Annotated in this window: 112 protein-coding genes, 2 tRNA genes and 2 pseudogenes (2 of these 116 only partly in view); 51 read left to right on the forward strand and 65 right to left on the reverse strand. The window is 66.7% G+C overall.

The window, feature by feature from the left end; translation table 11 throughout:
* Positions 1-149 carry the end of a metallopeptidase TldD-related protein gene (locus QUE68_RS10020; protein ID WP_284233776.1) on the forward strand. It extends 1,222 nt beyond the left edge of the window, so the window shows 149 of its 1,371 coding nt (coding positions 1,223-1,371); the start codon falls outside the window, past its left edge; the stop codon is at positions 147-149.
* Positions 150-182: 33 nt separating this feature from the next.
* On the forward strand, positions 183-1,007 hold the full coding sequence (locus QUE68_RS10025) for a carboxymuconolactone decarboxylase family protein (protein ID WP_284233778.1): 825 nt from the start codon (positions 183-185) through the stop codon (positions 1,005-1,007).
* Between the two features lie 3 nt (positions 1,008-1,010).
* Here QUE68_RS10025 and QUE68_RS10030 read toward each other — a convergent pair whose 3' ends face one another.
* The gene (locus QUE68_RS10030; protein ID WP_284233780.1) at positions 1,011-1,739 is read right to left on the reverse strand and encodes an SHOCT domain-containing protein; all 729 of its coding nucleotides are present in this window, start codon (positions 1,737-1,739) and stop codon (positions 1,011-1,013) included.
* An 8-nt stretch (positions 1,740-1,747) separates the two neighbouring features.
* The gene (locus tag QUE68_RS10035; protein WP_284233783.1) at positions 1,748-2,122 is read right to left on the reverse strand and encodes a phage holin family protein; all 375 of its coding nucleotides are present in this window, start codon (positions 2,120-2,122) and stop codon (positions 1,748-1,750) included.
* Between the two features lie 105 nt (positions 2,123-2,227).
* On the opposite strand from QUE68_RS10035, the gene QUE68_RS10040 reads away from it, so the two are divergent.
* A tRNA-Ile gene (locus tag QUE68_RS10040) sits at positions 2,228-2,301 on the forward strand.
* A gap of 199 nt (positions 2,302-2,500) precedes the next feature.
* Positions 2,501-3,889: a GGDEF domain-containing protein gene (locus QUE68_RS10045; protein ID WP_284233785.1), complete on the forward strand. Its 1,389-nt coding sequence runs from the start codon at positions 2,501-2,503 to the stop codon at positions 3,887-3,889.
* 68 nt (positions 3,890-3,957) lie between these two features.
* Here QUE68_RS10045 and QUE68_RS10050 read toward each other — a convergent pair whose 3' ends face one another.
* The 6 genes from QUE68_RS10050 to QUE68_RS10075 all read right to left on the reverse strand — a co-directional run bounded on the left by QUE68_RS10050 (position 3,958) and on the right by QUE68_RS10075 (position 9,963).
* Positions 3,958-4,941, reverse strand: a complete 984-nt coding sequence (locus QUE68_RS10050; RefSeq protein ID WP_284233787.1) for an ornithine cyclodeaminase family protein — start codon at positions 4,939-4,941, stop codon at positions 3,958-3,960.
* 99 nt (positions 4,942-5,040) lie between these two features.
* Positions 5,041-5,919: a PhzF family phenazine biosynthesis protein gene (locus tag QUE68_RS10055; protein ID WP_286275549.1), complete on the reverse strand. Its 879-nt coding sequence runs from the start codon at positions 5,917-5,919 to the stop codon at positions 5,041-5,043.
* Complete coding sequence (locus QUE68_RS10060; RefSeq protein ID WP_286275550.1) at positions 5,916-6,338, reverse strand: ArsR/SmtB family transcription factor; 423 nt, start codon at positions 6,336-6,338, stop codon at positions 5,916-5,918. The genes QUE68_RS10055 and QUE68_RS10060 overlap by 4 nt, the downstream gene beginning before the upstream one ends.
* A 222-nt stretch (positions 6,339-6,560) precedes the next feature.
* Positions 6,561-6,689, reverse strand: coding sequence for a hypothetical protein (locus tag QUE68_RS10065; protein ID WP_284233793.1), 129 nt, complete (start codon positions 6,687-6,689; stop codon positions 6,561-6,563).
* A 5-nt stretch (positions 6,690-6,694) separates the two neighbouring features.
* Complete coding sequence (locus QUE68_RS10070; RefSeq protein ID WP_284233795.1) at positions 6,695-7,945, reverse strand: metal-dependent hydrolase family protein; 1,251 nt, start codon at positions 7,943-7,945, stop codon at positions 6,695-6,697.
* Between the two features lie 83 nt (positions 7,946-8,028).
* Positions 8,029-9,963: a pyruvate kinase gene (locus QUE68_RS10075; protein ID WP_284233796.1), complete on the reverse strand. Its 1,935-nt coding sequence runs from the start codon at positions 9,961-9,963 to the stop codon at positions 8,029-8,031.
* Positions 9,964-10,558: 595 nt separating this feature from the next.
* Between QUE68_RS10075 and QUE68_RS10080 the strand changes: the two genes are divergently transcribed.
* Together QUE68_RS10080 and mgtA are read left to right on the forward strand one after the other, a co-directional pair.
* The gene (locus QUE68_RS10080) at positions 10,559-11,197 is read left to right on the forward strand and encodes a DUF5994 family protein (protein WP_284233798.1); all 639 of its coding nucleotides are present in this window, start codon (positions 10,559-10,561) and stop codon (positions 11,195-11,197) included.
* A 55-nt stretch (positions 11,198-11,252) separates the two neighbouring features.
* Positions 11,253-13,868, forward strand: a complete 2,616-nt coding sequence (gene mgtA, locus QUE68_RS10085) for a magnesium-translocating P-type ATPase (protein ID WP_286275789.1) — start codon at positions 11,253-11,255, stop codon at positions 13,866-13,868.
* A gap of 40 nt (positions 13,869-13,908) precedes the next feature.
* Here mgtA and QUE68_RS10090 read toward each other — a convergent pair.
* The 3 genes and pseudogenes from QUE68_RS10090 to QUE68_RS10100 all read right to left on the reverse strand — a co-directional run.
* Positions 13,909-14,061: pseudogene (locus QUE68_RS10090) on the reverse strand (DUF6319 family protein); the annotation flags it as partial.
* A 70-nt stretch (positions 14,062-14,131) separates the two neighbouring features.
* Complete coding sequence (locus QUE68_RS10095; RefSeq protein ID WP_284225908.1) at positions 14,132-14,971, reverse strand: mycofactocin-coupled SDR family oxidoreductase; 840 nt, start codon at positions 14,969-14,971, stop codon at positions 14,132-14,134.
* Between the two features lie 186 nt (positions 14,972-15,157).
* A complete protein-coding gene (locus tag QUE68_RS10100) occupies positions 15,158-15,763 on the reverse strand; it encodes a TetR/AcrR family transcriptional regulator (RefSeq protein WP_284225909.1) in 606 nt (201 codons plus the stop codon).
* 352 nt (positions 15,764-16,115) lie between these two features.
* Here QUE68_RS10100 and QUE68_RS10105 point away from each other — a divergent pair, with 352 nt between their 5' ends.
* Together QUE68_RS10105 and QUE68_RS10110 are read left to right on the forward strand one after the other, a co-directional pair.
* Complete coding sequence (locus QUE68_RS10105; RefSeq protein WP_284233800.1) at positions 16,116-17,396, forward strand: cytochrome P450; 1,281 nt, start codon at positions 16,116-16,118, stop codon at positions 17,394-17,396.
* A gap of 227 nt (positions 17,397-17,623) precedes the next feature.
* The gene (locus tag QUE68_RS10110; protein WP_284225911.1) at positions 17,624-18,076 is read left to right on the forward strand and encodes a hypothetical protein; all 453 of its coding nucleotides are present in this window, start codon (positions 17,624-17,626) and stop codon (positions 18,074-18,076) included.
* Between the two features lie 32 nt (positions 18,077-18,108).
* On the opposite strand, the gene QUE68_RS10115 is transcribed toward QUE68_RS10110, so the two are convergent.
* The 4 genes and pseudogenes from QUE68_RS10115 to QUE68_RS10130 form a co-directional block, all read right to left on the reverse strand.
* Positions 18,109-19,572, reverse strand: coding sequence for an aldehyde dehydrogenase family protein (locus tag QUE68_RS10115; RefSeq protein ID WP_454786244.1), 1,464 nt, complete (start codon positions 19,570-19,572; stop codon positions 18,109-18,111).
* Positions 19,569-20,373, reverse strand: a pseudogene (locus tag QUE68_RS10120) (carboxymuconolactone decarboxylase family protein). Before QUE68_RS10120 ends, QUE68_RS10115 begins: the two are co-directional and overlap by 4 nt.
* 28 nt (positions 20,374-20,401) lie before the next feature.
* Entirely contained in the window at positions 20,402-21,205 is an 804-nt protein-coding gene (locus tag QUE68_RS10125; RefSeq protein WP_284225913.1) for a mycofactocin-coupled SDR family oxidoreductase, read from the reverse strand.
* Complete coding sequence (locus QUE68_RS10130; RefSeq protein WP_284225914.1) at positions 21,202-22,032, reverse strand: mycofactocin-coupled SDR family oxidoreductase; 831 nt, start codon at positions 22,030-22,032, stop codon at positions 21,202-21,204. Before QUE68_RS10130 ends, QUE68_RS10125 begins: the two co-directional genes overlap by 4 nt.
* Before the next feature lie 115 nt (positions 22,033-22,147).
* On the opposite strand from QUE68_RS10130, the gene QUE68_RS10135 reads away from it, so the two are divergent.
* Positions 22,148-22,804: a TetR family transcriptional regulator gene (locus QUE68_RS10135; RefSeq protein ID WP_284225915.1), complete on the forward strand. Its 657-nt coding sequence runs from the start codon at positions 22,148-22,150 to the stop codon at positions 22,802-22,804.
* Between the two features lie 21 nt (positions 22,805-22,825).
* Here QUE68_RS10135 and QUE68_RS10140 read toward each other — a convergent pair whose 3' ends face one another.
* The 6 genes from QUE68_RS10140 to QUE68_RS10160 all read right to left on the reverse strand — a co-directional run bounded on the left by QUE68_RS10140 (position 22,826) and on the right by QUE68_RS10160 (position 27,646).
* Positions 22,826-23,734, reverse strand: a complete 909-nt coding sequence (locus QUE68_RS10140; protein ID WP_284225916.1) for a sugar phosphate isomerase/epimerase family protein — start codon at positions 23,732-23,734, stop codon at positions 22,826-22,828.
* The gene (locus QUE68_RS10145) at positions 23,735-23,887 is read right to left on the reverse strand and encodes a hypothetical protein (RefSeq protein WP_284225917.1); all 153 of its coding nucleotides are present in this window, start codon (positions 23,885-23,887) and stop codon (positions 23,735-23,737) included. It abuts the gene before it with no gap.
* The gene (locus tag QUE68_RS29475; protein ID WP_349816661.1) at positions 23,884-24,222 is read right to left on the reverse strand and encodes a GntR family transcriptional regulator; all 339 of its coding nucleotides are present in this window, start codon (positions 24,220-24,222) and stop codon (positions 23,884-23,886) included. The genes QUE68_RS10145 and QUE68_RS29475 overlap by 4 nt, the downstream gene beginning before the upstream one ends.
* A gap of 40 nt (positions 24,223-24,262) precedes the next feature.
* Positions 24,263-25,147 carry a sugar phosphate isomerase/epimerase family protein gene (locus tag QUE68_RS10150; RefSeq protein WP_284225919.1) on the reverse strand — a complete coding sequence of 295 codons (885 nt, stop codon included), beginning with the start codon at positions 25,145-25,147 and terminating at the stop codon, positions 24,263-24,265.
* A 3-nt stretch (positions 25,148-25,150) separates the two neighbouring features.
* Positions 25,151-26,182 carry a Gfo/Idh/MocA family protein gene (locus QUE68_RS10155; RefSeq protein WP_284225920.1) on the reverse strand — a complete coding sequence of 344 codons (1,032 nt, stop codon included), beginning with the start codon at positions 26,180-26,182 and terminating at the stop codon, positions 25,151-25,153.
* Positions 26,183-26,245: 63 nt separating this feature from the next.
* Positions 26,246-27,646 carry a sugar porter family MFS transporter gene (locus QUE68_RS10160; protein ID WP_284225921.1) on the reverse strand — a complete coding sequence of 467 codons (1,401 nt, stop codon included), beginning with the start codon at positions 27,644-27,646 and terminating at the stop codon, positions 26,246-26,248.
* Positions 27,647-27,758: 112 nt separating this feature from the next.
* On the opposite strand from QUE68_RS10160, the gene QUE68_RS10165 reads away from it, so the two are divergent.
* Entirely contained in the window at positions 27,759-28,790 is a 1,032-nt protein-coding gene (locus QUE68_RS10165) for a LacI family DNA-binding transcriptional regulator (RefSeq protein ID WP_284233802.1), read from the forward strand.
* Positions 28,791-28,838: 48 nt separating this feature from the next.
* On the opposite strand, the gene QUE68_RS10170 is transcribed toward QUE68_RS10165, so the two are convergent.
* Positions 28,839-29,228, reverse strand: coding sequence for a DUF6319 family protein (locus QUE68_RS10170; protein WP_284233804.1), 390 nt, complete (start codon positions 29,226-29,228; stop codon positions 28,839-28,841).
* A gap of 517 nt (positions 29,229-29,745) precedes the next feature.
* On the opposite strand from QUE68_RS10170, the gene QUE68_RS10175 reads away from it, so the two are divergent.
* Entirely contained in the window at positions 29,746-33,069 is a 3,324-nt protein-coding gene (locus QUE68_RS10175) for a bifunctional diguanylate cyclase/phosphodiesterase (RefSeq protein WP_284233806.1), read from the forward strand.
* Between the two features lie 37 nt (positions 33,070-33,106).
* On the opposite strand, the gene QUE68_RS10180 is transcribed toward QUE68_RS10175, so the two are convergent.
* From QUE68_RS10180 to QUE68_RS10195, 4 genes are all read right to left on the reverse strand, one after another.
* Positions 33,107-33,451 (reverse strand): ANTAR domain-containing protein, encoded by a 345-nt coding sequence (locus QUE68_RS10180; protein ID WP_284225927.1) that lies wholly within the window; start codon positions 33,449-33,451, stop codon positions 33,107-33,109.
* Between the two features lie 181 nt (positions 33,452-33,632).
* Positions 33,633-34,058, reverse strand: coding sequence for a PPOX class F420-dependent oxidoreductase (locus QUE68_RS10185; RefSeq protein ID WP_284225929.1), 426 nt, complete (start codon positions 34,056-34,058; stop codon positions 33,633-33,635).
* 84 nt (positions 34,059-34,142) lie between these two features.
* Positions 34,143-34,832: a helix-turn-helix domain-containing protein gene (locus tag QUE68_RS10190; protein WP_284225930.1), complete on the reverse strand. Its 690-nt coding sequence runs from the start codon at positions 34,830-34,832 to the stop codon at positions 34,143-34,145.
* Entirely contained in the window at positions 34,829-35,950 is a 1,122-nt protein-coding gene (locus QUE68_RS10195; protein WP_284225931.1) for a substrate-binding domain-containing protein, read from the reverse strand. Before QUE68_RS10195 ends, QUE68_RS10190 begins: the two co-directional genes overlap by 4 nt.
* Positions 35,951-36,197: 247 nt before the next feature.
* Here QUE68_RS10195 and QUE68_RS10200 point away from each other — a divergent pair, with 247 nt between their 5' ends.
* Genes QUE68_RS10200 through QUE68_RS10220 form a run of 5 tightly spaced genes read left to right on the forward strand, consistent with a single transcriptional unit; the run spans position 36,198 to position 41,640 of the window.
* A complete protein-coding gene (locus QUE68_RS10200; protein WP_284225932.1) occupies positions 36,198-37,253 on the forward strand; it encodes an autoinducer 2 ABC transporter substrate-binding protein in 1,056 nt (351 codons plus the stop codon).
* Between the two features lie 4 nt (positions 37,254-37,257).
* A complete protein-coding gene (locus tag QUE68_RS10205) occupies positions 37,258-38,769 on the forward strand; it encodes a sugar ABC transporter ATP-binding protein (RefSeq protein WP_284225933.1) in 1,512 nt (503 codons plus the stop codon).
* Positions 38,766-39,776, forward strand: coding sequence for an ABC transporter permease (locus QUE68_RS10210; RefSeq protein WP_284225934.1), 1,011 nt, complete (start codon positions 38,766-38,768; stop codon positions 39,774-39,776). The genes QUE68_RS10205 and QUE68_RS10210 overlap by 4 nt, the downstream gene beginning before the upstream one ends.
* Entirely contained in the window at positions 39,773-40,855 is a 1,083-nt protein-coding gene (locus tag QUE68_RS10215; protein WP_284233808.1) for an ABC transporter permease, read from the forward strand. The genes QUE68_RS10210 and QUE68_RS10215 overlap by 4 nt, the downstream gene beginning before the upstream one ends.
* Positions 40,856-40,872: 17 nt before the next feature.
* Positions 40,873-41,640 (forward strand): SDR family NAD(P)-dependent oxidoreductase, encoded by a 768-nt coding sequence (locus tag QUE68_RS10220; RefSeq protein ID WP_284233810.1) that lies wholly within the window; start codon positions 40,873-40,875, stop codon positions 41,638-41,640.
* A gap of 6 nt (positions 41,641-41,646) precedes the next feature.
* Here QUE68_RS10220 and QUE68_RS10225 read toward each other — a convergent pair whose 3' ends face one another.
* Positions 41,647-43,026: a PE-PPE domain-containing protein gene (locus QUE68_RS10225; protein ID WP_284225938.1), complete on the reverse strand. Its 1,380-nt coding sequence runs from the start codon at positions 43,024-43,026 to the stop codon at positions 41,647-41,649.
* A 224-nt stretch (positions 43,027-43,250) separates the two neighbouring features.
* Positions 43,251-44,081 carry a lytic transglycosylase domain-containing protein gene (locus tag QUE68_RS10230; RefSeq protein ID WP_286275553.1) on the reverse strand — a complete coding sequence of 277 codons (831 nt, stop codon included), beginning with the start codon at positions 44,079-44,081 and terminating at the stop codon, positions 43,251-43,253.
* 204 nt (positions 44,082-44,285) lie between these two features.
* Here QUE68_RS10230 and QUE68_RS10235 point away from each other — a divergent pair, with 204 nt between their 5' ends.
* Positions 44,286-45,092 (forward strand): MBL fold metallo-hydrolase, encoded by an 807-nt coding sequence (locus QUE68_RS10235; protein WP_284230821.1) that lies wholly within the window; start codon positions 44,286-44,288, stop codon positions 45,090-45,092.
* 4 nt (positions 45,093-45,096) lie between these two features.
* On the opposite strand, the gene QUE68_RS10240 is transcribed toward QUE68_RS10235, so the two are convergent.
* Positions 45,097-45,555: a Rieske (2Fe-2S) protein gene (locus tag QUE68_RS10240; protein ID WP_286275554.1), complete on the reverse strand. Its 459-nt coding sequence runs from the start codon at positions 45,553-45,555 to the stop codon at positions 45,097-45,099.
* 85 nt (positions 45,556-45,640) lie between these two features.
* Here QUE68_RS10240 and QUE68_RS10245 point away from each other — a divergent pair, with 85 nt between their 5' ends.
* A complete protein-coding gene (locus tag QUE68_RS10245) occupies positions 45,641-45,898 on the forward strand; it encodes a hypothetical protein (RefSeq protein WP_284225941.1) in 258 nt (85 codons plus the stop codon).
* 23 nt (positions 45,899-45,921) lie between these two features.
* On the opposite strand, the gene QUE68_RS10250 is transcribed toward QUE68_RS10245, so the two are convergent.
* Complete coding sequence (locus QUE68_RS10250; protein WP_286275555.1) at positions 45,922-46,230, reverse strand: hypothetical protein; 309 nt, start codon at positions 46,228-46,230, stop codon at positions 45,922-45,924.
* A gap of 326 nt (positions 46,231-46,556) precedes the next feature.
* Between QUE68_RS10250 and QUE68_RS10255 the strand changes: the two genes are divergently transcribed.
* Positions 46,557-47,690 (forward strand): glycoside hydrolase 5 family protein, encoded by a 1,134-nt coding sequence (locus tag QUE68_RS10255; RefSeq protein ID WP_286275556.1) that lies wholly within the window; start codon positions 46,557-46,559, stop codon positions 47,688-47,690.
* 3 nt (positions 47,691-47,693) lie between these two features.
* On the opposite strand, the gene QUE68_RS10260 is transcribed toward QUE68_RS10255, so the two are convergent.
* Genes QUE68_RS10260 through QUE68_RS10275 form a run of 4 tightly spaced genes read right to left on the reverse strand, consistent with a single transcriptional unit; the run spans position 47,694 to position 51,181 of the window.
* Positions 47,694-48,392, reverse strand: a complete 699-nt coding sequence (locus QUE68_RS10260; protein ID WP_284225944.1) for a TVP38/TMEM64 family protein — start codon at positions 48,390-48,392, stop codon at positions 47,694-47,696.
* Positions 48,393-48,400: 8 nt separating this feature from the next.
* Complete coding sequence (locus QUE68_RS10265) at positions 48,401-49,855, reverse strand: SDR family NAD(P)-dependent oxidoreductase (RefSeq protein WP_284225945.1); 1,455 nt, start codon at positions 49,853-49,855, stop codon at positions 48,401-48,403.
* A 35-nt stretch (positions 49,856-49,890) separates the two neighbouring features.
* Positions 49,891-50,259 (reverse strand): DUF1801 domain-containing protein, encoded by a 369-nt coding sequence (locus QUE68_RS10270; RefSeq protein WP_284225946.1) that lies wholly within the window; start codon positions 50,257-50,259, stop codon positions 49,891-49,893.
* A gap of 28 nt (positions 50,260-50,287) precedes the next feature.
* A complete protein-coding gene (locus QUE68_RS10275) occupies positions 50,288-51,181 on the reverse strand; it encodes a fructose bisphosphate aldolase (protein ID WP_284225947.1) in 894 nt (297 codons plus the stop codon).
* A gap of 40 nt (positions 51,182-51,221) precedes the next feature.
* Here QUE68_RS10275 and QUE68_RS10280 point away from each other — a divergent pair, with 40 nt between their 5' ends.
* On the forward strand, positions 51,222-51,842 hold the full coding sequence (locus tag QUE68_RS10280) for an FMN-binding negative transcriptional regulator (protein WP_284225948.1): 621 nt from the start codon (positions 51,222-51,224) through the stop codon (positions 51,840-51,842).
* Positions 51,843-51,864: 22 nt separating this feature from the next.
* On the opposite strand, the gene QUE68_RS10285 is transcribed toward QUE68_RS10280, so the two are convergent.
* The gene (locus tag QUE68_RS10285) at positions 51,865-52,125 is read right to left on the reverse strand and encodes a GlsB/YeaQ/YmgE family stress response membrane protein (RefSeq protein ID WP_284225949.1); all 261 of its coding nucleotides are present in this window, start codon (positions 52,123-52,125) and stop codon (positions 51,865-51,867) included.
* A 170-nt stretch (positions 52,126-52,295) separates the two neighbouring features.
* Here QUE68_RS10285 and QUE68_RS10290 point away from each other — a divergent pair, with 170 nt between their 5' ends.
* The 10 genes from QUE68_RS10290 to QUE68_RS10335 all read left to right on the forward strand — a co-directional run bounded on the left by QUE68_RS10290 (position 52,296) and on the right by QUE68_RS10335 (position 63,162).
* Positions 52,296-53,474, forward strand: a complete 1,179-nt coding sequence (locus tag QUE68_RS10290) for an SIS domain-containing protein (RefSeq protein WP_284225950.1) — start codon at positions 52,296-52,298, stop codon at positions 53,472-53,474.
* Complete coding sequence (locus QUE68_RS10295) at positions 53,467-54,357, forward strand: carbohydrate kinase family protein (protein WP_284225951.1); 891 nt, start codon at positions 53,467-53,469, stop codon at positions 54,355-54,357. Before QUE68_RS10290 ends, QUE68_RS10295 begins: the two co-directional genes overlap by 8 nt.
* Positions 54,354-55,049, forward strand: coding sequence for an aspartate/glutamate racemase family protein (locus QUE68_RS10300; RefSeq protein ID WP_284225952.1), 696 nt, complete (start codon positions 54,354-54,356; stop codon positions 55,047-55,049). Before QUE68_RS10295 ends, QUE68_RS10300 begins: the two co-directional genes overlap by 4 nt.
* A complete protein-coding gene (locus tag QUE68_RS10305) occupies positions 55,046-56,554 on the forward strand; it encodes an amidohydrolase family protein (RefSeq protein ID WP_284225953.1) in 1,509 nt (502 codons plus the stop codon). Before QUE68_RS10300 ends, QUE68_RS10305 begins: the two co-directional genes overlap by 4 nt.
* Positions 56,551-57,432: a polysaccharide deacetylase family protein gene (locus QUE68_RS10310; protein ID WP_284225954.1), complete on the forward strand. Its 882-nt coding sequence runs from the start codon at positions 56,551-56,553 to the stop codon at positions 57,430-57,432. The genes QUE68_RS10305 and QUE68_RS10310 overlap by 4 nt, the downstream gene beginning before the upstream one ends.
* Positions 57,425-59,020, forward strand: coding sequence for an ATP-binding cassette domain-containing protein (locus tag QUE68_RS10315; RefSeq protein WP_284225955.1), 1,596 nt, complete (start codon positions 57,425-57,427; stop codon positions 59,018-59,020). The genes QUE68_RS10310 and QUE68_RS10315 overlap by 8 nt, the downstream gene beginning before the upstream one ends.
* The gene (locus tag QUE68_RS10320) at positions 59,017-59,886 is read left to right on the forward strand and encodes an ABC transporter permease (protein ID WP_284225956.1); all 870 of its coding nucleotides are present in this window, start codon (positions 59,017-59,019) and stop codon (positions 59,884-59,886) included. Before QUE68_RS10315 ends, QUE68_RS10320 begins: the two co-directional genes overlap by 4 nt.
* Positions 59,887-59,891: 5 nt before the next feature.
* Positions 59,892-60,884 (forward strand): ABC transporter permease, encoded by a 993-nt coding sequence (locus QUE68_RS10325; protein ID WP_284225957.1) that lies wholly within the window; start codon positions 59,892-59,894, stop codon positions 60,882-60,884.
* 71 nt (positions 60,885-60,955) lie between these two features.
* A complete protein-coding gene (locus tag QUE68_RS10330; RefSeq protein WP_284225958.1) occupies positions 60,956-62,506 on the forward strand; it encodes an ABC transporter substrate-binding protein in 1,551 nt (516 codons plus the stop codon).
* Positions 62,506-63,162: a GntR family transcriptional regulator gene (locus QUE68_RS10335; RefSeq protein WP_284225959.1), complete on the forward strand. Its 657-nt coding sequence runs from the start codon at positions 62,506-62,508 to the stop codon at positions 63,160-63,162. The genes QUE68_RS10330 and QUE68_RS10335 overlap by 1 nt, the downstream gene beginning before the upstream one ends.
* Before the next feature lie 27 nt (positions 63,163-63,189).
* Here the strand turns inward: QUE68_RS10335 and QUE68_RS10340 are convergent, their stop codons facing one another.
* Genes QUE68_RS10340 through QUE68_RS10350 form a run of 3 tightly spaced genes read right to left on the reverse strand, consistent with a single transcriptional unit; the run spans position 63,190 to position 65,888 of the window.
* Positions 63,190-64,719 (reverse strand): radical SAM protein, encoded by a 1,530-nt coding sequence (locus tag QUE68_RS10340; RefSeq protein WP_284230823.1) that lies wholly within the window; start codon positions 64,717-64,719, stop codon positions 63,190-63,192.
* A gap of 9 nt (positions 64,720-64,728) precedes the next feature.
* A complete protein-coding gene (locus tag QUE68_RS10345) occupies positions 64,729-65,106 on the reverse strand; it encodes a hypothetical protein (RefSeq protein ID WP_284225960.1) in 378 nt (125 codons plus the stop codon).
* A complete protein-coding gene (locus QUE68_RS10350) occupies positions 65,103-65,888 on the reverse strand; it encodes a prolipoprotein diacylglyceryl transferase (protein ID WP_284225962.1) in 786 nt (261 codons plus the stop codon). Before QUE68_RS10350 ends, QUE68_RS10345 begins: the two co-directional genes overlap by 4 nt.
* A gap of 69 nt (positions 65,889-65,957) precedes the next feature.
* Here QUE68_RS10350 and QUE68_RS10355 point away from each other — a divergent pair, with 69 nt between their 5' ends.
* Entirely contained in the window at positions 65,958-66,104 is a 147-nt protein-coding gene (locus tag QUE68_RS10355; protein ID WP_284225963.1) for a hypothetical protein, read from the forward strand.
* Between the two features lie 77 nt (positions 66,105-66,181).
* Here QUE68_RS10355 and QUE68_RS10360 read toward each other — a convergent pair whose 3' ends face one another.
* Both QUE68_RS10360 and QUE68_RS10365 read right to left on the reverse strand, forming a co-directional pair.
* On the reverse strand, positions 66,182-66,391 hold the full coding sequence (locus QUE68_RS10360) for a hypothetical protein (protein ID WP_284225964.1): 210 nt from the start codon (positions 66,389-66,391) through the stop codon (positions 66,182-66,184).
* 12 nt (positions 66,392-66,403) lie between these two features.
* Positions 66,404-66,826 carry a hypothetical protein gene (locus QUE68_RS10365; RefSeq protein ID WP_284225965.1) on the reverse strand — a complete coding sequence of 141 codons (423 nt, stop codon included), beginning with the start codon at positions 66,824-66,826 and terminating at the stop codon, positions 66,404-66,406.
* Between QUE68_RS10365 and QUE68_RS10370 the strand changes: the two genes are divergently transcribed.
* Positions 66,810-67,733 (forward strand): hypothetical protein, encoded by a 924-nt coding sequence (locus QUE68_RS10370; RefSeq protein WP_284225966.1) that lies wholly within the window; start codon positions 66,810-66,812, stop codon positions 67,731-67,733. The two genes, QUE68_RS10365 and QUE68_RS10370, sit on opposite strands and share 17 nt — an antisense overlap.
* Here QUE68_RS10370 and QUE68_RS10375 read toward each other — a convergent pair.
* Genes QUE68_RS10375 through QUE68_RS10390 form a run of 4 tightly spaced genes read right to left on the reverse strand, consistent with a single transcriptional unit; the run spans position 67,702 to position 71,914 of the window.
* Positions 67,702-68,034, reverse strand: coding sequence for a helix-turn-helix domain-containing protein (locus tag QUE68_RS10375; RefSeq protein WP_284225967.1), 333 nt, complete (start codon positions 68,032-68,034; stop codon positions 67,702-67,704). The genes QUE68_RS10370 and QUE68_RS10375 overlap by 32 nt on opposite strands.
* 54 nt (positions 68,035-68,088) lie before the next feature.
* A complete protein-coding gene (locus QUE68_RS10380; RefSeq protein WP_284230825.1) occupies positions 68,089-68,559 on the reverse strand; it encodes a DUF5078 domain-containing protein in 471 nt (156 codons plus the stop codon).
* Positions 68,559-71,489, reverse strand: a complete 2,931-nt coding sequence (locus tag QUE68_RS10385; RefSeq protein ID WP_284225968.1) for an MMPL/RND family transporter — start codon at positions 71,487-71,489, stop codon at positions 68,559-68,561. The genes QUE68_RS10380 and QUE68_RS10385 overlap by 1 nt, the downstream gene beginning before the upstream one ends.
* Positions 71,486-71,914, reverse strand: a complete 429-nt coding sequence (locus tag QUE68_RS10390; protein ID WP_284225969.1) for an MmpS family transport accessory protein — start codon at positions 71,912-71,914, stop codon at positions 71,486-71,488. Before QUE68_RS10390 ends, QUE68_RS10385 begins: the two co-directional genes overlap by 4 nt.
* A gap of 193 nt (positions 71,915-72,107) precedes the next feature.
* Here QUE68_RS10390 and QUE68_RS10395 point away from each other — a divergent pair, with 193 nt between their 5' ends.
* Positions 72,108-72,503 (forward strand): DUF732 domain-containing protein, encoded by a 396-nt coding sequence (locus tag QUE68_RS10395; RefSeq protein ID WP_284225970.1) that lies wholly within the window; start codon positions 72,108-72,110, stop codon positions 72,501-72,503.
* A gap of 10 nt (positions 72,504-72,513) precedes the next feature.
* Here the strand turns inward: QUE68_RS10395 and QUE68_RS10400 are convergent, their stop codons facing one another.
* A complete protein-coding gene (locus tag QUE68_RS10400) occupies positions 72,514-72,789 on the reverse strand; it encodes a hypothetical protein (RefSeq protein WP_284230827.1) in 276 nt (91 codons plus the stop codon).
* Positions 72,790-72,876: 87 nt separating this feature from the next.
* On the opposite strand from QUE68_RS10400, the gene QUE68_RS10405 reads away from it, so the two are divergent.
* Positions 72,877-73,104, forward strand: coding sequence for a hypothetical protein (locus tag QUE68_RS10405; RefSeq protein WP_284225971.1), 228 nt, complete (start codon positions 72,877-72,879; stop codon positions 73,102-73,104).
* Positions 73,105-73,107: 3 nt separating this feature from the next.
* Here QUE68_RS10405 and QUE68_RS10410 read toward each other — a convergent pair whose 3' ends face one another.
* Positions 73,108-75,597 (reverse strand): glycogen/starch/alpha-glucan phosphorylase, encoded by a 2,490-nt coding sequence (locus QUE68_RS10410; RefSeq protein ID WP_284225972.1) that lies wholly within the window; start codon positions 75,595-75,597, stop codon positions 73,108-73,110.
* Between the two features lie 94 nt (positions 75,598-75,691).
* The gene (locus QUE68_RS10415) at positions 75,692-76,432 is read right to left on the reverse strand and encodes an SDR family NAD(P)-dependent oxidoreductase (protein WP_284225973.1); all 741 of its coding nucleotides are present in this window, start codon (positions 76,430-76,432) and stop codon (positions 75,692-75,694) included.
* A gap of 89 nt (positions 76,433-76,521) precedes the next feature.
* Here QUE68_RS10415 and QUE68_RS10420 point away from each other — a divergent pair, with 89 nt between their 5' ends.
* The 4 genes from QUE68_RS10420 to QUE68_RS10435 are packed head-to-tail and all read left to right on the forward strand — an operon-like array spanning position 76,522 to position 81,384.
* Positions 76,522-77,049 carry a hypothetical protein gene (locus QUE68_RS10420; protein WP_284225974.1) on the forward strand — a complete coding sequence of 176 codons (528 nt, stop codon included), beginning with the start codon at positions 76,522-76,524 and terminating at the stop codon, positions 77,047-77,049.
* 1 nt (position 77,050) lies between these two features.
* On the forward strand, positions 77,051-78,124 hold the full coding sequence (locus tag QUE68_RS10425) for an NAD(P)H-dependent amine dehydrogenase family protein (protein ID WP_284225975.1): 1,074 nt from the start codon (positions 77,051-77,053) through the stop codon (positions 78,122-78,124).
* 1 nt (position 78,125) lies between these two features.
* Complete coding sequence (locus QUE68_RS10430; protein WP_286275558.1) at positions 78,126-79,619, forward strand: Hsp70 family protein; 1,494 nt, start codon at positions 78,126-78,128, stop codon at positions 79,617-79,619.
* A 10-nt stretch (positions 79,620-79,629) separates the two neighbouring features.
* Positions 79,630-81,384, forward strand: coding sequence for an acyl-CoA dehydrogenase family protein (locus QUE68_RS10435; RefSeq protein WP_286275559.1), 1,755 nt, complete (start codon positions 79,630-79,632; stop codon positions 81,382-81,384).
* Positions 81,385-81,387: 3 nt separating this feature from the next.
* Here the strand turns inward: QUE68_RS10435 and QUE68_RS10440 are convergent, their stop codons facing one another.
* Entirely contained in the window at positions 81,388-82,476 is a 1,089-nt protein-coding gene (locus QUE68_RS10440) for a class I SAM-dependent methyltransferase (RefSeq protein WP_286275560.1), read from the reverse strand.
* Positions 82,477-82,524: 48 nt separating this feature from the next.
* Between QUE68_RS10440 and QUE68_RS10445 the strand changes: the two genes are divergently transcribed.
* Positions 82,525-83,229, forward strand: a complete 705-nt coding sequence (locus tag QUE68_RS10445; protein ID WP_284225979.1) for an SHOCT domain-containing protein — start codon at positions 82,525-82,527, stop codon at positions 83,227-83,229.
* On the opposite strand, the gene QUE68_RS10450 is transcribed toward QUE68_RS10445, so the two are convergent.
* Together QUE68_RS10450 and QUE68_RS10455 are read right to left on the reverse strand one after the other, a co-directional pair.
* On the reverse strand, positions 83,226-83,855 hold the full coding sequence (locus QUE68_RS10450) for an MBL fold metallo-hydrolase (protein ID WP_286275561.1): 630 nt from the start codon (positions 83,853-83,855) through the stop codon (positions 83,226-83,228). The two genes, QUE68_RS10445 and QUE68_RS10450, sit on opposite strands and share 4 nt — an antisense overlap.
* Positions 83,855-84,940, reverse strand: a complete 1,086-nt coding sequence (locus QUE68_RS10455) for an S-(hydroxymethyl)mycothiol dehydrogenase (protein ID WP_286275562.1) — start codon at positions 84,938-84,940, stop codon at positions 83,855-83,857. Before QUE68_RS10455 ends, QUE68_RS10450 begins: the two co-directional genes overlap by 1 nt.
* Positions 84,941-84,981: 41 nt before the next feature.
* On the opposite strand from QUE68_RS10455, the gene QUE68_RS10460 reads away from it, so the two are divergent.
* The 4 genes from QUE68_RS10460 (at position 84,982) to QUE68_RS10475 (ending at position 87,757) form a co-directional block, all read left to right on the forward strand.
* On the forward strand, positions 84,982-85,374 hold the full coding sequence (locus tag QUE68_RS10460; protein WP_286275791.1) for a dioxygenase family protein: 393 nt from the start codon (positions 84,982-84,984) through the stop codon (positions 85,372-85,374).
* Positions 85,371-86,297 (forward strand): homocysteine S-methyltransferase family protein, encoded by a 927-nt coding sequence (locus QUE68_RS10465; protein WP_286275563.1) that lies wholly within the window; start codon positions 85,371-85,373, stop codon positions 86,295-86,297. The genes QUE68_RS10460 and QUE68_RS10465 overlap by 4 nt, the downstream gene beginning before the upstream one ends.
* Positions 86,298-86,308: 11 nt before the next feature.
* Complete coding sequence (locus QUE68_RS10470) at positions 86,309-87,133, forward strand: serine hydrolase domain-containing protein (RefSeq protein WP_286275564.1); 825 nt, start codon at positions 86,309-86,311, stop codon at positions 87,131-87,133.
* Positions 87,134-87,244: 111 nt separating this feature from the next.
* On the forward strand, positions 87,245-87,757 hold the full coding sequence (locus QUE68_RS10475) for a DUF3145 domain-containing protein (protein ID WP_284225984.1): 513 nt from the start codon (positions 87,245-87,247) through the stop codon (positions 87,755-87,757).
* 4 nt (positions 87,758-87,761) lie between these two features.
* Here the strand turns inward: QUE68_RS10475 and QUE68_RS10480 are convergent, their stop codons facing one another.
* Together QUE68_RS10480 and QUE68_RS10485 are read right to left on the reverse strand one after the other, a co-directional pair.
* On the reverse strand, positions 87,762-88,667 hold the full coding sequence (locus tag QUE68_RS10480) for a diacylglycerol kinase (RefSeq protein WP_286275565.1): 906 nt from the start codon (positions 88,665-88,667) through the stop codon (positions 87,762-87,764).
* Positions 88,664-90,244, reverse strand: coding sequence for an FAD-binding oxidoreductase (locus tag QUE68_RS10485; RefSeq protein WP_286275792.1), 1,581 nt, complete (start codon positions 90,242-90,244; stop codon positions 88,664-88,666). Before QUE68_RS10485 ends, QUE68_RS10480 begins: the two co-directional genes overlap by 4 nt.
* A 20-nt stretch (positions 90,245-90,264) precedes the next feature.
* Here QUE68_RS10485 and QUE68_RS10490 point away from each other — a divergent pair, with 20 nt between their 5' ends.
* A complete protein-coding gene (locus QUE68_RS10490) occupies positions 90,265-90,849 on the forward strand; it encodes a TetR/AcrR family transcriptional regulator (RefSeq protein WP_286275793.1) in 585 nt (194 codons plus the stop codon).
* Positions 90,846-92,396, forward strand: coding sequence for a glycerol-3-phosphate dehydrogenase/oxidase (locus QUE68_RS10495; protein ID WP_286275566.1), 1,551 nt, complete (start codon positions 90,846-90,848; stop codon positions 92,394-92,396). Before QUE68_RS10490 ends, QUE68_RS10495 begins: the two co-directional genes overlap by 4 nt.
* A 64-nt stretch (positions 92,397-92,460) precedes the next feature.
* Here QUE68_RS10495 and QUE68_RS10500 read toward each other — a convergent pair whose 3' ends face one another.
* From QUE68_RS10500 to aceE, 7 genes are all read right to left on the reverse strand, one after another.
* Complete coding sequence (locus QUE68_RS10500) at positions 92,461-93,894, reverse strand: acyl-CoA carboxylase subunit beta (protein ID WP_286275567.1); 1,434 nt, start codon at positions 93,892-93,894, stop codon at positions 92,461-92,463.
* A 16-nt stretch (positions 93,895-93,910) separates the two neighbouring features.
* Entirely contained in the window at positions 93,911-95,107 is a 1,197-nt protein-coding gene (kasB, locus tag QUE68_RS10505; protein ID WP_286275568.1) for a 3-oxoacyl-ACP synthase KasB, read from the reverse strand.
* A gap of 106 nt (positions 95,108-95,213) precedes the next feature.
* Entirely contained in the window at positions 95,214-96,464 is a 1,251-nt protein-coding gene (gene kasA / locus QUE68_RS10510) for a 3-oxoacyl-ACP synthase KasA (RefSeq protein WP_284225989.1), read from the reverse strand.
* Complete coding sequence (gene acpM, locus QUE68_RS10515) at positions 96,461-96,754, reverse strand: meromycolate extension acyl carrier protein AcpM (RefSeq protein ID WP_284225990.1); 294 nt, start codon at positions 96,752-96,754, stop codon at positions 96,461-96,463. The genes kasA and acpM overlap by 4 nt, the downstream gene beginning before the upstream one ends.
* A gap of 98 nt (positions 96,755-96,852) precedes the next feature.
* On the reverse strand, positions 96,853-97,764 hold the full coding sequence (locus QUE68_RS10520) for an ACP S-malonyltransferase (RefSeq protein ID WP_284230835.1): 912 nt from the start codon (positions 97,762-97,764) through the stop codon (positions 96,853-96,855).
* A 153-nt stretch (positions 97,765-97,917) separates the two neighbouring features.
* On the reverse strand, positions 97,918-99,180 hold the full coding sequence (locus QUE68_RS10525) for a PucR family transcriptional regulator (protein WP_286275569.1): 1,263 nt from the start codon (positions 99,178-99,180) through the stop codon (positions 97,918-97,920).
* Between the two features lie 48 nt (positions 99,181-99,228).
* Positions 99,229-102,021 carry a pyruvate dehydrogenase (acetyl-transferring), homodimeric type gene (gene aceE, locus QUE68_RS10530; protein WP_284225992.1) on the reverse strand — a complete coding sequence of 931 codons (2,793 nt, stop codon included), beginning with the start codon at positions 102,019-102,021 and terminating at the stop codon, positions 99,229-99,231.
* 221 nt (positions 102,022-102,242) lie between these two features.
* Between aceE and QUE68_RS10535 the strand changes: the two genes are divergently transcribed.
* The 6 genes from QUE68_RS10535 to QUE68_RS10560 all read left to right on the forward strand — a co-directional run bounded on the left by QUE68_RS10535 (position 102,243) and on the right by QUE68_RS10560 (position 105,100).
* Positions 102,243-102,749: a hypothetical protein gene (locus tag QUE68_RS10535; protein ID WP_286275570.1), complete on the forward strand. Its 507-nt coding sequence runs from the start codon at positions 102,243-102,245 to the stop codon at positions 102,747-102,749.
* An 84-nt stretch (positions 102,750-102,833) separates the two neighbouring features.
* Positions 102,834-103,256: a DUF3052 domain-containing protein gene (locus tag QUE68_RS10540; protein ID WP_286275571.1), complete on the forward strand. Its 423-nt coding sequence runs from the start codon at positions 102,834-102,836 to the stop codon at positions 103,254-103,256.
* Positions 103,257-103,259: 3 nt separating this feature from the next.
* On the forward strand, positions 103,260-103,724 hold the full coding sequence (locus QUE68_RS10545; RefSeq protein ID WP_286275572.1) for a peroxiredoxin: 465 nt from the start codon (positions 103,260-103,262) through the stop codon (positions 103,722-103,724).
* Positions 103,725-103,770: 46 nt separating this feature from the next.
* Positions 103,771-103,845, forward strand: a tRNA-Val gene (locus tag QUE68_RS10550).
* Between the two features lie 180 nt (positions 103,846-104,025).
* Positions 104,026-104,883 carry a hypothetical protein gene (locus tag QUE68_RS10555; protein WP_286275573.1) on the forward strand — a complete coding sequence of 286 codons (858 nt, stop codon included), beginning with the start codon at positions 104,026-104,028 and terminating at the stop codon, positions 104,881-104,883.
* 64 nt (positions 104,884-104,947) lie between these two features.
* Positions 104,948-105,100 (forward strand): hypothetical protein, encoded by a 153-nt coding sequence (locus QUE68_RS10560; RefSeq protein ID WP_161600483.1) that lies wholly within the window; start codon positions 104,948-104,950, stop codon positions 105,098-105,100.
* Positions 105,101-105,200: 100 nt separating this feature from the next.
* Here the strand turns inward: QUE68_RS10560 and QUE68_RS10565 are convergent, their stop codons facing one another.
* From QUE68_RS10565 to mobF, 6 genes are all read right to left on the reverse strand, one after another.
* Positions 105,201-106,604 (reverse strand): site-specific integrase, encoded by a 1,404-nt coding sequence (locus QUE68_RS10565; protein WP_286275574.1) that lies wholly within the window; start codon positions 106,602-106,604, stop codon positions 105,201-105,203.
* A 207-nt stretch (positions 106,605-106,811) separates the two neighbouring features.
* On the reverse strand, positions 106,812-107,003 hold the full coding sequence (locus QUE68_RS10570; protein WP_235892895.1) for a helix-turn-helix domain-containing protein: 192 nt from the start codon (positions 107,001-107,003) through the stop codon (positions 106,812-106,814).
* Positions 107,004-107,402: 399 nt separating this feature from the next.
* Complete coding sequence (locus QUE68_RS10575; RefSeq protein ID WP_286275575.1) at positions 107,403-107,717, reverse strand: hypothetical protein; 315 nt, start codon at positions 107,715-107,717, stop codon at positions 107,403-107,405.
* A 252-nt stretch (positions 107,718-107,969) separates the two neighbouring features.
* Positions 107,970-108,749: an IS21-like element helper ATPase IstB gene (gene istB, locus QUE68_RS10580; RefSeq protein WP_284230424.1), complete on the reverse strand. Its 780-nt coding sequence runs from the start codon at positions 108,747-108,749 to the stop codon at positions 107,970-107,972.
* A gap of 62 nt (positions 108,750-108,811) precedes the next feature.
* Positions 108,812-110,353 (reverse strand): IS21 family transposase, encoded by a 1,542-nt coding sequence (gene istA / locus QUE68_RS10585; protein ID WP_284231462.1) that lies wholly within the window; start codon positions 110,351-110,353, stop codon positions 108,812-108,814.
* Positions 110,354-110,633: 280 nt separating this feature from the next.
* Positions 110,634-112,914 carry the final stretch of a MobF family relaxase gene (gene mobF, locus QUE68_RS10590; protein WP_286275576.1) on the reverse strand. 3,551 nt of this gene lie beyond the right edge of the window, so only the last 2,281 of its 5,832 coding nucleotides appear in the window; its start codon lies off the right edge, out of view — the gene reads right to left on this strand; the stop codon is at positions 110,634-110,636.

Raw genomic sequence — 112,914 nt, forward strand, 5'->3', positions numbered from 1 at the left:
GCCCACTGGATCTCCTGCGCCGGGCCACCGAGGCGGGGGTCAGCGAGACCACGCTGCCCAGGGAGTGGGGCGACTGGGCGACCCGCGCGAAGATGCCGTCCTTGCGCATCCCCGACTTCCACATGTCCTCGGTGAGTCAGGCGCAGTAGACGCTGCGTCGGGGGCACACCATAATCTCGGTCATGGACGACGATCGGTTGTACGGCCTGTTGACCCGGTTGATGGCGCTCTCGCCCGAAGGTGATGCCGGCCGCAATGCGCTGGTGCGCGAGGTGTGTGCCCGTGCCGTCTCGTTGCCACCCCTGCAGGCCCAGGGGGAGGCGGACGACGACCCGTTGCTGGCCGAGTTCGCCGAGCAGTTCGCCGTCGACGTGTCGGTGATCAGCCCCGAGCAGCGGGCGGTGTTCATGGCAGCGTTGGGCCGCAAGGCCTTTCAGATGACGGTGTTGATCTTCATCGCCGACTTCGTCCCTCGAGTGAGGGCCGGTCTGACGGCGCTGGGCTTCGCGCCGGTGGTCGACCCGGTCGTCTGGGACCGCGACACGGATCCCGTGGATCTGCTGCTCAACCATTTCGCAGCGACCGTCGGTGCACTGCGAGAGCTGGACCCCGTCACGACCGAGGTGGTCCGACTGCGCGGCGCCGTGCAGCACAACTGCCGGCTGTGCAAGTCGCTGCGCGAGGGTGCGGCACTCGACGCGGGCGGGACCGAGTCGTTGTACGACGACATCGAGCACTACGAGTCGTCGACGCTGCTCGACGAACGGCACAAGGCCGCACTGCGCTACGTCGACGCGTTGATCTGGTCACCGTCGACGATCGACGCCGACGTCGTGGCCGGGATGCGGGAACACTTCTCCGATGACGAGGCCATGGAGATCACCCTCGACGTGATGCGCAACGCCGCCAACAAGATTGCCGTGGCACTCGGCGGTGACGCGCCGCGCGTCGAGGAGGGCACCGAGCGGTACCTGCTGGGCGTCGATGGGCAGCCTGTCTACAGCTGAGGGCTAGTTCCGCAAGACCCGTTGCTTGGCGGCGGCGAACTCGCCGTCGGTGAGCGCGCCCCGTTGGTGCATGTCGTCGAGTTGCCGAAGCTGCTCGGCGATCGTGGGATCTGGCCGGGTCGGCTCTGGTGCCGCGGGTGCGTCGACCGTCTCGAAGTGCATCGGGTCGCGCGGATCGACGCGCAGCTCGAATACTGCGCCCGGCACGGGGATCTCGCCGAGCATGAAGGTGCCAGAGTAGTCCGCCTCGTAGGGCGGGGCGCCGTCGGAGCGCTCGATGTGCAGCGTCATCGTCCGACGGATGTAGACGTCGTTGATGACGGTGTTCATCAGGGGTGTCTTGACCTCGAGCACGGTTCCAGCCGCTGGAATTCCATTGTGCAGCAGCGCCTCACTGCGTTCGATTCGCGAGTAGAACCACATGGCATAGGCGCCGACGACGATCAGGACCGCCGCGGGTGACCACGGCGCGACGGGGACGCTCCAGTCCGCGACGAAGGGCATCGTCGAGGCGAGGAACCAGCCGCCGATCCCGTTGCGCGAGGCCTTGCGGGTGGCCACGATGAACACGCCCAGCTGGAGCACGTAGCCGACGATCCAGATGGCGATGGCGGGCCCGATGATCGAGGTGTCCGGGTCCGCGTCGCGGAACGCGAAGTAGACGACCCACGCCGGCGCGACGAGCAAGACGCACCATGCCGTCAACAACCCGGCGATCAACGGCTTGTTCACAGCGGCGGCTATGAGACCTTCTTCTTCAGGATCAGCATCGGCAACAACAGCGTCGCGATCGCGGTGACCAGCCAGACGACCACCGTCGCGGCCACCCACGAGCCGATGCCGCGGATGGTCAGGCCATCGGTGAGCACGGACGCCAGGATCAGCGCCGCCAGGGTGGAGACCAGGCCGATGCCGCCGAGGAACGCCGACGCGTAGCGGCTGGCCATCTTCAGGAAGAAGGGGGCCAGGATCGCCTGCGCCACCGTGAAGATGACGACCGCGATGATGAAGCCGAGCGGGCGGATGGACACGCCGGGCACCAGCCACGACGCCACCAGCAGGCCGATCGCCGACGAGCCGAGGAAGACCACCATGCGCAGCAGGAAGCGGATCACGGTCGGAGCCTAGTGCGCCAAGATCGATCGTGATCGGCGTTCGGATATCGCCGGTGAGCGGTCCTGAGGGCCTGTGCGACCATGGTGTCCGCGCACGCGCGCCAGGGGGCGGTAGCTCAGTTGGTTAGAGCCGCGGACTCATAATCCGTTGGTCCTGGGTTCAAGTCCCAGTCGCCCTACGTCAGAGGTGTACTGGTGTGGGTGATGCTTTGTCGCCGACGCCTGAGAGATAACCCCGTGTCGACCGAATATCGACCCCCTGCGACTGATCCTCGGCTAACGAGCCTCGCGAAGACGTCCCCGATCAGCGGCCGTGATTGCCGAACCTCGTTACAATCGACCGCTGGTCATGGGGAAGTGTGGGGAGGACTCCGGACGATGTCCGAGGTGGGGACGACCGCCGAGCACGGCGAACTGGAACGTCTCATGGCGCTAGCTTCCTTCGCAATCCTCGATACCCCACCCGAGGCATCTTTCGACGATTTGACGTCACTGGCCGCGGACGTGTGCGGGACACAGTTCGCCTTGGTGAGCCTGGTTGACGCCGAACGGCAGTGGTTCAAGTCGCGCTACGGTCTGACGCTGACGGAGACGCCGCGGGAGCATTCATTTTGCGCGCATGCCCTCGGCGGCACGGACATCTTGGTAGTTGCCGACACCCACCGTGATCAGCGATTCGCCACCAATCCGCTGGTGACTGGCGAACCACACCTGCGCTTCTACGCGGGAGCACCCCTATCCACGGCGGACGGCCACGTCCTGGGGACATTGTGCGTGCTCGACACCGAACCCAGGGCGCTGTCGGACCTTCAGCTCACGCACCTGCGCATCCTGTCTGCCCAGGTCGTCAGTCAATTGGAGATTCGCAGGCAGTCCCGACAGCTGGCCCAGGAAGTGACGGCGCGGCTCGCCGCGCACGCCGCGCTACGTGAGCAGGAACGGATGCTCGACGGCGTCCTGCAACACGCCGACGTGCTCATCTTCGCCAAGGACCTCGACGGACGGTTCGTCATGACCAACCCCGCCTTCGACCGCGCCATTCAGGTCGCGGGCGGGCCCATCGGACGCACCGATCACGATCTCTTCGGTACCGAGCTCGCCGAGGTGTACCGCAGCAACGACAAGCTGATGCTCGCCAGTGGCGAAAGGCAGGTGTTCAGCGAGGACATCGACCACCCCGACGGAACCAGCCACACGTACAGGTGCACCCGGTTCCCGCTCGTCGACGACGACGGCACCGTCATGGGAATCGGTGGGGTATCGACTGACATCACCGAACTCGCGGCAGCACGGGCTGCGCTCGAGCGCTCCGCCTCCACTGATCCACTCACCGGATTACTCAACCGTCGCGCGTGGGACGTCCGACTGGGTGAGTTGGTCGACGATGCCCGTCGTACCGGCGCTCCACTGGTGATCGCGGTCATCGACCTGGACAACTTCAAGGCCTACAACGACGCCCGCGGCCACAACGTCGGCGACGCACTGCTGGAACGCTTTGCGACAACGGCACTTTCCATCGTGCGAAGCAACGACGTCTTCGCAAGATGGGGTGGTGAGGACTTCATTCTCGCGCTCCCCAACACCACATCAAAGAGCGCCGAGGCGATCCTGCAACGGGTCATGTGCAGCCTGCCCGACCTCCAGACGTGCTCCATCGGCTATGCCACCTGGGACGGGGCCGCGTCGCTCAAGGACACCATTACCCGTGCAGACGCTGCGCTGTACCAAGCGAAGGGGCTCGGCCGCAATCAGATCGTTCGCGCTTGACCCTTGCCGGGCATGAACGCCGGTCTGCTTGTGACGATGTCGGACACCACGTCCCGGGACTTGACCGATTACTCGGTGGAGATGGTCGTGAAACGGTCGGAACTAGCTGGAACGGGTAGCCTCGCCAACGCCACCTCTGCGGCAACGAGATCTTGCGCGCCGATTCCGACGAGTTTGGTGATGGTGATGTCGGTGTCTGACGTGCGTCCAACGCTCTGGCCGCTGATCACTTCGCCCAACTCGCCGGAGATCTCCTCGAGCGAGTATTGGCCGGCGCGAATTGCTCGGTGAACGTCACCGTTGGCCGCGGTGGTCTCTCGCGCGTCAACGAAGACTCGAGCACGGCGAAGCGCTGTCGAGTCGAGTTCGCACTTGGTGGGGTCGTCGGCGCCGACGGCGGTGATGTGCAGGCCTTCGCGCAGCCACGCGCCTTGGACCAGCGGTTGACGCGCCGTCGTCGCCGTGATCAGGACGTCTGCGTCGCGGACGGTGCGCTCGACATCAGGCGAACAGCGGAGGTCGACGCCGGGTAATTCGTCGGTCAGGCGGGACTTGAGCAGCTCGGCCTTGTGCCGGCTGCGGGCCCAGATCAATAGGGTCGTGAACGGGCGTTCGCGATGGAGCGCCAAGGTTTGCCAATAGGCTTGCGTGCCCGCGCCAAGCACGGCAGCTGTCGTGACGTTGGACGGCGCGAGCAACCGGGCGGCAACGGCTCCGGCGGCGGCGGTCCGGATGTCGGAGAGGTAGTGCTCGTCGTCCAGCAGAGCCAGCGTTCGCCCTGTGTGGCTGTCGAAGACCCCGACGAATCCGCCTTGGGGTTGCCCGCGTTCGGCATTGGATCGGAACCAGGGCGATACCTTGACGATGAAGATGTCGTGCCCCCGCAGCGTGCCGGTCTTGACATAGACGTCGCCGAGTTCGACGCGCTCGGCGGGAAACATCACGACCAGCCCGTTGTCGGCGAGGCTCGCGCTGGACTCCTGAAAAGCCCGCGCTACCGGCTCGATGAGATCGTCGAAGCACACGCTTGCGCGGATGTCGTCGGCACTCACGATTTGGACGTTCATTTCAACCCCGCTTCGCCGAAGTACCGGTCGTCTGAGCGCGTGCGCACATCGTCCGACCGGCCGGTCGCCGCCGCGAACGTTTGGTCATGGACGGGCCTCGATGACGCCGTGTCCGACGAAGGAGACATCGCCGCCCACCTTGATCCTCTCGACCCGGTGCCGGCTGCCCTCTGGTAGCACGCGTAATTTGCTTGGGCGGCCGGTGAATTGGCCCTGGTTCAGGATGAAGGTGACCCCGCCGCGGACAAGTCCGTGGCGCAGGCGATAGGCGCCGATCGTGCCTGCGGCGCTGCCCGTCGCCACGTCCTCAATGATTCCGTCGTTGTTCCAGTGCCGAATTTCGACGGCCGATTCGTCGAACAGGACCGCAAACTGGGCGCCAGCGCCCTGCAGCAATCCGGTGATGTCGCGTGAAATTCGGGCCCGCGACAGGGCGCCCGGCCGAACGGGCACGATCAGGTACCGAAGGCCGGTGCTGACCACTTCAATCGGCAGATCCGGGTCGAGGTCGTCCTCCGTGAGATTCAACGCACGGGCGAGCTGGGCGCAGTCATACAGTGCGCCATAGAATTCTGGGGTGCCCTGATCCAGCAGGCCGGAGTAGTCGCCGGCGTTGACCTCGGTCGTGACCTCGGCCGTCCTGCCGGGAAGCTCGAACTGCCAGCGTTGTGCGCGACCTCCCCCCGACCGGTCGTGTAGAACGGCCGCCGCCCCGATGAGCGGGTGTCCAGCAAAGGCCAACTCGCCCAACAGATCGAAGATCCTGGCACCGACGGTGCCGGGCTGGCCCCCTGGTTTGAGGAAGATGGCTTCGAAATGCCGCAACTCCTGGGTGATGCGCAACATCTGTTTGGCACTGAGGTCCCCAGCGTCGGGAAACACCGGCAGGCTGTTGCCGCCGAAGGGGGACGGGCTGAAGACATCGACGTGGCAGTAGGCGAGATTCACCAGGGTCTCCGTCACAGCTCAGATCTGAGGAGTTCGGTGAACCGCTGTATCGCGGGCTCGTCGCGGCGATAGAACGTCCAGCCCTTCTTGCGCGTCCCGATCAACAATTCAGCGTCGGTCAACAGCGTGAGGTGTCGGCTCGCTGTCGCGGCCGCGATCCCCAACTTATCCCGGATGAAGTCAGCGCAGACGCCATCGCGTAGGAGATCACCGTCCCTCTGCGGGGGGAAGTTGGCCACCGGGTCCTTCAACAAGGACAGGATCTCCAGCCGCACTGGACTCGAAACGGCCTTGATCGCCTTCAGCGGCGCCGCCCCTCGGACCGTTTTGCTATTTCGCACAAATGCAAAATAGCGGCCTTCAGCCCGAACTGTCAAGCATCGGCGGAAGGCGCTCGACAACTGACGCAACCAAGCCGCACGGGCAGTGGCCATACGGCATAAGGCGGCCAATTCGTGGCGGGCGCAACATTCGTGCGCGCGGGAAATGTCGGTTCCGATCGTAGGAAGGGAAGTTGGATCTGGATGTCGCGCAAAGTCATTCCACAGCGTATGGCGAAATGATCATGTCCAGCCAGGGTCTCGCACCGCGCGGGTGAGTTCGTGGGCTGCCGCCTCGGAGTCTCCAGTGGCAGTGCGGTAAAGGCCACGAATCGATCAGGGTTTACAGCCGTCGAGCAGTTCACTCCGTCGGGTCCGCCACATCTCGGCTCCGAAGTACTCCTCGGAATCTCCGATTGTCTCTGCGGTCGCGAAGTGTTCCTCGAGCGCGATCTTGCCCTTCATCGGAGTCAGTTGTGAGAAGGCGCTAGACGATCCGAGTGGATGACGCCGTCCTTCATGACGAGCAGGAGGTTCTCGTCCGGGTGACACAAGACCTGGACGTCCCGTAGCGGATCCCCGTCGACCACGAGGAGGTCGGCGAAGGCGTGTGGCCGAATGGTTCCGAGTTGTCCTGCCATCATGAGGAGTTCGGCGTTGACGGTGGTGGCCGAGTGAACGATGCTGGCCGCATCGTCGAGTTCCGCGCGCAGTGCCAGCTCCCGGAGTTGACTCCGCCGGGCGTCCGGACCCCAGAGGTCGGTACCGAGCGCAATGGGCACACCGTGCTTTCGCGCCCAGCCGTAGACGGTCCGGCCATCCTCGATCGCATGAGTCACGTTGTGCACGATGGATTCCGAGAGGCCCGTCGCTCCGGCGCTCTCGACGCGCTGCACCAGTGAGATGAATGTCGGGTCGAAGAATGCCCGGTGTTCACCCATCAGCGCGACCGTCTCCTCGGTGACGAAGTTGGCGTGCTCGATCGAACGGACGCCGGCCTGAAGGCAGCGACGAACGGCGTCGTCGGAGTACGCGTGCGCCATGACATATGTATCGCGGGCAGCCGACTCCTCAACGGCGGCCTCCATCTCGGCGATAGAGAATTCGTAACGCGTGGCGTGCGACTTCGCCGGAAACACGACGCCGCCGGACGCAAACAGCTTGAGCTGTGTCGCGCCGAGGCGGAACTCCTCCCGGGCCGCCCTGCGTACCTCGTCCACGCCATCGACGATGACGGACATGACCGAGTGCGGGGTGACGTGCCCGCACGGGTCCAGCGACTCGTCCATGGTGCGGAAGTCCGCGCCGCCACCGGTCTGGGTCAACGCCCGCCCGGAGTAGAACAACCGGGGGCCGATGATGTCGCCTTGCTCGAGGCGGCGGGCGATGCGATGGTCGGCCCCGCCCGCCTCTCGAACTGTGGTGAAGCCGTCCATCAACGTGGCGCGTAGGTAGTCGACTGCAGCCGAGGCAATCTCGTCCGGGGTGGCCTGCACGTTGCGGGGACTCAGCGAGAGCCCGGTGATGTGAGCGTGGGCGTCGATCAAGCCCGGCATGAGTGTGCGACCACCCACGTCGATTACACGGTCGGCCTCAATCGCCTGACGGTCAGCGCCGACGTAGCTGATCCGGTTGCCATCTACTGCCACCTGCGACGGCTCGGTGAGGTGGTCCGCATCGTCGAGTACGAGCCGGGCATTGGTGAACAGCGTCGTACTCATGTGGTGGCTCGCCTCGTCGCAGGATCATCGTGATCCTGCCAGGGGCGTGGCGCTGCAACCAGGTTCTGGTGAACTAGGCCGTTTTAGTACGGCGCATTACCCAATCGACGTGCGTCGTCGAGCACGGGGTCGGGGTCGGGGTGCCATGAATGCAGGCGCCCCAACAACGCGTTCTTCTTGTCGTGAAGTTCGGTCATCCGGCGCAGGATGTCGTCGAGCGCGACGACGGCGTCGTCGATATAGGGGCCCTTGTTGAGCATCACGCATTCGGCACGCTCGCCCATGGCCGCGTCACTGATCTCGGCCCGCGACGGTAGCCCGTTCTTCGCGAGCTGTTCGAGGACCTGCGTCGCCCAGATGACCGGCAGGTGGGCTGCTTCACACAGCCACAGAATCTCTTCCTGCAGTTCGGCCATCCGCTCGGCGCCACATTCGACCGCCAGGTCTCCACGCGCGATCATCACACCGACACGTGGCCAACGCATCGCGGCAAGGAGAAGTTGGGGTAGTTGTTCGAACGCCTGCCGAGTCTCGATCTTCAAGACGATTCCCAGGTCGTCTCGGCCAAGTCGGCCGACTGCGTCCAGCAGTGCCTCGACATCGGAAGGGGCACGGACGAAGGACATCTCGACCATATCGGCGATCTCGGCAACTGCTGACAGGTCGAGGAGATCCTTCGCCGTCAACGCCGCTACCGAAAGCTGGGTGTCCGGGACGTTGATCCCCTTGGCGGCGAGCAGTTTCGAGCCCGCCGGTGCGGCGTGCTCGATCCGTACCTCGAGTTCGTCATGGCCCACCGCGACGATCTCGCCGCTGATGCGGCCGTCGTCGAAATGGATCTCGTGGCCCACTCGAGCATCGTCGAAGACCTCGGGCAGGGTGCATCCGATGGACTGCGTTCCCGCCGTGACGAGGACGGTCGGTGTGCAGTCCCGAGTCAGCACCAGGGTGTCGCCCCGATGAAGACGCAGGCTTTGTTCGGTTGCGGGCAGCACTCCGACTTCGGTGGAATCGTCGGTGTGCCCAACCGAGAGCAGCGTCCCCGTCGCCAGATACGTCGACTTCTCACAGGTGGCGATGAACCGGCCGGAGGGGTGCGCGGCTTCTGCGGCGAACCGTTTGAGGACCAGTCGTCGTTTCGCACCACGCGTGTCGTGCAGGTGGATGACGTCGCCGTCGCGCCGTCGGCTAAGCCAGTCCGCCGGAACTGGAAGTGTTGGCAACCCGGCATCGGGCGCATCGAGGGCACCGTCGGACGCGGCGAGCCACGCCTGCGCCGGCGCGATGACCTGGCCCAGAACGTTCCGGCTCGGGCGAAGCTTGATGACTCTGGGGCCCGGCTGAAGGGGACCGGTGCGCAGCTTGGGTCCGGCGAGGTCTACGGCGATCAGACAGCTTCGCCCCGTGGCGGCGCAGCCATCCCGCACATTCCGTGCCATCGCGCGCCAGGCGGCGGCATCGTCGTGCGCGCAGTTGATGCGAGCGATGTTCATGCCCCGCTCCAGGAGTCTGCGAACCGCATCTGGATCCGTCGCCGCCGAGGAGGGCAGGGTCACCATGATGCGGGTACGGCGATCCGGTGGCGTGAGCCCCAACAGGTCGACGGTGTGCCGCCGCAACAGCGCGGGACCGTCGGCTGCGCCCGGGATTGGCTCTGGGGGCGCCCACGGCCCACCTGACATCGCGACGAGGGCGGAGCGAACTAGGTGCAGCGTCGTCTCCACGTGCGGTTCGCTGCGGCCCAACGACGACAGTCCGAATTGGGCGAGCCGGGTCTGTACTTCGCGGAGATCAGTCTGGCGTAAGGCCCAGTAGTGCATCATGTTCCGGGCACCAACCTGATGCTCGGGCGTGACCGCGGTAAACGAATGCGACCAGGCGGACTCGGCGTCGGACAGATCCACCAACAGCGCGTCGACCTCCCCGAGGAGCCGGGCCAGCCGGTCGCGCGCGGCATTGTCACCGCCGGTCAATACGACGGCGTCGGTGGTTCGGACGCGGTCAGGAGCGAGGGACATGGATGTCTCCCGCTAGAACCTCGACGGCTCTCGAAGCGGCCTGCGATGAAGCCAGTGAATGCGCGATGAACCTGGATGAGTGTCTTTGCATCTCTCCGACTTTGCGACTGTTGGTTGGAACGCTGAAAGCTATTGTGATGCAGGCGGTTTAGGCGGTGACGCGCTCTGGTACCCTGCGTTGTCGCTGGTGAATTCAGACATGTACGGCGCCGAGCGGACGCTCGTGAAGTTCAGCAGCGGACGCCCGGACTGGTTCCGAACTCGCTGAGAGTCTCAGCGACTCCGATGATACACAGAAATGTAGACGGCCACCCGGTTCGGCGAAACCGGAGACCTCCCGAGTGCCCCAATCGTGACCGTGTCCGCGGTGGATTCACAGGTGCCAAAATCATTGCGCGACAGGCTGATTAGCCAGTGGGCCTGCTCAGTGGCATCGCTCCGCAGCGTACGGTGTTCATCGCATCCCCCCGCTGTGGCCATGTCTCCCGGGTAGCGTGCGGGTGAACGTCGGAATTCGGTTCGAGCGTTGCCATGCACATGAACTTCACCAGGCATGGTTCGCCAAGGACCCGCCGACCAGAAGGGAAACCAGCTGATGACAGCCGATCCGCGAGTCAGCCATGGGGAGTCCGCCGCCGGAAGCGAGCCGCGACTGGCGTTCAAGCCCACCCCGCCCGCCTCGCCCTATCTGGACGGAGCCTGGTGGCCGCGGTCAACGCAGCTAACGGCAGAGCTTCCCCCACTGCTTGATGCCTTGTCCGACCGGTTGGGTGCAGTCACCATGGTGGGCTACCACCTCAACGCCTGGATGCCTGCGCCCCCGCAGATGCAGATCGACGGAGAAACGGTCCAGTTGCAAGGCTTTTCCTCCGACGAACCGGCCACGGTCATTCTGATCGGGGGCGATGGTCGCCGCGTCTGCATCCTGGTCGTCGCGCCCGACGCCACGGATGAGGGAGCGAGGCAAGAGCTGGACGCGGCATCCAAGAGCGCCGACAACGGGCCTCTGGCAAACAACGAGGCAGAGGACGTCGGGGAGCGCTCGGTGATCGAGGTAGCGGCCCAGTTGGCCCGCCACGAGGGGCGCGGCGACAGCGCGCGTACCGCCGAGATCACGCGGTGGTGCCACGAGGCCGCCGACCAGTTCGTGAATGCACCCGTGCAGGTCTTCGTGCCGATCCTGGTGCAGAACATGGTCCGCAACCGTATGAACTCACCCCACCCGACGACCTGATACCTGCGGCGTGAAGGACACCTCCACCCCCACGTCGGTCCCCGAGCCGCGGCCGATGACTCCGCAGCGGCTAAGCGCGGGGCAGATCGCCTCGGCTCCGCTCGCGGACGTGCTGCAGTGGCTGGGTAGCTCGACGCAGGGACTCACGGGCGCGGACGCTTCGGCACGGCTGAAGCGTTACGGTCCCAACGCCCTTCGCACGCACCGGGTCAGCGCACTTGCCGTGCTCGGTCGGCAGCTGAACAGCGCCCTGCTCGGATTGCTAGCGGCGACCGCAATTCTCTCGTTCTTCTTGGGCGACACCACCCAGGCGGTCATCATCGGCGTCATCCTGGGCGCGAGCATCGGACTCGGGTTCGTCAACGAATACCGCGCCGAACGCGCCTCTGCGGCGCTGCATTCGCAGGTCCATCACCGCGCCGTGGTGCGCCGCGACGGGCAGTTCACGACCGTTGACGTCACCGAACTAGTCCGCGGCGACGTGATCCGGTTGGCGCTCGGTGAAGCCGTACCCGCCGACGTCCGGCTGCTCGAGGTCGACGGACTGGAGTGCAACGAAGGCATTCTCTCAGGTGAGTCGTCGGCGTCGGAGAAGTCGTTGCCAGTAGTGAACGCCGGTGTGGCGCTGGCTGATTCGACTGATCTGGCGTTCATGGGCACCATCGTCAGCGCTGGCGACGGCGTCGGGCTGGTGTATGCGACGGGCGTGGATTCCGAGTTCGGCCGCATCGCCGCCGGTCTGGGGGAGCGTCAGCCCGAGACCGACTTTCAGGCCGGCCTGCGCCGATTCTCGCATCTGCTGCTGTGGGTGGCGATGACGCTGACGGTGCTCATCCTGGTCACCAATCTATTGCTGCGACGCCCGGTGATTGACTCGGTGCTGTTCGCCCTGGCGATTGCGGTGGGGATCACCCCGCAACTGCTGCCCGCGGTGGTCAGCACCAGCCTCGCGACCGGGTCGCGCCGCCTGGCGAAGATCAATGTCCTGGTCAAACGCCTGGTGTGCATCGAGGACCTAGGCGACATCGACATCCTGGTCACCGACAAGACTGGGACGCTGACCGACGGTGAGATCACGCTGGTCGACACGGTGGATCCTGGCGGCGGGCACACCGAGGCGGTGCTGCGCGCCGGACTGCTGGCCTCTGGTGCCGACGACGCGGCCTCCGGTGCGGTGAGCGCCAATGCGCTGGACGCCGCCCTCTGGAGATCCCCCCATGCCGAGCGACTCATCACCGGGAGTGTCCGTCATGTCGCCGTGCTGCCCTTCGATCACACCCGCCGGGCCATGTCCTGTCTGGTTGACGACCACGGCAGCCGTGTCCTCGTGGTCAAGGGTGCACCCGAGCAGGTGCTGGCGCTCTGCGTGGCGGTGCCCGAACGGGCGCAGGCCACCTTGGCGAATCTGTTCGCCGACGGCCGGCGCGTGGTGGCGGTGGCAAGTAAGCCGGCGCCGCATTTGACGACCATCACCTGCGCCGACGAAACGGGACTGCAGCTCGATGGATTCTTGGTGTTCGCCGACGAGCCGAAGCCCGCGGCGCGGGATTCGTTGGCACAGCTGGCTGCGTTGGAAATCGAGGTCAAGGTGGCCACCGGTGACAACCCGCAAGTCGCGGAAAGGGTATGCGCCGAACTGGGTTTGGCTTCGAAGGGCACCATCACGGGTGCGGAGATGGATGGCTGCGACGACACCGCGTTCGACGATGCGGCGCAGAACCACACCATCTTCGCCAGGATCTCCCCCGAGCAGAAGGCGCGGCTCATCGTGTCATTGCGGCGTACCGGTCGATCGGTGGGCTTCCTCGGTGACGGGGTCAACGATGCGCTGGCCCTGCATGCCGCAGACGTGGGCATCTCGGTCGATACCGCGACCGACGTCGCCAAGGACGCCGCAGACGTGGTGCTGCTGGAGAAGGACCTGGGCGTGCTAGCGGCCGGTGTCGCCGAGGGCCGGCGCATCTTCGCCAACACCATCAAGTACGTGCTGATGGGGACCTCCAGCAACTTTGGCAACATGTTCAGCGCGGCCGCGGCGTCGGCGGTGCTGTCCTTCTTGCCGATGCTGCCCAGTCAGATCCTGCTGAACAACCTCCTCTACGACACTTCGCAGCTGGCCATTCCCACCGACAACGTGGACGCCGAGCAGCTGCACGCACCGTCGCACTGGAACATCGCGTTCATCCGCCGTTTCATGCTCACGTTCGGGCCCATCAGCTCGCTCTTCGACTTCATGACCTTCGGACTGATGCTCGGGGTGCTGAACGCGGGGCCCACCGAATTCCGCACCGGGTGGTTCGTGGAATCCCTCGCTACCCAAACGCTCATCATCTTCGCCATCCGGACCCGCCGCGTTCCCTTCATCCGCAGCCGACCCAGCCTCATCATCACCGTGGCGACCTTCGCGATCATCACCATCGGTATCGCGATCACCGTCTCCCCGATCGCCCACAGCCTCGGGTTCACCACCCTGCCGTGGCAGTTCTTCGGTGCACTGGTCCTAATGACCATCGCCTATCTCGTTCTGGTGGAGATCACCAAGAAGGTGTTCTATTCCGAGCCAATGCAGGTCGCCGGACAACAGCGGCGTGCCCGCGGCCACGAACACCGCATCCACCGCCGGGCCGCTCGCTTCAGCCATGACGGCAGGATCACACACCCACGAGGGTGACCCCACAGCTGAGCGCTGGCGATCATGGTCCAGCATGATCTCAGTCCAGATCGGCGAGAACCTTACGCGCGCTTTTCAATTCGGTTTCGAGCGCAGCGACCCGGGCAGTCTGCTGCGAACGCGCTTCCTCGATGACCTCGTCGATCGGGCCGGACAGGTCCTCGTGCAGTTCCTTCGCCGCACGCGAGACCGCAATCCGCAGGCTGACGGTGTAAGGACAGCAGCGCCAGCCACCACGTCCGTCATGCCCGCGCTGCGTCGTTCTACTTGAGCATGCTTCCAGCGTCCACGGTGACGGGAAGGCCGGTGATGTAGCGCGACTCCTCGGAGGCGAGGAACAACACTGCGTTACTGATGTCCACCGGTTCTACCCAGCCGATGGGCAGGACGTGCATGAACTGGGCGGCAACCTTCAGGTCGTCGGGGCCCGGGTTCTGCAGGTCCGGCCGAAACAGTTTCATCGTGCCCTCATTCATGAACATCGGCGTGTTCACATTGGTGGGATGCACGGAGTTGACGCGAATGAAGTGCTGGCCGAGTTCGACGGCGAAGGTGCGCATCAATCCGACCACGCCGTGCTTGGCGGCGATGTAGTGGCCGGTGTGGGGGTACGCCTTAAGCCCGCCTACGGAGCTGGTCAAGATGATGGAACCCCCGTTGCCGCCGGAGATCAGATGTGGGACAGCAGCTTTGACGGTCTTCCAAACCCCCGACAGATTGACGCCGATCATGTCGTCCCAGTCTTCTTCGCTGGTCTTGTCGAGCGTCTGGCCGCCGTTGCCAATGCCGGCATTGGCAACGATGATGTCCAATCGTCCGAGCTGTTCCACGCCACCGTCGACTGCGGCCTTTAGTCGGTCGTAGTCACGCACGTCTACCTCGGCAGTCACGATGCGCCGATTGAGGCCCTTGATGAGGTCGGCGGTCTCTGCGAGATCATCCGGCGTGGAGGGCGCGATCGGGCTGTTGGCACTGATCGGCCCACACACGTCGACCGCGATGATGTCGGCGCCCTCCTCGGCCAGGCGCACCGCATGACTGCGTCCCTGTCCGCGCGCCGCGCCGGTGATGAACGCGACCTTGCCCTCGACTCGACCCGCCATGTGTCTTCCTCGCTGTTCATCGCGGCCGATGGGAACACCCCGAAGCGTTTCCGCCGGCATCGACCGTTTTGGTCGATCGATCAGTAAGGCTGACACCAGGCCGTAGGTCTGTCAAGCAGGGTCGATCGTCCGTTGGAGTGAACGTGGCTGCCTTTCGCCTGCAGCACGCGTGGACCGAACAGTGTCCTAGCTAGGCGGCGTTGGGGTGGCTGCGAAAGTCTTGAGCATGCTCATCAAGCGTTCGACCAACGCTCGGAGTTCGTCGTGGCCGCGGGTAACGCCGACGGCGTCCTCGTTGCTTAGGCTGCGCGCGGTTTGCGCGATCAACATCGAGACCGCAACGGGTGGGAACGCGGCCAGATCGATGCCGTTGGCCCGCAGCACGACGGTGACCGCGGCGGTCTCGATGTCACGAACGCGTTCGGCGTAGGCGGCCAGTTCGGTTCGAATCACCTTGCGATGATTGGCCAACGCCATGAATTCGGTATTCAACCCCGCTGTCCGGGGATCGCTGTTCAACACCCACAACGTCCGTAACGGATCGTCGTTCGTGAGTGCAGCACGCATGTTGGCCAGTGAGACTTCGGCACCGGAGCGCAGCACCTCAACGAACAGGTCGTCCATCGTCGGGAAGTAGTAATAAACCAGCGCCTGCTTGACACCGGCCTCGGTCGCCACGCGTCGCGACGTGGCCGCGGCGTACCCCTCGTCACGCATGATCCGCGCCGTTGACTCGATCAGGCGTCCTCGGGTGCCGCCATCGTCGGCCTTCGCCCGGCGGGGCTCTGCCATTCAACGCCCCCGCTGCGAGGGGGTTGACCCCATGTTTCTGCTCGTGCTAAACATGCGCCACCTTAACATTTGATCACTCGATCAGCACCCGTCCTGCGCCATCGGAGTCGTACCCATGACTGGTAACCATCGTCCTGTGAACCCCTCAGTCGCCTCGCCGAGCGCCCAGCGACCGGCCAGCCGTCGCGGATTCTGCCAACACCGACGAGCGCAACGCAGGCTCAGCTGAATGCGTACGAAAACCTACTAGCGGAGCACGGGATCGGCGAGTGCACCCGAATTTCCTTGAGGGACATGCCCGAGCTCCCGCCGATTCGTCAGACCGAATCATCACCGAAAGGACGACACGTCCATGACCGACTTCGCGTCGATCGATTACTTCTCCGATCAGGCCGTCAGCCAGGACCCCTACGAGTACTACGAATACCTGCGCGGGCAGGGTCCGGTCTTCCGCGAGCCGCACCACGGTGTCGTCGCGGTCACCGGCTACGCCGAGGTCATGGCGGCGTTCAAGGATCACGACTCCTTCTCGGCCGTCAACGCCATCGGCGGACCGTTTCCCCCTTTGCCGTTCACACCCGAAGGCGATGACATCACCGCCCAGATCGAGGCGCACCGTCATCAGTTCCCGATCTTCGAGCACATGGTCGTCATGGATCCGCCCAACCACGAACGGGCCCGCTCGCTGCTGGCGAAACTGCTGACCCCGCGGCGACTCAAGGAGAACGAGGACTACATGTGGCAGCTGGTCGACAGCCAGCTGGACCAGTTCATCGCAAACGGCAAGTGCGAGTTCCTCTCCGAATACGCACGGCCCTTTGCCACCTCGGCCATCATCGACCTGCTCGGTGTCCCTCAGGAAGATCGCCCCGAGTTCCTGTCCGCACTGGGTGCCGAACAGCCCAGCGGCCGTCAGGTTGGCTCACTCGATGGAGCACCGGTAGGGCGGGATCCGTTGCGCTATCTCGACGACAAGTTCGCCGGGTACATCGCCGAACGCCGACGTGAACCCGTCGGGGACGTCCTCAGCGGAATGGCCACCGCCTCGTACCCCGACGGCACCACCCCGGACCTGATCGAAGTGGTGAAGCCCGCAACCTTCCTGTTCGCCGCCGGCCAGGAGACGGTCACCAAGCTGCTCAGCGCCGCCGTTCAAGCCCTGGGTGAGCGACCGGAGTTTCAGCAGGAACTGCGCGAGAACCCAGATGGCATACCGACGTTCATCGAAGAAGCGCTGCGGATGCACTCCCCGACGAAGGTCGACTTCCGGCTGGTCCGCAAGACCACCACACTCGGCGGTGTCCACCTGCCCGCTGGGACCGTCGTGATGCTCTGCCTCGGCGCCGCCAACCGCGACCCGCGAAAGTTCGACGACCCCCAGAAGTTTCAACCGGACCGCAAGAACGTGCGCGAGCACATCGCGTTCGGACGCGGCATCCACACCTGCGCAGGAGCGCCCCTGGCCCGGGTGGAGGGCCAGATCACCGTCCGACGGCTCCTGGACCGCATGCGAAACATCAGGATCGACGACACCGTCCATGGCGCCGTGGACGACAGGCGCTACTCCTATGAGCCCACCTTCTTGCTAAGGGGTCTCACCGAACTGCACATCGAGTTCGACACCTCCAGTTAGCGGCCCCACCTCCACCACCGATGCCTACCAACGCGGCAACGGTCCCATCGTCGTCGGCGAAGGAGAAGGGCAATGACATTGCGGCGCTGGCCGACGATTCCAGAGCAAAGCCCGTGTACACGCAGCTGGGGTCGCCGGCCTTGGGCGCTCAGATGCCTTAACGCAACACCTTTCACCTTCGACGAACTGAGACCATCATGATCAGGACTAGGACCTCAATGCTGGCCATGACGTCGGCACTCGCAGCCGCGATTCTGCTGGCTCCGGCCGCGAACGCCAGTCCGATGCGGATCGGAAACTACGAGCTCGTCACCGACCGGTGGAACGATCACACGTGGATCTGGTCGGTGATGCATTCCTGCGGCGCGCCCGACTGCGGCACGTACTTCGAGGATCCCATCATCGCTCCGGCTACGGATACGGTGAACGTGCGCGCCATCCCGCGGCCGCTGAAGAGCCAGGCCTTCCAGCAGAGCGCGTTCTTCTCCGACGGCCGTTACACCCTCACCGTCGACGTGCCCGATGGAGTGCGCTGCATCGGCTACAACCTGCCGTCGCACGACGTGTACTCGTGGGACGCCGCGACGCTGGCCGGCAGCATCGAATCGACGTATGACGTGGGCTGCTACGGCAGCCCTGGGGCCACCGACGCCTATGCCTTCGTGCTGCAGCGATTTTGAGGTTGATCAGTTCCACGGACGGTGCGGGATCGTCAACCCATGGCAATTCTGATGTTCTTGACCTGAAGGAACTCCTGCAGTCCCTCGGCGCCGCCAGTGCGGCCGAAACCGCTCTGCTTGTAACCGCCGTACGGGCCTTGAGGTGAGATGTCGCTGAACGTGTTGATCCATACGGAGCCAGCCTCGAGGCGACGCGCCACCCCGTGGGCCCGCGCGAGGCCGCGGGTGTGGACGAAGGCGTTCAGACCGTACGGGGTGTCGTTGGCGAGGTACACCGCCTCGGCTTCGTCGCGGAAGCTCATGATGGACACGACTGGGCCGAAGGTCTCCAATTGAGCCAGTATCGACTGGTTGTCGACGCGGCCGAAGACCGTTGGTTCGACGTAGAACCCCTGTGCAAGTGCGCCACCCATGCGGTTGCCGCCCGCGAGCAACGTTCCGGCCCGGTTCTCGACGGCGTCGTCGATGACGGAGACGATTCGGTCCGCTGCCGTATCGCTGATGACCGGTCCGAACGTCACGGTGGGGTCGAACGGATCGCCGACGTTCGCGAGATCGATGACGGCCAGAAACTTGTCGACGAACGCGTCGTACACCGAATCCTGTACCAGGATGCGGCTGGCGCAGGCACAGCTTTGCCCGGATTGCATCAGGGGGCCCTGGTGTGCGGAAAGCATTGCGGCGGCGTCGAGATCGGCATCGTCGAAGACGACGTTGGCCGACTTGCCGCCAAGTTCGGCGACGACAGGTGTCAGGTTCGTCGCGGCGGCTTGCAGAACGGCGCGGGCGGTGGTTCCGCCGCCAGTGAAGAAGACCTTGCGAATGCCGGGGTGGCATACCAGGGCGTTCCCGCCGGCGGCCCCCGCAGGCACGACGTTGACCAGCCCTGGTGGAAGGCCAGCCTCGAGGCATAGCTCGCCGAACCGCAACGCAGCCAGTGGTGCCAGCTCGGAAGGTTTGAGCACGACCGCATTTCCTGCTGCCAAGGCTGGCGCGACGCAGGACGCTGCGACGGCCAACGCGCCGTTCCACGGGGTGATGACGCCGACGACCCCGAACGGCTCACGCTCGATCAGGTTGATGTCGAAGGAACCGTTGACCGGCGTACTGGACCCGTGAGGCTTGTCCGCATAGCCCGCGAAGTGCCGCAGGAAACGCTCCAACAGCAGTGCCGTTCCGGCGAAGGAGATGGGGACGGCGTAGTCGAGAACGTTGAGTTTGGCGAGTACGTCGAGGTCGTCGTGCACCGCGTCGGCCAGATCGAGCATCAGGTCCCGGCGGCGGTCGACCGTCAACGCGGCCCACTCCCGCTGCGCCGCGCGAGATGATGCAACTGCCTGATCGATCTCTCGTGCGCCGGCGAGTACGACGGTCGCATTTGGTAGACCCGTCGCCGGGTACACGTGTTGGTGGGTTCCCTCCGATGACGAGGTGATGCGGTCTCCGCCGATGAGGAGTCCGACCGGCTTGGCGAAGGCGGGGGCAGTAGAGGTCACGATTCCGCCTCGGCGCGCCATTCTTCGAGGATGCGTTGCTTCTGCGCCGATGACCTGGTTTAGGTGCGAGGCCTTGGGCCAGCCGTAGTACGCGGCGAAATGCAGGGCCAATTCATCCATTTCGTCGAAGGAGATGTCGCGACTCTTCAGGGCTGCGTAGACGTGACTCAAGATCGGATACGGGGCGTCCTGGAAGGCCACGCACGCGACCGTCACCAGACGCCGTGCCTTCATCTCCAATCCTGGCCGCAACCACATCTCACCGAAGACGAAGTTCAGGATGCCTGCGCCCTGAAACGGATTGTCCCGTACAGGCGCGAACGGCAGGCAGTTGATGTCCTTGAAGGATTGCTCTCCAACGGCCAGCCGTGCCTCGGGATCGCTCGGTGTGGTCAGCGGAAGCAACGGATCGTCGGACGGTGCGGGTTGGCCGCGGTCGCGATGAATTCTCTCCCACTGGTCGTCGACGACCATGTTGAACCGCGACGCCTTGGGCCAGCCCGCGTACACGGCGAAATGGAGTACCACTTCCCGAATCTCGGTGATCGTCACGTCACCGCTGTTCAAGGCGGCGTAGACGTGGTCGCACAGGGGGCCCTCGGCGTCGGCGGCACCGACACAGGCCAGCGTGATGAACCGACGGTCCCGTCGACTCAACGTCGGGCGCTGCCACACCTCGGCGAACACGAAGTCGATCAGGTTGGTCGTCACGGGGGACTGGTCGTCGGGTGCGTCGAAGGTCATGACGTCGGCGAACGCGCGTCTTCCGCGTTCGGCGCGGTCGGTGTCGAATGTCGGCATTAGGTGGGCTTCCTGCTCGGAGTAGGTGTCACCGGAGGGTGACGCCGGCGTCGACCTTGAACTCGAGACCCGTCACGTACCGCGCCTCGTCGGAGATGAGGAACAACACGGCGTTGCTGATGTCGATTGGCTCGGCCATCACGATGGGCAGCGCGTTGAGGAAGATCGGAACGAGGTCGGGACGCGCCTCGGCCAGCAGTCCGTGCAGTGTCGCCGGTTGCATCCCGGTCTCCACGCCGGTCGGGTGCACGGTGTTCACGCGCACATTCACTGCTGCAAGCTCATTGGCGAGTGCTCGGCTCAAACCGACGACGCCGTGCTTTGACGCCGTGTACGGGGTGTGCAGGGGGGTGCCCTTGAGCCCAGCCGCCGAACTGATGTTGACCAGGCTGCCGCCGCGCCCGACGAGATGCGGTAGCGCCGCAGAGCAGGTGTTCCACGTGCCGATGAGGTTGACGTCGACGACGGTGCGCCACTGCTCGGACGTCGTGGTGTCCCAGGTCCCGACGGTGAGGACCCCGGCATTGGCCACGGCCGCGTCGAGTCCACCGAGCATGGCCACTCCGTCGTTCACGGCCTCGGACAATGCCTTTGCGTCTCGCACGTCGACGACGTGGCTGATCGCCACGCGCCCATGTTGCTCGACCAGGCGCACCGTCTCTTCGAGATCCTCGCGGGTGGACAGCGGATACTCCACGTCCGGCAGCGATGTGCAGATATCGACGAGAATGAGGTCGGCGCCTTCTTCGGCGAGCCTGACTGCGTGGCTACGCCCCATACCTCGGGCCGCCCCGGTTACGAGGACGCGTTTGCCTGCGACGCGGCCGGTCATAGCTTGTTGCAGAAGCCGGCGTCGACCGGGAACGTGACGCCGGTGACGTACTTGCCTTCGTCGGACACGAGGAAGGCGATCGCCGCGCTGATGACCTCGGGTTCCAGGAGGGCCACCGGCATCGGGTTCTGTAGGTGCGGCCCGCCGTCGGGGTAGTTCTCCAGGAACGCCGTCATGGCCGGATTGACCGCCATCATCGTGTTCACCGCCGTGGGATGCACGGTGTTGACTCGGATACTGTTGGGCGCCAACGCATTGGCGAGTGTCCTCATCAGGCCGACGATCCCGTGCTTGGAAGCGGCGTAGCCAAGGCCGCCGCCTTGCATGCCGCCGAAGCCCTTCAGTCCGGCGGTGGAACTCGTGAAGACGATCGAACCGCCGCGCTCACCGGCGATCAGGTGCGGTATGGCTGCCTTTGCGGTGTGAAAAGCGCCAACCAGGTTCACGTTCAGGACGTCGGTCCACTGCTCGAGGTCCTCCTCGATGGTCAACTCGCGGAACGCCATCGATGCGATGCCTGCGTTGGCGCACACGATGTCCAAACGGCCGAAGTGCTCGACTCCGGCGTCCAGCGCCGATTTCAGCGCGTGGAAGTCGCGGACGTCGGCGACAGAGGCCAGCATCTTCCCTCCTTGGGCCTCGACGAGAGCTACGGTCTCGTCCAGCTCGTCACGGCTGGCCATCGGATAGCCGTTCGACGGAATGTCGGCACAGATGTCGACTCCGATGATGTTGGCGCCGTCAGCGGCCAGCCGAACCGCGTGGCTCCGGCCCTGACCGCGGGCGACCCCCGTGATGAAGGCGACCTTGCCGTCTAGTGATCCCATCAGTCCTCGCTTCGTTGTGCTCGCCACATCTCGACCGTGGACGTGACGTAAGTAACCGTGTTACTCACGGTACGGTAACCTGGTTACTCTCCGACGGCAAGCAAGGTGACTGGACATGGGCGTTACGCCGCCAACGAACCGCGCAAGTGGTCGCGCAGCGGACCCCGTCCTGGCCATCGTCGTAGACATTCTCGAGGCCGACGGGTACGACGCAGTGCAACTGCGCGAGGTCGCCCGTCGTGCCCGAGTGTCACTGGCCACCATCTACAAGCGCTATATGACCCGAGATGATTTGATACTTGCCGCATTGGAAACCTGGATGGAGGAGAACCGGTATTCCGGTGTGTCCAAACAGAGTCGGGAGCAGGGGGAGTCGCTGTATGCCGCGCTAATGGGCTTGCTGCGGACGATCTTCGAACCGTGGGAAGAACACCCAGCCATGTTGACGGCGTTCTTTCGCGTCCGGTCCTCGCCGAGCGGACAGAAGCTCCTTCGTCAAGGCTTGGACATCGTGGTGCCAACGGGTCTCGAGATACTCGCAGACGTCGACGACGTCTTCATCGCCGACCTCGATGCCATCATCTCCAGCCTCGTGTACGGGCTACTCGGGCGCTTCGCTGCGGGTGAGATCGCCATCACCGATATCGTGCCCGCGCTCGATCGCACCGTGTTCTACCTGACGACCGGATATGAAGCGAGTCAGCAGAAGAAACGTCCGCCGTCTCGTCGCGGGCATAAGGAAGGAGTGTCCGGCCGCGGCGTTCGACGCTGATCCGCCCGGGCCAGACGTTCTTCACTCTCTGAAGCGGACGGAGGGAACGCCGCAGGCTCCCAGATACTTTCGGGTGCGTTGGGCGATCGGTAGGGGAGCGTCGATCGCGCAGGGGTACATGTCCTGCTCGACGATGGCGAACACGTCGATGCCGAGCCGCTCGATGGCCGCCAGCAATGGAGGCATGTCCGGGATGCCCAGGGGCGGTTCGATCATGGCGCCCAGTTTGACCGCCTCACCGAACGGCAGGTCCTCGGCTTCGACCTTGGCGCGCACGACGGGATCGACCTGCTTGAGGTGCAGGTAGCCGATGCGTTCGGGAGCGCGTTCGATGATGGCGAGGTTGTCACCGCCGCAGTAGCTGATGTGGCCGGTGTCCAGGCACAGGTTGACGACGTCGCCGTCGGTGCCGTCGAGGAAGCGGTAGACGTTGGCTTCGGTGTCGACGTGGCTGTCGGCGTGGGGATGGTATTGCGCTCGCACGCCGTACTTCTCGTACATGGCCGTGCCGAGTTCGTTCATGCCCGTGGTCTTCTTGCGCCACTGTTCGGGGGTGAGGCTGCGGTCTTCGACGACGGCGCCGGTGGCGGGGTCGCGCCACATTTCGGGGATGACGACCACGTGCTTGCCCCCGACGGCGGCAGTGAGCTTGGCGACGTCCTCGATCTGCTTCCACACCGCATCCCAGGAGTCATCTTGGTGAAGGTGTTCGAACACCGTTCCCGCGGAGAGCTTCAGGTTGCGGGCGGCGAGTTCGTCGGCCAATTGCGCGGGGTCGGTGGGCAGGTACCCGAAGGGCCCCAGTTCGATCCACTCGTAGCCCGAGGCCGCGACCTCGTCGAGGAAGCGGGTGTAAGGGGTTTGATTGGGGTCGTCGGGAAACCACACGCCCCAGGAGTCGGGGGCTGAACCGACGAGAATGCTGCTCATTTAGCTCACCATTTCAGAGTCGGCGGTCTTGAGGGTGTCGGCTGCAATTCGAAGGCCCTCGAGCTCGACGTTGACGGCCCTGTTCGAATCGATGCCCTCCAACGCCTCGCGCAGTGGGCAATCATGCAGGATTGCGGTGACACCATGCTTCATTCGAGCTGTTTCCCTTCAGGTTTGATGGACGGAACTAATGAAGCCGGTGCGCAGTACCCGACTCCGGCGTGGCCAGCGGTGGTAGCAACGACGGCGTGCGGTCCGCCCTTGCGGCGAGCAATGATCCGCTGCTCGTGCAGGATTCCCATGGCACGACGCACCGTGTTGCGCGAGATACCTAGCCGGCGGGCCATCGCTGGTTCGGACTCGAGGACGGTGCCGAGAGGGAATGTCGCACAGCAGACGGCGGCTGAGATTCGTTCGGCAAGTTGGTAGTACAGCGGGATTGGGCTCGCCGGGCGAAGGTCGGCGGCGATCACCAGTCTCGTGGTCACGCGAGGCCCCGGGGGCAGAGATTCGTGCTGGGTTCAGAGGTCACGCCGACCACCGCCGGTACTTGGAGACGTAGTCGGTCATGGTGGCGAGCTGGTAGCGCGATACGTCGTGCGCATTCTCGTCTTCGGCGAACACCGAGGACACCATGACGGTGTCGGGGCGGTCGTAGAAGTCGATCTCGGCGAGGCCGGTGAAGAACTCGTCCCAGTCGACGTCGCCGTCGCCGATCTTCAGGTGCTGGTGCACCCGGACGGGGTTGCCGGGTGGGTTGGTGATGTATCGCAGTCCGTGGCTGCGATGGTGATCCATGGTGTCGGCGACGTGGACCAGCCGCAGTCGGTCGCCTGCGGCCCGCATGATGTCAATCATGTTGCCCCCCATGTGATATGTGTGGCACGCGACGTACACCATGCCCAGGTTGGGAGAGTTGACGCCGCGGATGATGCGTACCGCTTCGAAGCCGTCCTCGACGAAGTCGTCGGGATGGGGGTCGATGCGCACGTCGATGCCTTCGCGTTCGAAGATCGGCATCAGTTCCTCCATGGACCGGAAGAACGCCCGCTCGGACTCCTCGGCCCGTTCGGGTCGGCCGGAGAACTCGGTGTTGATGACGTTCACCCCGAGGTCGACGGTGATCTGGATGACGCGCTTCCAGTTCCGCACGGCCGATTCGCGGGCATCCTCGTCGGGACCCGACCACCGCAGCACGGGTAGGACCGAGGCGATACCCACTCCTGCGTGCTCGCAGGCCTTGCGGAACTTCGCGACCAGATCGTCGTCGGCGCGGGGGTGGTTGTAGAACGGGATGAAATCCCGGTGCGGGGTCAGCTGTAGGTTCTCGTATCCCAGTTCAGCCACGACGCGGGGGAATTCGAGCAGGTCGAAGTCGTGGTGAAACGGCGTGGGGTCGAGGGCGATCTTCACGAGTCAGGCTCCCTTGATCGAATCGCGGGACACCATCTCGACGGCGACGGGCTGGCCGGATTCCAGAGACTTCACGCCTGCCGCGCAGACCGCTGCCGCCGCGTAACCGTCCCACGCGCCTGGTCCGTCGATGTAGCTCCCGGTTGGGTGTCCGCCACTGACCGCGTTCACCCAGCGCTGGATCTCGGTGTCATAGGCCGCGCCGAACCGCTCCACGAAGCTGGGGGTGATCTGACCGCCCCAGTGGCCCGGCGCGCTCTTGCGGACGAGTCCGACGTCGAGGCCGATCATCGCACTGCCCTTGTCGCCCACGACCTCGGTGCGCACCTCGTAGGCGACCCCGGTCGTGACGAATAGTTCGACATCAACGTGTTTTCCCGTGCTTGTCCTCAAGATCGCGATCTGCGGATCCTGAAGTCCCTCGGGCGCATTCGAGGAAGCTGCGGGCGTGATGAGCTGTATCGAGGTGATCTCCTCGTCGAACAGGAAGCGGGTGACGTCGACCTCGTGAACCAGTGAGTCCTTGACGATCATCGAGCTGTCGAAGTTGGGCGGGACGGCGGCGTTGCGGTGCGCGCAATGCATCACCAGCGGGCGTCCGAGCTCGCCGTTGTCCAGAAGCGTCTTCAGCGCGGCGTACTCGGCATCGAAGCGCCGCATGAAGCCCACCTGGATCAGACGCTTCCCCGTTTCGGCCTCACGCTTGACCACCTCGAGCGAGGTCGCCACGTCGGTCGTCAGCGGTTTCTCACACATCACCGGCTTGCCGTGCTCGATGCACGCCAGCAGTTGCTTCTCGTGCGTCGTGCCGGGCGTCGCCAGGATGACGGCGTCGACATCCGCATCGGCGATCGCATCCAGCGGGTCGGATATCGCGCGGCAGCCGGGGATGGTGGCGGCGAGCTGTTCGGCTTTCTCGGTCACGAAGTCGTTGACGACGGCGACGCGGGCGCCGGCGATCCTCGCGCCGATGCGCTTCACGTGGTCGGCGCCCATCATCCCGACACCGAGGACGGCAATCCGTAGATCAGTCATGGTTCGTGGAACTCCTGTAATCGATTGAGCAGGTGGCGATGTGGTGCGGTTGTTCCCGAGAGCTCAGACGGAGGACGTCGCGAGGCCTTGGGCTTCGAAGCGGTCCTCGAGTTCCTCCAGGGTCGTGCCCTTGGTTTCCGGCACATGGCGCCACACGAAGAACAGCGAAACCAGGTTGACCAGGACGAACAGTCCGAAGGTTCCCGTCGACCCCAGCGAAGAGTTGAGCACCGGGAACAGGAACGAGATGGCGGCGTTGGTGCACCACAGGATGAACACGGCGATGCCCATGGCGAAGCCACGGATGCTCATCGGGAAGATCTCCGAGAGCAGCAGCCAGACACAGGTTCCGATGAACATCTGGACGAAGGCGACGAAGAGAATCATGCAGGCCAGGATGACGTAACTGCGGGTGGTGGTTTCGGGCAGCAGAAAGGTCAGCGCCAAAGCAGCTTGGGAGGCGGCGACTCCGGTGAACCCGATCAACAGCATCGTCCGTCGGCCGATGTAACCCAGCAGGATGATCCCGATGATCGTGGTGACGACCGAGGTGACGCCGACGGCGATGGTCGCGATGAGCGCAGCGCTCACGCCGAGCCCGCTCTGTTCGAGAATGGTTGGGGCGTAGTAGTTCACGGTGTTGATGCCGGTGGCTTGCTGCACGATGGCTAGGCCGCAGCCGATCAGCACCACCTTGCGGATCCACGGCACGTCACGAATGACCGTCCATGGGGTCCGGTTGGTCATGGTGCGTTCGGCATGTTGAACGATGGCGGCGAACTCCGCGTCGGCCTCCTTCGGTTCCAGGCTCAAGCCCAGCACGGTGCGGGCCTCGTCGAACCGATTCTTCAAGCCGTACCAGCGGGGTGAATCGGGCAGGAACGTCATGCCGATCAGAAGGGCGAGGGCAGGAACTGCGGCGACGGCGAGCATGATGCGCCAGACGTTTGCGTCGTGAATTACGTGGTCCAGCAGGGCATTCATTGCGAACGCCAGCATCTGTCCCGTGACGATCATGAGCTCGTTGATCGTCACCATGCGGCCGCGCCGTTCTGGCGGCGCCATTTCGGCCAGGTAGAGCGGGCAGGTCACCGACGCTGCGCCAACGCCAAGGCCAAGGACGATGCGGGCGGCGACCATGATCTGGACGTTGGGGGCGAGAGCGCAACCTAGCGCTCCGACGAGGAAGATGGCGCCACAGACGAGCAGCATGCGTTTGCGGCCGATCTTGTCGGCGATCCGACCGCCGAACAGCGCGCCGAGTGCGGCGCCCGGGAAGAGCAGCGAGCTGACGACCGTTGCTTCGCCGAAGGAGCTCAGGTGGAGGTCGTCCTTCATGTAGAGCAGCGCGCCCGAGATTACGCCGGTGTCGTAGCCGAACAGCAGCCCGCCGAGAGTGGCGATGACGGTCAGCTTCGACAGGAATCGCCCTGACGAGGGGCCTGGCTCGGTCTTTGAATTCATGTCAAGAAACCCCTGATTCGACTTCGACTAAAGCGCGTTAGTAACGCGCGTGAGGACTACTATGGACCAGGTCGTTCTAATGTGTCAACCGTCACAACGGAAGGGGATGGCGATGGCCGTCTCTCGCCCCACGATGGCCGACGTGGCGTTGCGTGCCGGCGTGTCGAGGACTCTTGTCTCGTTCATCCTGAGCGGTAAGCCAGGTGCCAGCGAGGAAACCCGACGCCGCGTGCTCGAGGTCGCCGATCACATCGGATACCGCCCGGACTCCGCGGCGCAGCTGCTCGCGCGCGGCCGAAGCCGCACCATCGGCGTGCTGATGGACGTCCGCCAACCCTTTCAGGCCGAGATGGTTACCGACATCTATCCCGCGGCGGAAGGTGCTGGCTATGACGTGCTCTTGAGTGCCAACCTCCCCGATCGAGACGAGTCCACGTCCATCGAGGCGTTGATCAGCCACCGCTGCGGTGGCCTCATCCTGTTGGGCCCAACCTCCAACCAGGCGCAGTTGCAGGCGCTGGCAGAGAGGGTGCCAGTCATCGTCGTCGGCAGGAAGATCGTCGTCGACGCGGCCCTCGAGGCAGCGGGGCGTGGGCTGGGGTCAGTACGCACCGCCGACGCCAAGGGCATTCGGCAGGCGGTGGCGTACCTGTCCGAACTCGGCCACCGCGACATCCACCACGTCGACGGCGGCACGGGTCCCGGTTCGACTGAGCGGCGTCGCGCCTATCGAGCGGCGATGCGTAGCCATGGCCTGGAAGCGCACACCCGGGTCATTCCCGGCGCCCACACGGAAGAGGCAGGCGCGCATGCTGCCATGGCATTTCTGGCCGAATCCAGTCTGCCCACGGCCATTCTGGCGGGCAACGATCGTTGTGCACTGGGCTTGCTCGACGTGTTCACCCGGGCGGGTGTCAAGGTCCCGTCGGAGGTGTCGTTGATCGGTTTCGACGACAGCCGGCTGTCCGACTACCCGCTGATCGACTTGACGACCGTGCACCAAGATGCCGCCGGGATCGCGCGGCACGCAGTTCGACTCGCGATCGAGATGATGGAAGAACGAAACGTTGTCGAAACCGACGTGGTTCTCGAACCAAAACTCATGGTCCGTGGCACCACCGCCGGGCCACGCGCGGACTCATAGGGCCATCTTCCACAACGAGTGCGCTGGCGATAACGGTGCAGCATGATCTCAGTCCAGATCGGCGAGAGCCCTACGCGCGCTTTCCAATTCGGCTTCAAGCGCAGCGACCCGGGCGGTCTGCTGCGAACGTGCTTCCTCGATGACCTCGTCGATCGGGCCGGACAGGTCCTCGTGCAATTCCTTCGCCGCACGGGAGACCGCGGCCGCTGCGACCGCGAGATCCCGGGCCACGTATGCGTTGCCTTGCTTGAGCTCAGCGCGCCACTCGCCGTCGGCGGTGCCGGTGACGGTGAGGGTCAGCTCGAGAGTCTTCGTCTTCCTTCCACCGGACTTCCTGACCGGAGTCTTCGTGGCCTTCTCCTCAGCAACGGCGGCCGCACGCGGCATGTCGTGAGGGGTGGTTGGCGCTTCTGCTGCTGCCGGAGCGAATACGGTCATACTGGCGGTCAACTCCTTCTGGGGATCGCCCGCAATCCGCGGGCTGGCGATGGAGCCATTAGAACACACGTTCGATGCTCCTGCCGCAAAGTGCCGACCCTGCCGCGTTACCGGCGAAGTGTTGCCGGGTTTGTCGGCACGGGGCCATTCCGCGACATCGGGACGCGCTCGGTGCGGTTCGCCTGAGATGGGTTGCCTCCTGTCTGTGGCACCGAGGAAGACGTGCGAGCGGGTGTACTAGCAGACGTCGGCAATTGGGAACAGTGGTTCGACGAATCACGAGAACCATTGAGCGAGAACGGTTTCGACGATGGTGGCGAACGCTGGCGGCCCGATCGATTGGAAATCGACGGGCTCGGGCGCTGGCCACCGATGCATGCCGACGGGAACTGGAGGACGGGCCGTCGGCGGCGCGGCGTTGGGGTCGCCGCCACGTCTCGAGCGGTGAGTTGCTCGTTTGCGCCCATGCGGGCGATCTTGAAGGCAATATTGACGCCTACGTTGGAAATGGGGTCGGATGGGCCAAGTCTTGCGGTCGGCAGCGGTCTTGGGTGCATTCTCGGTGGCCTATGCGCTGTCGATAGTCGCCGGTCGCGCCACCCGACTGGCGGGCGGGGAGACCGCGCTGCTGTGGCCCGCGGCCGCCGTGGCGATCATCTGGCTGCTCGTCACCCACCGGTGGACGCCTCGAGACCGCACTCTGCACCTAGCGACGCTGGGCATTCTGACGTTCGGGACGAACGTCGCCACGGGAGCTTCGATGGCGCTTGGTGGTTGGTCCGTGCTGGTCAACGTCAGCTGCGCCGTCGTGACGGTTCAGATCTTGACGTACCGGCGTGACGAGGTCGTCCTCCGCGATCCCGCCGACCTGGCACGTCTCGTCGCTGCCGTGACCGCCGGCGTCTGTTGCGCGGCCGCGCTGGCAACGGCGTTCTTGGTGGTGGTCATGGACGCCCCGCTATGGGAGACGTTTGCGCTCATCGCGGTGCGCAACGGGACCTCTGCGCTCCTCGCTGTGTCCGTTTGGCTGCGGCTGCCGGAGGTCACGTGGAAGCGCCCACACGTATCCGCGTCATCGGTTGCCGAGGCGCTCCTGGTCGGAAGTGGCGTCGCCGCCATCTTCTTCTGGAACTTCTGGGTCACCACCGGCGTACCCATGGCATTCATCACGCTGGTGGCCGCGGCTGGCATCGCGCTGCGCTACAGCACCACGGTGAGCTTGACGTTCGTGACCGCGGCGGGCATCTGGATCATCTACGCCACCCTGCAGGGCAGAGGCGTTTTCATCGTTCCCGGCATCGAAACGCGTGCGTTGTTGGCGCAGGCGATGGTGTGCAGCCTCACGGTCATCGTGCTCTCCCTGTCGCTGTACCGAGACTCCCGCGCGCGCCTCATTTCCGAACTCAAGGTGGCGCGCGATCAGGCGGACCAAGACTCCGAACTGTTGGGCGCCGTCCTCGACAACATCCACGACAGCGTGGTTCTCGTCGACTCCACCGGTGAAGTCGTGTTGCACAACGCCAGGGCGGGCAACGATCTGGGCCTGGTGGACGACCTGGCCACCGCCTCGCAGGGACGGAATCCGGATGGTTCAGCCCTAGCTGCGACGCGCGACGTCCTGCGCGACGTCGTCGTCGACACCGAGTCCTCCCGGACGATCGAATTGACGACAGCGCCCCTGGGGCGGCAATCATCGATGCAGGTCATGGCCTTTCGCGACGTCACCGAGGAACGTCTGAATGCGCAGGCCCTCCGGGAGGCCCGAGACCTGTTCGCCGGAGTTCTGCAGGCAGCGTCCGAGCAGGCAATCATCGGCACCGATCCCCTGGGACGCATCACCGTCTTCAACCCCGGTGCCGAGCGGCTCCTGGGGTGGACGCAAGCGGAGATGCTCGGCCACACGCCGCTGGACTACCACCTGCAGCGCGAGGTGGCCGAAAGGGCAGCGGACCTGGACATCCCCGCGGGTTTCGAGGTCTTGGTGCACAACGTCACGCCGCACGCCGCCGAGGTGCGCGGGTGGACGTACGTCCGGCGAGACCGCACCCACGCGGCCGTGAGCCTGGCCGTCTCCCAGATGACCGATGCGGACGGCGGCTGCGCGGGATACATCTGCGTCGCCACGGACATCACCGAACAGAAGGCGGCCGAGCAGGCGCTGGCGGAAAGTGAAGAGCGGTTTCGACTTGCGTTCGACACCGCCCCGATGGGGATGTTCATGTTCGAGGTCACACGGGACGGCTCGGGACGCATCACGCGCTGCAACGAGGCCATGGCAGGCATCCTCGGTCGGTCGACGGCCGACGTGCTCGGAACTCTGCTCACTGACCTCGGCGAAGATCAGACCGCGTCGACGGGTGGTGGTTTGCGGGCACTCCCGACGTTGCAGATCGGCCAGTCCTTCGACGCGGAAGTCGACTTCCAGCGCGCAGACGGCGCCACGGTGTGGGGTGCCGTCTCTGCCTCGATGGTGGCGCCCCCTGGATCGAATCCGTACGGGATATGCCTCGTCGAGGACATCACCACCCGCAAACGCGTCGAGGCCGAACTGCAGCATCTGGCCCTGCACGATCGACTGACCGGGCTGGCCAACCGGGCGTTGTTCATGGACCGGGTCGAATATGCACTCGCCCTCGCCGAACGCGACATGATCCGCGTCGGTCTCATCTTCCTCGATCTCGACGGGTTCAAGGCGATCAATGACACCTTTGGCCATGCCCAAGGCGACGAGGTGCTACAGACCGTCGCTCAGCGCATCGTGGCCTCGATACGGCCGCGGGACACCGCCGCGCGGCTGGGCGGCGACGAGTTCGCCGTGCTCTGTCCGCATATCTCGGACCTCGCGCAGCTGCGCGCCGTGGCCGAACGAATCCGCGCCGAAGTCCAGCGGCCCGTCAGTCTCGCGATGGGGGGAACGTATGACCAGCTCTCCATCAGCGGCGGCGTAGCGACGTCGCAGCCAGGATGCACGGCAGACAACCTCCTGCAGAGAGCGGATACGTTGATGTATCACGCAAAGCGGAACGGCAAGAACTGCGTCGCGCTGGCCGAGACGTCCGAGGAGGCGGCCCTGCTGCGCGCGGTCAAGCTGGTGCCCGAACTGGAGAGGGCAGTCCACCTCAACGAATTCGTCGTCCGCTACCAACCCATCGTGAATCTCCGGACCGGCGAATGCGTTGCGGCCGAGGCGCTTCTCCGCTGGAAGCATCCCAGCCGGGGACTGCTCGCGCCCGCCGAATTCTTGGCGGTTGCCGAGACGTCCCGTCATATGTCCGCGATTGGACGGTACGTGCTCCACGAGGCGTGTCGGCAGGCCTGCCAATGGAGTGCGCCAATGGACACCGCCGCCATCCACGTCAACGTCTCGGGCCGGCAATTGGAAGTGGGCGATTTCCGCGCCGACGTTCTCGATGCGCTCGAACGGACCGGGCTCAGCCCAGACCGGCTCGTCCTCGAACTGACCGAGACCTATGCCGGGCGGGTCGCGAACTCCGCGGAGGCCGACCTCGAGCATCTCCGCCGAATCGGCGTGCGCATCGCGATCGACGACGTCGGTACGGGTTTCAGCGGTCTCGCCAAGATCGTCGACCTCCCAGTCGACATCCTCAAGATCGACAAGCAGTTCGTCGGAGGACTGCCGCGTGACCCCCGCTGCGAAGCGATCACTAAGGCCGTCCTGGGATTGGGGTCGAGTTTGGGACTCACCGTCATCGCCGAGGGGATCGAGTCGCGTGTGCAGCGCGACCTGCTCGCCGAATGGGGTTGTGAGCTGGGCCAGGGCTTCCTGTTCGGAAAGGCGATGGACGGGGCGGTTTACCTCTCGACGCAACGGTGGGCGTGAGGCTTGGCCTCAATGGCCGACGGCGCCGGGTGTTCCCCTAGGCCTCCGTGCTGACAGCCGTCATGTGCTCGGCCATCTCCGCGACGGTGTCCGTCATCACGGGCGTGCCGGTCCGGGTGTGGGCGGTGACGAACAATTCGTCGTAGGTCCGGCGGTCCACGGCGGGCCGCACCCGCGATGCCTCGGTGAAGTCCGTCCGGACCTGCTCGGCCATCAATCGGAGCTTGACGTTGTGGTGCTGGGACTGCCACCGGAGCAAACCGAACGCCGTGTCTTCGTCGATCCCGTAGACCATCATCAGCATGCCCTTGGCCTGCTCGATGGCGGCGCGGCTCTCGGCGATCTCCGCGACGGCGGCGGTGATCCGCGCCTGCTCACTCACCTCGGCCTGCGTCCGAGTATCGCCTTCAACCGGGTCCAGCAGCGGTGCCGGCGACCCTGACGACTCAACTTTCATGACCGTCTGTACCCGCCGGGGGCAGTCGTCAATACCTCTTTTTCGAAATTCGCGACGAGCGTCACGGTTTCCTCCGACGGGAATGATCCAGTGCCCTTTCCTGCGGCTACTCGCTACCGTCGGGCTGGTCGTTGTTCTTCTGCGCGCCCCAGCCGTGCACCCGGTCGATCTCGAATAGCGCGCTGACCCGGGGCCGGTCCCGCTGTGGATACGGCTTGCCCGTGTACTGGCGCGAGAGCGCGTCGATGTCGGCGAGACCGTCATCGTCGTAGATCTCGGTCACCCGGCCGATGAGGGTCACGTGGGTGTACCAGTCGTCCTTGTCGATCACCGTGAGCGAGACGCGCGGCTCCTTCCGCATGTGCTTGAGGCGCACGCGGCCCTCGTCCATGTTCACCAGGATTCGGTCGTCGCGAAGCAGATACCAGGTTGCCGCCGACACCGGTTGGCCGTTGGATCGCACGGTGGCGATCACGGCCGGGTTGGCCTTCGCCAGCATGTCGCGGGCACCGTCGGACAGGTCATCAGACATGTGGCGGGATCTCCTTCATGGAACGTCGTTGCATCGTGAGCGGTGTACCCCGCATCACTGCGTCCTAGGCCTCGAGCCCGGCCGTCAGTAATCGTTCGCGGCGGCGTTGAGAGCGCGGGCGGCCCGACGGGTCGCCGGCTCGGGCCACCGATCGGGCACGTGCAGGGTCAGCGCGTAACGGGTGCCCGCGACCGGAGAGGCGAACTGTCGTCCCATCGGGGGAGAGTGCGATTCGTAGACGTTTCGTCGGCGGGGGTGCCGCAGCGCCAGACATCGCCGAACCTCGTCATCGTCGAGACCGAGGTGAGCGGCCGCGGCCGTGATCGTCGACTCCGCCTCGTCGAGCGTCAACGACGAGAGGATGGCGGCCGCCCCGGCGCAGGCACTCACGTCGGCGCGTTGACCCGGCCGTGGTGTCAGCGGCAGCGGCAGCCTGCCCAGGTGGACGTCGACGAAGACCAGCTGGTTGCCGAAGAGCCGAACCAGCGAGATCGTGTGCCCCTCCAGCTCGGGAGCGGCACACGATCGAAAGAGGTTGTGAATTAACGCGTCCGGGTCTGAGAGGTCGGATAGGCGGGCTCCGGCATGGAGGCGACCATCGGCCCCGCGCGAGACGAAGCCGACGTCTTCCAGCGTGCCGAGCAGATCGGCGATCGAACTCTTGGGCAGTCCCAGCAGCCCGCTCAGTGCGGCGGGAGTGGTGGCGGCGCCAGAGGACACGGCATCGAGGACGCGGACGCCGCGGTGCACGGCCGGTGTGCGCGACCCGGTCATCCCCACGGTTCGTACCTCGCGGCGTTGTGGGCGTCGATCAACCGGGGCGCCAGGTACCGGGATGAGCGCGGCACGCGCGCCCCGCCGTGCAGGGCGATGCCGAGGTCCATCGCCGCCCGCACCAGCGCCGCCGGGTCCTGGGTCGCGGTGGCGATGATGGGCCCACCGGCCCTTATCTCCTCGACGGCACCCCTGGCACCGTCGACGCCGACGATCGGCACCGGCCGCCTGCGGCGCCGCAGCACGCTGGAGATACCGATGGCGATCTGGTCATTGGCCGCGAAGAACCCGTCGATGACGGCGTTCGACGACAGGATCTCTTTCGCGGCCCGGCGCCCCGATTCGGCGTCCAATTCGCCGTGGCTGGTGGCGACCACCTCGAGGTGAGGGTGGGGTGCGATGGCGGCCATGAAGCCGGCGATCCGGTCGGAGTTCGCGGTGATCGGGATCCCCCCGACGACGGCGATGCGGCCCCGCTCACCCAGTGCGCTCGCCAGCGCCGAACCGGCCAGGAAGCCGGCCTTCGTGTTGTCGGTCGCGACCACGGCATCAGCACCGCTGACCGCCGACCCGAGGGCGACGACGGGGATGCGTGCGGCGCGGGCGCGCGCACACGCATCTTCCAGACCCTCCGTCGCGACGGGTTCGATCAGGATCAAATCCACTCCAGCGCAGACGAATTCGATGATCTGCCGGGATTGGCGGGCGCGGTCCTCTCTGGCGGTGTGCGCGTGCAGTCGGGCACCCAGCCGGTCGGCCTCTGCATGGAGGGCCTCGATCTCGGCCACGAAAAAGCTTTCGTCGACCGGATAGGTGAAGCCGATGTCGTGGATCGGCCAGCCCTGCGCCCGCGCCGTCGACGCCAGTTCGTAGACGTGTGAGCCCAGCGCGTAGGTCCCGTCCACGCCTCGGGACAGTAGGCGCTCCTGGGTCAGCGCGTGACAGATGCCCATCACGCTGCTCTTCGGATAACCCGTCAACGCGGTCACCTCGGCGAGCGTCAGCGGAACACCGGCGGCGCTGATCTCGCGCAGCACCGCGGCCGCCCGCGTCAGGGCGGGAACCCGGGTTCGGCGCGCGGACGAGTCGTCTTCCTCGACCCCGGGGCCCGCCGCCATCGGCTCACCATAGGCGATGTGCCGCCGCGGAAGACCGCAAAATGCGATGCACCGAACGCCGTTCGACGTTGTTGACAAGCTCTCGGCGACCTGCTTAATGTGTGTTTCATCACTCGACGATGAGTTCGATATATGAAACGACTCGGTCGAGTGTTCGTCTGCCCGAACGGATTTCAGGCAGGCGAGCGCAGTCGACGTCGCTGAGGCGGGACCGCGTGCTTCCAAGCCCAGCCCGAAGGATGAAGTGATGGCGGTTTCCCAGCGTTTCGTCGGAGCGATCAGCGTGGCGGTGGCCCTCGCCATGGTTACCGGAGGCTGCACGAAGAAGGACGACGCACCGTCGGCCACCGGCGGCGCCAGCTCATCACAGGGAGCGGGCGGCTCCGGAGACAAGATCAAGGTCGCCTTCGTCCCGAAACTGCAGGGATCGCCCTACTTCGAAGCCATGGACACCGGCGCCAAGCAGGCAGCCGCCGATCTCGGCGACGTCGAATGGCTCTATCAGGGGCCCACTTCCGCCGACGCCGCCGCGCAGGCGCAGATCGTCCGGTCGTTCATCCAGCAGAAGGTCGACGTCATCGTGGTCGCGCCCAACGATCCCGATTCGATGGCGCCGCTGATGAAGCAGGCTCAGGACGCCGGCATCAAGGTCATGACGGCCGACACCGACGCACCCAACTCGGTGCGTGAGGCGTTCGTCAACCAGGCCACCGCCGAAGGCATCGGCAACACCACCGCCGAGACGCTCATGACGGCGATGGGCGGAAAGGGCAAGTGGGCCATCGTGTCCTGTGGCGAGACCGCCGAGAACCTGAACTCCTGGATTGCCGCGGAGAAGGCCTACGTATCGTCGAAGTACCCCGAGGCCGAACTCGTCGACGTCGTCTACTCCGGCGAGGATCAGGCCAAGGGCACGCAGATGGCCACGGACCTGATGAGCGCCCACCCGGATCTGAAGGGACTGCTGGGGCAGTGCACCACGTCCGCCGTCGGCGTCGCTCAGGCCGTCAAGGACGCCGGCAAGATCGGGCAGGTCTACAGCGTCGGGATCGGCACCCCGAAGTCGATGGCGCCGTACCTCGCCGACGGCTCCTCGTCGGGATCGATCCTGTGGAACGTCGCGAACCTGGGCTACCTCACGGCGTGGGCCGGTGAGCAGCTCGCCAGCGGTAAGACGTTCGAGCCGACCAACAAGGTCAACGACGAGATGAGCGACGTGAAGTGGGACGAGGCCAGCAAGACCCTGGTGCTCGGTGAGCCGCTGCTGATCACCACCGAGAACGTCGGCCAGTTCGACTACTGACGTCATGCCGCAGGAGTCGCGACTGACCCTCACCGGGGTGGTCAAGAGCTACGGCGCGGTCAAGGCCATCAGGCACGCCGACTTCGAGGTGCGGCCCGGCCAGGTCCACGCGTTGGTGGGGGAGAACGGCGCCGGGAAGTCCACGCTGATCAAGATCGTCTCCGGGGCAACAACCCCCGATACGGGAACGATCGCGTACGACGGTGCGCCAGTGTCGATTACGTCCACTGTCGACGCGATCGCCCTGGGCATCGCCACGGTGTACCAGGAACCACAGCTGTTCGGTGAACTCACGGTCGCCGAGAACGTGTTCATGGGCCGCGAACTGGTCAACCGGCGCCGGGTCGACTGGGCCGCGCAGAACGAGCGGGTGGTCGGCCTCCTCGAAGCCCTTGGTCTCCCGGCGAAACTCGCCACCGCCACCGTGGGGACCCTGCCCGTCGCGACCCAGCAGCAGGTGTCGATCGCCAAGGCCCTGGCGGGCAAGTGCGGAGTGCTGATCCTCGACGAACCCTCGGCCATCCTCACTGACGCCGAGATCGACGTCTTGTTCGGCATCATTCGCAGGCTCGCCGATGACGGTGTCGCGATCGTCTACATCTCCCATCGGCTCGACGAGGTCGTGAAGATCGCCGATCAGGTCACCGTCATGCGAGACGGCAGCACGATCGGCACCTTTCCCGTCCAGGACATGACCGTGCGGCGGATGGCTGAACTGATGGTGGGAGAAGCGCTTTCGGAGCACTCGGGCCCGCGCACGACGACCGATGGCGAACTCGTCCTGGAACTGAAGGCGCTGTCACGGGCCGGTTCCTTCCACGACGTGAGCCTCGAGTTACGGGCGGGTGAGATCCTCGGCCTCTACGGGTTGGTCGGCTCCGGTGTCGCCGAGATCGCCGAGTGCGTCCATGGACTGGCCAAGACCAGTGGCGGCGAGATCGTGGTCGAGGGCCGCGCCGTGGCACCCCGCAGCCCGCGGGAGGCCGGGGAGGCGGGCATCGCGCTGCTGCCGGCGAATCGGAAGACCGAGGGGATGTTCGCCTTTCAGTCCATCGCGTTCAACGTGTCGATCGGCCACCTGCGACTCCTCTCTCTCGGGAGGGCGTTCGTGGACCGGCGCCGGGAGCGCTCGGTGGTGAAGGACTTGATGAAGCGACTGGCGGTGCGCGCGCAGGACGAGAACCAGCCCATTGGCAATCTGTCCGGTGGCAACGCCCAGAAGGTGATGCTCGCCCGCCAACTCGTCGAGCGGCCCAAGCTCCTGCTGCTGGCCGAGCCCACCCAGGGCGTGGACATCGGCGCCAAGGAGGAGATCCACCGCATCATCACCGATCTCGCCGACAACGGGACCGCCGTCCTGGTGGTGACCTCGGATCTACAGGAGGCGCTGCGGATCACCGATCGGCTGCTGGTGGTCCGGACGGGCACCATCGCCGCGGAGTTCGGTCCCGATGCCCGACAGGTCGACGTCCTGGCCGCCGCCGCGGGGGACCGGGAAGGAACGGCGACGGGATGAGCGTGACGACCGATCCCCAGGCGCCGCCCGTCAAGAGTCGCGGCCGTGTCCTGCCCTCGCCGGTGACGTCCGCCGAGATCGCGCTGGTCGCCGTCCTCGTCGTGCTCTGGATCGGGCTGTCGATCGCCACGCCCGCCTTCCTCAGTACGGGCTCGATCATTCCGCTGCTCGTCGAAGTGTCCCCGGTGGCGTTGATCGGCATCGGCATGACGTTCGTCATCATCACCGGCGGGATCGACGTCTCCGTCGGCGGCGCGATCATGGTGTGCTCCGTGGTGACCGCCAAGCTGATGCGCGACCAGGCGTTGCCCCTGTGGTGGTGTCTGGTGGTGGCCATCGCGACCGGCGCGGTCCTCGGCCTCGTGAACGGCGTGCTGATCGCCTACGGGCGGGTGCATGCCATCATCATCACCTTCGGTACCGCGAATCTCTTTCTCTTCGTGGGCCTTCAGGTCTTCGGGTCCCAACCGATCAGCGGGATGCCCAACACCTTGGCCTGGTTCGGCCGCGGCGCCGACGGCCGCACGCTCGACGTGCCGCACAGCTTCGCAATCACCGTCGTCCTCGCCGCCGCGGCGTGGTGGTACCTGCGCCACACGCCCGGGGGGCGGCACTTCTTCGGTGTGGGCGGGGATCCGGTCGCCGCGCGGCTGGCCGGCATCCGGGTACAGCGGCGCATCCTCATCGCGTACGTCATCACGGGCCTCCTCGTCGGACTGGCTTCGATCTTCACCCTGGCGAAGGGCACCTCGAACCTGGACCAGTCGGTGGGATCGGGCCAGGAGCTTGCCGTCATCGCGGCGGTGGTCATCGGCGGAACGTCCATCATGGGCGGCCGCGGTTCGGTGCTCGGTACGGTCCTCGGCGCACTCCTCGTCCAGACCGTCAAGTCGGGTGTCACTCAATTGGGTTGGCCCTCACAGCTGTCCGACCTCTTCGTCGGGATCTTCATCGTCGTCGCGGTGGGCACCGACCTCGTCCGCCGACGTGCCAGGAGAGACCGATGAGCGTCGAAACCCCCACACCGGTGGTGCCGGAGACCGCCTCACGTCGGCCCGTGGACCGGGTCCTCGAAGCCGTCTTGACCCAGCGGATCGTGCTGCTCGGCGTCTTGATCGTCGTCGTCGTCGCGTGGCTGATGTACATGAGCGCCAACGGTTATCTCTCCGGCGACTACGACTTCGACTACATGTCGGCAACGCTGATCGACGCGGTTCCGCTGGCGCTGCTCGCGTTCGCCGAACTCGTCGTGATCGTGTCCGGCCGCGGCGGGATCGACCTGTCGGTGGGCGCGATGGTCTCACTCGTCGGAATGGTGTTCGGCTTCGCCTACGGCAAGTGGGGCTGGCCGCTGCTGGCCGCCGTGCTGCTGGCCGTCGTCACCGGCGCGGCACTGGGCGCGATCAACGGATTCCTGGTCGCCCGCATCGGTTTTCCCGCCCTGATCGCGACGTTGGCCACCTACTACGCGTACCGGTCCATCGCGTTGGTGATCAACGACCAGAAGCCCATCAACAGCACGCAGATCCAGGACCTGTACACCCTCACCAGCTCCGTCCGGGTGCCGATCATCGGTGACTACATCCCCGACGTGCCGCTGGGGGTCTTCACCTTCCTGGCCCCGGTGTTGGTGGTGCTGTGGCTTGCGTTGGGGCGCGGAACCTTCGGCCGACGGTTGTACGGCGTCGGGACCAATGACGTCGCCGCGCGCTGGGCCGGGGTCGACGTCCCCGGCACCCGGATGCGCGCCTACGTCATCTCCGGCGTCCTGTCCGGTCTCGTCGCGGTGTACATCACCGCGGAGTTCGCCTCGGCCCGACCGGATGCCGGCACGGCGGGCAACGGCCTGGCGCTTCCTGCGATCACCATCGCCGTGCTCGGCGGGGTCGCGATCACCGGGGGCATCGGCCGGTTGGCGGGCGTGCTGCTCGCCACGCTGCTGATCGTCTGGCTCAACGCCGGCATCATCCTCTACTTCGAGGGCAACACCGGCACCCAGTTCCAGTTGCTTGCGCTCGGCGTCGTCCTCATCCTGGCCGCCCTGCTCAACGGGTGGACCACCCGTCGATTCCGCGGCGGCGACTAGCGAAAGGCAGTGCCCACATGACCGTCCTCGACGCCTTCGCGTTGACCGGCAAACGTGCCCTCGTCACCGGCGGCAACCGGGGCCTCGGCCTGGCCTTCGTCAGGGGGCTCGCCGAGGCGGGCGCCGACGTGGTGTTCGTCTCGCGGGATGCCGAGCGCAACGCCGCCGCGGTCACCGCACTGGCGCGAGAGGGGTTGACGGTCAACGGCTTCGAGGTCGACGTCACCGCGCCCGACGGCCCCAGCGCCGCCATCGACGGTGCCGTGGACCGGCTCGGCGGCCTGGACCTGCTCCTCAACAACGCCGGGCTGGCCATCCACAAACCGGCGCTGGAGATCAGCGACGAGGAGTGGGATCTCGTCTTTGACGTCAACACCCGGTCGCTGTGGCGGCTGAGCCAACGGGCCGGCGCGTACATGAAGGACCACGGCGGCGGGAACATCCTCAACGTGGGCTCGATCAGCTCCCTCATCGTCAACCGCCCGCAGTGGCAGCCGTCCTACAACGCGTCGAAGGCCGCGGTGCATCAGCTGACCAAATCGTTGGCCGCCGAGTGGGCGCCCTACGGGATCCGCGTCAACGCGATCGCCCCGGGATACGTCAAGACCGAGATGGCACCCGTGGACGAGCCCCGCTTCCGTCGGCACTGGATCGAGGACGCTCCGATGCAGCGGTACGCGCTACCCGAGGAGATCGCGCCGTCGGTGGTCTACATGGCCTCCGACGCCTCGGCCTTCATGACCGGTTCGGTGGTCGTCATCGACGGTGGATACACCGTGTACTGACCGGGATCAGCTCGCGGCATCCGACGATGACGAATCAGCGCCCGCACTGCCGGAGACGTGGGCGCCGGCGGGGGAGTCGCGGTCGGGCTGCGCGCTGGGCTTCGGCTCCGGTTTGGGCTTCGAGTCCGAGCTCGAGTCGGCCGCATCGGCGCTCGGTCGTTCGGGCTCGTCAGCCTTTCCGGGCTCGGCGGTCGCATTGTCGTCGGTCGGCTCGTCAGCTGTCGTGGTGGCGCTCTCACGCGGACTGTCCGCGTCCTGGGCGCGCCGCGATGATCGGTGACTCGTCGCCGAGGTCCGCTCGACGGCGGCCGCCGGGGCTGCGGTGGCCGTTGACGCAGTGGCAGCCTGGTCATCGGTCGAGGGCGATGGCTCGACGCGGGCGAGCGCCGTCGCGGCGGGCGGCTGCTCGATGGCCTGGACCATCGGGGTGGTCGGGATGGTGGGAGCCGGCGGGTTGCCGAACACCAGTTGGCCGCGCTCGATGTGCGGTCCCCACTGCGGGGTCACCGATGAGTAGCCCGTCAGGATCAACGGCGTCAGCAGCTTGTCGATCTCGTCGACGATCGGACGGGGCACACCCAGCTGAAGCAACGGCCGGGTGATCGGAAGTTGAGCGCGGGGAACGAGATACGTGCTCGTCGTGCCGCCCAGCGAGTTGACGGTCTCCGATACCAGCACCGCGTCCGACACGCTGTCCAGCGATGTCTGAGAGTGGTCATTGGAACCGTTGACCGTGTACACCGCGCCCATGATGGCGTTGACCACCGAGAGCACATTCCACGGCCGGTCCGGCGGGTTGGCCCAACCGTCCCACTGTTCGTTGACGACCACCGTGTGGTACTGGCTCTCGGGCACCGGACCGAATGTCTGACCGATGAACGGTATCGTCACGCCCGGCAGATAGGTCTGGCCCAGTCCCCGCAGCATGTCCCCGAAGACGTAGAACGTAATGTCTTGCGCTGGCGGCGCGTTGGGATCTCGTGCCAGATACGCCAGCTCCTGATCGATCACCAGGGTGCCCTCGCTGAGGCCCGCGACCGCCACGGGCGAACCGTTCGCCAGCTCTCTGAGGATGATCTCGTGCAGGAGTTGCCGTCCCACGGCCGCCGACTGGTCGGCCGTCAATGCCGCTGGGCCCGATACCACTCCGAGTTGGCCCGGGTGATCCACGGGGACCGGCGACGTGCCCGGCAGCCAGTTCTCCCCGACCTGGGACGCGAACGACAGCCACCCCTCCTGCGTTAGCCCCTGAGAGGCGAGGATCTGCGCCAGCACGGGCCATTCGCTGGGCCGCCCGCCGTTCAAGCCGATCCGGGTCTGGGCAGCGGCGGCGAGCGCGCCTGGCGATGCGATTGCGAGCACCATCGCCAGTAGCAGCGCCGCCAACGACCGCCGATACGACGGGCTAACAGATTGGAATGACAACGTCGGCCCCCTAATGCTTCCCGGTGTCGTTCAGGAGCCAAGCACGAGTGGCCGATGCTGTGTAGCCGAACGCCCCGATTTCACCGCGGTCAGCCATTCCCCGAATGTGCGTCCTGATCCGGCGTCCGCGGCGTGTCGCGGATGAAAGCGCACGGTCAGGGACCTGGGTGCGGCCGGGGTTGGCGTTACTGCGGGTGAGTCGCCAGGTACTCGGCGACGGGCGCCGGCGACGAGGCGAAGTAGCCTTCGGGCAGCAGGACGTCACCGGAGACGGTGTAGTAGTAGACCTCCCACCGGTAGTAACCGGCGAACGCCGCGGGGTCGGCGGCGAGTACCGCGGCATAGTCCTCGACCGCGCGGACGTATTCGTCGGCGTTGTTGTACCGATAGATGGCGTGCTCGCGTTGGGTGCCAAAGCCATTGGCGGCGAGATACCGCCCGGCGGCCATGATGGCGTCGCGGGGCGAGTGGATGTCACCGCCCTCGCCATGGGCGGCGAACGTCGTGGGCATGAACTGCATGGGGCCCTGCGCACCTGCGGTGCTGACCCCGTCGATTCTGCCGAAGCCGGTCTCGATCAGATTGATGGCAGCCAGGTAGTTCCAGCCGACCCCGGACGTCGACTCGGCCTCTCGGTAGTAGCTCAGCAGTACCTCGGCCGGAGCCGGCGCCTGGATGCGCCACGCGGGCACGGTCTCCCTCGGGTGCGCCATCGCGGCGAGTTGACGACGCGCGTCGACGTTGCGTTCGTATGCCTCGCCGAGCGACGGTGGCATCCGCGACCGGATGACGGCATCCCACTCGGGATGACGACCGATGGCACGGTAGGCCACCTGCTGCCGATGGGCGGCCGCCGCCAGGGCCGCCGCCGTCGTCGAAGGGTCGCGCAGGGTCTGCTCGTCGGCGACGAGGTCATCGGCCAGCTGCGAGGTGTCGGAGGCCAGCGAAGGGGGAGCATCCGCGGGAACCGTCGGCTCGTCGAGCATGACCGCGCGCACCGGCTCGCTGGCAGTCATCGTCGGCGCCGAAGGTGGGGTCGGGGCCGAACAACCGACGAGGAATAGCAGGAGGGCAACCGGGAGCACGCGGTCACGCACGGCAGAGCCCCTTCCTTCGACCACCCGAGCCTAGATAGCGCCGTCGAGCCGCGTGCCCGTTGTGGGTAAACAAGCGATCGAGGGGTAGTCGCCCTGGGTAGACGCAACGAAGGGACGATAGCCATGGAGATAATCGTGACATTCATCGGCAACGCGACAACGCTGATCTCCTATGGAGACATCACGATCTTGACCGATCCGAACTTCCTGCATAAGGGGCAGCGCGCCTACCTGGGCTACGGGCTGGTGTCGAAACGGCTTCAGCCTCCGGCCATGTCGGTCCACGAGCTCCCGCCGATCGACACGATCGTGTTGTCGCACATGCACGGTGACCACTGGGACCGGACCGCCCAGAAGCACCTCGACCACGATCTGCCGGTGCTGACGACACCTGATGCCCAGAAGAGATTGCGGCGCCGCGGATTCGAGGAAGCCGTTGGCCTGACGACCTGGGACACCCATACGATCGCGAAGGGCTCGCACCGCGTGGTGGTGACGGCTCTGCCCGGCCGGCACGCCCCAGGGTGGACACGGCGGCTGCTGCCGCCGGTGATGGGGTCGATGCTGGAGTTCGGCCCCGTGGACGGCGCTACGACGCGGCGGCTCTACATCTCGGGGGACACGTTGTTGATCGACGAACTCGCCGAGATTCCGGTGCGCTTCGAGACGATCGATGTGGGCATCCTGCACCTCGGTGGTACCCGGCTGCCGGCCGGTCCGCGGCTGCCGTTCGGGCTGACGGTGACCATGGATGGCCGACAGGGTGCGCAGCTCGTACACCGGCTGGATCTCCCCAAGGTGATTCCGGTCCACTACGACGACTACGGCGTATTCGCCTCGCCGCTAGCCGATTTCATCGCCGAGACCGGCAATCGCGGCCTGGCCGACCGCGTCGTGCACCTCGCACGCGGAGCATCGATCACGCTCTGACCGGTCAACGAGCCTTCAGCCAGATGGCGCCATCGCGAACCTCGACGTCGAACCGGCGCACCTTGAGGACGTTGCCGAAGGCCCTGATGGCCAGCGAGTACGGCTTGAAACCGAAGATCCGGCCCTTGGGTCCCTGCGTCATCGCCCCGTCGGCGACATCGTATTCGGCTCGGTGCCAAGGGCATTGGAGGCAGCCGTCGTCGGTGACTCGGCCCCTGCCGAGCTTGGCGCCCTGATGGCGGCACAGATTGCTGACGGCGAACGGCGTGCCGTCCGGGGTCAGCCCTACTGCCAGTACGCCGTGCCCCGACGTGCGGACCTCGGCGACGCGTCGGGCATCGAGCTGGTCGATCGCCAGCAGGCGTGGCCCATCGGCGACGATCGGCTCACCGTGGACGATCGGCGGAACAAGACCAGCGGAGTCGACGCCGCGGCCGTGCGGATCGAAGCGGAGTTTCGTCATGTGTGCCCGTTACCCGCTGGCCAGGCACGGAAACCGGACATCCCCAGCCGGTTACCTCGCCGCCGCATGGGGTAAGTCGTCCAACATGACGAGCCTGGACGAGCGGTTGATGGCCGAATTGCGGACGCTTCCACCAGGCGGTCCGGTACCTGCGCGCGAGCTTGCGGACCGCCTGCAGTGCACCGTCGAGGAGGTGCTGGCGGCGGGTAACCGGCTGGAGCAGCGTGAGCAGGGTGACGAGGACCTGGTCAGCGTCAGTCAGAAGACAAGCGGCGAGGGTGACGATGAGTACTACCTGTCACGCGTGCCCTTGACGTTGAACGACGAACCGGAGACCCGGTAGTCGCCAACGGATACTTCTGAGACTCAGCCGCCCGACCTTTGGGCGCACTGCACGATGAGTGTCGCGACCGGCTCGGACAACTGGTGCTTCTTCGCCAGCGCGGTGATCTCCGCCTGCTGGGAGCTCTCCGACTGCCCGCCGACCGCGGCGTACGCCTCGGCGCCCAGCTTGGCCGCGGAACTCGAATCCAGGGTGAGCCCGCCGACCGACATCGTGTCGGACACCATGCAGCGGAGGTAGGCGGCGCGGTCGAAGTCGGCTGATGCCTGGGGCGCACACAGCAGAGCCGACGCGCCCATCGTCGCCGCGACCGCGGCAATGCGAATCTTCATGACGCGAATATCCCTCCTGTGCAGCGGTTCAGGACTCGCCCATGTTACCCACGGCATCGTCGAAGGCCACGCCTGCGGTGGAACACCGGCCTCCAACCCGCCTGCGATGGCAACGCTGGCAAACATCCGAGGGAGTGTCATGAGCGACCCTCCAATCGCCGGTGGCGACACGCCCCTCGGCGGTCGCGGTGCTCGGTACATCGGTGATCGTCCAACCGCGTCCGCCCCGCCGTCGACGCGGGACCTTGGTAACGATTGCCAACCTGATCGGTTGCGAATCGCTCCGCTGGTCCGAACCTGCTGCTGGCGAATCCTACGGTGGCTTGGTGCATCGTCGAACCGCCCTGCAGCTCCCGCTCCTCCTGGCGGCAGGCGCGGCGCTGACTCGCGTTCCCCGGGCGGCTGCCGAGGCGGGCCCGTGGTCGGCGGACCGGGCGAACAACTGGTACCAATCACAGGGCTGGCTGGTCGGTGCCAACTACATTCCGGCAACCGCCGTCAACCAGATCGAGATGTTCCAGCCGGGTACCTTCGACCCCCGGCGCATCGACGCCGAGCTGGCGATCGCCCGGCAGCTCGGGTTCAACACGATGCGAGTCTTCCTCCACGACCTGCTGTGGGCGCAGGACCGTCAGGGCTTCCAGCGTCGGCTAGCGCAGTTCGTCGCCATCGCGGCGAGCCGCGGCATCAAGCCCCTCTTCGTGCTGTTCGACTCCTGCTGGGACCCTTACCCGAAACTGGGGCCTCAGCGCCCACCCTCGGTGGGGGTACACAACTCCGGCTGGGTGCAGGGACCGGGCGCCGAGCACCTAGGCGACCCGCGCTACCGCAACGTCCTCTACGACTACGTCACCGGTGTCCTGAGCCAATTCCGGAGCGACCAGCGGGTTCTGGGCTGGGATCTATGGAACGAGCCGGACAACCCCGCGAAGGTGTACCGGAAGACCGAGACCGGAGACAAACGGGCGCTCGTCGAGGCGCTTCTGCCCCAGGTCTTTCAGTGGGCGCGCGCCGTCGGCACCGTTCAACCACTGACCAGTGGAGTCTGGCAGGGGAGTTGGGGGCGCGGGAGCCGCAGCACGATAGCTGGCATCCAGCTGGACAACTCCGACGTCGTCAGCTTCCACTCGTACGACAAGCCGGCCGGCTTCGAGGCGCGCATCGCCGAACTCGCGCCGCTGGGACGTCCGATCATGTGCACCGAGTACCTGGCCCGCCCGCAGGGCAGCACCGTGGAGGGAATTCTGCCGATTGCCAAGCGGCGCAACGTCGCTGCCTACAACTGGGGCCTGGTGGCGGGCAAGTCCCAGACGTATCTGCCGTGGGACACCTGGGATACACCCGACCCGACGGAACCCAAATTGTGGTTCAGCGATCTGTTGAGACCCGACGGGCAGCCGTACCGAGAGGGTGAGATCAAGACCATCCGGCAGCTGACGGGCGCGCTGGGTCAACCGTGAGGGCTACTCCGACGCGTCGGCGGCCGGACGTCGGCGCCACGCCCGGTATCCGCGGTGGGCGGCGAACGCCCCGATGACCGCGGTGACGCACCACACCGCGATGGCGGAGTACGCCAACGGAGCCGAGAGGTCGCCGATCGACGCTCCCAGTGCGGTATAGACGAAGGCGCGGGGCGCCGACCCAATGAAGGCGCCAACGGCCATCTGCCACAAGGGAACTCCGAACGCCCCGAAGGCGTATGACGCCAGCGCGTCCGAGATGCCCGGCACGAAGCGCTGACCGACGACCGCCCATAGTCCACGCCGCTGAATCTGATCGTCGAGGCGGTCGGCCCGCGTCGCCCCGAGCAATGCTCTTGCACTGTCGCGTCCGGCCCGTCGGCCGACGAGGCTGGTGATGCTCGCCGTGCCGACGGCCGAGAACAACGTCACGAATGTGCCGAGCACCGGGCCGAACAGCACGCCGCTGCCCGCGGCCAGGAGGGGGCCCGGCACGAAGATGGCGCCCAGCAGAGCCGAGACGACGACGTAGGTCAGTGGAGCGGCGGGGCCGGTCGCGGCGACGGCGGCCCGGACGTCGTCGACGTCGATGATGCGCGTCACCGCGACGAGGTAGAAACCGACGAGCAGGACCGCGACGAACAGGGCGAGCCGGATGACGTGAGGCCGCCTGGCCGCGGGAGAATCCTTGCAGTCGCTCATGCCGGCGGCTACCAGTTGCTCGGGGCGTAGTCCTTCAGAAAACAGCCGTACACGTCCTCGCCGGCTTCCCCGCGCACGATCGGGTCGTACACGCGGGCGGCGCCGTCGACCAGGTCGAGCGGGGCATGGAAACCCTCGTCGGCGAGGCGCATCTTGGTGGGGTGCGGGCGCTCGTCGGTGATCCACCCGGTGTCGACGGCGGTCATGAGGATGCCGTCCCGCTCCAGCATCTCGCCTGCGCTGGTGCGAGTCAGCATGTTCAGCGCGGCCTTGGCCATGTTGGTGTGCGGGTGGCCGGGGCCCTTGTAGGCACGGCTGAACTGGCCCTCCATCGCCGAGACGTTGACGACGTACTTGCGCCGGGCGGTCGACGCCGCCATCGCGGGCCGCAGTCGACTGACCAGGATGAACGGCGCCGTCTGATTGCACAGCTGCACCTCGAGCAGCTCCATCGCGTCCACCTCGTCAACCCGTTGGGTCCAGCTGTTGATCGAGGCCGTGTCGGGCAGCAGACCGCCCGCGTCGATCGCGGTGCCCGCGGCGATCCGGTCGGGGGACGCGCTGCGGGCGGTGAGCGCCAACTCGGTGACCTCGGGGCTGGAGCGAGGCGACTCGGGGGATATGACCGCGTGCGGCGTCTGGTGCTCGGCGAAGCTCCCGGCGAGTGCGGCCGGGTGCGCGTCGCTGACGTGGTCGAACGTGATCACGTCCACCAGCTCCGGTGGCGTGGTGCGTTCCGCCTCGACCAGCGCGGCATACGAGCCGGGGGAGCGACGCACCGTCTGGGCGGCGTTGTTGATCAGGATGTCCAGTGGCCCCTGGACGGCCACCGCGTCGGCCAGCGCGACCACCTGAGCCGGGTCGCGCAGATCGATGCCCACGACTCGCAGGCGGTGCAGCCAGTCGGCGCTGTCCGGCATCGCGGCGAAGCGGCGTACGGCGTCGTTGGGGAACCGGGTGGTGATGGTCGTGTGGGCGCCGTCGCGGAGCAGCCGCAGCGCGATGTACATGCCGATCTTGGCGCGGCCGCCGGTGAGCAGGGCCCGGCGACCGGTCAGATCGGTGCGGGCCTCGCGCTTGGCCCGGTTGAACGCGGCGCAGTCGGGGCAGAGTTGGTGATAGAAGGCGTCGACCACCGTGTAGTGGTTCTTGCAGGCGTAGCAGGCCCGCGAGCGCAGGAGCGTGCCCGCGGTGGCCCCCGCCGCCGTCGACACCAGGGGCAGGCCCTGCGTCTCGTCGTCGATGCGGCCTGGCGCTCCGGTGGCGGTCGCCGCGACGACGGCGCGGTCGGCGGACGCGACCGCATCCCGCTTGGCATGGCGGCGGGCCTGCTTCACGGCCTTGAAGATTCCGGCCGTGGCGCGGCGGACGGCGACGGCGTCGGGGTGTTCGGGGGGCAGCGATTCGATCTCGGACAACACCCGCAGGCACGTCTCGAGGTTCTCGGGGTCGATCGCGGTCACGGAGGAAGAGTACTGGCAGGTCCGGCGCGTGGGCCTCAGGACGTATTGAGGTCGACGGCCGCGCGGATGAGTGCCGTGAACGCCTCGTCGTCGAGCTCATCGCCTTCGCCGATGTCGATGGCCCGCCGCACGTTGCCGTCGAGGCTGGAGTTGAACAGTCCCGTGGTGTCGTCCAGCGAGGCACCCTTGGGGAAGGTCACCTTGACCTTGTCCTTGTATGTCTCACCCGTGCAGAGCATTCCGTCGTGATACCAGGTGGGGACGCCGCGCCACTTCCACTCTTCGACGACGTCCGGGTCGGCGGCCGTGATCAGCGCGCGGATCTTGGCGAGCAGGTCACCCCGCCAATCGGCCAGCTCCCGGATCTTCTCGTCGATCTTCTGCGACGGCGAATCCGCGGCCATCAGCGGACCTCCTGGATCGTGACCATGGTCACCCCGCGACGGAGGCGTCGTAGATCGACTGGATCGCCGCGTCGAGCGCGGAGTCGAACTGCTCGTCGGACTGCTGAGCGGACAGGCCCTCGGTCAGGGCGCGGCTGAAACTCGCGATGACGCCGGTGTTCAACGCCAATAGCGCGTCGGCCTCGTCCCGCGAGTAGCCGCCCGACAGCGCCACCACCCGCATCACCCTCGGATGCCTCGTCAGTGCGAGGTAGTGGTTCGGCACGGTCGGCAGCGAGAGCTTGAGCATGACCTCGTGTCCGTCGGGGATGCCGTCGAGCTGCTCGACGAGGACGTCGCGCAGGATGTCCTCGGCCGCGGCCTTGTCGGCGATGGTGACCGTCACCTCGGGCTCGAGGATCGGCACCAGACCGTGTTCGAGTACCTGGTGGGCGAGGTCGAACTGCTGCGTGACGGCATCGGTGATGCCCTTGGCATCGGCTGCGCCGATGACCGATCGCTCCTTGGTGCCGAAGATTCCCTTGTCGACCGCGCGCGTCAGCAGGTCGTCGAGTCCGGGGATGGGTTTCATCAGTTGCACGCCGTCTGCCGCGTCGCCTAGCCCCTTGTCGATCTTCAGGAAGGGCACCACACCCTTGTCGTCCCACAGGTAGCTCGCCGACGGCTTGCCGCCGATCTCGCGGTCCATGGTCTCCTCGAAGAGGATCGCGGCCAGGACCCGGTCCCCGGCGAAGGACGCAGACGTGACGATCCTCGAGCGCATCGCGTGGATCAGGTCGAACATCTCGGCGTCCGAGGAATACTCGTCTTCTTCGATTCCGTACAGTCGCAACGCCTTTGGCGTCGATCCGCCGCTCTGGTCCAGCGCCGCGATGAACCCCTTGCCCGACGTCATCCGCTCAGCCTGGAGGTGATTGGTCATGGCCCGAGCATATTCCCCCGCGGGGAGGAGGATGGGTCCGATGTACGTACCCGGTCACTTCGCACCCGATGACGACGCCGTCGACCAGCTGTTGTCCCAACAGCGTGCGGCCGACCTCGTCACCGCGGGCGAGAACGGCCTCGAGGCGACGATGCTGCCGTTCGTCTACGACCCCGAACGCGCGACGCTGCAGGGGCACTTCGCCCGCAACAACGAGCACTGGCGCCACGTCGATGGCCGGGAGGCGCTGGTGATCGTCCGCGGACCGGACTTCTACGTCACCCCCGGCTGGTACGCGTCGAAGGCCGAGCACGGGCGGGTCGTGCCGACGTGGAACTACGTGGTCGCCCACGTCCACGGCACCGCGACCATTCACGATGACACCGTCTGGCTCGGTGACCTGGTCCGCCGACTCACCGATCACCACGAGGCTCGACGACCCGCGCCGTGGTCGGTGGACGACGCGCCGGAGACGTTCATCGCCGGTCAGCTGAGGGCGATCGTCGGTGTCGAGGTGGCGATCACGCGCATCGACGCCAAGTTCAAGCTCAGCCAGAACCGTCCCGGGGCCGACGTCGACGGGGTGATCGACGGTCTGCGAGCCGATGGTGACACGACTAGCGCCGCCGCGGTCGAAGTCCACCGGCCGACGCGATGTTAGGTAACGCGAGGACGATGCCCGGTCAACGCCGTTGCCGGGTGGCGTTCCAGCGCCAGGCACCCGTGACGATCACCGCGCCGACGATCGAGCCGATGATCCCACTGGGTCGGAAGGCGAGGCCGTCACCGGCGAGGAGGCTGGACAACAGACCCCCCAGGAACGAACCGACGAGACCTGCGACGAAGGCCATCGTCCAGTCGATGCTCTTCGATCCCTTTCCCAGGATGAGCTGGGCGGCCGCGCCGACGACCATGCCGAAGAGGATGAGGCCGATGATCAACATGCGGCGAGAGTAAAACGTCGACCGGCCTGATCGCGCAGGAAGCTGCCGATTAGGTAACCGGACTGCCATCGAACGTCACACCGCGGAAACACAAACGGTATACCGTTCGGCTCACCGGTAGCTGAGAGACGCTCGGCGCCAGGAGTCGAGAACGGCGGTCGTCAGATCCGATGAACACCCCCGCCAGCCCGCTTCTCGACGAGGCCACCAGCCCGCTCGACGCGCGTCAGCGGGCGGTCGTGCAACGGGTGTCCGATGCCGAGCGGGCCCACATCCTGGCGCTCCCCAGCAATGATCCGCTGGACGCCAAACTGCGAGCCCGGGTGCAGGCCACGGGGCCGGAACTATTCGGTCAGCCCGCCGCCATCCGCGCGACGTTGGAGTGCAACGCAACGACTCTCGACACCATCGCCGATCGATTGGTCAGTGGCGTGCGCAGGGTCGTCCTGGTGGGGTGCGGAGACTCGCTCGCCGTGATGGTCGCCGCCCGGCAGGCGCTCGAGAGCATGCTCGCGGTGCCGTGCGAGGCGGTGCAGAGCCTCGAGTTCGCCTACTACCAGGCAGATCTGGTGGACGAGACCACGGCGGTCGTCGCCCTGTCGAGTTCCGGCGAGACGACCAGGACCGTCGAGGCGCTTCTGATGGCCCAGCACCGCGGATCGTATACCGTCGCGATCACGAACACGGCAGGCTCGACCCTGCAGACCGAGGCGAGCACGGCCCTGAAGATCGAGGCCACCCGGGCCGGTTGGCCGACCCAGTCGTCCACCGCGGCGCTGGCCCTGCTCCTCGAACTCGCCATCCGGATCGGCGAGCGCCGCGCCGCGCCGGGGGCAGCAACGCTGCGCACGGCCTTCGGCGGCCTTCCCGAGCTGATGGCCGAGGTGCTGGCCCGGATCGATCCCGTCATCGCCGCGATCGCCGAGTCGGAGGTCGCCGGCGACGCGACCAATGTCCTGTTCTCTGGCGCCGGGCCCAACCTCGCGTCCGCGATCGTCGGGGCAGCCAAGGTCAAGGAGTGCACGACCCTGCACGCGGTCGAGATCCAGGTGGAGGAGTACCACCACTACAACTCCCAGAAGGCCGGTGAGCCGCTCTTCCTCTTCGCTCCCGCGGGTCCGTCGGTGCCGCGCGCGGTGGACACCGGGCGGGACGCGCTGCGCTGGGGCGGCCGACTCTACGTCGTGACCACCGAGGGCGAGCGGGCGTTCGAGGACTCCGGCGCACAGGTCATCACCATGCCCGCCGTGCCAGAGTCGCTGTCGCCCTTGCTCTTCCTGCTCGTCGCTCAACTGGTCGGGTACCACCTCGGCCTGAGCAGCTACGCTGCGGCGGCGCGCGATGAGTGACGCCCCGACCCTGGTCTGCGTCGGCAACCTGACCGTGGACGAAGCCGTGTCCCCCAGCGGGGAACGGGTCGAATCCGTCGGGGGCGACGCCCTCTTCGCCGCGCTCGCGGCCCGATTGGCCGGTGCGACGCCCACCATCCTCGCGCCACTGGGAGTCGACGCCCCACCCGCGATGCTGGCCGCGATCCGCTTAGCCGGTACGGCTCCCGAGTCGTTACCCCGCCGGGATCTACCCATGGTGCGCAACGTGATTCGCTACGACGTCGACGACGGCAGGGTGTGGCACCTGGTGCTCGGTGAGGACCACTTCGAGGAGCTCTCGGTGCATCCGTCCGACGTTGCGGTCAGTGCCCTGTCTGCGTCTGGCGTGCTGCTCTCCGCGATGGCGTTGAATGCGCAACTCGACCTGTCCGCCTGGTTGCGACCCCGAACCGCGGCCACGATCTACTTCGACCCGCAGGAGGACTACGTCGCCGGCCACGAAACCGAGCTCCTGGACGCAGTGCGGGCGTGCGACGTGTTCCTGCCCAGCGAGGTCGAAGCCGCCAGTCTCAGCGGCAGTTCCGACCTGCATGCCGCTGCCGGAACCTTCCTCGAACTCGGACCGCGAGTGGTGGTCGTCAAGCGGGCCGCGGCTGGTTGCCTGGTGGCGACGAGGGAACACCCCGAGCCCGTGCTGATCCCCGCCGACGCCGTGGAACCGGTGGACAGTACCGGGGCGGGTGACGCGTTCTGCGGGGCGTTCGCGGCCGAGCACCTGCGCAGTGGAGACCCCTACGCCGCGGCGGTCGCCGGGGCGGCCGTGGCCCGCACCGCGGTGGGCGGGTCCGGCGTCAGCGCACTGCTTGCCGCCGTCACCGCGACGACCGGGGCGCAGCGATGACGCGCATCACCGTGATCAACCCCAACACCTCCACCGAGCTGACCGAGACCATTACCGCCGCCGCGCAGGCGGTCTCGGGCGCGGACGTCACGGTCACCGGAGTCCACCCGCCCCGCGGCGTGCCCAGCGTCGAGAGCCACGCGGAGGAGGCGATCGCGGCCGTCGGAGTGCTCGACCAGGTCCGCGCGCATCAGGCCGACACCGACGCGTTCGTCATCGCCTGCTTTGGCGACACCGGCGTTCAGGCCGCCCGCGAGATCGCCACGTGTCCGGTCGTCGGAATGACCGAGGCCGCCCTGCAGACCGCATGCCTGCTCGCGCACCGGTTCGTCGTCATCACGATGCCCCCGCGCACCATCGCCCACAGCGACCGCGTCATCCGCGCGCTGGGGCTCGAGCACCGCTGCACCGTCGTCGCCGTCGACGTGCCGGTCGCGGACTTGGTGGGCGGATCGACCCACCTTCTCGAGGCCTTCACCGACGCCGCCAGGACCGCGATCGCGGCCGACGGCGCCGAGGCCGTCGTGTTGGGCTGCGCGGGTCTGGCCGACCTCGTCGCACCGCTGTCTGACACCCTTGGCGTACCCGTCGTCGACGGTGTCGCCGCCGCAGTCGGCATCGCGGCCGGTCTGGTGGCGATGGGCCTCGACACGTCGCGCGTGAACACCTATGCCGCCGTGGAGCTGCCATGAGCGTCGTCTTCCGTCGGGTGCTGATCTACGACGCCGCCGCGCCGACCGGGATGACCGGCCCGGTGGACGTGCTGGTCGAGGGTGACCGCATCACCGCGATCGGCCAAGAGCTGACCGCCCCGTCCGCGGCCCGTGCCGTCGAGGGCGGTGGCCGAAACCTGTTGTTGCCCGGTCTGATCAACGCGCATTTCCACTCACCGGCCAACCACCTGAAGGGTTCGATCCCCAGCTTGCCGCTCGAGCTGTTCATGCTCTTCGAGTCGCCGTCGGACCCCGCCCTGATCCCCAGCCCCCGCGAGGCCTACCTGCGTACCATGCTGGGGGCGATCGAAATGCTGCAGCGCGGGATCACCTGCGTGCAGGACGATGCGTTCCTGATGCCGTACCCCGACCCCGAGATCATCGACGCGGTGGCCTCGGCCTATCGGGACAGCGGGATTCGGGCGTTCCTCGCCCTGGACCAGCCCGAGCTGACGGAGGCCGAGAAGCTGCCGTTCGTCGACGAACTCGATCCCGCGACCCGCCGCGCGTTCGGGGCCGCGGCACCCGCATCCGCCGCGCGACTGCTCGAACTCTACGACCACCTGATCGGCACCTGGCACGGCGCCGCCGACGACCGCATCCGGGCCGCCGTCTCGATCTCGGCACCGCAGCGCGTCAGCCTGGAGTACTTCGCCGCCCTCGACGATCTCGCCGAGCGCCACGGCCTGCCCCTCTACGCGCACATGCTGGAGACCAAGGTGCAACGCACCCTGATGACCGAACAGCCCCGGTTCGCCGGCCGGTCACTGGTCCAATACACTGCTGCGGCAGGGCTTTTGAAGTCCCACACCAACGTGATCCACGCGGTGTGGGTCGACGACGCCGACATGGCCACCATCGCCGACAACGGCTCGACGGTGGTGCACAACCCGGTCAGCAATCTGCGGCTGGGCAGCGGAGTGCTGCCGTGGCGCGCGATGCTCGATCACGGGATCCCGGTCGCGCTGGGCACCGACGAGGCCATCTGCGATGACTCCATCAACGTCTGGACCGTCGCCAAGACCGCCGGTCTGATCCACAACGTGGCCGGCCTTGACAGTGACGACTGGCCAAGCGCCACAGAGGTTCTCACCGCCCTGTGGCAGGGCGGCGCCCGCGCGACCCGGCGGTCCGACGATCTCGGTGCCGTCGCCGAGGGCCGACTCGCCGACCTGGCGCTGGTGGACTTGCACGCCATCGCCTTCACCCCACTCAACGACCTCAGGGAGCAGCTGGTGCATTGCGAGGACGGCCGTGACGTCGTGCTGACCATGGTGGCGGGCCGCGTGGTCGCCGAACATGGCCACGTCACCAGCGTGGACGAGACCGCGCTGCTCGACGAGGCGCGTGAGCTGTTCGCCGCCAAACTGCCTGCGGTCAAGGCGGCCCGGCGCGATGCCGGTGCACTCCTACCCGCCTACCGACACATCGTCGGCCGGGCGGCCGCCTCGAACGTGGGCTTCACCCGCTGGCTGGGCCGATGAGCGCGAACCCGGCCGGTTACGGTCTGACCCCGTTGCCGGACCGTCCCGCCGGCAGCTGGCCGAACGGCGCCCAACTGGCCGTGGTCGTCTGCGTCGGCGTCGAGTCCTACCGCTTCGGCGACGGCCGCAGCGAGGACGTGCTGGCCGACGTGCCCCATCCCGATCTGGTGAACACGGCGTGGCGGGACTACGGAAACCGGGTCGCCGCCTTCCGCCTGTTCGACAGGCTCCAAAGCCTCGGGATCCCACCGACGGTACTGCTGAACACCGACGTCTACGACGAGGCGCCCGCCGTCATGGAGGCCGCGCGCGCCGCCTCCGCCGAGATCGTCGGCCACGGCCGCTCCAACTCCGACGCACTTCCCGGGATGACGCCCGACGTGGAACGGGCGTATCTCGCCGAGGTGGCCGAACGGATCCGGACCTACGAGGGATCGGCCCCGGGTGGCTGGTCGACACCGTGGCTCAGCCATACTCCGGCCACGCTGAACCTGTTGGTGGACAGCGGGTATCGCTATCTACTCGACCTGCGCCTCGACGATCAGCCGGTGTGGTTGCGCACCGAGTCGGGCCCGCTGCTGGCCATTCCCTATGCCGCCGAGCTGAACGACTCCTCGACGATGGTCGGCCGCAGTGTGTCCGCCCGCGACTTCGCCGACATGATCGTCGACGAGTTCACCGAGCTGCACGCCGCCGCGGCGAACACCCCGCTGGTGATGAGCGTCGTCTTGCACTCGTTCATCAGCGGGGTGCCGTTCCGGCTGCGTCCGATCGGTCAGGCACTCGAGCGCATCGCCGGGACCGACGGCGTCTGGCTCACCACCCCGCGGGAGATTCACCAAGCCGTCCTCGATGCGCCGGAGCTGTTCGGTGACTGAGCCCACGCCGACCCCCGTGGCAGAGGTCGACGACTTCTCACTCTCGTTGGTGCGCAACGGCGTGCGTAGCGACGTGCTGAAACACGTCGACCTCCAGATTCAGCCCGGCGAGATCCTCGGCTTGGTCGGCGAATCCGGTTCCGGCAAGAGCGTTCTCGCGCTCAGCCTGCTGGGCATGCTGCCACCCGAGTCGCAGCCACTCACCGAGGGCCGCGTCACCGTCACTGGCGTGGACCTGCTGCGGGCGCGACGCGGTGAGTTGCGTCGGGTGCGACGCGAGGTGCTCGGCGCGATCTTCCAGGACCCGATGACGTCGCTGAACCCGACCATGCGGATCGGCAGGCAGATCGGCGAGGCCACCAACGACGACGCCGAGTCGGTGCGGCTGCTGGAGACCGTCGGGGTGCGCGACGCCGAGTTGCGGCTGCGCGTCTACCCGCACGAACTCTCCGGTGGACTGCGCCAGCGGGTGATGGCGGCGATCGCCGTGGCCGACAAGGGCGCGCGAGGCGACGGGAAGAAGGGACGTCCACGCCTCATCGTCGCCGACGAGCCGACCACTGCGCTCGACGTGACCGTCCAGGCCCAGTTGTTGGACCTGCTGCGGGAACTGCGCGACGACGTCGGCTGCTCGGTGCTGTTGATCACCCACGACCTTGGCGTGGCCGACCAGATCGCCGACCGGCTCGCCGTCCTGCACCACGGCGAACTGGTCGAGATCGGCAAGGCCGCCGACGTCGTGCGCAACCCGCAGCACCCGTACACCCGCTCGCTGCTGGCCGCGCGGCTGACGCTGACGATGCCGCGCGATGAGCGGTTCGAGACCGCCGAGTCGAGTTCGGCCGCAACGGAACCCGCGGTGACGATCCGCCAGCTGCGCAAGACGTTCGACGTCCGGCGCGGACGCGGCGGCTCACGGAAGATCGCCGCCGTCGACGGTGTCGATCTGGAGATCGGCGCGGGTGAGGCCGTGGCCATCGTCGGGGAGAGCGGTTCGGGCAAGTCGACACTGCTGCGGATCGTCGCCGGTCTCGAACGGCCGACGTCCGGGTCGGTCGTCCTGGCCGGTGACGGTGGGCCGCAGATGGTGTTCCAGGATGCCGGCTCGTCGTTGACGCCGTGGCTCAGCATCGGCGAGACGCTGGGGGAGCGACTCCGCCCGCTCAAACTGTCCCGCGGTGAGGTGAAGTCCCGCGTGGCCGAGGCGCTGGCCGCCGTCGATCTGCCACCCGAAATCGCCACGGCGCGTCCCGGTGAGCTGTCCGGCGGGCAGCGCCAGCGCGTGGGCCTGGCCCGCGCGACGATGATCCCGCCGTCGGTGCTGCTGTGCGACGAACCGACCAGTGCGCTGGACGCGTCCCTGGCCAAGAGCGTCCTCGCGCTCATCAGGGACCTGCGGGCCCGGCTCGGGATGACAGTCCTCTTCGTCACCCACGACCTGGCGGTCGCACGGCTGATGGGCGATCGCATCGCGGTGATGCAGGCGGGCCGCATCGTCGAGCTGGGTGTGGCCGAGCAGGTGGTCTCCGATCCGCGCGAGTCCTACACCCGCACCCTGCTCGCGGCGGTCCCGGAGATCGCCTCGTGACGACCGCGACGACGCTGGTGCCCCGGTGGCGGCTGCGGCCCGTGGCGGTCGGAGGCGGAAATCTGGCCCGGCCGGTGGCGTGGGCGCTCGTCGGGCTGCTCGCCCTGGTGACCCTCGTCGCCCTCTTCGCCCGGCTGCTGGCCCCGTACGACCCGATTCAGCCCGTCGGTGCCCTCAACCTGCCACCGCTCAGTCCGGGACACCTGCTGGGTACCGACGGCATCGGTCGAGACCTGTTGTCGCGCACGCTGATCGGCATCCAGGTCAGCTGGTTGAGTGCGCTGGTCGTGGTGGCGAGCGGGCTGCTGATCGGCGGCACCATCGGGCTGATCGCGGGGGCGACCGGGGGGTGGGTCGACTCCCTGCTCCTCATGCGCATCACCGACCTGTTCCTTGCCCTCCCCGGCGCGCTGGTGGCCATCGCGATCGTCGCGGCCCTCGGCTCCGGGCTGACGAACACCCTCATCGGGGTCGCCCTCGTCTGGTGGCCGTACTACGCCCGCATCGTGCGCGGCGAGGTCAAGGCACTGGCCGCGCGCCCATATGTCGAGGCCGCCAAGCTGGCCAAGGTCAGTCGGACCCGCATCCTGACCCGGCACCTGCTGCCCGGCGTCGTCCCGACGGCGGTCATCACGGCCAGCCTCGACATCGGCAACGTCGTGCTGCTGCTCGCAGCGCTGTCGTTCCTGGGTCTCGGACAGCAGGCCCCCGCGCCCGAACTGGGCGCCGACACCGCCCGCACGCTGAGCCAACTGCTGAGCCAGTGGTGGGTGCCCGGCATACCCGGCCTCGCGGTGCTGCTGCTCACCCTGATCGCGAACCTCGGCGGCGACGCCATCCGCAGCCTCATCCCGGTGCGGAGGTGACTGCGATGACGTCCTTCCTGACGCGCCGGTTCTCGACCGCGGTGCTGATCCTGCTGATCCTCACGTTCGTCATCTTCCTCCTGCAGTCGGTGTCACCAGGTGACCCCGCCCGTGCGTACGTCGGGGCCAATGCCTCCAACGAGATGGTGGCCGCCGAACGGCAGCGGCTCGGCCTGAATGATCCGCTGCTGCAACAGTTCACGCGCTACGTCGGTGGATTGTTCACCGGTGACCTCGGCCGGTCGCTGCGCACCCGGCAACCCGTGACCGCCGACATCGCCACCTACCTGCCCGCCACCGCCGAACTGGTCGTCGCGGCGTTCCTCATCGCGCTGGCACTGGCGGCGCTCTACGCCCTGTCGGGTGCCCTGCGCTGGCCGGGCGCCGCCGTCGGTCGCGGGGTCCTGCTGCTGCTGGCCACCGCGCCGCCGTTCCTCCTGGCACTGGTCGGCATCATCGTGTTCTTCGGCCAGTTGGGCTGGTTGCCCGCCAGGGGGGTCGGTGACTTCCAGGATCCGGGTCCGCTCGGCATGCAACTGGTCGACACCCTGCTGCACGGCCAGGCCGACGCCTTCGTCGACGCGTGTAAACACCTGGTGCTGCCCGCGGTCGTGCTGTCGATTGCGCCCGCGGTCGCGATCGGCCGGGTGCTGCGGTCCTCGCTGCACGGTGTCCTCGGCGTCGACTACGTCCGGACGGCCCGCTCGAAGGGGCTGACCGAAACGCAGGTGGTCGTCCACCACGTCGTCCGAAATGCGATCGGCCCGGCCCTCTCCATGGCCGGACTGCAGCTCGGATTCATGTTCGCCGGCGTTGTCGTCGTCGAGCAGATCTTCTCCTGGCCCGGCATTGGTAACTACCTCGCCGCGTCCATCCCAGTCGCGGACTTCCCGGCCATCGCCGGGGTCACCCTCGTGCTGGGAGCGATCTATGTCCTGGCAGGCGTCATCGTCGACCTGCTTCAAGCACTCGCCGACCCGCGGGTGACCGCCGAATGAACCCTCACCGAAGGAGCTCCGCCATGCCCAACCGAAGAATCCGCACCGGCGCTGTGATTGCCTGTGCCGCAATGGCTTTAGCGGTCGCCGGCTGTAGTTCCGGCACCCCGTCCGGTGGCGGGGGTGGCGGCGGCGCTGGGGCCCCGACCGACGGCACGCTGACCGTCGGCCTGCTCGGCGACATCGGCCAGCCGCCCGACCCCGACATCTACTATGCCAACAACGGCACCGCCATCATGATCAATGCGTACGAGGGTCTGGTGCAGTACAAGAACAACACCGACACCGTCGAGATCGCGCCGCGACTGGCCGAGACATGGGAGGTCAATCCCACCAACGACGTGTACACCTTCCACCTCCGCAAGGGCGTGACCTTTCACGACGGGACACCGTTCACCGCGGCCGCGGTCGACGTCGCGTTCAAGCGCAGGATCGCCGTGAAGGGCGGCGCCTCCTACATGGTCGAAGCGGTCAAGAGCGTTGCGACGCCGGACGATTACACCGCGGTGATCACGCTGACCAAGCCGAACACCGCGTTCCTGAGCTACCTGGCCTCGCCGTTCGGCCCGAAGATGGAGAGCCCGGAGGGACTCAAGGCCAACGCCGGCTCCGACGACGCCCAGACCTACCTGTCGTCCCACGATCTGGGCACCGGCCCGTACCAGCTGACCACCGCCGAGACCGGCGTCAAGTACGAGCTGACGCAATTCGACGGCTACTGGGGAACCAAGTCGCCGTTCAAGAAGGTCGAAATGCCGGTCTACACCGACGAATCCGCCCTCGAGCTGGCCTTCGACAACGGCACCGTGGACACCATCGTGGCGGCGTTGCCGTCCTCCAGCCTGGACAAGTACTCCGACGCCGACGGGGTGTCGAACTACTTCCTGCCGACGCTGCAGGGCGCATTGGTCACGGTCAACTCCAGCCATGACTTCTTCAAGACCCCGGAGGCGAGGGTCGCGTTCCTCAAGTCGATCGACCAGGGCAAGCTGGTCGATCAGGTCCTCGGCAAGCGCTCCGAGGTGGCCACGACGATGTACGCGAAGGGCATGATCCCTGGCGGAGCCGACAAGCAGGCGATCTCGTTCGACGACGGCGCGCTGAAGGGTTACGTCGCGGCGCTACCCGCCAACGCGCCCAAGAACCTGGTGATCGGATATGCCAACGGCAACGTCAACGCCCAGTCGATGGCCAACATCGTGGTGGCCAACCTGCAGACCGCCGGTCTCACCGCGTCGGCCCAGGGGTACGACACCTCGACCGTGTTCGGCTGGATCAACGACCCGCCCACCGGACCCGACGCCTTCATCGACGGCAACAACGGTCCCGACGGTGGCGACCCGTACATGTGGGGCCACGTGTTCTGGGACGCCTCGGGCGGCATCAACTACTTCGGCTGCGAGTCCACGGAGGTCAACGGCCTGCTGGACCAGGCCCTCGGCACCGGCGACACGGCGACCTACGTCAAGGCGGGCGACCTCTACGGCCAGACCGGCTGCTTCCTGAACCTGTCGTACAACCGGGACTGGGTGGTGGCGCAGAAGTGGCTGACCGGGGTGCCCGAGAGCCAGAACATCGGGGCCAACGAGCTGAACTTCTCGTTGCTCGGCATCGCGGGGTGATGCCGGGAGACCCCTCGCCGTCCCTGTCGCGGTTGGTCTACTCCACGGTCCGGGAACGGATCATCCTCGGGCAGTATCCGCAGGGGAGTCGACTTCCCGAACAACGGATCGGGGAGGAACTGCACGTGTCCCGTGTCCCCCTGCGGGAGGCCGTGCCGTGGCTGGAGCGCGACGGGTTCGTGCACTCCCGGCCACGGCGCGGCGCCGTGGTGGCGCACTGGGACGCCAAGGCCATCGACGATCTCTTCGACGTCCGCCTGTCGTTGGAGGTCGGGGCGGCCCGCTACGCGGCGCGGCAGGTGTCGTTCGGCGGCCCGATGGACACACTGGACGCGGCGCTCGCGGAGGCACAGCAGACGGTGGCCGGCGGTGACGCGTACGCCATCGCCAAGACGAGCACGGCGTTCCACGAGGCCGTGATCGACACCGCGGGCAACGAGCTGATGGTCAGGTTGATGCGCACCATCTCCGGGCGCATCACGTGGCTGTTCTTCCTCACCAGCGGGCTACCCGCCGACGAGGCGTTCCACGATCACGTGCTCCTGCGGGACGCGATCGCCTCGGGTAACGAACGCGTCGCCGAATCGGTGGCCTACGCGCACATCGAGCGGGACCGGCAGCCGACGTTCGACGCGATGGCGGGCCGGCTCGGCTGATCGGGCCCGCCGCTCACCCGCCGGCCTTCACAGCCGGCTCGTGAGCGGGATCGCCGACAACCGTTGTCGCCCAAGCGGACTCCACGCCTGCACCGCGCAGAAGGGCGCGCACTGATCCTGATCCGATCGCGTGCCGACGTGCACACAACACTGCGTCAGCCGCTCCTCGATCATCGTCGACATGTCCATGAACGGTTTGACCGTGATGCGCACGACCCTCTCGCCCAGCATGCGACGCAAGGCCCGGCGTCGCCCCGGCAATCCCGACGCGGCCAGGGTCAGCAGCGTCGATAGACCCAAATCGCAACTCTCGCAGATGTTTCGCCACACCTCGCCGATGTCCGGATGCGAGAGCGAGGATTGCTCGGACAGGAGGCCGAGCAGTGATTCGCGAACGGCGAGTCGCAGTTCCTGCGGCACCTCGCTGTCAGCGATCCGGTTGGCCACCAGCCCCAGACTCTCCTTGAGGCGCTCCGGCCCGATCAGCGACACCAGCGACCGCCACTGGTCGGAGTCGTCGCGGATCATGTAGCCGACCGAGCAGCAGTGCGGATGCGAGCAGGGCAGAGCAGTCAGGTCGCGCCAGGTGACCAGCCCGTCGGTCTGCGGACCGAGGCGCTTGAGCACGCCGGTGTGGGTGAGCCGGTCCATGGGATCGATGACGCCGGAGCGGCCCGAGCCGAACTGTGGTTGCAGGGAGACGCCACTGACGTACGGCGTGGCGAGGGCGAGGGTGACGACGTCGCCGATCTCGTCATCGTTGACCCCCAGTGCGGCCGTCATCACCAGCGTCGTGAAGATCTCCCGTTCGGAGAGGCGTCTCACGGCATCGGCCTTGATCCGGCGCAGATCTCCACCGCGATGGTGTCGCGACGCCTCGGCGGACAGGCCGTCGAACTGGAGGTAGATCTCGACCCGCTCCCGATGGCGCGTCAGCACGTCGAGCAGCTCGTCGTCCTGCGCGATTCGAAGACCATTGCTGTTGATCAAGATTCGCGTGATCGGCCGGCGGACGAGTTCCTCGAGCAGGTCGGCCAGCCCGGGGTGGACGGTGGGTTCCCCGCCGCTGAGCATCACGACGTCGAGCTTGCCGTTCTCGCGCTCGAGCCTCTGGTCGACGTTGGCCAGCACGTCGGCGACGGGCGCGATCCCGTGCAGGTCGGGGCTGGACTCGGTGAAACACGTCGGGCACCGCAGGTTGCAGGATTCGGTGATGTCGGTCAGCAGGATGCACGTGTGCTGCGTCTGCATCTCGGGTAGCCCGCGCAGATACGCCGCCGGTACGGGGTCGAAGTTGCCCGCCACGTCGGGGGTGTGCGTCTTGGTCGGTGCCGTCCACTCCTCGAGGTAGGTCAAGATCTCGGGGTCCTCGTCGTACATCGTGCGCACCAGACCGTGGCTGCCGCAGGCACGTTCGAGCCACACCCGGCCCTGTCTGGCGGCCAGCCAGCCCGACAGCCGGACGACGTCGGCGAGCGGCCGGTGGGGCTCCTCGGCGTGACACTCCGGACAGAAGGCGTTGACGTAGCGCAGAATCCGATCGTCCCGCAGCGGCATGCCCATCGATCACATTCCTCCGGTGTACATCTCGGGGTTGAGTCCCGTGCAGAAGCCGACGCTGGTGATCGACAGCAGCGCCCAACCGATCATCAGCCCGATGCCCAGACCCTTGCTCCACGGCCGTCGCAGGGCGATGAACCCCCCGCCGCCACCGAAGGCGATGAGCGCCAAGATCACCGCGCCGACTCCCACGACCACGCCGTCGCTGCCCGAGGCGAGCGCCAGCACGACCAACCCCAGGACCAGGTTGATGGCGCCGAAGGCCATGACGCCGAGGACGGCGAAACCGATCACCGTGCCCGTCGTGCTCGGCGGTGGGGGAGGCGGTGGATACCAGCCCGGCGGCGGTGGCGGTGGCGGTGGCGGTGGCGGTGGACCGGTCATGACGCGACCCTCGGTTTTCGGGATAGTGCCTCGTAGTACCCGCGGTGGTGACCACTGCGGAGTCGGAACGCGACCAGCACCAGGCTGGCGAGCAGGAACCATTGCGGCCGTGTCAGATTCAGCCACACCACCTCGTTGGCGCGGGTGAACTCGACGAGGAACCGGAACACCGCGTACGCCGAGACGTACAGCACGAACAGCTCGCCGGGATGGGTGACGCGCGACCGCAGCCACAGCAGCACGCCGAACGCCGCGAGCTGAAAGACGATCTCGTAGACGAAGGACGGGTGCATCGCCTCCCCGGTGAGGCATCCCGGGCACGCCGGTGTGGTGGCGGGCGCGTGGATTCCCCACGGCAGGCTGGTGGGTCGCCCGGGCGCCTCGGTGAGTAGGCAGCCGATCCGCCCCACCGCCATCCCCAGCGCGACGGCGGGCGCGAACAGGTCGCCGGTCTTGCCGCGGTACCCGATGATCCGCTTGGCCACGAGGACGCCGACGTACGCCCCGAGGAGCCCGCCGAGGATGCTGCGCGAACCGAACGCCCAGGCCTCGGCCAGGCTGGGGTTCAGCCGTGGGTCGAGGTGCTCGGCCAGCCCCGAGAGCCGCATCCCGATCGCCCCTCCGACCAATGCTCCCGTGACCGCCACCAGCGACTGTTCTCCCAACGCACCACGGCGCCGAGCCTCGAGGAAGAAGACCACACTCGCCACCAGGACGCCGAGGCCGACGAACACGCCGTGCACGGGCAGGTCGAGCCAACCCACGCGCCACGTCAACCCCATCCGCATACGGTAGTGCGACGTTTCGACGGGTGTGGGAGTCCGGCTCGGGCAAGTCGACGGTCGCTGCGGATGCTCGACGAGTCCGCCGCGTCACTCGACGTGTCGGTGCAGGCGATTCAGCAGGTCAGCCATGACGTGCTGGTCGTGCGCGCCGGCGCGGCCGCGGGTGTAACGAATCCGCGCCCACACCGATGTCTTGGGTGGAAGACACTGTGAGGCCACTGGTCCGCAACCAGTGTCGGGGGATTGGATCGAAGGAGTCGCGCCACGATGGCTGCACCGTTGAAGTTGTGTCACAAGCGAACCGTGTGCGCCGTGTTGGCGTCCGGAATGGTCATCTCACTGACCGCGCTCACGGGCGGTGTCGCACCCGCCTTCGCCAGGCCGGGCGACGAGCCGGTCCTGCCAACCACCACAATCGCGCCGGAGCCGGTCGTCGAGGCGCCCGTGGTGACCGAGGCGCCCGTCGAGACAGCCCCGGCCGCGACGGCGCCGGCGGACATCCCGGCACCCGTTCAGACGCCGGTTCCCACGGTCGAGCCCACCGTCGCGCAGACCGCGGAGGCGCCCCCGCAGACGCGCGCGCCTGCACCCGTCGCGCCCGCCCCCGAGCCCGTCGTCACGTCGACGCGACCGGCACCGGCCAGCACACCGCCACCGGTCACCTCGACGACGACGGATCCCACGACCGACCGGGCCACGTCGAGCCCGGTGACCACGAGTCCGCTGCCCGCGAGCGGGTCGTCGACGCCGCCGCCCTCGCCGGGGCTGGTCGCTCCCACGTCGGCGACGAGCGCGCCGTCCTCCCCGAGTGAAGAGTCCCCGACGCCGTCCTCCGAGTCCTCGGAGTCGTCGTCGAAGTCCTCGTCATCGCCGTCCTCGGAGTCCGAGTCCTCCTCGGCCGCCGAGGCGACACCGCGGGTGATCGAGAAGGTCACCCCGCAGACACTGGTTGCGCCCGCAGAGGACGTGCAGATCGCCAAGGCCGCGAAGATCGTGGAGGAGAAGCCCGCCGAGGCGCCCAAGCAGGAGATCACGGAAATCGCCCGCATCATCGACGTGCAGAATCGGGACAGCGATCCGTTCGGCCAGAATGGGCAGCGCACCGACGATCAGGTCCGGCTCGCAGGCAACTGGGACCGCAATGTGCGTCAGTGGCAGCCGGATTGGGTCGAATACGACCAGTACTACCGCCCGGTGCTGAGCAACCCGTACCGCGATCCGGTGCGGATCGTCTACGTCTACGAGAACGCTCCGCGGGTGGTGTGGATCCCGCCGCTGGCACGTATCGTGCTCGAAGTGGCCCAGTTCGCCGCGTACAGCTTCACGGCGCTGGTGACCAACCCGATCAATCAGGTGCTCAACGTCGCGGTCGGCAGCTTCTTCGGAGGCGGCTACTTCCCGGGAGTGGGACTGCCCCTGCCGCCGGCTCCGCCGCCGCTGCTGAACTTCGCCAACGTGCCCGTGCAGGTGCGTTATCCCGACGCCACCTATCAACCGTTCCGCGTCAACAAGATCGTGGACGTCGGCAACGACGCACAGTTCGGCGAGCGCAAGGTGCTGCTCGACGGCGTTACGCCCGCGTGGGGTGAGTGGAAGCAAAGCCCCTCCGGTGAGCGCAGTTTCGAGGTTCACAAGACCCAGCAGTTCCCGGGCCTCGACGACCCGCGGCCGGGACCGTTGCCGGGTGACTATCAGTTGACGTTGGCGTCGGATGAGTCGCCGTCAGGGATGAACAAGCGGGACGTCTACCTGATCGCGGTGGCCGTGGCGTGCGGCGCGCTGAGCATCGGCGCGGTCGTCCTGGCGGTCTTCATGGGTCGCCGTCGGCGTCCGCTGCACTAGCACTCGGCGGGCAGGCTGACTCCAGTAGTCGAGCCAGCGTGACCTTCAGGGTCGCCAACTGGTCGTCGGACAGTCCTGCCGCGAGGTCACCTTCGACCCGGTGCGCCACCTCGTTCGCGAGGTGCAGGGTGCGGACGACACCAGCGGTGAGATCGAGCGCGTGGTTCCTCCGGTCGCCGGCAGCGACGGCGCGCTTGATCAGCCTGCGCTTGGTCAGCTCATCGATGAGTTGGCTCGTGGTGGTGCGGCCGGACCACACCGTGCCAGATCGGTCGGGCGTTCTGACGTTCGTCCTGGTCACGACGTCCGCTGGGCGGGCGATCCAGGCCGGCCACAACACCGAGATTCGAGCTGACTAGCGCGCTACGGGCCAGTCCCAGACGGACATGTCGCCGCGGGGATAGTTCATGCACACGTCGGTGGCCTTGGCGACCACGCCCTTGTTGTTGAAGAACACCTTGGCCCAGTTGCCCCAGTGCGTGGCCACGTTCTCGTAGTAGACGTTCGTGGCGGTGTTCTCGGAGTACTGGCGTCGGGCGACCGGGTCCAGCGAGAAGAACCAGTGGATGCGGTCGAACGCCTGCTGCTGGACGTCGGCGGGGCGGTTGCTCCGGTCGATCATGTACCGCTCGAAGTACACCGGGCTGGTGTCCCGCGCGGCCTGCAGGTACTGCTCGGTGTCACAGGTGGTGATGATGATCCGGTGGGGGATCGGGAAGTCGTCGGTCGCGTCGGCCGCGGCCGTGCCGGCCAAGGTCGTCGCGACGAACCCACATGCGGCCACGGCCAAGCCGCCCCGGAGCGCGATGGTGCGTAGGGACTTCATCATGAACTCTCTCCTCGGACGGGTGGAGCGGTCTCGGCGTGGACCGGGGTCGGCCACGGTTCGGGCTTGGGTCGTTGCCGGACGTGCGTCGGCCACCAGAACCACTTGCCGAGCATCGCGGCGATGGCGGGCGTCATGAACGACCGGACCACCAGGGTGTCGAACAGCAGGCCCAGGCCGATCGTCGTGCCGACCTGACCGATGACGGCCAGCTCACTCACCGCCATCGACATCATGGTGAACGCGAACACCAGTCCCGCCGACGTCACGACGGATCCGGTACCGCCCATCGACCTGATGATGCCCGTGTTGAGCCCGGCGTGGATCTCCTCCTTGAACCGCGACACCAGCAACAGGTTGTAGTCAGCGCCGACGGCCAACAGGATGATCACCGACATGGCCGCGACCATCCAGTGCAGCTCCAGGCCAAGCAGGTGCTGCCAGATGAGGACGGACAACCCGAGCGAGGCGCCGAGGGACAGGATCACCGTTCCCACGATCACCGCGGACGCGACTACGGCCCGCGTGATGAGCAGCATGATGATGAAGATCAGGGCCAGCGAGGCGATGCCGGCGATCAGCAGGTCCCAGGCGTTGCCGTCGGCCATGTCCTTGAACGTCGCCGCGGTGCCCGCGAGGTAGATCTTCGAACCCTCCAGCGGAGTGCCCTTGATGGCCTCCTTGGCCGACTGCTTGATGGCATCGATGTGCGCGATGCCTTCCTCGCTCATCGGATCGCCCTCGTGGCTGATGATGAACCGCGCCGAGTGCCCGTCGGGCGAGATGAAGTTCTTCATGCCCTTCTTGAACTCGGCGTTGTCGAAGATCTCCGGCGGCAGGTAGAACGAGTCGTCGTTCTTGGAGGCGTCGAACGCCTCACCCATCGCGGTCGAGTTCTCCTGCATCGCCGCCATCTGGTCTGACATGCCCTTTTGGGTCTGGTACATCGTCAGCATCATGGTCTTCATCGACTTCATCGTCGCGAGCATCGGCGGCAGCGAGGCACTCAGCTGAGGCATCAGCTTGTCCAGCTCGTCGAGGTTCACGACGAGGCCGCCGAGCTGATCACTCAGGGCATCGATGCCGTCGAGGGTGTCGAAGATCGATCGCGTCGCCCAGCAGAGCGGGATGTCGTAGCAGTGCGGCTCCCAGTACAGATAGGAGCGGATGGGCCGGAAGAAGTCGTCGAAGTCCGCGATGTGGTCGCGCAGCTCGTTGGTGGTGGCGACGGTTTCCTTGGTCTTGGCCGTCAGGTCGTGAGTGACCTTGTTGAGTTGGTCCATCAGCACCAGCATGCGTTCGAGATTCTCGATCATGCCCTGCATCTCGTCGGCCTGCTTGAGCATGCTGGCGAACGAATCCTGTTGATACTTCAGGTTCATCTGCTGCGTGGTGCCCTGCATGCTGATCTGGAACGGGATCGAGGTGTGCTCGATCGGGGTGCCCAGCGGCCGGGTGATCGTCTGCACGCGCCCGATTCCCGGGGTCCGGAACACCGCCTTGGCGATCTTGTCCAGCACCAGGAAGTCGGCCGAGTTGCGGAGGTCGTGATCGCTCTCGATCATCATCAGCTCGGGGTTCATCCGGGCTTGAGAGAAGTGGCGATCGGCCGCCGCGTAACCCTCGTTGGCCGGGAGGTCGGCAGGCAGATAATCGCGGTCGTTGTAGTTCGTCTTGTATCCGGGCAGGGTCAGCAGGCCCACCAGGCTCAGCGCGATCGTCGCCACCAGGACCGGTCCCGGCCACCGCACGACGAGGGCGCCGATCTTGCGCCAGCCCCTGGTGCGCATGGCCCGCTTTGGTTCGAGCAACCCGAACTTGCTGGCGATCGTCACCACTGCGGGCCCGAGGGTCAACGCGCAGAGGACGACGACGATCATGCCGATGGCCAACGGAACGCCGAGGGTCTGGAAGTAGGGCAAGCGCGTGAAGCTCAAGCAGAACGTGGCGCCGGCGATCGTCAGGCCGGAGCCCAGCACGACGTGCGCCGTGCCGTTGAACATCGTGTGGTAGGCGTCTTCTCGGCTCTCACCCACACTTCGGGCCTCCTGATATCGACCTATCAGGAAGATCGCGTAGTCCGTTGCCGCGGCGATCGCCAACGTGACGAGCAGGTTGGTGGCGAAGGTCGACAGACCGATGACGTCGTGGAAGCCGAGGAAGGCGACGATGCCACGGGCCGCTGCCAGTTCGAGGACCACCATGACCAGCACGATCAACACCGTGACGATCGATCGGTACACCAGCAGCAGCATGACCAGGATGATGCCGATGGTCACCGTCTCGATGAGCCGAAGGCTTCGGTCACCGGCGATCGTCTGATCGGCCTGCAGGGCGGCGGGTCCCGTGACGTAGGCCTTGAGGCCTGGTGGCAACGGTGTGTCGGCGACGAGCTTCTGCACGGCCTCGACGGACTCGTTGGCCAAGGTCTCGCCCTGATTGCCCGCCAGGTAGACCTGGAAGTACATCGCCTTGCCGTCATTGCTCTGGGAGCCCGCCGCGGTCAGCGGGTCACTCCAGAAGTCCTGGACGTGTTCGACGTGCTTGGGATCGGCCTCGAGCTTGCGGACCAACCCGTCGTAGAACGCGTGCGCCTCGTCACCCAGCGGCTGGTCGCTCTCCAGCACGATCATGGCCGAGCTGTTGGACTTGAACTCCTCGAACGTGGCGCCGATGTGCTGCATCGAGATCACCGACGGCGCGTCGTTGGGGCTCATCGACACGGTCCGCATCTTGCCGACCTCTTCGAGCTGGGGTACCAGCACGTTGCCGAGGGCGATGATGACGATCCAGCCCAGGATGATGGGCAGCGCCAGGGTGCGGATCAGCCGGGGGAGGCGGTGGCGTACCTGCTCTGAGGGGGGCGTGGCGGTCGCGATGGCGTCCGTCGTGGGCTCGTAGTCGGGCGCGCGGTGATCGGGGGGCGTCATGCGTTCTTCACCAGGCAGAAGGTCTGGGCGTTGACGCCGTCGGTGGTCCTCTCGTCCTTGACCTCGTCATCGACGGTGATGCGGCACGAGATGGCGCTCCCGTCACCCTGCGCGACGATGTTCGGAAGGACCGAGGGCGCGGTCGTGCTCAGCGTCATCGACCAGGGCAGGGCGGCGCCGTCGACCCGGACCGGCTTGGAATCCAGGTCGAGGTAGTTGATGTCGGCGTAGCTGCCCGAACCGAAGATCTCGTACTTGACGACCTTGGGGTTGAACGGTTCGGCGTCGTCGGCGAAGTTCTTCGGCGTGACCAGGATTCCCTCGGCGCCGAAGAAGGTGCGGACGCGATGCACGGTGAACCCGGCGACCACCACCACGATGATGATCACGATGGGGATCCATGCTCTACGCAAAACCTTGGTCATAACCCCTACCCACAACGGCTACCTGAGATTGAAATGAGAGATTAGCCCATATAACTGTATTGTGGATAACCGCGACGTGTGACCAAATGACCGTTTGGGCGTGACGTCGAGCACAACCGCTCCGCCCTGTGACTCAGCTGGCTCCAAACAGCTACTCGCACAACATCTTCGAGATCGACGATAGGATCCGGACATGAAGGCTCTCTTGCGAAATGGACTCGCTGCGGCATTCGCCGCCGTCGCCCTTGGCGCGTTCGCAGCGGCGCCGGCCCAGGCGGACCCGGACACCGATTTCGCGAACGAACTCCACGTCTACGGCATCTACGGGCCCAAGGACTACAACGCGTGGATCGGCAAGATCCAGTGCAAGCGGTTGCGGACGGGGTTGGATGCCAACGCCGCCGAGGCTGCCGTGTTCCTGAAGACGAACCTTGCCCGGGGTACCTCCGAGCAGGCGATATACCAATTCCTCTCGGCGGGCATCAACTACTACTGCCCTGACCAGCGCCCGGTGGTGGACAACCTGGCCGGCGTGCCACAGGTGACGAACGCTCCCGTCGGCGCACCACTGCCCGCCGAACAGGGCTGACGCAGTCCGGCTAGCCGCCGCCGGTGTTGATGTTCGACGACAGGGTCAGGAACTGACCGTTCTTCCAGACCCCCCACCGGCCGCCCCACATCGAGGTCCACACCACGGGCTCGCCGTCCCAGAATTCGGCGGTCTTCCGCGGCGCATTGGGCGGCGGCACCTCACCTTGACCCGGTGCGGGTGGCGGAGGATCGGCGAGCGCCACCGAGGAGCCAACGCCGAGCACTGCTGCGGACAGACCGGCAGCGACCGCGACGACGGACAGAGCGGACTTGAACGAGGTCATCGGCATGGCTCCAGCGTTGGCGAAATCGAATACTTAGCAGACATAACCACGCTACTTCATCGCCAACCGGTTGGGGTACCGCGCGGGGTGCCGCACTCGCCATTCGCCGTCCCCGGCCACGCGGTCGCAGACCCGGCCGACGCCACCACCTACGCGATGGCGAAGTGCTTCATCGCCGGTGATGCGCCCGTGGCGCAGGGCACCCGGCTGCTCAACCCGATCGTGGTGCACGCCTGGAACCCGCGGCCACCCGTGGCGCCGGGATGTCCGGCCGGGGTGCGGTTCTACTCCGGGCTGACGCCGCTGTGCTCCTGACCGTCAGATCTCGACGGGCACCGGCCCCACGTTCCAGATGTCGTCGCAGTACTGGGTGATGGCCCGGTCGGAGGAGAACTTTCCACTGCGTGCGGTGTTGAGGATCGACATCCGCGACCAGGTGTCCCTGTCCTGCCACGCTGCGGCGACCTCGTCCTGGCAGTCCACGTACGCCCGGTAGTCCGCCAGGACGAGGAAGGGGTCGTCGTGCAGAAGGTTGTCCACCAGTGGGCGGAACACCTCCGTGTCCCCGTGGGAGAACTGCCCCGAGGAGATCAGTCCGAGGATGGCCTTCAGCTCGTCGTCACCGTCGACGTAGTCACCGGGCCGGTAGCCGTCGCGCTTGAGCTGTTCGACCTCTGATTCGGTCAAGCCGAACAGGAAGAAGTTCTCGGGTCCGGCCTCTTCGCGAATCTCGACGTTGGCGCCGTCGAGCGTGCCGATGGTCAGCGCGCCGTTGAGCATGAACTTCATGTTGCCGGTGCCCGACGCCTCCTTGCCCGCGGTCGAGATCTGCTCGGACAGATTCGCCGCGGGGTAGATCAGGTGGGCGTTCTGCACGTTGAAGTTCGGCACGAAGACGACCTTCATGAACTTGTTGACGTCCGGATCGTCGTTCACCATGTCGCCGACCGCGTTGATCAGCTTGATGATGCGCTTGGCCATGAAGTAGCCGGGCGCGGCCTTTCCGCCGAAGACGTACGCACGGGGCGCGACCTCGAGGGTGGGGTCCATCTTGAGCCGGAAGTACTGCCTGATGATGTGCAGGACCGACAGGTGTTGGCGCTTGTACTCGTGGATGCGCTTGACCTGGATGTCGAACATCCACGTCGGATCCAACTGCACCCCGGTCGACGCCAACAGGAAGTCCGAGAGTCGAGCCTTGTTGGCGCGCTTGACCTCTCGCCACTGCTGCCGGAACTCGGAGTCGTCGACAAAGGCTTCCAGTCCGCGCAACCGGTCCAGGTCGGTCAGCCAACCGTCACCGATCGTGCTGTCGAGCAACCCGCGCAGACCCGGGTTGGACAGCGCCAGGAACCGTCGCGGCGTGACGCCGTTGGTCTTGTTGGAGAAGCGCTCCGGCCACAGCTCGTAGAAGTCCTTGAGCACGCTGGCCTTCAGCAGATCCGAGTGCAGTGCCGCGACACCGTTGATCGCGTGGCTGCCGACGGTGGCGAGGTAGGCCATCCGCACCGTCTGGCCGCCGTCGTCGCCGATCAGCGACATCCGCCGCACCCGCTCGACGTCACCGGGGAAGCGGGCCCGCACCTCGTCGAGGAAGCGACTGTTGATCTCGTAGATGATCTCCAGGTGCCGCGGCAGCGATTCGCCGAACAGACCGAGCGGCCACTTCTCCAGCGCCTCGGGGAGCAGGGTGTGATTGGTGTAGCCGAAGGTCGCCACGGTGATGGCCCAGGCGTCGTTCCAGTCGAGCCGACGCTCGTCGACCAGGATCCGCATCAGCTCGGCGACGCCGATCGACGGATGAGTGTCGTTGAGCTGCAACGCGAATCGCTTGGGAAGCTCATGCAGAGAAACGTCGGCGAGGTCATCCATGATGTGCACCACGTGTTGCAGCGAGCACGACACGAAGAAGTACTGCTGCAGGAGCCGAAGCCGCTTGCCCGCCTCCGGTTCGTCGTTCGGGTACAGCACCTTGGTGACGGTCTCCGAGGTGACCTCCGATTCGACCGCCTTGTAGTAGTCACCGGTGTTGAAGGCGTCCAACGCGAACGACTCGACGGCCCGCGCGCTCCAGAGGGTCAGCACGTTGCAGGTGTGCACGCCATAGCCCTGGATCGGGGTGTCGTAGGCGACGCCCTTGATCACCTGCTTGGGCACCCAGCGAATGCGGTAGGCGCCGGTGTCGTCGATGTAGTGCTCGGTATGGCCACCCCAGTTGACGAGGTAGTTGACGTCGGGTTTGGCGATCTCCCAAGGGTTTCCGTTCGCCAGCCAGTTGTCGGTCAGCTCGACCTGCCAGCCGTCGTTGAAGTCCTGCTTGAAGATGCCGAACTCGTAGCGGATGCCGTAGCCGATCGCCGGCCGCTCGAGCGTGGCCAGCGAGTCCAGATAGCACGCGGCTAGCCGGCCGAGACCACCGTTGCCCAGCCCCGGTTCGGGCTCACAGGCGAGCACCTCGTCGTAGTCCTGGCCAAGTGAGCTCAGCGCCGTCCGGGCGGCATCCTCGATCTGCAGGTTCAGGAGGTTATTGCCCAGCTGCGGCCCCATCAGGAACTCCGCCGAGAGATAGCACGTGACCTTCGCCTGCTGGTCCAGGGACTGCTGGGTGGAGGCGACGCGGTTGTCCTGCATCCGGTCCCGCACGGCGAGCGCCAGCGCCCGGTAGTAGTGGTCGGGCCGCAGCGCAGCGGCCGGGCGGCCGATCGAGTACCGCAGGTGATCGGAGATGGCTTCGCGCAGGTCGTCCGCGTCCAATCCGGAGCGGAGATGAGAGGCTTCTGCGGCAGCTGAGTTCACGACGTCGGTCACCGCGCGATTGTGGCAGCTACGCGTGCACGGCGCATTCGCAGTGCACGACGGCGCGATGAACGCCCCGCCACCGAGGAGTTGCGGCGCCGGCCGATCACCCAGCACCCTTGCCGTTGTCCACGCGGATCACCGCGCCGTGGATCGCGGCGGCGTCGTCACCGGCCACGAACGCGATGGACCTGGCCACGTCCTCGGTCGCCATGAAGCCCCGGGGTGAGGCAATCCGCATGATCAGATCCCAGTCGGCGTTCTCCGGCGCCTCGAACTCGGTGGTCTGCGCCGTGGGCATGCCACCCGGGCAGATCACGTTGACCCGCAGCTCGTTCTTGGTGAACTCGACCGCCAGCGCGCGGGTCAGCCCGACCAGCCCGTGCTTGGCGGCGCAGTAGCCGGCCGAGTAGACCTCACCCTCGACGCCGGCGATGGAGGCGACGTTGACGATGTTGCCGCCCACCTCGAGCAGATGCGGCAACGCCGCGCGGCACAGGTAGAACGGGCCGTTCAGGTTCACCGCCAGGTCTCGGTCCCAGTCCTCATCCGACATGGTGGTGGTGTGCCGCATCTGGTGGAAGCCCGCCACGTTCACCAGCACGTCGAGCCGGCCGAACGCCGAAATGCATTCAGCCACAGCTGCTTTGCACGCCGCGGGCGTGGTGACGTCCACCGAGGCGTACCTTCCGCCGGGCACGTCGGCGAATACCTCGGCCATCCGCTCGGCGTCCCGGGCGATCCCGAACACCGAGGCGCCACGTTCGGCGAACAGCCGCGCCGTGGCGGCACCCAGCCCCGCCGACGCCCCGGTGATTAGCGCGACCTTGCCCTCGAGTGCATTCATCGATCGACCCTCTCACGCCACGGTGACTCCAGCGCCGCCGCGTCGGGCAAAGCCGTGACTCCGGTCGACGGCACTGCGATACTCGGGGCATGACGACCGCCCGAGTGCTCGCCGTCGCGACGATCATGATGGGTTCGGCCTTCGGGCTCGCCGGCCCGGCCCACGCGGACCAGGTCATGCAGGGCATCTATAGCTACGACCAGGGTGACGTGCACGAGGAGTGGACGATCTATCCGAGTTGCGTTCCCACCGTCGGCGACCTGCGCGACAACCTCGAGCTCCCGGTCGCGTGCCGGCTGCACGTCGCGCCGTCCTCGGCCAGGGTCAGCGGCGGGGACGCCCGGCTGACCGGCGGGCAGTGGATGTTCTCCACCAACATCAAGGACGGCATGACGTGTCCCGACGGCAGCACGGCGCCGATCCAGGAGACCTACGAATTCGACGACGTCACGCTGACCGGCACGCGCTCGGTGAGCAACAGCAACGTCTGCAACGGCCAGGTCACCGCGAAGGTCGTCAACTCGCCGTTCACGCTCGCGTTCGCCAGGCCGCTGCCCATCCCGGTCGAACGGTATCCGCTGTACTGCGAGCCCGGCGGCCTGAAGCGGTGCTTCTGACATGACCAAGCGCGTGGTGGTCTGGGGCACTGGTTTCGTCGGCCGGATGGTGATCGCCGAGATCGTGAAACACCCGTTGTTCGACCTCGTCGGGGTCGGTGTGAGCAACCCGGAGAAGGTGGGTCGCGACGTCGGTGAGATCTGCGGGCTCGGCGGCCCGATCGGCCTCGCCGCCACCGACGACGTCGACGCGCTCATCGCGCTGAAGCCCGACGCCGTCGTGCACTACGGGCCGACGGCCGCGCATGCCGACGACAACATCGCGCTCCTGACCCGGTTCCTGCGGGCGGGGATCGACGTCTGCTCGACGTCGATGACACCGTGGGTGTGGCCGGCGATGCATCTCAACCCACCGTCGTGGATCCAGCCGATCACCGACGCCTGCGAGGCGGGCGGGTCGTCGTGCTTCACGACGGGGATCGATCCCGGCTTCGCCAACGACCTGTTTCCGATGACGTTGATGGGCCTGTGTTCGGAGATCCGGACGGTCCGGGCGTCGGAATTGCTCGACTACACCAATTACGAGGGTGACTACGAGTTCGAGATGGGCATCGGCAGGCCGCCCGAGCACCGGCCGCTGCTGGAGACGCCGGACATCCTCATCTTCGCGTGGGGCGCAACGGTTCCGATGATCGCGCATGCCGCAGGCATCCAGCTCGACGAGATCACGACCACCTGGGACAAGTGGGTGACACCGGATGAGCGCAAGACGGTGAAGGGTGTCATCGCCCCCGGAAACGTCGCCGCCGTGCGCTTCACCATCAACGGTGTCTTCAAGGGCGAGACCCGCATCCAGCTGGAGCACGTCAACAGGATCGGTGCCGACGCCGCCCCGGACTGGCCGTCGGGCAACGACAACGACGTCTACCGGGTCGACATCGAGGGCACGCCGAGCATCTTCCAGGAGACCGCGTTCCGGTTCACCGACGGCTCCGGGCGCGACGCCGCCGCGGCCGGTTGCCTCGCCACGGGGTTGCGCGCGCTCAACGCGGTGCCCGCCGTCAACGACCTGCCGCCGGGCTGGGTGACCCCTCTGGATCTACCCCTGATTGCTGGGCAGGGCACAATTCGATGACGTGGCAGAAGGAATAGGTCTCTCGGTCGGCGCTACCGCTTTGCGGGCGGTGGCCGTCGGGCGGTCGGCGGTGACCCGGTCCCCGGTGCTCACCCTGTACCCGCACCGGCCCGCCGAGGTGGGCGTACCCAGCGAGAACCCGAACCTCGTCGAACGCGGGTTGATCCTCACCGACTTCGTCGACCGCGTCGGCGATCCAGTGGCCATCGTTGCCTCGGACGGGTCGTCGCACCGCGCCGAAGCGCTCCTCGCCGAGGCGCTTCGTTCGCTGCTGGACGCCCTGACCGGGGGTCGACCGCCCGCCGAGGCGGTCGCCGTCACCCATCCGGCCCATTGGCGGCCGGCCGCCGTCGACGCCCTGCGGGGCGCGCTCGCCACCCAGCCCGACCTTCGCGGGGCTCGGCTGTCGTCGGACGCGGTCGCGTCGCTCACCGCGTTGCAGGCCGATCCTGGCGTCCCGTCGCGGGGAATCATCGCGCTGTGCGACGTGGGTGGCACCGGCGCCAGCGTCACCCTCGCCGACGCCGCCCGCGGATTTCAGCCCGTCGGCCCGACCGTCCGCCACCCCGACTTCTCCGGTGACCTCGTCGACCAGGCCCTTCTGAGTCGGGTGGTCGGTGACCTGGCGACCTCCGACGCGGTCGATCTGACCGGGACGTCGGCCATCGGATCCCTGAGTCGCCTGCGCGGCCAGTGCCGGGTGGCCAAGGAGCGCCTGTCGACGTCGTCGGTCACCTCGTTCGCCGTTGAAGTGCCGGGTCATCGCACCGAGGTGCGCGTCACCCGCACCGAACTCGACGACGCGATCCGGCCGGCACTGGACGGCCTGATCGCCGGTGTGCGAGAAGCATTGCAGCGTAATGGTATTCGTGCTGGTGACCTCGCCGCGGTGGCCGCAGTCGGGGGCGGGGCGCGCATTCCGCTGCTCGTGACGTCGTTGTCGGAGCATCTGCGGGTCCCCGTCATCACCTCCGCGCAGCCGGAGTTGGCGGCCGATCGCGACGACGACGCCGAGACCGAGGCGCCCGTGCCGTGGTACCGCCGCCCCGTCGGGATGGTCGCCATCGGCGCGCTCGCCCTGTTGCTGGTGGTGTGCGCAGCCCTCTTCTACCTGCTCCGCAACGACGAATCCCCAACTCCGGCAACGACACCACCGCCGACGACGACCGCGGAGTCGGCGCCGCCGCCTGCTCCCGAGCCCAGTTCGGAGGCACCGCCGGTTCCCACGCAGGACGGCCCGCCCGTCGTCCAGCAGGCCCCGCCGCCCGTCGTGACGGTGACCCAGCAACCACCACCACCAGCCGCCTCGGAAGCGCCGCCACCCCCGGCGACGACCACGGAGCCACCGCCGACCATGACCGTGACCGAGACGCCGCCGCCGCCGAGCACGCAGGCGCCGCCGAGCACGCAGGCGCCGATCATCCCGACGCTGCCGTACCAAACCATCCCCGGTCTGCCGTTCGTTCCGGCACCGATCCAACCGGCCCAGCCCTAGGCTGCAAGCCATGACTTCCGTACCAACCGGGGACGGCCTCCTCTTCGATCCGAACACCTACGACCCTCGGGAGTTCGACGCCGAGACCCGCAGACTGCTGCGCGCCACCATCGACTTCTTCGAGGGTCAAGGGAAGAAACGCATCCTCGACGACGACCTCAAGGCGCAGTGGCCGGGAGAGTTCGTCGACTTCGTCAAGCGGGAGAAGGTGTTCGCCACCTTCCTCACCCCGTCGGAGTTCGCCGATGGCAACCCCGACAAGCGCTGGGACGGCGCGCGCAACGCCGCGCTCGCCGAGATTCTCGGCTTCTACGGACTGACGTACTGGTACACCGAGCAGGTCACCATCCTCGGTCTTGGGCCGGTCTGGCAGAGCGAGAACAAGGACGCCAAGCTCAGGGCGGCGGACGACCTCGAGGCCGGGGAAGTGATGGCGTTCGGGCTGTCCGAGCGCGAGCACGGCGCCGACGTCTACAGCACCGACATGGTGCTGACACCCGCCAGCCCGGAGGACCAGGCCGACGGCATCCTGTACCGCGCCTCGGGGGAGAAGTACTACATCGGCAACGGCAACGTCGCCAGCCTGGTGTCGGTCTTCGGCCGCCGCGGCGACGTCGACGGCCACGACGGATACGTCTTCTTCGCCGCCGACAGCCGCCATGAGAACTACCACCTGATCGACAACGTCGTGCACATGCAGATCTACGTGAGCACGTTCCGGCTGGAGAACTACCCGGTGCGGGCGGAGGACATCCTGCACACCGGTGTCGAAGCCTTCAGTGCCGCGCTGAACACGGTCAACGTCGGGAAGTTCAACCTGTGCTCCTCGTCGATCGGCATGTGCGAACACGCCTTCTACGAGGCAATCACCCACGCGCAGAACCGCATTCTGTACGGCAACCCGGTCACCGACTTCGGACACGTCCGGGTCAACTTCGTCGACGCCTACTCACGGATGATCGCCATGAAGGCGTTCAGTCGACGCGCCGTCGACTACTTCCGCAGCGCCAGCCTGGAGGACCGGCGCTACCTGCTGTTCAATCCGATGACCAAGGCCAAGGTCACGATGGAGGGCGAGACCGTGATGCGCTCGCTGCACGACGTGATCGCCGCCAAGGGCTACGAGAAGAACACCATGTTCCGCGAGGTCGCCCAGCTCATCGGATGCCTGCCCCGCTTGGAGGGCACGGTGCACGTCAACGTTGGTCTGGTGTTGAAGTTCATGCCGAACTACATGCTCAATCCCACCGAGTATCCGGAGCTCCCGACCCGCAACGACGCCGCCGACGACACGTTCTTCTGGAATCAGGGACCGACCCGCGGCGCGGGTGCCATCCAGTTCGCCGACTGGACTCCCGCCTACGAGAGCCACACCCGGATTCCGAACGTCGCGCGGTTCTACGAACAGGCGCAGTCGTTCCGGGACTTGCTGCTGACGGCTGCGCCGGACGCCGACCAGGCCAAGGACCTGGACTTCCTGCTCAACGTGGGGCACCTCTTCTCGCTGATCGTGTACGGCCAGCTGATCCTCGAGCAGGCCGCCCTCACCGGCCTCGACGACGATATCGTCGACCAGATCTTCGGCTTTCAGATCAACGACTTCAACGCCTATGCCATTGCGCTGCAAGGCAAGCCGACCTCGACGCAGGCGCAACAGGATTGGGCACTGGCGGCGGTCCGCAAGCCGGTGCCCGACGCCGCCCGCTTCGATCGGGTGTGGGAACGCGTCAAGGCCTACGACGGCGCCTACGAGATGGCGCCCTGACCGTCAGTTGGCGTGCGCCCGCTTCTCGATGATGACCTGGGCCAGCGGGATCTGCATGCGCTGGGGGTCGGCGGCCAACCTGGTCGCAATACCCGCCTCCAACGCGTCGAAGAACCGGCCCCGCCGTTCCTCGTCGCGACCACCGGCCAAGGCGGCGGCCAGCGTCGGGAACACCGACGCCCGGGAGAACTCCGCCCACCGCGCGCCGAAGGCCTCCGCGTCCTTGTCCACCCGGTACTGGTCGTAGAAGCGGTCCTCGGCGTCGAACACGTCGAGGTGAGCGATCGACGACTTCTCGAAGGTCCCCGACGGCGCGAACGGCGCAAGGAAGTCACCGGCCCGACGCCCGACGGTCGGAATGGACATCCCGCGCCGTTCGTCGGCGGTCACCAGCCCCGTGGCGACCAATTCGCCCAGCGTCGCCACCATCGCGGCGAGCAGTGGGCGGTAACCGAACTCGCCATCGTCGCCAATCGCCATCGTCATCACCACCAGCCGGCCCCCGGGAGCCAGTTCGCGGCCGCGGAACGCGACGAACTCGTGCCAGTCGCGGGCCGCCTGCCGCGCATAGGCCGCCCGGATCGCGTCGTCCCCGCTGTAGGCGACCTGGACATGGTCGGGCACCGGTCGCGGAGCCTCGGACAACCACTGGATGGCCCACGACGACCAGCCAAGGTTGACGCTGTCCGACGGCAGGATCTGAGAGTAGAACGACCGCCCGATGGCGGAGGCGAACGCCTTACCGTCCTTCCTCAAATAGGTGTCTGGGTCGTCGCTCAGCGTGCGGAACAGCGCGGTGAAGTCGTTGTCGGGGACATCGGTATGAGTCACCAGGATGGAGTGCTCGGTGCGAGTCCGACTGCGCAGCACGGCGATCGCCGCCCCAATCGGCAGCATCGAGTTGTGCCCCGTCGACGCGCCGTAGTCGGCGATGACGATCGGCCGCGGTGAGCGGGGGATGGGGACCACGGCGGCCGACTGTTCGAAAAGTGTTATCGCCGGACGTAATCCGGCTGCCTGCAGGCGCGACGCTGCGGTGTAGGAGGCACTGTCCATCGGCTCGGGCCGCACGACGATGCTCGATTCGGGCATACCGCAAACGGTAACCCCTCACGTCGATCGACGTGACAGACTGCGATCATGAAGAGCCGGACGGGGCCGCGGTTGCTGACGTTCTTCGCGGTGTTCACGATGATCGCCGCCGCGATCGGGTTCGTCGTCATGCTGATCCTCAACGCCTTCGTGTTCGACGAGTACGACGCCTACGGGGAGGTGCCCATCCCCGGCGCGAGCAGCGTCGAGCTCCCCGCGGGCGAGGTGACCGTCACCTTCCACACCGTGCTCATCGGCGGCAGCGGTAACAACCTGCCCGTGCCGCCCCTGAAGTACCGCATCACCGGGCCGGGTGGCGCCGACGTGCAGCTGACCGAGGACTACGGCACGACGACGACGGTGAACAACGACGCCCGGGTCCGCATCGGATATCTCGACGTCCCGGTCGCGGGTGCCTACGACGTCGACATCGACGGCAACGTCAGCGCGTATCTCAATCCGACGCTCGCGTTCGGCCACGGCAGCGGTTACGGACACCTGCCGTGGATCCTCGCGGCGGTCTTCGGATTCGCCGTCGTCGACCTGATCGTCGCCCGGGTCTGGGCATCGAGGGTCAGACGCACGGCGCGGACGGAACCGGCGTGGGCGGCGCCGACGTCGATCCAGGCGGTGCCCGACGGCGGGGGCATCCGGCTCGAACAGCTCAACAACCTTGCCCGACTTCGTGATTCGGGCGCGCTGACGCAGGACGAGTACGACGCCGAGAAGAAGCGGGTGCTCGACGAGCTCTAGCTGCCGCGCTTGACCCACTCGTCGTAGTGGACGATCTCGTCGCCGATGGTGGTGGTATCACCGTGGCCGGTGTAGACGACGGTCGGGCCCGGCAGGGTGCCGAGACGTCCGGAGATGGACTCCAGGATGGTGGGGAAGTCGGAGTAGGACCGCCCCGTCGCGCCGGGACCACCGCTGAACAGGGTGTCACCGCTGAAGACCGCACCGAGGTCGGGCGCGTACCAGCAGACCGACCCCGGGGAGTGGCCCGGGGTGTGCAGCGCCCGCAGTTCCACCTCGCCGGCGTGCAGCACCAGGCCGTCCTCGACATTGCGAAACTCGTCGTCGGGGTGGGTCATCCGCCACAGCACGTCGTCGGCCGCATGGAGCAGAACCGGTGCGTCGAGAGCCTTGCCGAGCTCGGGGGCGACGGTGACGTGGTCGTTGTGGCCGTGGGTGCACACGATGGCGACGACGTTGCGGCCCGCGACGGCCTCGATGATGGGTTCGGCGGTGTGGGCGGCGTCGAAGACCACGACGTCGGTGTCGTCGCCGACGATCCAGATGTTGTTGTCGACGTCCCAGCTGCCGCCGTCGAGTTCGAAGGTGCCGCTGGTGACGAGGCGCTGGATGTTGGTGGCGCTCATTACAGCATCACCACGGAGCGCAGGACCTCGCCGGCGTGCATCTTGTGGAACGCGTCCTCGATCCCGTCGAGGCCGATGCGCTCGGAGACGAACTTCTCCAGCGGCAGACGGCCCTCGCGGTAGAGGCTGATCAGGGTGGGGAAGTCGCGTTCGGGCAGGCAGTCGCCGTACCAGGAGGACTTCAGCGAGCCGCCGCGGGAGAAGAAGTCGACCAGCGGCATCTCCAGGGTCATGTCCGGGGTGGGGACCCCGACCAGGACGACGGTGCCTGCCAGATCGCGGGCGTAGAACGCCTGCTTCCAGGTTTCGGGTCGGCCGACCGCGTCGATGACGACGTCCACGCCGTTGCCGTCGGTGAGGTCCTGGATGGTCTCGACGACGTCGAACTCCTTGGCGTTGATCGTGTGGGTGGCGCCGAAGTCGCGCGCCCAGTTCAGCTTCTGGTCGTCGGTGTCGACGGCGATGATCTGCTTGGCGCCGACGAGGGCGGCGCCGGCGATCGCGGCGTCTCCGACCCCACCGCACCCGATGACCGCGACGGTGTCGTTGCGGCCGACGTTGCCGGTGTTGATCGCCGCGCCGATGCCGGCCATCACCCCGCAGCCGAGCAGGCCGGCGACGGCGGGGTCGGCTTCCGGGTCGACCTTGGTGCACTGGCCTTCGTGGACGAGCGTCTTGTCGGCGAACGCCCCGATGCCGAGGGCGGGGGTGAGCTCGGTGCCGTCGGTCAGGGTCATCTTCTGGGCGGCGTTGTGGGTGTCGAAGCAGTACCAGGGGCGGCCGCGTTTGCACGCCCGGCACTGTCCGCAAACCGCGCGCCAGTTGAGGATGACGAAGTCGCCGACTTCCACGTTGGTGACGCCGTCACCGACGGATTCGACGGTGCCCGCGGCCTCGTGCCCGAGCAGGAACGGGTACTCGTCGTTGATGCCGCCCTCGCGGTAGGTCAGGTCGGTGTGGCACACCCCGCACGCGATGACGTCGACGACCACCTCACCGGGCCCGGGGTCCGGGATGACGATGTCGACCAACTCGACAGGCTGCTTCTTGGACCGAGAGATGACACCACGCACCGTCTGACTCATGGGGTACAACCTAGCGGCCGGGGTGGGAAACTTGGTCGGTGATCCCCGCCCTCTTTCTGTCCCACGGTGCGCCACCGCTCGTCGAGGATGAGCGGTGGGTGTCCGAGTTGGCTGGCTGGTCGGCGCGGCTGCCGCGGCCGAAGGCGATTCTGGTGGTGTCAGCGCACTGGGACCCGACGCCGAACGCCGTCGCACCGGGCTGGTCGCGGGAATTCGACGCCTGGGCTGCGGAGTGTTTCGACGCAGGCGATCTCGACGCGCTGATCGACTTTCGCGGCAAGGCGCCCGGAATGCCGTACGCCCACCCGACCATCGAGCACTTCGCGCCGCTGTTCGTCGCGCTCGGTACCTCGGCCGATCCCGAGCAGGTGCCCAAGCAAGTCGTCGACGGGTTCTGGATGGGTCTGGCGAAGCGATCGGTCGAGTTGTCATGAACGCGCCGCAGCCGTTACCTCAACTCGCGGGCGACCAGATGTTCGTCACCGACGGAGGTCTGGAGACCGACCTGGTGTTCCACCACGGCATCGAACTCCCGTGTTTCGCGGCGTTCCCGCTTGTCGAGGAGCCTGCCACCCGCGATGTGCTGCGCCGGTACTACGCGGGCTACCTCGACATCGCCCGCGAGCATGGAACGGGGTTCGTCGTCGAATCGCCGACCTGGCGAGCCAACCCCGATTGGGCTGAGCGGCTTGGGTTTTCGCCCGAGCGTCTCGACGGGGTCAACCGGGCGGCCATGGAGCTCGCCGAGGAGGTCCGCGCGGCCGCGGCCGCCGACGGCATCACCGCAGTCACCAGCGGCTGCATCGGACCACGCGAGCAGGCCATGACCGCCACCGAGGCCGAGGACTACCACGGTCCGCAGATCCGCACCTTCGCCGACACCGCCGCCGATCAGGTCACCGCCGTCACCATCGCCGACCCCGCGGAGGCCATCGGGATCGTGCGAGCCGCCGTCGCGATGGGCATTCCCGCGGTGGTCTCGTTCACCGTGGAGATCGACGGAAGGTTGGCGACCGGGCAGTCGCTGCGCGAGGCCGTCGGACTGGTCGACGACGCGACCGATGGTGGTGCCGCCTACTTCATGGTGAACTGCGCGCACCCCACCCATCTCGTGACGACCTTCGACGATGCGGGTCCGTGGCTTCGGCGGATCGTCGGCCTCCGGTTGAACGCCTCCGCGAGGAGCCATGCCGAGCTGGACGAGGCGGAGGACCTCGACGAGGGCGACGCCGACGACTTCGGTGCCGCGACCGCGGCTCTACGCGGGCGGCTGCCCGCCGCGACGGTGTTCGGTGGGTGTTGTGGCACCGACGCGCGTCACGTGGCGGCGGTCTGGCGCCGGCTCACCGCGCACTAGGCTCGGTCGGCATGTCTGCCCTCGAAGCCCTTGGCGACTGGCCGGTCCCGGTTGCTGCGGCCGCGGTGACCGGCCCGGCCGGCGTGCTCGCCGAGTTCGGTGACACCGGTCGGCGGTTCGCGCTCGCGTCGGTGACCAAGCCGTTGGTCGCTCGCGCGGTCCAGGTCGCGGTGGAGGAAGGCGTCGTCGACCTCGACACGCCGGCTGGGCCACCCGGGTCGACGGTGCGCCATCTGCTGGCTCACACGTCGGGCCTGTCGATGCGATCACCGGACGTCATCGCCGAACCGGGCAAGCGGCGCATCTACTCGAACGAGGGCTTCAGCGTCCTGGCCGCCGCGGTGGAGGAGGCCTCGGAGATTCCGTTCGACCGCTACCTCGCAGAGGCGGTCTTCGAACCGCTCGGCATGACCGCGTCGGCGCTGGCCGGCGGCGCGCCCGCCGCCGGATTCGGCGGCGAGTCGACGGTGACGGACCTGGCCCTCTTCGCGGCCGAGCTGTTGCGGCCCGCGCTGGTGTCACCGGACATGCACGCCGACGCCGTGTCGGTGCAATTCCCCGGTCTGCCGGGCGTGCTGCCGGGCTACGGTACGCAACGCCCGAACGACTGGGGGCTTGGTTTCGAGCTGCGTGACGGGAAGTCCCCGCATTGGACCGGGTCGCTGAACTCGGGCGACACGTTCGGCCACTTCGGCCAGTCGGGCACGTTCCTATGGGTCGATCCCGTGGCTGACCTGGCCTTGGTCGTGCTCACGGACCGTGACTTCGGCGAATGGGCGCTGCCCCGGTGGCCTGCTGTGTCTGATGGAGTGCTGAGAGAATTCGGGCCACACTAGCGCAACGCCTGCCCCACAGGGCACAATAGACACGCACGAAACAACTGCAACTTCTTGGCATCTAGTAGGTCGTCGGGGAAGACGTCCCTTTTGGAGCCGAAGGAGCAGATGATGCGTGCATCGAACCAGTTCGCCGACACGGCCACCGGTGTGGTGTATGTCCATGCCTCGCCCGCGGCGGTATGTCCACACGTGGAGTGGGCCCTTTCGTCGACCCTGTCGGCGAAGGCCAACCTCAAGTGGACGCCGCAGCCCGCGATGCCTGGACAGCTCCGTGCCGTCACCAACTGGGTGGGCCCGGTCGGTACCGGCGCCGCCCTGGCGAACGCGCTGCGGTCGTGGTCGGTGCTTCGCTTCGAGGTCACCGAGGACCCGAGCGAGGGCGTCGACGGCCATCGGTGGTGCCACACCCCGCAACTCGGGCTGTGGAGCGGCGTGATGAGCGCCAACGGCGACGTGATGGTGGGGGAGAACCGGCTGCGTGGGCTCATGTCCTCCGGCGCCGACGCCCTGGCCGCCGAACTCGACACCGTGCTCGGCACCGCCTGGGACGAGGCCCTCGAGGCCTATCGCGGTGGCGGCGATACGGGTGAACTCATCTGGTTGAACCGCGGCGTCGGCTAGCCGGTCACGCGGGCCGCAGGATCCTCAGCGCGCCGGGCACCGCGGTCACCTCGACCGGCAGCGGGCAGACGAACTCCCCGTCGGCGTAGGCCGTAATCTGCGGCGAAGCCGCGCACTCGAGGGTGATGACCTTCGCCCGCGCGGTGCGCACCTGGTCGAGCTCGACGTGCGTGCCCTTGAACACGGTGGGAAACAAGCGGATCAGCTTGGCGCGCGAGGCGGACTGCACCATCGTGACGTCGAGTTCGCCGTCGGAGTGGTCGGCGTCGGGACAGATCAGCATCCCGCCGCCATAGCTGCGGGTGTTGCCGACCGCCGCCAGCGTCAGATCCGTGACCAACTCCTCGCCGTCGAACGTCAACCGGAACGGCAGTAGCCGCAACTTCGAGATCTCCGCGACCATCGCGACGTTGTACCGCATCCGGCCGTGGGGCCACCGCATGCGGTTGGTTCGGTCGGTTACCAGGGAGTCGAAGCCCGCGGCCATGACGGTGCCGAACCAGCGGTCGGTGCCGTCGGCGCCACGGATGCGGCCGAGGTCGACCGTGTCGGCCACCCCGTCGACGACGACGTCCGCGGCGGCCTCGGGATCGTTCGTCGGAATGCCGAACTCGCGGGCGTGGTCGTTACCCGTGCCCGCCGGGACGATGCCGAGCGGGATGTCGGTCTGCGCCAGCACCTGAAGGGCGAGCGCGACGATGCCGTCACCGCCCACCACGACGAGGGCGTCCATCCCGCGCTCCAACGCACCCTCGACGAGCCGGCGCGCGTGGTTGGCGTCGGTGCCCGCGATGGCCACGACGTCGACTCCGCGCCGGTTCAGTTGCGCGATCGCCCGTTTCGCGGCGTGACTGGCGCTGCCGTGTCCCGACGCCGGATTGGTCAGCACGGTGACACGACCGACGGTCACGGAATCAGCTTGCCCGGGTTGAGGATTCCGGCGGGATCGAGGACCGCCTTCACCGCGCGCAGCACCTCGACGCCGAGATCGCCAATCTCCTCGCGCATCCATGGTCGGTGGTCGGCGCCTACCGCGTGGTGATGGGTGATAGTGCCGCCGTGACGGACCATTGCCTCCGACGCCGCGGCCTTGACCCTGCGCCACTGCGCGATCGGGTTGCCGCGCTGCCCGGCGACGACGGTGAAGTACAGCGAGGCGCCGGTCGGATACACATGGGAAATGTGGCACAGCACCAGTGCCGGAGTGCCGGTACCGGCGAGCTCGGTGGTGAGCGCGTCCGTCACCGCCGCCTTCAGCGTCGCGAGGTTCGACCAGTTCGTCGCCGTCTCCAGGGTCTCGCACAGGGCTCCGGCCGCGAGCAGCGAATTACGCAGGTACGGCGCGCCGAAGCGGCCGTGCTCCCACGCCTTCGCAGGCTCCTCGCCAAGGCTCGCACCCCCGTTGGCCGCCAGCACCGCCCGCGTCTCGAGGTGTCTGCTCTCGGCGTGGGCGGGCGTGCCCTCGAACGCGGTGATCGCCAGACACCCGCCGGTGACCGTCTGTTCCCCGATGTTCTCGGTGGTCGCGAGGTTGACGCCGGTCTCGGCTTCGTCCGACAACCGGATGACGGTGGGGCCCGTTCCGTTCTGCGCGACGGCCCGCAGTGCTGTGGCACCCGTGGCGAAGTCGGGAAAGGACCAGGCTTCGTAGCGGGTCGTCTCCGGGATGGGGTGGACCCGGACCCGCACCCGGGTGATCACGCCCAGCACACCTTCGGAGCCAACGATGAGCTGCCGCAGATCCGGGCCTGCCGCAGATGCCGGGGCCCGCCCGAGGTCCAGCACTCCCGCCGGGGTGACGGCGCGCAGTCCGCGGACCATGTCGTCGAATCGCCCGTAGCCCGCGGAATCCTGGCCCGACGACCGCGTGGCCGCGAAGCCGCCGATGGTGGCGAACTGAAAGCTCTGGGGGAAGTGACCGAGTGAGAACCCATGCGCGGCAAGCAGTTCCTCGGCATCCGGACCCGTGACCCCCGCGCCGAGTTCGGCTTCGCCGGAGACCTCGTCGAGGGAGTGCAGCTGGTCGAGACGCCGTAGGTCCAGCGACACCACGGCCCCGAACTCACCGCGGAGCGGATCGAGCCCACCGACCACGCTGGTGCCGCCACCGAAGGGGACGACGGCGATGCCTCGCTGACTGCAGCACTGCAGAATCTGGGCCACCTGTTCTTCGTCGGCGGGCAGCAGTACCGCATCGGGTGCATCCTGTACGTCCGAACCGTTACGCCGCAACAGGTCCAAGGTCGACTTGCCACCGGCGCGCAGCAGCCTGCCGTGGTCGTCGGTGGTGCACTGTGCGTCGCCGACGATCGCCGCCAACGCCGCGCGGTCGTCGTCGGAGAGCGCCGACGGCCGCAGGCGCACCTGATCGGCCTGGGGTTCGGGCGCCGCGACGGGGTCGACACCAAGGGCCTGGACCAGGAGCGTCCGAATCCCGTCGGAGAGCGGCTTGGCCGCCGCCGGGTCTCCCCAGGCGTTCCACTTCATCATGCGTTACAGTATTACAGATCATGTCAATCAGTAACGACGAACGGTCGCGTCCGGTCGAACACCGCATCCTCGAGGCGGCTGCCGAATGCGTGCTCGCCTTCGGCGTGGACCGCGTCACGCTCGCCGAGATCGCCCGCCGCGCCGCGGTCAGCAGGCCCACCGTCTACCGGCGCTTTCCGGATGCACGCTCGATCCTCGCTGCGCTCCTGACCAGCCGGATCACCCACGCACTCGACGCCGTGCCGAGCCGGGGCACCGGCCGCAAGCCGCTCGTGGCGCGCGTCGTCGCCGTGGCCCAGCGCGTGCGCCGCGACGACGTCATCATGTCGGTACTGCACCAGGCGCCCGACCTCGCGATGTTCTATCTCTCCGAACGGTTGGGTACCAGCCAGCAAATCCTGCTCGACACCGTCGCCGGCGAGATCAAGTCGGCGCAGGACGAGGGCAGCGTTCGGGCGGGCGACGCCAGGCAACTCGCGGCGATGAGCCTGCTGATCACCCAGTCGACGATCCTGTCCGCTCAGATGGTGGAGTCGATGCTGCCCGCCGAAGACCTGGTCACCGAGTTGGCCCTGGCACTGAACGGATACCTCAAGCCATGACCGTCAGCACCCCGTCGACGGCCCTCAACGCCGCCCGTCGCACCGCCGACCTGGCCGCACTCGGCGACGGCACGAACGTCGACGTCGTCGTCATCGGCGGTGGCATCACCGGCACCGGGATCGCGCTCGATGCGGCGACCCGCGGACTGTCGGTCGTCTTGGTGGAGAAGCACGACCTCGCCTTCGGAACCAGCCGGTGGAGTTCGAAGCTGGTGCACGGCGGCCTTCGGTACCTGGCCACGGGCAATGTCGGCATCGCCCGCCGCAGCGCCGTCGAACGTGGAATCCTCATGACGCGCAACGCTCCTCACCTCGTCACCGCGATGCCGCAGCTCATACCGCTGCTGCCGTCGATGAGCGGCCCCTCGCGGGCGCTGGTCCGCTTCGGCTTCAGCGCCGGGGACGGCCTGCGGAGACTGGCGGGCACTCCCGCGTCGACGTTGCCGCGGTCACGGCGCGTACCGGCCGCCCGCGCCATCGAGTTGGCGCCGACGGTGCGGCGCGACGGGCTCGACGGTGCCCTGCTGGCCTACGACGGACAGCTGATCGACGACGCGCGGTTGGTGGTTGCCGTCGCGCGCACTGCCGCCCAGCATGGGGCACGAATCCTGTTGCGCATGGCGGCATCGGAGGCCACGGGTACGTCGGTGCGTCTGACCGATCAGCTCACAGGGGAATCCTTCGAGTTGGGCGCGCGTGCGGTGATCAACGCGTCCGGAGTGTGGGCAGGCGAGGTCGACCCGTCGATCAGGCTACGACCCAGCCGCGGCACGCACCTGGTGTTCGATGCCGCCAGCTTCGGCAATCCGACTGCGGCACTGACGGTTCCGATCCCCGGCGAGACCAATCGCTTCGTGTTCGCCATGCCCGAACAACTTGGGCGGGTATACCTCGGGCTCACCGACGAGGACGCGCCGGGGCCCATCCCCGACGTACCCGAACCGACGCCCGAGGAGGTGACGTTCCTGCTGGACACCGTGAACACCGCACTGGACGTCGCCCTGACCGAAGCTGACGTCATCGGCGCCTATGCAGGGCTCCGGCCGCTGATCGACACCGGCAGTGGCAGGACGGCCGACGTGTCGCGCGAGCACGCCGTGGTGGAGTCGACGAACGGCGTCCTCAGCGTGATCGGCGGGAAGCTGACGGAGTACCGCTTCATGGCCGAGGACGTGCTCGACCGCGCGGTGGCCGTTCGGGACCTCGCGGCCGGCCCGTGCCGCACCCGCAACCTGCCGTTGGTCGGTGCGCCGGCGAACCCGGTGTCGACGCTGCGCTCACCCATCGACCTGCCGTCGTCACTCGTCGCGCGTTATGGCGCGGAGGCACCGAACGTCATCGCCCGCGCCACCTGCGAACGCCCCAATGCACCCGTGGCGGATGGAATCGACGTCATCCGTGCCGAATTCGAGTACGCCACGACTCACGAGGGGGCGCTGACCGTCGACGACGTGCTCGACCGCCGGACGCGCATCGGGCTGGTCGCCGGTGACCGCGAGCGAGCGGTCACCTCTGCCGAGGAATTCATCGCCACTCACGCGAACTAGCATTCCCTGTCATTGAGCCGCAGCGGTGATGACAGGGAATGCAGTTTCGGCGCAGGGGGGTAGCCTACAGCGGGATGTTCTTGTGGCGGCCGCGACGCGCGGGTGCCTCGGCCAGCGCCTGGGTCAGCACGCTTCGGGTGTGCGCGGGATCGATCTTCGCGTCCACCACGCCGATCTCGATGGCGCTGTCCACGCCGCCCGCGATTCGCTCGTGCTCGGCGGCCAGCTCCTCGTGCAGGGCCTCGCGGTCCTCGGGAGCGGCCGCGGCGAGCTTGCGCTTGTGCAGGATGCCGACCGCGGCCTTGGCGCCCATGACGGCGACCTCGGCGTCCGGCCACGCGAACACCTTGGTGGCGTTCAGCGATCGCGAGTTCATCGCGATGTAGGCGCCACCGTAGATCTTGCGGGTCACCAGCGTGACGCGGGGAACCGACGATTCGCCGAAGGCGTGCAGCAGCTTCGCGCCGCGGCGGACCACACCGCCCCACTCCTGATCCACGCCGGGCAGGTATCCGGGCACGTCGACGATCACGACGATCGGGATGCCGAACGCATCGCACAGGCGAACGAATCGCGCTGCCTTCTCGGCACTCTCGGAGTTCAGGCAGCCGCCGAGCCGCAGCGGATTGTTGGCCAGCACGCCCACCGACCGACCGGCCAGCCGACCGAGACCGACCACCATCGAGGGCGCCCACTTGGCCTGGAACTCGTCGAAGGGGGTCTCTTCGTCGAGCAGTGCGGAGACGAGCGGATGCACGTCGTACGCGCGGCGCGCCGAGTCCGGCAGCAGGGCGCGCAGGTCGGTATCGCCCGCCTCGGCCTTGGTGCGGTCGAAATGTCCCTGCTGGCAGAACAACCCGATGAGACGACGGCCGCGCTCGTAGGCGTCGACCTCGTCGTCGGCGACGATGTGGCACACGCCGGACTTCTTGTGGTGGGTGTCCGGGCCGCCGAGGGACGCCATGTCGACGTCCTCACCGGTGACACTGCGGACCACGTCGGGGCCGGTGACGAAGACGCGACCCTCGGGCGCCATGATCACGACGTCGGTCAGTGCGGGGCCGTAAGCCGCTCCGCCCGCAGCGAATCCGACGACCACGGAGATCTGGGGGATGAAGCCCGACGCCCGGATCATCGCCTCGAACACCAGACCGACGGCGTGCAGGGCCTTGACGCCCTCGGCCAGCCGCGCGCCACCCGAGTGCCAGATGCCGATGATCGGGCTCTGGTCCTCGATGGCGGTGTCATAGGCGTTGACGATGTGGCGGCACCCGTCGACGCCCATCGCGCCACCCATCACCGTGCCATCGGTGCAGAAGGCGATGGTCCGAACGCCGTTGACGGTGCCGGACGCCGCGAGCACGCCGGAGCGGTCGCGCTCGTGGAGCAGTTCCACGGTGCCGTCGTCGAAGAACGCGCGCAGGCGCAGGAGGGGATCGCGGGGATCCAGGGCTTCGTCGACCACTTCGGGGGCCTGCCGGTTCTCAACCGTCGTCATGAATATCTCCTTGGTCTCAATACTTCCCGAAGGCGATCGCAACGTTGTGCCCGCCGAATCCAAACGAATTGTTGATTGCGTACTTGTAATTTCCCTGCCGCGGTTGGCCGGCGACCACGTCCAAGTCGATCTCGGGGTCGAGGTTGCGCAGGTTGAGCGTGGGTGGGACGACGCCGTCCCGGAGGGCCAACACGGTCAGGATGGCCTCGACCGCTCCGACCGCGCCGACGGAGTGGCCCAGCGCCGACTTCGGTGCGTAGACCGCGGGCCGGTTGCTGCCGAGCGCGTTGTTGATGGCCTTGCCCTCGGCCACGTCGCCAACCGACGTCCCGGTGGCGTGAGCGTTGACGTGGTCGATGTCGCCCGGCTGCAGGCCGGCGAGCTGAATGGCGCGCGTGATCGCGTGCCCCGCCTGATCGCCACTCGGATCGGGCGCCACGATGTGATAGCCGTCGGAGGTGACACCCGCGCCCATCAGCCGGGCCAGGATGTTGGCTCCGCGGGCCCTGGCGTGCTCCTCGGTCTCGATGACCATCAGCCCGGCGCCCTCGCCGAACACGAAGCCGTTGCGATCCTTGTCGAACGGCCGGCACGCACCCGCGGGGTCGTCGTTGGTGGTGGACAACACGATTCGCATCTGGGCGAAGCCAGCGATCGGCACCGCTTCGATCCTGGTTTCCACGCCACCGCAGATGGCGACGTCGGCCTCACCGAGCACGATGTTTCGCCACGCGTTGGCGATCGCCTCACTGCCCGACGCGCACGCCGACACCGGGGTGACGACGCCTGCCTTGGCCCCGCGCTCCAGCGCCACGGCCGCAGCCGGCGAGTTCGGGATGTACATCTGCGCGGCCAGCGGTGCGACGGCCGCGTGGCCCTTCTCCCGCAGGGCGTCGTAGGCGTAGAGCAGTTCCTCACTCGAACCCATACCGGTGCCGATCGACACCATAAGGCGCCGGGTGTCGACGTCCGGCGCGCCGGCGTGCTCCCAGGCTCGTCGGCCGACGGTGGTCGCCATCTTCTGCAGATACGAGCTCCGACGGAGTTCGTCCGGCGTCAACTCGCTCTCGAAGTTCTCCAGCAGGTGTCCGCCGATGCGGACGGGCAGGTCGTACAGCTCGACGAAGTAGTCATCCAGCGTGCGGATGCCACTCTCCCCGTCGAGCAGCCGTTTCCAGGTGCCATCGGCGTCGGTCGCCAACGCGGTCGTCATCGCGAAACCAGTGACGACCACGTTGGGGAGACCGCTCCCCGCTAAGGGACGAGCCGAACGAGTCAAACGGGGCTACCTTTCAATCTCACAGCGCCGGAACGGCTGCTCAGTACCGCCCGAAGGCCAGGGCGACATTGTGTCCACCGAAGCCGAAGGAATTGTTGATGGCGTACTGGTAGTCGCCGTATCGAGGCTCACCCGCGACGACATCGAGATCGATCTCGGGGTCGGGCGTCTCGTAGTTCAGCGTCGGCGGGATGACGCCGTCACGCAGCGCCAGCACCGTCAGGATGGACTCCAGTGCGCCAACGGCGCCGATGGAGTGGCCCAGTGCCGACTTCGGCGCGTACACCGCGGCGTGCTCCACACCGGCGCACCGGATGGCGTTCGCCTCGGCGACGTCGCCGATCGAGGTGGACGTGGCGTGCGCGTTGACGTGGTCGATGTCCTTGGGGGACAGGCCCGCCGTCTCCATCGCCCGCTTCATCGCGTGGCCGGCCCGCAGACCGTCCGGCGCAGGAGCCACCATGTGGAAGGCGTCCGACGAGATGCCGGCACCCATGACCCGGGCCAGCGGCTTGGCGCCGCGGGCAAGGGCGTGCTCCTCGAGTTCGATGATCATCATCGCGCCGGCCTCACCGAAGACGAAGCCGTCCCGGTTCTTGTCGAACGGTCGCGACGCACCCTCGGGGTCGTCGTTCTTCGTCGACATGGCCCGCATCATCGAGAACGCCGCGATGGGCAGCGCCTCGATCATGCCTTCCACGCCACCGCAGACGGCGATGTCGGCGTCACCCATCACGATCTGACGCCACGCGTGAGCGATGGCCTCCGACCCCGACGAGCATGCCGACACCGGCGTGATGACACCGGCCCGGGCCCCGAGTTCGAGACCCACCACTGCGGCCGCGCCGTTGGGCATGACCATCTGAACGGCGAGCGGGGACACCTTGCGGGGCCCACCCTCGTTCATCGCGTCATACATCTCGACGATCTTCTCGCCACCGCCGAGGCCCGTGCCGATCACGACCGAGAAACGGTCGGGGTCGACCTCGGGCCGGCCGGCGGAGTCCCACAACTGATTGCCCACGTACTTCGACATGCGCTGGACGTACGACATGCGGCGGTGTTCCAGGCGAGACATCAGGGGATCGAGGGGCTCCGCGAGGTGCCCCCCGATCTTGACCTGAAGATCCCACTTGCCGACGAAATCGTCGTCAAGGACACGGATGCCGCTCTCGCCCGCCAGCAGACCCTTCCACGTGCTCTCGATGTCCGAAGCCAACGACGTGGTCGCCGTGACGGCGGTCACGACGACGTTCGGGAAACCGCCGTTAGCAGTGGAAGGGCGGGTCACGACGTGAACTTGTCGCGCAGTGCTGCGGCAGCTTCGGGGTTCTCTTCCTCGAGCTTCTGGATGTAGGCGACGACGTCACCCACGGTGCGCAGACCGGCGAGGTCCTCATCGGGGATCTTCACGCCGTACTTGTCCTCGGTCTGCACCGCGATCTCGACCATCGACAGCGAGTCGATGTCCAGGTCGTCGACGAACGACTTCTCGGGGGTCACTTCGGACGGCTCGATGCCGGTGACCTCTTCGATGATCTCTGCGAGACCCGAGATGATTTCTTCCTGGCTGGCGCCCACTGTGGCTCCTTCTATTTCTGTGTTTCTCGTGGCATCGGCACTCCCTGGTGGAGTGCCGATATGGAGTTGTCTTTCCCGGCGGGGCCGGGAAATTTGGCCTAGGCGAGCTCGGAGAGCCCGTCCAGGTCTGCGGGGGTCTTGACGGCGTACGTCGGTACACCCCGAAGTTCTCGTTTGGCGATGCCCACCAAGGTGCCCGCGGGCGGGAACTCGACGATCGCCGCGACGTCGTGCTGCCGCATGGTCTCGGTGCACAGGTCCCAGCGCACCGGCCGGGTCAGCTGGGCGACGAGCTTGGACATCGCGTCACCGGCCGTCGTGACGGGCTGGCCGTCGGCGTTCGACAGCAGGGTGGCCGTCGGCTCACCGGTGGTGACGGCGTCGACGGCGGCCGAGTAGCCCACCAACGCCGAGGACATGAAATGGGTGTGGAAGGCGCCTGCGGTCGCCAGCAGTCGGACGCGCGCCTTGGCGGGCGGATCCTCGGCGAGCTTCTCCAGCGCCGACACGGCGCCTGCGGCGACGATCTGTCCGGCGGCGTTGCGGTTGGCGGGCACCAGGTCGAATCGAGCCAGCGCTTCAAGTACAGCGGCCTCGTCGCCTCCGAGCACGGCGGCCATGCCGGTGGGTTCGATCGCGCAGGCCTTGGCCATCTCGGAACCGCGGGTGGCGGCCAACCTCACGGCGTCGTCCGCGGAGAGCACGCCAGCGATCGCGTAGGCGGCGATCTCACCGACCGAGTGTCCGGCGACCACCGTCTCGGCGTCGGCCAGCAGGCCGCGCTTGGCGACTTCCTGATGTGCCAGCAGCGTCGCGGCGACGACCAGAGGCTGCGTGACCGAGGTGTCGGTGATCTCGTCGGCGGTTGCGGTGGTGCCCAGCCGGGCCAGATCCAGGCCGATGGCCTCGGACCACGCGGCGATGCGCTCGTCGGCACCCGGCAGTTCCAGCCACGGGGAGAGCATGCCGGGCGTCTGCGATCCCTGTCCGGGAGCGAGCAGCGCAAGCACGGGTGTTTGGGGCACGAATTAAGAGAACACTGTGAAACCCGTTTTGCGTGGTGTAAGAGATTATGAACCTGGTCTTATGTTTTTGTGGAGAACCCACAAAACAGCATGTGATGGGACTGCAACGAGATCAGAAAGCGACGATCAAATCGAAGATTAAGCGGGTTCACCCCCGCTCCGAGCTGTCATCTGGGTCACGGAGGCGTTTGCCGTGCTGGTGGACGTCGGCTGCCGACCGAGCCGACCTACGGTCGTGGCCACCCGTAGAACATAGGCGTCGCGCGGCAGGGTGGGATCGCGACCCGTGAAGTCGGCGATCCGTTTGAGCCGGTAGCGGACGGTGTTTGGATGAACGAACAATTTGCGGGCGCAGGCCTCGATGGCGCCCCCCGAATCGAGGTAGGCGTCGAGGGTCTCGGTCAGCGCCGGACCTGCGTCGGCGAGCGGTCGCATGACGTCGGAGTCGAGTGCGGCGACCGCCGACGGATCGCCCAGGAGGGCTCGCTCCGGAAGGAGTTCGCGGGCGGACACCGGCCGTGGCGCGCCGCTCCAGCCCGCGACGGCGTTCATCCCCGCGATGGCCTCGGCGGCGCTGTAGTGCGCCGCCACCAGCGACGCCGCGAAGGGGCCGATCACCACCGGCGCGTCCGCGAAGACCTCGAGGAGCTCCGCAAGGAATTTATCGGTGGGGGACAGGTGCCCCGACACGATCGCGACCAGCCACGTCCCGTGCACGTCCGAGAGGGCTGCGCGACCGTGGCGGTTCACGATCTCGTGCACGTCCTCGCTCGCGTACTCGGCGCGGCCGGGCCGGGGAAAGCCGACGAGCACGGTCGCCGGAGCGGTTGCGTCCCAGTTCAGCGCGGCCGCCTGGGACTGCAGTTGCGGCCCGATGTCCCCGCGGACGACGGCGTCGACCACGTTGGCCTCCATCCGGGTGTCCCAGGCTCCCCGTGCCTCGGCGGCGTCGGCGTACCCCGACGCGGCCGCGAACGCGAGGTTGCGGCTGTAGCGCAGGATGCCGATGGTCAAGGCCGTCTTCTGGTCGGCGTTGCGGCCAAGCATCGGGACGGCGTCCTCGAAGTGCTCCATCGTCACCCGGACCATGTCGACCGTCTGTCGCAGGGCGATTCGCCGCGTGAGCTCCTGGGGAACGAGGGCGAACGCCTCCGCGGTGTAGCCGACGTCGCCGCGAGGGTCGCGCATCCACTCGGCGAAGTTCACCAACGCCGTCTGCACCACCAGCTGCACGCTTGCCCGCTGCGACGCCTCGAGTTCGGCGAAGAACGGCAATCGCTCGCCCATCACGTGCACGGCCTCGGTGGCCAGCCGCCCGGAGTACTGCTTGACCCGTCGCAGCAGTGCCTCCGGGACGGTGTCGAGAAGTTCCAGTGCCGCCGGGGTGAGATTGTCGGTCACCCCTAAAAGATACGCCCGATTTCTAGCGGTATCCTCCAAATTCGGGGTTCAGGCGCCGGGGCCCGGGTCGGAGGTCTGCACCGGCGCGGCCAGGACGTCGTCGATCTGGTACTGCTTGGCGGCGGCGATGGCCACCGACGGATCGATCTCGCCGTCGCGGGCCAGCGCCTCCAGCACCGCCACCGCGACCGACTCCGCGTCGGTGTTGAAGTACCGCCGGGCGGCGGGCCGAGTGTCGGAGAAGCCGAAGCCGTCGGTGCCCAGCGTGACGTAGGTGTTGGGCACCCAGGGCCGAATCTGCTCGGGGACGGCCCGCATCCAGTCGGACACCGCCACGACCGGTCCGGCGGTGGACTCCAGCACCTTCGTCACGTACGGGACGGCGGCGGGCTGGTCGGGGTGGCGCAGCCGTTCCTTCTCGACGGCCACGCCGTCGCGATTGAGCTCACCCCAGCTGGTCACCGACCACACGTCGGCGGCGACGTCCCAGTCCGCCGCAAGCAGGTCCGCAGCGCGCAGTGCCTCAGGCATCGCGACGCCCGAGGTGAGGATCTGCGCGACGTTGGTGCGTTTCTCCTTCGCCGCTCGATACCGGTACATCCCCTTCAGGACCCCGTCGGGATCGAAGTTCTCCGGCTCGGCGGGCTGGACGTAGGGCTCGTTGTAGATGGTGATGTAGAAGAAGACGTTCTCGGCGTCCTCGCCGAACATCCGCTTCAGTCCACTCTCGACGATGTAGGCGATCTCGAACGCGAACGCTGGGTCGTAGGCCACGACCGCCGGGTTGCTGGACGCCAGGAGAAGCGAGTGCCCGTCGGCGTGCTGCAGGCCCTCGCCGGTCAGCGTGGTGCGGCCCGCGGTGGCGCCGAGCGCGAAGCCGCGCGCCATCTGGTCCGCCGCCGCCCACAACCCGTCGCCGGTCCGCTGGAAGCCGAACATCGAGTAGAAGATGTAGACCGGGATCATCGGCTCGTCGTGTGTGGAGTACGACGTGCCGACCGCGGTGAACGATGCCGTCGAGCCGGCCTCGTTGATGCCCTCGTGGAGGATCTGGCCAATCTCGCTTTCCTTGTAGGCCAGCATCAGCTCCGCGTCGACGGCGGTGTACAGCTGTCCGTTGCGGTTGTAGATCTTCAGGCTCGGAAACCACGAGTCCATGCCGAACGTGCGTGCTTCATCCGGGATGATCGGCACGATGCGCTTGCCGATCTCCTTGTCGCGCAACAGTTCCTTGAAGGTTCGGACGACCGCCATGGTGGTGGCGACGGCCTGGGTGCCCGAACCCTTCTTCAGGGTCTTGTAGGCGTCGCTACCGGGCAGCGGCAGTGCCTTCGACTTGTTCCGCCGCGCGGGCAGGAAGCCACCGAGGGTCCGGCGCCGGTCGAGCAGATAGCGGATCTCGGGCGCGTCGGGCCCGGGGTGGTAGTACGGCGGGAGGTAGGGGTTCTCCTCGAGCTGGGCGTCGGTGATCGGGATGCGCTGGGCCTCGCGGAAGTCCTTGAGGTCCTGCAGCGCCAGCTTCTTCATCTGGTGGGTGGCGTTGCGGCCTTCGAAGTGCTTGCCGAGGGTGTAGCCCTTGATGGTGTGGGCCAGGATGACCGTCGGCTGCCCCTTGTGCTCCATGGCCGCCCGGTAGGCGGCGTAGACCTTGCGGTAGTCGTGGCCGCCGCGCTTGAGGTTCCAGATCTCGGCGTCGGTCATCGGTTCGACGAGCGCCTTCGTGCGCGGGTCGCGGCCGAAGAAGTGGTCGCGAACGTAGCCGCCGTCGTTGGCCTTGTAGGTCTGGAAGTCGCCGTCGGGGGTGGTGTTCATCAGGTTGACCAGCGCACCGTCGCGGTCCTTGTGCAGCAGCGCGTCCCACTCCCGGCCCCACACCACCTTGATGACGTTCCAGCCCGCGCCACGGAAGAACGACTCCAGCTCCTGGATGATCTTGCCGTTGCCGCGCACCGGTCCGTCGAGGCGTTGCAGGTTGCAGTTGATGACGAACGTCAGGTTGTCGAGGCCTTCGAGCGCGGCGACGTGCGCCAGCCCGCGGCTCTCCGGCTCGTCGGTCTCGCCGTCACCCAAGAACGCCCACACGTGCTGATTGGAGGTGTCCTTGATCCCGCGGTCTGTCAGGTAGTGATTGAACCGTGCCTGGTAGATGGCATTCATGGGGCCCAGCCCCATCGACACGGTGGGGAACTCCCAGAATTCCGGCATCAGCCGCGGGTGGGGGTACGACGGGATGCCGCCCCCGGGATGGGAGTGCTCCTGGCGGAACCCGTCGAGCTTGTCGGCGGTTAGCCGGCCCTCGAGGAACGCCCGCGCGTAGATGCCGGGCGAGGCATGGCCCTGGATGTAGATCTGGTCACCGCCGCCGGGGTGGGACTTGCCGCGGAAGAAGTGGTTGAAGCCGACCTCGTAAAGGGCCGCCGACGACGCGTACGTCGAAATATGGCCGCCGACACCGACTCCCGGCCGCTGAGCGCGGTGCACCATGATGGCGGCGTTCCACCGGATCCAGGCGCGGTAACGGCGCTCGACGTCCTCGTCGCCGGGAAACCACGGCTCGAGCTCGGTCGGAATGGTGTTCACGTAGTCCGTCGACGTCAGCGCCGGGATCGCGACACGCTGTTCGCCAGAACGCTCGAGTAGGCGCAACATCAGATAACGCGCCCGGGCCGGGCCGGACTGCTCCAGCAGAGCGTCGAACGACTCGAGCCACTCGTTGGTCTCGTCGGGGTCGATGTCCGGAAGGTAGGAGGCAACGCCGTCCCTGATGACGCGCACCCGATCGGGTTCGCTTGCGGTGCCGGAGTTTTGGGCCAGATCCTGGCGGGCGAACTCGGTGGTCAACTGCCGCTCCTTGATAGGCGTGATCGGGAGCTCGTGACCCCGTCGCACGTGACGTTCATCTTCTTCTTCAGCGTCCTGTCCATCGTGCCCCCATCGTGCCCGACGTGCTCGGCCGGGGTTGGCATAGGAGAAATGACCCGGCGACCGATCCGGCAAACCGGTACGGTCTGAAGACTGTGACGACTTTCCCCCGGGCACGTCGACGTCGCGTCGGCTGCCTCGTGACGGGGAGCGTCGCGGGCTTGGCGATGATCATCGTGGGGTGCACGTCCATCACCCAGGGGGCGGCCAGTCCCGACGCCGACGCAGCACCCGACTACCGCGCGTCGGTGGCGTCCTCGATCGCGGTGTCCGAGTCAGAGCGGCAGGTGGCCGTGACCAAGGCTGCGGTGCGCACGTCCTGCGATGCGCTCGGCTCCACGAGCGACGAATCTGTCCAGGCCGTGAACTCCTACGTCGATGCCTACAACAACGACGCGCCCGACGCGCCGGGAAGGATTGCGCCTGCGGTCGACGCGCTCAACCGCAGCGCCGACCTGGTGGCGGGCAGCCTGTCGCCGCTCCTGGCGGCCGACCTGACCAGCGCCTTGAACGGTTGGGTCGACTCCGCGCGACAGCTTGCCGGCGTCCTCTCGGGCAACCCGGGACCCGACGAGTTCAACGCCGCGATCCGTGCGCTCAACGATTCCAAGACGGCAGCGGGGACGGCCTGTGACGCCGCATATTGACTCTTCGGACCGCCAGGCGTCGGGCGAAGACCCAAGACGTGCGACGATAGGTCAAAGCTGACACGCAGGCTGAAGGAGGAAGCGGTGGTTGCGGCGGATTCGCCGAACTACGCCCGCAAACTGGGCATCGAGAAGAATCATCTCGTCCAGGAGTTGGGCTGGGACGAGGACACCGACGATGACATCCGGTTCGACGTCGAGGACGCATGCGGTGGCGATCTTCTCGATGAAGATGCGGACGAAGTCATCGACGTGGTGCTGCTGTGGTGGCGCGACGACGATGGCGATCTCGTCGATCGGCTGATGGACGCCATCACCCCCCTCGCCGAGGACGGTGTCGTGTGGGTGGTGACGCCCAAGACCGGTCACCCCGGCCACGTCCGCCCGTCCGACATCGCGGAGTCCGCGCCGACCGCAGGTCTGATGCAGACCTCGTCGGCGAACCTGGGCGACTGGATCGCCAGCAGGCTCGTCCAGCCCAAGTCGAAGTCCGCGGGCCGGCGCTGAGGCGTGCTGGACGTTGGCGCGCCGGCGCCCGACTTCACTCTGAAGGACCAGAACGGTCGACCCGTCACGCTCGGCTCCTTCCTAGGCGCCAAGGACGTGTTGCTGGTCTTCTTTCCGCTAGCCTTCACCGGCATCTGCCAGCGTGAGCTGGACGAGATTCAAGATCACCTCGTCGACTACGTGAACACCGACACCCAAACGCTCGCCGTTTCGGTGGGACCGCCCCCGACGCACAAGGTCTGGGCCACACAGAGCGGGTTCACGTTCCCCGTCCTGTCGGACTTCTGGCCGCACGGCGAGGTGGCGCGGACGTACGGGGTGTTCAACGACGAAGCCGGCTTCGCCAACCGCGGGACCTTCGTGATCGACCGCGCCGGCGTCGTCCGATCGGCGGAGATGAACGGCCCGGGAGAGCCGCGCGATCCAACGGTATGGGTGGCCGCACTCGGTGCCCTCCGTAGCGTCTGACGGGATTTCCTCCACCGCCTCGTGGCCGTGTAGCCTGCCCGAGCACGGGCGTGTAGCTCAGTGGTAGAGCTCTGGTTTTACACACCAGCGGTCGCAGGTTCGATACCTGTCGCGCCCACCATGGTCAGTCCAGGTCAAAGACTTGCGGGCCAAGGTTTCCGACGATTTTAAAACCCCCGTTGTGCCGAGAGTGTGCCAAGAGATTCGAACTAAAGTGTCGAGCGAGACGGGCCTGTTCCGACACACTGCACGCAGTCTTTGATTGCAGGGCCTAGCCGACGCGGTGTGAGATGCTGCCGCGGTGGCGGTGGAGCAGATGAAGGCTGTCAGGGACCGGGCGGTCGCCTTCAACTTCGGGCTGACGGCGCTGGCTGTTCTGACTGCTGCGGCGACCTTCGCAATCAGTCTCATTCCGCAGGGCAATTGGCTCGTCGGGGTCCGCGTTCTGGCCGGCTGCCTCGCCGTGACGACCGCTGTTGTCGGCTACTTCAAGTTCAGGAACGAGCGCGCGTTCAAGCGCCAACAGGAGGAGGAGCGGGTCTCGCTCGACCAAGCCCTCAAGGCAGAGTCTCGTCGCACTTCATTGCTGATCAATGGAGCCATGCTCGGCACTGCCGACAAGCTGCGCCGGCTATCCGTGTTGGATCAGGCATCCAAGGATGAGGAGATCAGCGGGTTTCGCACGTCGATCGTCAGCAAGGTCTGCGATCTCGTCCAGAGCGACGCGCCGCGGGCTGCCTACTTTCGGGTTCAGGACCTAGGTGCTCGATCCCGGGTGATGCAGTCTGGCACCTACAGTGACTCGAGAAATCGCGAAGACTCCTTCACCAGCGAGTTCATTGAGGGCCACGGCGGTGATCAGGGGGTATGGGACCTGATAGATAGTGGCGACGTCGCGTCGAGTAACGACACGAATGCCACGGTCCCCGACTCGTGGGACGTCTCCAGGAATCGGCAGTACAGGTCGTTTGTGTCTGTGGCTGTTCGCGCGGACAGGCTCGCTTTCGGGATGCTGACAGCCAACACGCTCGACGCTGACGGGTTCTCGCACTCGGATGTCGCATCCATCAAGGTGCTGGCACACCTGCTTGCCGCCGCTGAAGCAACAACAATGACTCCCGCCCGTATCACGAAGGCGTTCCAACAGCGAGGGAACTAGAATGTGCCTGACGCGTTTTGTCGGGGAGCGCAGCTATGCTGGCGTCGTCCGAAAGGGGTGAGTGATGGCGAAGACTGTGGAGTTCCACGACGCCGATATGCGTCGTGCCTGGAAAGAAGCCGATGCCGCCGAGCGGGATGCCGAGCAGAATCCCGAGCGCATCGCAGAAAGCCGTCGCCGCTTGATCAAATGGGTTGAGGCTCGCGCGAGCGCGTAGTTCGACGGATACTTTCCGACTGGCGGGAAGTGGCGCATCAAGTTTGGGCCTAGGTCACATCTACGGGGCCGATGTAGCGCCCTCCTCAATAACCGATGAACTAGCGATTCTCCTTTGCGATGGTGCGTGATCGCCCCATCAGCGCATCGCCCGCCGCGGCAAGCGCGTCGTCGTACACGTGTCCGTACACCCGCAGCGTGATCGCCGGGTCATGGCCCAGCCACTTGGCCGTGGCGGATGGTGTGGTTCCACCGTCGAGGAGCATGGTGGCGGCGGTATGGCGAACGTCGTGCAACCGGATCACCGCGACACCAGCATCTTTCGCGTGGCGAGAGAAGTCGTTGGAGTACGTCTCGGGCCGAATGGGAGAACCGTCGTCGTTCACCGCGACGAGGCCGGTGTCGGGATATCTCTCGCCCAGCGCGAGGCGTTCCTCAGCCTGGCGCACTTTGAACGCGCGCAGCGCACTGAGCACATCGAGTGGCATCGGCAACGCCCGGCGCGACCGCTTGGATTTCGGATCACCGGTGACAGTGCCGCATCCCTCGACCACAACGCGACCTTGGGCCACCGATACGGTGCCAGCTTCGAGGTCAACGTCCGACCACCGTAGTCCGAGAATTTCCGACCGCCGCAGGCCGGCTAAGGTCAGCAACCAGCAGGCGACCAGTCGCTCGTCGCGCACATGCTCGCGAAACCGTATGGCCTGTTCCGGTGTCCAGCTAGACATTTCGTGATGTTCTACCCCTGGGCGCTTTACTAGGCGCGCGACGTTTCGAGCCACCAAACCCGCTCTCATAGCGTCGTCCAACGCTGACGACAACACGACCAGCATTGTCACAACGGTCCGGGAGCTGACTTTTCCCGGGACCTTGGGACGGTCCGGCTCGTTCGGATCAGTAGCGATGTAGCGACCCCGCCCTGGGCGCGACACATTGCCCGACACTACTAACCGGTCGAGAGCTCGAATGCCAGGTTTCCCCAACTCGTCGAGGATCTCGCCGTACTGTCTGCCATTCGGATGCTGTCGCAAGAACGCCAACACTTCGGCGGCGCGGCGGCCCCGCTTGTCGCGCTGGCTGACCGAAGCGCCGTGAAGACGCAAGGTCACCAACGCGTCGATGTCGGAGGTTCGCAGCTGTTGCAGACCGATACCGCCGAGGCCGTCAATCACCGGCTTGAGTGAATGCCGATATCCCGCAAGCGTGTTGGGCCTGACATCACGCCTCCCTTGTAACCATTCGGTGAGGTAGTCGGCGACCGTTGTGCTATCTCGCTTAACAAATGATCCGGTCGCGACCTCGGTCGCGATCTTGCGGTACTCGCGTCGAGCTTCAGCGAGAGTCCGGTAGGAAAAGCGCTGCCGGTCACGCGAACCATCGGGCCGAACGCCGATGTCAATCTGAAATGTATAGCTGACGGCACCATTCTTCGCGTTTCGTCGCGTGATCGGCTCAACTCGCCGAGTGCGCTTCGAACGTGGTGGTTCCTCATTCGTGGCCATCTGGTCTCCTGGCAAGCCTGTGTGAGTGTCGTCGACAGTGTGTCCCAGGCGGAACGTTTCACTACATGTTGCAGCATGGGGCTGACATCGAGCCCAACAATCAGAGGCACTTGTGAAATGAGCCTGCGGCTCGACGTCGGCTCGCATCGAAGGATAACGACCGCATAGTTGCGATTGCTTAAACGGGCGCCTGACCCGGTCGGGCGTTTACGAGGCAATAAGGTGCTGAAGCTCGGCGGTGACGACGTAAACGCGTCCGCCAAGCCGGCGCACTGGTAGTTCGCCAGAAGCGGCGAGACGATAGGCTGCCGCACGGCTGATACCCAGAATTGCGGCAGCCCTGGGGACAGCCAGCAACAGCGGTAGTCCGTCAAAGATGTTGCTCTCCAATTGTTTCACCTCCTTCATCCTGAAGTCGGCGAGAAGTCTGCGGAAAGCGGTTGTGGTCGTGTGATGCAGTTCGATTATGTCGGATCAGCTGCTTCCAGGCGATTGCCAAGATGACGGTCGGCGCTATCTGGCCCCATGCCATGGGCTCGCGGCTTGAGGCCATCTCGTGGGCATGTTCCTGCATTGACTGAAAGTAGGCGGACGCGTGACACGCGGTCCACCACCAGAGCCATATTGGTCAGCTGGGTGCACGAATTCTTCGTCTGTCGCCGTTTGTCTTCATGGACGGCGATTTCAAAATCGTCGGCGACGAATGGCGTGAGCTGAGAACGCCATTGAAAGCTACCTGACGTCGGGGTGAGCGTCGTGCACCGGCGTCCGCGTGTCGTTTACCCCGCGGCCAAAGAGCTAGGCGTCAGTAGTGATCTGTTCATAGAGTTCCGTGTTCAGGACATAGGTGATGGCCTGGATGCGGGCCTCGGCCATCAAGGTGCCCCGAACAGCACGGTCTGGGGCACGGCCGCCCGATCTGCGGGTCCAATCCTGAATGCTGCGCTCGCCGGTCGTCCCCGCTTCAGCCCACACCATCCAGGTGATCTTCTCAGCTTCGTCGGCGATGAACTCGGCTCGCTGTGGGGCGGTCCAGTCATCGGGCAGTCCGAGGTCCGTGGTGTAGACCTCGTGGACGGCGCTCAGGATCTTAGGGTCGGTTTCCAAGGGCATGGACTCAAAGGTGCAGGCGCGGACTCGCCTCAACTTGTCCGTCGCCCCGGTCCAGATTGACCTGCTCATCGAGAGGTTCGAAGGTGGGCATGTGGGCAGGCTGAGCTGCGATCGGATGACGCTGGCATCATGGCCTCCTGGGGGACGCTTCGCAGATCGAATCCCTGCAGTTGAGAGTACTGTCGGCCGTCAGGTAATTCCGCCGGGTCGTCTGTCATGTAATTCCGCCACCGGTGGGCCTCGGGTGTAGGTCTACCGGGCTGGCTTGGTGTTGTCTACCGGCGCGTGAGCGCCGGGTCTTTTTCGGGGTCGGTAGCTGGGTCCGTCCATCAGGATTTGGTGGCTGGTGTTGATCAGGCGGTCGAGCAGGGATTCGGCCACGACGGGGTTGGGGAACAGGTTGTACCAGTCCTTGGGTGAGCGGTTGGAGGTCAGGATGAGCGGCTTGCCGTTGACGGCGCGGTCGGAGATCAACTCGTAGAGGTCGTCGGCGTGCATCGCGGTGTGCTCGCGCATCGCGAAGTCGTCGAGGATCAGCACCAGCGGTTTGGTGTATTCGCGGATACGTTGGCCCCAGGTGCGATCGGCGTGGCCGCCGGCCAGATCGGAGAGCACTCGGGAGGTCTTGGCGAAGCGGACGTCGCCGCCGCGGCGGGCTACGGCGTGTCCAAGTGCTTGTGCCATATGGGTTTTCCCGACTCCGACGGGTCCGTAGAGGATGACTGATTCGGCGGCGTCGAGCCAGCGTAGTGCCGCGAGATCGCGCAGCATCGCCGCGGGGAGCTTGGTGTTGGCGGTGAAGTCGAAGGATTCGAAGGTGGATTGTTCCTCGAACTTGGCGCGGCGGATGCGCCGTGTGAGTGCTGCTGATTCGCGGCGGGCGATCTCGTCTTCGCAGAGGACCTGCAGGAAGTCCAGGTGCCCGAGGGTGCCGTCGCGGGTTTGGGCCAACCGGGCATCGAGGGTCTCGAGCATGCCGGTGAGTTTGAGGGTGCGCAGCGCATTGCGAAGCGAAGGATCGAGGATGCTCATGGTGATGTTGTCCTATGTTCGGATCGAATGATGTTGGGTGACAGACGGATAGACGTTGGAAGTCATGCAGTCTCACCGGTGGTGGTGTCGAAGGCTTCGGGTCCGCGCAGATGTGCTGGGGCGTGCGGTGCCGTCGGCGGGATGGTTCCGTCGAGTTCGGTGCCGGCGGCGAGGATGCCCTTGACGGTGCGGTAGCTCGGATCGCCGACGGTGATGGCCCGCGCGCAGGCCGTCTCCAGGCGGACGTCGCCGACGGTCTTGCGCAGTGCCAGGACACCTTGAGCGCTGCGCAGACGGTGGATGGCGTTGACTTCCATGAACTCGGCGATGACCTGCGTGCAGGCCGGCCCGACCTCGGCGGCCGTCCGGCGACACCAGGTGGGGTTGCGCATCGTGAAGGCGATCTTCTCCGGCGGGTAGTGCTCGAAGTCGGTGGCCCGTCCCCGCGGATGGGTGACATGGGTGGCCACGACGTCCCCGCCGTGCACGATCTGCACGATGTCCCCGCACGTGCGGGCGTGGACCTGCTGGCCCATCAGCCGCCACGGCACCGAGTAGAGCGCCGCGCCGACCTTGACGTGACAGTCGGTGGCGACCTTGCCAGAGGACCACACCGCGAGCTGGAACGCATTGCGCGGCAACGGCAGCAGGGCGTGTTGTTCGACGGTGGAGAACACGAACCCGGGCTGCTCACCATCCAGCGCCCGCGACGCCCGGGCCCCGGCGACCTCACGGCACCACACCACTGCTGCGGCCTGCATCTGCTCCAGCGAGGTGAACTCCCGGCCCCGCCAGAACGAGTCCCGAACGTACTGCATCGGACGCTCGACGCGTGGTTTGTCCTTCGGTTTGTTCGCCCGCGCCGGGTCGATCAGGCAGCCGTAGTGCGAACCCAGTTCGGCGTAGGCCTTGTTGATCTTCGGGTCATACAGATCCGACCGGGTGACACCGGTCTTCAGGTTGTCCGGGACCAGCCGGGCGGGGACACCGCCGAAGAACTCGAACGCCGCCACATGCGATGCGCACCAGGAGGATTGGTGCATCCACAGGACGGGTTGGACGAACAGGTGCCGCGAGTGAGCCAGCACCATCACGAACGCCCACACCGTGACGCGTCGACCACTGACCGGGTCGAACCACATCCCGAGCTTGCCGTAGTCGATCTGGGCCTCACTGCCCGCCGGCACCGGCCCGCGTGCCACGGTCACCCTCTCCCGCGTCGACTCTTCGGAGAGATTGGCCGAAATCCATCTCCGCACCGAGGATTCCGACGCCGCAACACCATGGTCGTCGCGCAGCCGCTGCGCCACGGTCGCCGCACTCACCTCGGCCTTGAGCCAGTCGACGATCCGATCGCGGTGCACCTCGATCCCCGGCCACGTCGTGGCCCGCAGACCCGGGTCGGCGACCTCGGGGAACCACCGGCCGACGTGGGCGGCCCACGCCGCCTCCGTGACCGGCTCCCCGCCCGGGGTCAGCGACTCGGCAATCGCCGGCGCCAGATACTTCGCGATCGTCTTGCGGTCGATGCCAAGACTCTCCGAGAGCTGGCGCTGGGACCGACCCGCATGCCAATGGGTCAACAACTCGATCAGGTCGAACACGTCGAAACTTCTCCTCGCCATCGGCGCCCTTCCTCACGAGTCGATCCGTGAGTCGAGCGAACCTGTATGCGAAGCCCACAACCGGCTGCCACACCGCCCCGGGTGGGGGAATTACGTGACAGACAGGGTGGAGGAATTCCGTGACGGACAACCCCTCACGCTGGGGGAATTACCTGACCGCTGACAAGTACTCGCCAATCGGCCCCAAATACAGGGAGAACTCAGCTGCGACAACCTGTTCCGCGGCGTCGTACGGTACCGCGGTGCCGACACTAACGCGTCAATAGTCGATGCCAGCGTCAAGCGTTTTGTCGGTTGCGTCACGGCTGTGGGAGCGGGCGTTCCAGGTCAGGGTGAGGTGGAGTCGATGAGCGGATCGGATGGCACGGGCCGCAGTGTCGTACTGGGCAAGTACCTGACGCCATGGTTCGTTGAGGTGGGTGCGGCCGAGTCGGTCGGCCAGTGTGACGGCAGGAGATGGTGCGCTTAGGTGGTCTTCGATGCCGGTGTTGGTCAGGTTGGTGGTCCACGGCGTCGTCTGGGCCAGTAGCCGCAGTGCAGGGGTGCTGGGTCCGACTCGGCCGTCGCCGGGATCGAGGATGATGGCGCGGGCGTCGTGAGTTGTGCTGTAACCAGCGGCCGTGGTGAGTCGCTTGGGTTCGGCGTTGGCCGGGTCATCGATGATGACGATGGCGTTCGCGCCGAGTGACCACAGCTGTTCGGCGTAATCGTCATTGCCCAACACAGCGGCGATGTCGGCGACTCCGGTATCGCATGCGGCTGTGGCATCCTCCTCGGTACTGCTGAGCCACAGCACTTTTCGATGATCGGCGTTCGCCGCGGAGCGGAGTGTTTGAAGGGCTGCGATGGTGTCGGGGTCGGCACTGTCGGCGCGGGCGTAGCTGAGTCGGTAAGGCTGGGCAGCCAAGGCTTTGAGTCGTGCGGCCAGCGACGAGTCGTGTTTTGTCAGTGATGATTCGGCAATAGTCAGAGATGTGCCATTGAAATCGACGTGGCCAGCGGAGTGGAGTAGGTCGACCTCGTCGCGTGCCGAATCCAGAAGGTCGTCGAGGGTGGCTGTGGCGGCGGTTTGGGCGGTGGCGAAGGCGGTGGCGATGTCGCGTTCGGCGCGCTCGAGCTGGCGTCGCAGGGTGTGGCGTCGTGCGCGCAGTTCGTCGCGGGTGGCCAAGTCGGCGCGTTCGGCATCGCCGCGTGCGGCGGTGATGTCGCGTTCGGTGATGATGCGGCCGCCGGCGGCTGCGACGCGGGCAGCTTGGGCGTCGGCGAGGGCCTGCTTGAACTCCGATGAAGGCGGCTGCTCGGGGAGCAGGCCGGTGTAGAACGTGACCTGGTCGCGGGCGGAGGCGATGTCGAGTTCGTCGGCGTCGGGGGTGGCGAGTAGGAGGTCAAGCTCGGCGCGCGCGTGCTCGATCATCCGCAGGGTGTCGCTGTAGGCCCTATCGGCGTCGGACCACTGTTCCATCACGTCGGTGAGGGCGTGACTGTAGGGGCGGTCGGCCTCGACCTGGCGCCGCATCCGTAGGAGGTCCGAGGCGGCGGCACGCATGGCTGGGCCGTGGCCGGCGGGAATGTCGGCGTCGAGCTTGGCGATCTTGTCGCAGACAGTCCGGTATTCGTCGCGTAGATCGCTGAAGACGTCTCTGGTGATGAGTAATTCGCGCGGCGGGCGACTTGTCGAGAGATCTTCGAATCGCAACCCGTCGAGGGGGCCCGTCCCGTACTCGAAGACGTGGCCGGCTCCCGGCAGGGGCGCCTCGACGTCGACGGCCAGCAAGGAGGTATCCGGAGCCATGGAGGGGTCTTCTGGGTCTGGCGGGAACAGTGCCTCGTCGTCGGGATCGGGCGGGGCGTCCTCGGGGGTGGGGATGTCGCGGATGTCGGTGCCCAGGTGTGCCTGGAGGCGGTGGGTGAAGGCGTCGACGGTGTAGGTGATGAGTCGGGCGTAGTCACCGGGCGGGATGGAATGCGTGTCGTCAGCGTCGGCGAGGTGTTCGGCGGCGAGGTGTAACAGGTCGCGCGGGGTCCAGGTGTGTGGGTCGGCGGCGTTGATGGCGGTGACGAGAGCCGGCCAGTTGAGGTCGGCGGCGATGGTTTCGGCGAGCACGGTGCCGAACACGGCGTCGAGGTCGGCGATCCAGGTCGGGCGCAGCCGCGAATGGGTGGTGGCCAGGGTGGCGGTCGGTGAAAGCGCACCGATGATGCGCCACCACAGCGCCGCGGCGGGTAGCTCATCGGGCAATGGTGCACGGCGGGCGGCGGTAGTGATGATCTGGCGTAGATCGGTTGTGGCGCGGGCGGCTTCAGCCAGCTTGGCGGCGAGCTGGGGCCAGTAGGCATCGGAGCGCAGTCGTGGGTCGATGGTGTCGATGAGGTCGTTCCAGCGGGTGGTGTCGGCGCTGCGGCGTCCGATGGCGGCAGCGGCATGGCGTTGCAGCAAGGACTGCACGGCGCGGGTCTGCACCGGGTACTGACGCGGCCCGGTCAGGCGGGTGTCGGCCGCGGGAATGCCTGCGGCAGCTCGGAATACCGCGATCTCGGCG

The organism is Mycolicibacterium sp. TUM20985 (genome assembly GCF_030295745.1).
Taxonomy (GTDB): domain Bacteria; phylum Actinomycetota; class Actinomycetes; order Mycobacteriales; family Mycobacteriaceae; genus Mycobacterium.

Excerpts from the sequence above, each read along its gene's own strand:
- QUE68_RS10060 (WP_286275550.1), bottom strand. The coding sequence starts at position 6,338 with ATGGCCACTGCCCGTGCGGCTTGGTTGCGTCAGTTGTCGAGCGCCTTC.
- mgtA (WP_286275789.1), top strand. The coding sequence starts at position 11,253 with ATGACTCCGCAGCGGCTAAGCGCGGGGCAGATCGCCTCGGCTCCGCTC.
- QUE68_RS10130 (WP_284225914.1), bottom strand. The coding sequence starts at position 22,032 with ATGGGATCACTAGACGGCAAGGTCGCCTTCATCACGGGGGTCGCCCGC.
- QUE68_RS10450 (WP_286275561.1), bottom strand. The coding sequence starts at position 83,855 with ATGAGCGCCACCAACATCCAGCGCCTCGTCACCAGCGGCACCTTCGAA.
- QUE68_RS10300 (WP_284225952.1), top strand. The coding sequence starts at position 54,354 with ATGACGCGCATCACCGTGATCAACCCCAACACCTCCACCGAGCTGACC.
- QUE68_RS10295 (WP_284225951.1), top strand. The coding sequence starts at position 53,467 with ATGAGTGACGCCCCGACCCTGGTCTGCGTCGGCAACCTGACCGTGGAC.
- QUE68_RS10280 (WP_284225948.1), top strand. The coding sequence starts at position 51,222 with ATGTACGTACCCGGTCACTTCGCACCCGATGACGACGCCGTCGACCAG.
- QUE68_RS10345 (WP_284225960.1), bottom strand. The coding sequence starts at position 65,106 with ATGACCGGTCCACCGCCACCGCCACCGCCACCGCCACCGCCGCCGGGC.
- QUE68_RS10065 (WP_284233793.1), bottom strand. The coding sequence starts at position 6,689 with ATGAAGGGCAAGATCGCGCTCGAGGAACACTTCGCGACCGCAGAGACA.
- QUE68_RS10350 (WP_284225962.1), bottom strand. The coding sequence starts at position 65,888 with ATGGGGTTGACGTGGCGCGTGGGTTGGCTCGACCTGCCCGTGCACGGC.
- QUE68_RS10495 (WP_286275566.1), top strand. The coding sequence starts at position 90,846 with ATGACCGTCAGCACCCCGTCGACGGCCCTCAACGCCGCCCGTCGCACC.
- QUE68_RS10420 (WP_284225974.1), top strand. The coding sequence starts at position 76,522 with ATGACGACCGCCCGAGTGCTCGCCGTCGCGACGATCATGATGGGTTCG.
- QUE68_RS10470 (WP_286275564.1), top strand. The coding sequence starts at position 86,309 with ATGTCTGCCCTCGAAGCCCTTGGCGACTGGCCGGTCCCGGTTGCTGCG.
- QUE68_RS10560 (WP_161600483.1), top strand. The coding sequence starts at position 104,948 with ATGGCGAAGACTGTGGAGTTCCACGACGCCGATATGCGTCGTGCCTGG.
- QUE68_RS10160 (WP_284225921.1), bottom strand. The coding sequence starts at position 27,646 with ATGAATTCAAAGACCGAGCCAGGCCCCTCGTCAGGGCGATTCCTGTCG.
- QUE68_RS10110 (WP_284225911.1), top strand. The coding sequence starts at position 17,624 with ATGACGTCGGCACTCGCAGCCGCGATTCTGCTGGCTCCGGCCGCGAAC.
- QUE68_RS10475 (WP_284225984.1), top strand. The coding sequence starts at position 87,245 with ATGCGTGCATCGAACCAGTTCGCCGACACGGCCACCGGTGTGGTGTAT.
- QUE68_RS10185 (WP_284225929.1), bottom strand. The coding sequence starts at position 34,058 with ATGTCTGATGACCTGTCCGACGGTGCCCGCGACATGCTGGCGAAGGCC.
- QUE68_RS10340 (WP_284230823.1), bottom strand. The coding sequence starts at position 64,719 with ATGCCGCTGCGGGACGATCGGATTCTGCGCTACGTCAACGCCTTCTGT.
- QUE68_RS10215 (WP_284233808.1), top strand. The coding sequence starts at position 39,773 with ATGAGCGTCGAAACCCCCACACCGGTGGTGCCGGAGACCGCCTCACGT.
- QUE68_RS10565 (WP_286275574.1), bottom strand. The coding sequence starts at position 106,604 with ATGGCCACGAATGAGGAACCACCACGTTCGAAGCGCACTCGGCGAGTT.
- QUE68_RS10230 (WP_286275553.1), bottom strand. The coding sequence starts at position 44,081 with ATGACTGCCAGCGAGCCGGTGCGCGCGGTCATGCTCGACGAGCCGACG.
- QUE68_RS10155 (WP_284225920.1), bottom strand. The coding sequence starts at position 26,182 with ATGACTGATCTACGGATTGCCGTCCTCGGTGTCGGGATGATGGGCGCC.
- QUE68_RS10045 (WP_284233785.1), top strand. The coding sequence starts at position 2,501 with ATGTCCGAGGTGGGGACGACCGCCGAGCACGGCGAACTGGAACGTCTC.
- kasB (WP_286275568.1), bottom strand. The coding sequence starts at position 95,107 with ATGACGACCGCGTTGGCGACCGACGCCGATGGCACCTGGAAACGGCTG.
- QUE68_RS10095 (WP_284225908.1), bottom strand. The coding sequence starts at position 14,971 with ATGGCGGGTCGAGTCGAGGGCAAGGTCGCGTTCATCACCGGCGCGGCG.
- QUE68_RS10175 (WP_284233806.1), top strand. The coding sequence starts at position 29,746 with ATGGGCCAAGTCTTGCGGTCGGCAGCGGTCTTGGGTGCATTCTCGGTG.
- QUE68_RS10435 (WP_286275559.1), top strand. The coding sequence starts at position 79,630 with ATGACTTCCGTACCAACCGGGGACGGCCTCCTCTTCGATCCGAACACC.
- QUE68_RS10485 (WP_286275792.1), bottom strand. The coding sequence starts at position 90,244 with ATGAAGTGGAACGCCTGGGGAGACCCGGCGGCGGCCAAGCCGCTCTCC.
- QUE68_RS10290 (WP_284225950.1), top strand. The coding sequence starts at position 52,296 with ATGAACACCCCCGCCAGCCCGCTTCTCGACGAGGCCACCAGCCCGCTC.
- QUE68_RS10440 (WP_286275560.1), bottom strand. The coding sequence starts at position 82,476 with ATGCCCGAATCGAGCATCGTCGTGCGGCCCGAGCCGATGGACAGTGCC.
- QUE68_RS10190 (WP_284225930.1), bottom strand. The coding sequence starts at position 34,832 with ATGACCGGGTCGCGCACACCGGCCGTGCACCGCGGCGTCCGCGTCCTC.
- QUE68_RS10165 (WP_284233802.1), top strand. The coding sequence starts at position 27,759 with ATGGCCGTCTCTCGCCCCACGATGGCCGACGTGGCGTTGCGTGCCGGC.
- QUE68_RS10285 (WP_284225949.1), bottom strand. The coding sequence starts at position 52,125 with ATGTTGATCATCGGCCTCATCCTCTTCGGCATGGTCGTCGGCGCGGCC.
- QUE68_RS10070 (WP_284233795.1), bottom strand. The coding sequence starts at position 7,945 with ATGAGTACGACGCTGTTCACCAATGCCCGGCTCGTACTCGACGATGCG.
- QUE68_RS10380 (WP_284230825.1), bottom strand. The coding sequence starts at position 68,559 with ATGAAGTCCCTACGCACCATCGCGCTCCGGGGCGGCTTGGCCGTGGCC.
- QUE68_RS10325 (WP_284225957.1), top strand. The coding sequence starts at position 59,892 with ATGACGTCCTTCCTGACGCGCCGGTTCTCGACCGCGGTGCTGATCCTG.
- QUE68_RS10305 (WP_284225953.1), top strand. The coding sequence starts at position 55,046 with ATGAGCGTCGTCTTCCGTCGGGTGCTGATCTACGACGCCGCCGCGCCG.
- QUE68_RS10080 (WP_284233798.1), top strand. The coding sequence starts at position 10,559 with ATGACAGCCGATCCGCGAGTCAGCCATGGGGAGTCCGCCGCCGGAAGC.
- QUE68_RS10235 (WP_284230821.1), top strand. The coding sequence starts at position 44,286 with ATGGAGATAATCGTGACATTCATCGGCAACGCGACAACGCTGATCTCC.
- QUE68_RS10395 (WP_284225970.1), top strand. The coding sequence starts at position 72,108 with ATGAAGGCTCTCTTGCGAAATGGACTCGCTGCGGCATTCGCCGCCGTC.
- QUE68_RS10220 (WP_284233810.1), top strand. The coding sequence starts at position 40,873 with ATGACCGTCCTCGACGCCTTCGCGTTGACCGGCAAACGTGCCCTCGTC.
- QUE68_RS10355 (WP_284225963.1), top strand. The coding sequence starts at position 65,958 with ATGCTCGACGAGTCCGCCGCGTCACTCGACGTGTCGGTGCAGGCGATT.
- QUE68_RS10245 (WP_284225941.1), top strand. The coding sequence starts at position 45,641 with ATGACGAGCCTGGACGAGCGGTTGATGGCCGAATTGCGGACGCTTCCA.
- QUE68_RS10025 (WP_284233778.1), top strand. The coding sequence starts at position 183 with ATGGACGACGATCGGTTGTACGGCCTGTTGACCCGGTTGATGGCGCTC.
- QUE68_RS10210 (WP_284225934.1), top strand. The coding sequence starts at position 38,766 with ATGAGCGTGACGACCGATCCCCAGGCGCCGCCCGTCAAGAGTCGCGGC.
- QUE68_RS10335 (WP_284225959.1), top strand. The coding sequence starts at position 62,506 with ATGCCGGGAGACCCCTCGCCGTCCCTGTCGCGGTTGGTCTACTCCACG.
- QUE68_RS10575 (WP_286275575.1), bottom strand. The coding sequence starts at position 107,717 with ATGCCCTTGGAAACCGACCCTAAGATCCTGAGCGCCGTCCACGAGGTC.
- QUE68_RS10500 (WP_286275567.1), bottom strand. The coding sequence starts at position 93,894 with ATGACGACGGTTGAGAACCGGCAGGCCCCCGAAGTGGTCGACGAAGCC.
- QUE68_RS10200 (WP_284225932.1), top strand. The coding sequence starts at position 36,198 with ATGGCGGTTTCCCAGCGTTTCGTCGGAGCGATCAGCGTGGCGGTGGCC.
- QUE68_RS10330 (WP_284225958.1), top strand. The coding sequence starts at position 60,956 with ATGGCTTTAGCGGTCGCCGGCTGTAGTTCCGGCACCCCGTCCGGTGGC.
- QUE68_RS10385 (WP_284225968.1), bottom strand. The coding sequence starts at position 71,489 with ATGACGCCCCCCGATCACCGCGCGCCCGACTACGAGCCCACGACGGAC.
- QUE68_RS10240 (WP_286275554.1), bottom strand. The coding sequence starts at position 45,555 with ATGACGAAACTCCGCTTCGATCCGCACGGCCGCGGCGTCGACTCCGCT.
- QUE68_RS10140 (WP_284225916.1), bottom strand. The coding sequence starts at position 23,734 with ATGAGCAGCATTCTCGTCGGTTCAGCCCCCGACTCCTGGGGCGTGTGG.
- QUE68_RS10100 (WP_284225909.1), bottom strand. The coding sequence starts at position 15,763 with ATGGCAGAGCCCCGCCGGGCGAAGGCCGACGATGGCGGCACCCGAGGA.
- QUE68_RS10125 (WP_284225913.1), bottom strand. The coding sequence starts at position 21,205 with ATGACCGGCCGCGTCGCAGGCAAACGCGTCCTCGTAACCGGGGCGGCC.
- QUE68_RS10415 (WP_284225973.1), bottom strand. The coding sequence starts at position 76,432 with ATGAATGCACTCGAGGGCAAGGTCGCGCTAATCACCGGGGCGTCGGCG.
- QUE68_RS10425 (WP_284225975.1), top strand. The coding sequence starts at position 77,051 with ATGACCAAGCGCGTGGTGGTCTGGGGCACTGGTTTCGTCGGCCGGATG.
- QUE68_RS10445 (WP_284225979.1), top strand. The coding sequence starts at position 82,525 with ATGAAGAGCCGGACGGGGCCGCGGTTGCTGACGTTCTTCGCGGTGTTC.
- QUE68_RS10105 (WP_284233800.1), top strand. The coding sequence starts at position 16,116 with ATGACCGACTTCGCGTCGATCGATTACTTCTCCGATCAGGCCGTCAGC.
- QUE68_RS10390 (WP_284225969.1), bottom strand. The coding sequence starts at position 71,914 with ATGACCAAGGTTTTGCGTAGAGCATGGATCCCCATCGTGATCATCATC.
- QUE68_RS10145 (WP_284225917.1), bottom strand. The coding sequence starts at position 23,887 with ATGAAGCATGGTGTCACCGCAATCCTGCATGATTGCCCACTGCGCGAG.
- QUE68_RS10270 (WP_284225946.1), bottom strand. The coding sequence starts at position 50,259 with ATGGCCGCGGATTCGCCGTCGCAGAAGATCGACGAGAAGATCCGGGAG.
- QUE68_RS10195 (WP_284225931.1), bottom strand. The coding sequence starts at position 35,950 with ATGGCGGCGGGCCCCGGGGTCGAGGAAGACGACTCGTCCGCGCGCCGA.
- QUE68_RS10205 (WP_284225933.1), top strand. The coding sequence starts at position 37,258 with ATGCCGCAGGAGTCGCGACTGACCCTCACCGGGGTGGTCAAGAGCTAC.
- QUE68_RS10170 (WP_284233804.1), bottom strand. The coding sequence starts at position 29,228 with ATGACCGTATTCGCTCCGGCAGCAGCAGAAGCGCCAACCACCCCTCAC.
- QUE68_RS10075 (WP_284233796.1), bottom strand. The coding sequence starts at position 9,963 with ATGTCCCTCGCTCCTGACCGCGTCCGAACCACCGACGCCGTCGTATTG.
- QUE68_RS10260 (WP_284225944.1), bottom strand. The coding sequence starts at position 48,392 with ATGAGCGACTGCAAGGATTCTCCCGCGGCCAGGCGGCCTCACGTCATC.
- QUE68_RS10310 (WP_284225954.1), top strand. The coding sequence starts at position 56,551 with ATGAGCGCGAACCCGGCCGGTTACGGTCTGACCCCGTTGCCGGACCGT.
- istB (WP_284230424.1), bottom strand. The coding sequence starts at position 108,749 with ATGAGCATCCTCGATCCTTCGCTTCGCAATGCGCTGCGCACCCTCAAA.
- QUE68_RS10135 (WP_284225915.1), top strand. The coding sequence starts at position 22,148 with ATGGGCGTTACGCCGCCAACGAACCGCGCAAGTGGTCGCGCAGCGGAC.
- QUE68_RS10250 (WP_286275555.1), bottom strand. The coding sequence starts at position 46,230 with ATGAAGATTCGCATTGCCGCGGTCGCGGCGACGATGGGCGCGTCGGCT.
- QUE68_RS10360 (WP_284225964.1), bottom strand. The coding sequence starts at position 66,391 with ATGTCCGCCGGCGCCGTCGCGGCCGGGGCTGTCTCGACGGGCGCCTCG.
- QUE68_RS10465 (WP_286275563.1), top strand. The coding sequence starts at position 85,371 with ATGAACGCGCCGCAGCCGTTACCTCAACTCGCGGGCGACCAGATGTTC.
- QUE68_RS10275 (WP_284225947.1), bottom strand. The coding sequence starts at position 51,181 with ATGACCAATCACCTCCAGGCTGAGCGGATGACGTCGGGCAAGGGGTTC.
- QUE68_RS10400 (WP_284230827.1), bottom strand. The coding sequence starts at position 72,789 with ATGACCTCGTTCAAGTCCGCTCTGTCCGTCGTCGCGGTCGCTGCCGGT.
- QUE68_RS10455 (WP_286275562.1), bottom strand. The coding sequence starts at position 84,940 with ATGAGTCAGACGGTGCGTGGTGTCATCTCTCGGTCCAAGAAGCAGCCT.